Source organism: Mesorhizobium sp. A623, from assembly GCF_054489405.1.
Genome location: NZ_JBTMXB010000005.1, coordinates 110,123 through 221,597 on the forward strand (window position 1 = coordinate 110,123; position 111,475 = coordinate 221,597).

Consider the following 111,475-nt stretch of genomic DNA (forward strand, 5'->3'; position numbering starts at 1 on the left):
GGGCTGCCCCGGCCAAATCGGCCGGGGTGATGGTCGGGACGGCTGTCGAAACTGCCGTCATGCGCCTTTCGAGATCCTGTCCCACTGTTTGGTCCAGGCGTCCTCGTTGTCGGCCCAGTAGATCGGGTCGGCGAAGGTGATCGATTCCATCGTACCGGTCGGATCGAAGGCCGGCAGGGCGGCGATCTTGTCGGTCAGCTTGACCTTGGTCGGATCGAGCGAAGGCGGATAGCTCTGGCCTTCGGCGACCGCGATGGAGGTGGCGGGGTCGAGCATGAAATTGATCAGTTCCTCGCACTCGGCCATCGGCGATCCCTTGAGCACCAGCATGTCTTCCATCCAGCCATAGGATTTGGGCGGATCGAGATAGCCGATCGGACGGCCTTCCTGTTGCAGGGCGGCAACGCGGCCCGACCAGGCATCCGTCACCACGATCTCTCCCTTCGACAGAAGGTCCATCAGTTCCGCGCCCGAACTCCAGAACTTCTTGGCAATGTCGCGGGTTTCGCGAACCTTTGCCCAGACGGCGTCCATGTCCTTGATGTCGTTGGGGTCCTGGCCGGTCTGCAGCGCCGCATACCAGACGCGCGTCGTCATGTCGGCGTAGCCGCCGATCTTGCCGGCATATTTCTTGTTGGTGAGCAGGTTTGCGCCCTGTTCCTTCGCCTCTTCGGCCGAGATGGCGTCGGTGTTGTAGGCGATGCCCGTCGTGCCGTAGTCGTAGGGTACGGCCGAGATTTTCGGCGTGATCTTGCGGAACGGCGCGATCATCGCCTCGGCGACATTCTTGATGTTGGGGATGTTGGCTTCGTTGAGTTCCGAGTTGTAGCCGCCATTCACATATTTGATGTAGTAATTGACGCCGGAGGAATGGACGACCTGGAAGTCGCCCTCGCTCGAGGTCTTGATCTTGGTGATGATCTCGTTTTCGTCGCCGAACGTTCCCTGCACGACCTTGATGCCGGTCTTGGCGGTGTAGGGCTGGAAGGCGAATTTGTCGATTGCCTCCTGCACCACGCCGCCCCAGCCGTCGAAACGAACCTCCGTGGCAGCCGCAAGCGCGCGGCTCATCCACGGCATCGAAAGGCCGGTGGAAGCAGCAGCCGCCGCCGCCAGCGTCAGGAAATTGCGTCGGCTGAGATCGCCGTTTCCGTGCCTCTCGCTCAGTCGCTCCAGTCTTTTCGTAGTGGACATCTTCATTGTATCGCTCCCTTTTTTTCCGTCTTCTTTTTAAATCGAGTAACGCTTTGCAATAGGAATCCGCCGAGCAGCGGGATGCCGACCGTCACCAGGATCATGACGGTGCCAAGCGCGTTCACTTCCGGGCTCACCGAGATTTTCAGCATGGCCAGGATCTGCGTCGGCATCGTCTCGACGCCGGCCGGGCGCCAGAACAGGCTGGCCGACGTGTTGTCGAAGGAAATCGTGAAAGCCAGCATCAGGCTGGCCAGCACCGCCGGGATGAGCAGCGGCAGCGTGATCTCGCGAAACGACGACAGGCGCGACGCACCAAGCGACAGCGCCGCTTCCTCATAGGTGCGGCTGATGCCGATCATCCGCGCCTGCACGATCAGCACCACATAGGGCAGTGTAAGGAGAATGTGGCCGAGTAGCAGAAGCAGCAGGCTTCGCGGCTGGCTGATCGCCTTGATCATGACGAGAAGGCCGACGCCGAGGATCGTCTCGGGTACGAGTGCCGGCAGGATGACCAGCGTGTTGATCGCCTGCTTGAAGGGGAAGTGGAACCGGACCAGGGCGTAGGCGGTCATGACGCCGAGCAGCGTGGTGATCGCCGCCGTTGCAAGGGCGATCCACATCGATGTGCGAAAGGCGTCGAGAACCTGCACGTTGGTCAGCAACTTCGCATACCAGTGCAGGCTGAAGCCGGTAAGCGGAAAGCCGCCGAACATCGAGGCGTTGAAGGAAAGTACGACCGTGGCGATGATCGGCGCGAACATGAAGATGTAGACGCAAAGCGTGATCGCGCCGGTCAGCCACCACGCCCATCGGCTTTCGCGGTCGCGCCGCCTTGCGCTCATCCGCCCATCCCCTTCATGATCTGGGACATGCCCATATAGCGGCTATAGGCGGCGGCGGCGCAGCCGAGGATGACGAACAGGACGATGGAAAGCGTCGCGCCCATCGGCCAGTTGAGCTGGCCCATGATCGTGTCGTAAATCAGATTGCCGAACAGCGCGTCGCGGCTGCCGCCGAGCAGTTGCGGCGTCACGTAGCTTCCGGCGGCAAGCACGAAGCAGAGCAGCAGCCCCGCGCCCAGCCCCGGCAGCGACAGCGGCAGCGTCACTTCTCGGAAGGCTTGCGCGTTGGTGCAGCCCATGGAGCGCGCGGCGGAAATCAGCGTGCGGTCGATGCTCTCAAGGCTCACATAGACGTTGAGGATCATGTAGGGCAGCAGGAAATGCAGCAGCCCCATGATGACCGCGCCCTCGGTGTAAAGCATGGGCAGCGGCTCGGAAATCACGCCGAACTTGAGCAGCACGACGTTGATCAAACCCTGTTCGCCAAGAATGTGAATCCAGGAGAAGGTGCGGATCGTGAAGCTGATCCAGAACGGTACGATGAGCAGCAGCAGCAGCAGCCATTTGTGCCGGAACTTCGTGGCCCAGATGAAATAGGCCGGAAAATAGCCGACCACCGCGCAGATCGCGGCGGTGAGGGCGCCCACGCGCATCGTTTTCCAGAGAAAGCCGTGGTAATAGGTATCGAAGAGAAATTCTTTCCAATTGTCCAGCGTCAGAACGGCTGATTCAACACCTGCGGTAACGAAGGTGAAGAACGTGTAGGCCGTCATCATAACGATCGGTAATATCAGCAGCAGCAGGACAAGAAAAAGTGCGGGCGCTACAAGCACCCACGCCAATCTTGGATCGTACAGCGTCCAACCTTTTGTCACGATCCCCCGATCGAATTGATGGCAGTCAATTGGCGTTCAGTCCGCTCTGGGTGCAAGACTGGACGATTGGCGGCCCGGTGTCCACCGCGAAGGTCCGAAAAGTTTGAGCTGCTAACGTCCCGCACCCGCGAAGCCGGTGAGGAAGGCCGTCAGATTGTCGCCCAGCGCATCGCAGAGATAGCCGCCCTCCTGCACGATCGTCGTCGGCAGGCCAAGCTTGGCGATTGCCTCTGCGATGCGCGAGAATCCGGGTGTAGTCACCGACAGGCCGCCGAACGGATCGCCTTCGAAAGCATCGAGCCCCAGCGCCACGACCAGTGCGTCCGGCGCAAAGGCGCGGATGCGCCGGAACGCGATCTCAAGCGTATCGAGGAAGATGGTGTCGCCGGATTTGCGCGGCAGCGGCAGGTTGAGATTATAGCCGAGGCCGGGGCCTTCGCCACGCTCGTCGGCATGGCCCCAGAAGAACGGATAGAAGCGCACCGGATCGGCGTGCAGCGAGACGGTCAGCACGTCCGGGCGGGCGTAGAAAATGCCCTGCGTACCGTTGCCATGGTGCAAATCGACATCGAGGATGACTACGCGCGCGGCGGATTTTCGCAGCACTTGCGCGGCCACCGCCGAATTGTTGACGAAGCAGAAACCGCCGGCGACATCGGCAAAGGCGTGGTGGCCGGGCGGGCGGCACAGCGCGTAGGCGGCGGGCTCGCCGGCAAGCACTGCTTCAGCCGCCTCGACCGCACTCCACGCGCTCCACAGCGCGCTGTCGAACGTATCGGCCGAGATCGGGCAGGCGGTGTCGGCCATGTGGTAACCGGCTTGGCCGACGGCGGATGCCGGGTAGGAGCCGCCGCGCGCGATCGGGTGGATGTTGGGGATCACTTCCTCGGAAGCCCCCTCGATGCGTTGCCAGCGGACAAAAATATGTTCGAGGAAATCGAGATATTCCGGCGTATGCACCGCCGCCACCGGCCCAACCCCATGCCTGTTCGGCCGCGCGACGGTGCAGCCGGCGGCTTTTGCGCCGGCAAGCAGCCGCTCGACGCGTTCCGGCTGTTCCGGATTAGGCTTTGGCGCACCGCTGGAAAGGAACGCTTTCGGGTCGTGGCGCTTCTGCTCTTCGGCGAAAAAGGCTTTCATGTCGGCTCCGCTCCATCGTTTTCGCGGGCTGCTCCATAGCTGCCCGCCAAGGCGAAGAAGGCTTCGCCGTCGATCCTGTGCACCTGTTCCCCATGGGAGTGCTCGATGCCAAGACGCTCGTAGAATGCCTGCGCGGCGTGGTTGTCGGTATCGACGGACAGCCGGAGATAGACGCCGCCCTCAGCTTTTGAAAGCGCCGCGACCCGTCGCAACAGGCGCTCGCCGATCCTCAAACCGCGAAAGCGCTCCTCGACGAAAAGGTCCTGAACGTAGACGCCGGGCCATCCCATCCAGCTCGAAAAGATCGGGAAATACAGGCACATGCCGGCGAATTCCTGCTCCGTCTCCGCGATCAGCGTCGAAAATGCCGGGTTTTCGCCGAAGCCGAAGCGGCGCAGATCATCCAGCGTGCTGGTCATCTTATGCGCTTCGCCCACCGCCTCGGCGATGCCGGCAAGGCCCGCGTGGATGTTGGCGATGTCGCCTTGCGTAGCGGGGCGGATCACAAGTTCCGGCGGCGCTGCCTTCATCCTAGAACGCCACCTTGTCGCCGCCCTTCAACGCCAGCATTTCGCGCGCCTCGTCGGGCGTGGCGATTTCCAGCGACAGCGCTTCGAGAATGGTGCGGATGCGGCGAACCTGATCGGTGTTGGATTTTGCCAGTTTATGCCCGTCATAGAGCGAATCCTCCAGCCCGACGCGGACATTGCCGCCCATGGCGGCGGCGATGGAAATCAGCTTCATCTGGGCGCGTCCGGCGGCCAACACCGAGAACTGGTAGCTGTCGCCGAACAGTTTGTCGGCAATCCGCTTCATGTGCACCAGATTGTCCGGGTCGGCGCCGATGCCTCCCAAAATGCCGAGCACGAACTGGATGAAGATCGGCCCCGACACCAGCCCCCGGTCGCGGAAATGCGCCAGCGAATAAAGGTGGCCGACATCGTAGCATTCGAATTCGAAGCGCGTACCGCAGCCTTGCCCCAGCCTTTCGAGCACCGCTTCCATGTCGGCAAACGTGTTCTTGAAAATGGTGTCGCGGGTCGCCTCCAGCAGTTTCGGCTCCCATTCGTGAAGCCATTCGCGTGGCCGGTCGAGCATCGGAAACAGGGCGAAATTCATCGAGCCCATGTTGAGCGAGCACATTTCCGGCTCTGCCCGAAGCGGGGCGGCAAGCCGCTGGTCGAGCGTCATCAGCGAGGAGCCGCCGGTGGTGATGTTGATGACGGCATCGGTCGCCTGCTTGATACGCGGCAGGAACTGCATGAATATTTCGGGGTCGGCGGTCGGGCGGCCGTCGCTTGGATCGCGGGCGTGCAGATGCAGGATCGAGGCACCGGCCTCCGCTGCCGCAACCGCTTCCGCCGCGATCTGGTCCGGCGTCACCGGCAGATGCGGGCTCATGCTGGGCGTATGCACCGAGCCGGTGACGGCGCAGGTGATGATGACTTTCCTTGCCGCCATTTTTCTCCCCCCTGAATGTTTCCCGCTCTAGCCGTTCACGGGCAGGTCGAGTTCGGCGGCCAGCGCCGCCAGCGCATCGCCGAAGATCGCAACCATCTCGCCGACCTGCTCGCGCGTGATGATGAGCGGCGGGGCCAGGATGAAATTGTCGAGTTCCATGCCGTCGCCGCGAATGCGCCGCGAATAGACGATCAGCCCGCGTGCATAGGCGAGGTCGAGCAGGCGCTGGTTGGCGTTCTTCGCCTTGGGCAGCGGCGCGAAGGTGAGGGGATCGGCCACCATGTCGGCGCCAATCAGCAGGCCTTTTCCGCGCACGCCGGCAACGAAGGGAAAGCGCTTGGCCAGTCCTTCGACTTCCGATTTCAGCAACTCGCCCATGGCGGCGGCGTTTTCCTCGCAACCAAGCCGCTCCATCTCGCCCAGCACCGCCAGCCCGGCGGCACAGGCCAGCGGATTGCCGGCATAGGTGTAGCCGTGCTGGAAGCCGCCCATGTCGAGCACCGGCTCGACCAGTTTTCGCGAGGCGATCATCGCGCCCAGCGGCGCATAGCCGGAGCCGATGCCTTTCGACATGGTGACGATGTCCGGCCGGCAGTTCCAATGGTCGCCGCCGAGATATTTGCCGGTGCGCGCCGCCCCCGACATCACCTCGTCGTGGATCAGCAGGATGCCGTAGGCGTCGCAAATCTCGCGGATGCGGGCAAAATAGCTGTCGGGCGGCACGAGCGCTGCGGTCGCCGCCCCGCCGATCGGCTCCATGATGAAGGCGGCGACGCTTTCCGGTCCTTCCGCCAGGATTTTTTCCTCGAGCATGTCGGCGTAGCGGATGCCGCGCTGTTCCATGGAAAGGTTGTCGCGGTCGCGATAGGCGGTCGGCGCGGGCACGGCGGGCATCGGCTGGATTTGCGGCGCAAACGTCTCGGTCAGCGCTAGGTCGCCGGTTACGCCCAGCGCGCCGATGGTGCCGCCATGATAGGACGGCATGCGGCAGATCACTTTCCAGCGCTTCGGCTGGCCGATGGCGACGGCCCATTGCCGCGCCAGCTTGATCGCCGATTCCACCGCCTCCGACCCGCCGGAGACGAAGAAGATGCGGTCGAGGTCGCCCGGCATCTTTGCGGCCAGGCGGCGTGCCAGTTCCTCGGTCGCCTCGTTTTCGAAATGCAGCCGGTAGGCGAAGCTGACGCGCTCCATCTGCCGCTTCATCGCCTCGATCACGACCCGGTTGCCATGGCCGATATTGGTGACCATCGGCCCGCTCGACCCGTCGATGAAGCGGCGGCCGTCCGTGGTCCACAGATAGATGCCCTCCGCCCTATCGACCAGCGGCCGGCGCTGGCGCGATCCGTAGAAGAGATGCGACGGCGGCCGGACTTCTTCGATATCCATGGAAGCGGTGGCGGCGTGCGACATGGAACCCCCTGTTTCTGGAGCATCGGACCGAAAAGTGGAACCCGGTCTTCGGATTATTCCGGTGCTCGGTCCGATGCGCAATCCAAAGTGGCAGAGCGTCCTTTGTGCGTCAAACCTTCACGAATGGGAAACCACCCATCGTTCAATTGGCTCTTGGGGAAAATACCAGGCGAAGCAATGCTCGCCGGAACAAAAGACGCCATCCATGCCGGGCAAAGCGATCAAGGGGGACGATCAAACGGGAGCGGACGCGCCAGGCAGAAAGCCCGCGCCCGCAGTTTCATCCCGCTTCTATCTCACAAGCGCGGCGTGATCGCGCGCTTGGGCCAGCTGGCTTCGTCAGACGACGGAAATCCGGGACCGTGACCGCGTTTCTTCTTCTTCGAAGAGGATGGCGTAGATGACGGGTTCGTAGAATTTCAGGAGCGTTTTCACGAACATCTTTTCGTCCACGCCGAGCGAGCGTGCCCAATCGCGGTAGCGATTTGGTGGAATTCGCCCGCGCCCGTTCTCCACTTGCGAGATGAACGTGTAATATTCCAGGCCTAGCATCCGCGCCATCACACGCTGTGAAAGCCCGGCCGTCTCGCGCATTTCCTTCAGCCACACACCTGCTTCGATGCGCAGTTCCTGCGTGGCGCTCAAGCTGCCTTGTTCCTGCAACGCGGTCATTTCTGTAACCTTCCGTTCACATGGCACTTCGAAAAGGCCCGATATCGACCCGCCTCTTGCATAAATATAATGCCTCCCGCTTGAATGCCAAATGCCGGGGGTTGCGTCAATCCTATACCGGTATAAATTTTACTGCATTTTTCGCTTGCGGCTTTGCGAATCTTTGGCTAGAGCTTTCAGGCCGGGGAATGGATATTCCTTAGATGCGGCAGGCCTGCTGGCGATGCACTTGCTTTTGTTCACAAGAGCGGGCAATTTGTATTGTAGGCTTAGACTATCCGACGCCGGGCGACGGCTCGGCGTGAACGTAAAATAACCATTGGAAAAAAGGATCCTCCACAATGGCGTCCACGCGCGCCCAACGCGAGAAAGACAGCGCAATCAACGCGATCAGGCCCAGTCCAAGGTAGTTGTAGCCTTCATATTGGCCCCCGTGGCATCCACGAAGAAGGGCATCGAAATCAGGTTGCCTTGCGCAATGGGGCCCGCAGGTTCATGGAATAGTAGCCGAAACCGGTGTCGGGCACGGCCTTGCCGAAGGCGGCACCAAGCATGGGCAAAATGGTGGCGGCGATCGTGATGACGGGCACGGCGATGACCGCCAGGTCTCTCCGGTTGGCTGTCTTGCGGTAGAGATCGATCTGGCATGCGCCGAACACGACCAGCGCCATCGCGGTCAGGTAGAAATTGATGTAAAACGCCGCGACGAGAAGCAGTGTCCACCAACCGATGACGCTTCGTTGCAGCCGATGGGTACGGATATACAGGCCGAGCGAAAACAGCAGGATGAAATGCGCCTGCAGGCTGAGATGACCCATACGCGCCGTCAGCGTCGGCATCAGCACGCACAGAAATACGATAAGCCCCAGCGCCACCAATCGTCGTCGCGCAACTGCGATGCCGCAAACCAGGCTGCGGCGCCTTGCAAGGCAAAGCACAACAGCACCCATATGCCGAACGGATTCTCCGGCAGGTGGACCATCAGCGAAAGGAGTTTCAGCGACAGAGAATATAATGGAATCGCGTCCACAAACGTGACGACGGTTCCCGCCGGCCAGTTCAAGGAAGGGATGGCCAGCAGCGGTAGCGACCAGGGCGCGTTTAGATAAGCCAGATAGCCCGAGAGATACTGCGCGATATCTTCGACCTGGGTGTGCCAGTAGCTGGACGTCCCTGCGATAAAGCCCTTTGGCGTCACCACCAATGCGAAAAGCGCGCCGAAAAGATCGAAAGGATAAGGCCGACCGGGCCTGAGGATTTGAGTCCGAGGCCCCGAAGAGTCACCGTGGACGGCATTCCCACTCCTGATGAAGCTTTTGCCAACGATGCGGCGCTATCAAGCCAGCACGAGGTCGGCGAAATCCTACGCGTGGCCAATGGTGGAGACGATCGTGTGATCGTCCGTTATCCAGCTCACGGTATAAGCTTGATCGTTGGGATCGCCTGTCAGCGTCGTGTCGAAAAAGACGACAAAATTGCCGGACTGGATCATCTCGATCGTGTGCGAATTAAGGAGGAACTGATAGACAAAGCTCTTGGCGGCATCGTCATAGGGAAGATACTGCGCGATCAAATCCATATGCGGACCGTTGTCGGGTAGCTGGGCGTCGGCGTTATTAAGCGGCGTTTCGGTGCTGTCCGGGCCGCCCGTCAGATCCGCCAAGACGTACGGCGCGACCTGCTTGCTAAGGGTAGATACATCGAAGGTCGCATCCACACTGAGACCGACGATGTTGTAGGTGGAGAGCTGACCGAGATGTTCCGTGGCAAGCGTGATCAACGCTTGCAGATCCTTCGCGTCGACCGAGGATGCCGTCTCGGCAAGATCGGAAGTCTGTGAGGAAAAAGTATGCGTAAACGACGTCACCACGGCCTTGTCGACCGCCAGCGGCCAGGAAGCTTTTTCGGCGGCTGATTGCGCCACCTTGTCGACTGCTATTTCGGTATCGATTTGCATTGCGACTTCTCGCATATGCTCGCTGGTATTTAGCGTAAGCCCGGTCGGGTTCGTCGCAGTCGCCACCGATTCCGCCGGGGTCTCTTCCTTGATTTCCGACAAGGACTTCTCGATCGGCGTGAAGCTCAACGGGAGCGAGGTCACATGGACGAGGTCTGACGTGCTCTGCAGCCCCTTCGCTCATCTCCATCTTGGCGGCGTTTTGGGTGGCCTCGAGATCCCGGTCAAAGAGCCCGAAAGAGATCGCAATCGTCGTCAGGCCGATGGCGATCCCGGCAGCGGCGTTCGCCACATTGCAGGAAAACCCGTCGGAGGCTGCCAAGACGCGGAAATGGTCAGTTTGGCTGGCCACGGGCGCATGGTTATCCACGGCCGCAAGTTTGCGGTCGGATTCGAGCCGGGTCTGCGCCTTGTCGGCATTTGCGTCCCCGTCCACGTCCAGTCCTGGGATAGGTGTCAGGTGTCCGCCATCCGTGGCAGGCTGTGCGTTGCCAACCATGTTGTCGCAGGCAAGATAGAGGGACCACACCAAAGCTGCCAGCATCGCCGCAGGATGGATGCGCACGACCGAATTTCTCGAGAATGGGCGAAGCTGTACGATATTACCCGTCGGCGCACACAGCACGACCGCATTGGAGAAGCGATCGATAAGGGCCGCAAAACTGGGGCCGGTAAGCACGATATCGAGCTTTGGACTGTCCAGTATATACATGTCGTCGATGCGCGCGAGATGCACGAACACCTCGCCGTCAGCCCGGCAGAAAACAAACCAGGGATCGCCCTCGTCGCTGGTTCCCCGTGTGGTTTCGATGCGGACGTTGGCTTGTGCCAGCAGCGCCTCGACCCGGTAAAGGTCGGCAAGCTCCTGGTTGGTCCAGTCACACGCGGCTTGCGAAACGGCAAGATGAGCCTCAAGGCCGTTCGGCGTATGCCCCGGGGTTGTATCCCGCGGTTCGGCCGCATACTGCAAATTCTCTGAGTTGTCCGCCGCGGCAACGCGTTTTCTGAAGCCGTAAAACGTTAAGATATCGGCCATCGCAAGGTCCGGGCTTAGGAGGCATTGGCCTGATCGACGAAGAGAATCTCGTGTGAAAACGGAACATAGAGCATCAAGAGCCCTTTGGCGAACAGTTTCTTGTCTGCGATCGGCGCTCTCGCCCAGACGAAGCAGACAGGAATACGGCCGCGCTTACTTCTTGCTGCGCGATAAATGTGCATCCGTAAGATTTGCGGGCCGGGAATGCCCTGAATGGGCGAATGCACGTCAAGGTAGCGCGCGCTACCCCTGGATGAGCCGGCTTAATTCATCTACTTTCTCTTCCAGAAGACGTCGGTCGCCACGCGCCTCGACATTCAGGCGAAGCAGCGGCTCTGTATTGGATGCGCGCAAATTGAAGCGCCAGTCGCTGAATTCCATGCCGATTCCGTCCAGAGTTTCGATGGTCGGGTTAGCCGGCATATAGTGCCGGGCGATGCGGTCCTGGGTTTGCCTTACGTCGGCGACGGTGAAATTGATTTCGCCCGAGCATGGAAAGGCCCGGATGCGTTCGGCCACAACCTCCTGGAGCGAAAGCCCGCGCTCGCACAGCTCAGTCACGACTTGCAGCCAGGTGAGCATCCCGGAATCGCAGAAGCTGAAATCCCGGAAATAGTGATGCGCGCTCATTTCGCCGCCATAAAGGGCGTTCTCGCGGCGCATCTTGTCCTTGAAAAAGGCATGGCCGGTGGGACAAATCCTGGCCGTGCCGCCCGCTGCCTCGACCAGGTCGATCGTGTTCCAGGTCAGCCTTGGATCATAGAGGATCGTTTCTCCCGGATGATCGCGCAGCAGGCTTTGGGCGATCATACCGACGAGATAATAGCCTTCCACGAACGCGCCGGTGTGATCGTAGAAGAAGCAGCGATCGAAATCACCGTCCCACGCTATGCCGAGATCGGCTCCGTGTTCCACGACTGCCCGGCTCGCCCGCACGCGTTTTTCCGGCAGGAGAGGGTTTGGAATGCCGTTCGGCAGAAACGGATCGGGCTCGTGATCGACCTTGATGAACTCGAACGGCAGATGCGGTTCCAGAAGATCGATGATCGGCCCGGCACAGCCGTTTCCGGCGTGACAGACGATCTTCATCGGCTTCAGCCTGCGCGTGGAAACCTGGTTGAGAAGACGCTCGATATAGGGAGCGCGCGACACGGGCCGGGCGAGCCTGCCGCGCGCGCTATAATCGCTGACACGTTCGATCGGCGAATCCGAAAGCACCAGCGCCTCGATCGCATCCAGCGCATTGTCGCGGGTGGCCGCGGCTGCCCCCGCGAGTACCATCTTGATGCCGTTGTAATCCTCGGGATTGTGACTTGCCGTCACCATCAGTCCGGCATCGGCGCCAAGTGCACCGGTGTGAAAATAGACCTCTTCGGTCCCGCATTGCCCGAGCGGCAGAACGCTGGCGCCGGTGTCAAGCAAGCCCTGGGCCATGGCATCGGCAAGTGCGGGGCTGTCCTGGCGCATGTCGTGCCCGACCACGACGGTCGCCGGGCCGCGCAGATGGGCGACCGCTTGACCGAAACGATAGGCGAACGGTACGTTTATCTCGCCTGGAATCTTTCCCCGGACATCATAGGCTTTAAAAGGCGACGACATTTCACTTTCCGCGTATCGGACAACCGGGTCCGAGGCCAACGTTAGAGTTGCGCCCAGTTATTCGGGAGCGCAAGCAAAAGCAATCGGCAAAAGCGCGGCGTTGTCGTGGCGACCGGATTATTCCGATGCTACATCAAAGTGTTAGAGCGTTCCTGGCGCGTCCGATTGGACGCACGGCGTTCTGGTGGCGGCATTCGACTTGGGCCGAAACCGCTCGCTTCCGCCCCATGTACCGTTAAAGTGGCGGCGTCCGAGCGGCCACGAATGCGCCGCATAAAGCTTCTAACTCCGTGTAGCGTTCTGCCGAGCTTCTAGGTATGAACGCCCAACGAAAAGCAGGGGAAGAAAGACATATGTTTGTCCCGGTTGTGATGGCTGGCGGTTCCGGTACCCGGCTGTGGCCGCTTTCGCGGCAACTTTTCCCAAAGCAGTTCCATGCCTTCAGCGGCGAGCATACGCTTCTGCAAGAAACGCTGAAACGTCTCGATGGGCTGACGCCGGAAGCTCCGCTGGTGATTTGCAACGAGGAGCAGCGCTTCCTGGCCGCCGAACAGTTGCGCCTTATCGGTATCGAGGACGCCAAGATCATTCTGGAGCCGGTGGGCAGAAATACGGCGCCCGCCATCGCGTTGGCCGCGAACATAGCCGTTTCTTCGGGCCACGATCCGATCCTTCTCGTGCTTGCCGCAGACCATAGCATTCAGGATGTCGATCGCTTCCAGGCGGCTGTAAAAGCGGCCGTTCCGCTCGCCGAACAGGGCAAGCTCGTGACCTTCGGCATCGTGCCCGACCGGCCGGAAACCGGATACGGATACATAAAGCGCGGCCGTGAGATCGGGGCAGGTTACGCAGTGGACCGCTTTGAAGAGAAGCCGGATCTGGCGACTGCCGATGCCTATGTGGCTTCGGGTGAATATCTCTGGAACAGCGGCATGTTCATGTTTCGGGCCAGCCGTTACCTCGCCGAACTGAAATCCCAAAATCCGGTGGTTGCTGAGACTTGCGCAGCGGCAACCGCGACGGTTTCACCCGATATGCAATTTATCCGGATTGACGCGGCGACGTTCAGCAAATGCCCTGATATTTCAGTGGACTATGCGGTCATGGAGAAAACGGCTGATGCTGTTGTCGTGCCGCTCGACGCGCGCTGGAGCGATGTCGGGTCCTGGGCAGCACTTTGGATGACGCAGCCGCACGACGAGGCGGGCAACGCGTTTCGTGGCGATGTCATTGCCATATCGAGCAAGAACAGCTTCGCTCGTTCGGACTCAAGACTGGTGGCTTTGGTCGGTGTCGAGGACCTTGTCGTGGTCGAAACCAAGGACGCGGTTTTGGTCGCACACAAGGACCGGGTTCAGGACGTCAAGCAGATCGTCGATCAGATCAAGCGGTCAGGCCGCACCGAGTATCTCTCTCACCGCGAAGTGCATCGGCCCTGGGGACATTACGATTCCATCGACGTCGGCGAGCGCGACCAGGTCAAGCGGATCACCGTGAAACCCGGCGCCAAACTATCGGTGCAGATGCACCACCACCGCGCCGAGCATTGGGTCGTGGTGAAAGGTACCGCAAAGGTTCAAAAAGGCAACGACACGATCATTCTCACGGAAAACCAGTCGACCTATATTCCGCTCGGCGAAATTCACGCCCTGGAGAACCCCGGCAGGATACCGCTGGAGTTGATAGAAGTGCAAACCGGCTCCTATCTGGGCGAAGACGACATCGTGCGTTTTGAGGATCTGTACGGCCGTAACTGATGAGATGCCGCTCGTTGGCCGGCCAACTGAAGGATGATTGGGAAGCGGGCTTCGGCCCCGATCCCTACCGCTTTGCGACACGGCATGGCCGGTCATATGACGGGCGTGCGAGCGTCCTTACTGGCACGTAGAATCAAAGACTCGACCAACTCCATGCCCATGCCGCGCCTCTCTGGCTCGGCCTGAAAGTCGGGTTTCTCCTAACAAAAGCTTAAAGTCCGGGCAAAAATGTGTTCTTTGTGCAACAGCGGGGGCTGATAGCAACCCGTCGGCGCTTTCGGCGGCGCGATCATGGTTGAACGCTGCTAACCGATGGGTAATGTCGGGAAAGAGGAAGCGGCGCGGTGCGCATCTTTTTCGGTAGTGGGGATGGGGCAGGGAACGCTGTCCTTCAGCAAAAAATACCCAGACTCGTTTTTTAACTTTTGACTGGAGGTCAGAAAATGAACATTAAGAGCCTTCTTTTCGGCTCCGCTGCGGCTCTCGTCGCAGTATCCGGTGCGCGCGCCGCCGACGCTGTCGTCGTCGCCGAGCCGGAACCCGCTGAATACGTCCGCATCTGCGACGTTTACGGCGCTGGCTACTTCTACATTCCCGGCACCGAGACCTGCCTGCGCGTCGGCGGTTACGTCCGCGTCGACATCTCCGGCGGCGATGCCGGCTCGTTCGACGGCCGTGCTACGACCGACGTGATGGACGGCGATGCTCGCCGCTCCTACCATGTTCAGAGCCGCTTCGCGCTCCGCACCTGGACCGGCCAGGAAACCGAACTCGGCACCTTGAAGACCTACACCGAGACGCGTTTCAACTACGCCAATGGCGGCAGCTCGACCTCGTTGAACTTCGCCTGGATCCAGCTTGGCGGCCTGCGCATCGGCGCTGACGAGTCGGTCTTCGACACGTTCCAGGGTTATGCCGGTAACGTCATCCAGGATACGCTGGTTCCTTACGGCGGCTTCGAAACCAACCTGATCAGCTACACGTTCGACGGCGGCAACGGCTTCTCGGCGATCGTCTCGGTCGAGCAGGGCAACAACGCCGATGGTAACGGCTTCGACGTCATCGACAGCTACGTCCCGCACGTGGTTGGCGGCGTCAAGTACACCGCTGGCTGGGGTGGCATCTCCGGTGTCGCAGCCTACAACAGCAACTGGGAAGAATGGTCCGGCAAGGTCCGTTTGGACGTGAACGCCACCGAGCAGCTGTCGCTGTTCATCATCGGCGGTTACGGTTCGGACGACAATGTCGCCCGCAACTTCTACAAGCCTTGGGGCGGCAACTGGGCCATTTTCGGCGGCGGTTCCTACAAGCTCAACGAGAAGACTTCTTTGAACGCACAGGTTTCGTATGACGAAGACGAGACCCTCGCCGTTGCAGCGAACGTCTCCTACGACATCGTTCCGGGCTTCAATGTCACGGCCGAAGTCGACTACGTCAACGAAGGCGACAATGTCGCTGGTGCCGGCAGCTGGACTGGCGCAACCGACGATTCGATCGGTGGCATCATCCGCTTCCAGCGCTCGTTCTAAGACAGCGCTTTCTGTCTAAAGAAAAACCCGGCGGGCAACCGCCGGGTTTTTCGTTTGAATCTGATGGTGCGCTGCCTGGACGCAGGCTTGCGCCCGAGTGGACGCAAAAGACGCTTTATTCGGTCCACAAGATCATAGGACAAGTATCTTGTTGAGGGTTCGGCCCTCCGCTACAGCGCGTCGCACCTGAATGGATTCATGCGGGTGCGCTTCAAGCCCTTGTTTTGATGCATGTCGGTGCCCCGAAACCGGTTCCCACTTTCGGGCGACATGCATTAGGCTGCCGATCGCCGCCGCTGCTTCAGTTTTGCGATGGACCGAGCGGCCTCAGGCGATGAGCCAAATTCCGTCATGAATATCGGGCTCGACGCGCGCGACATTTTCGTCACTCTCCGAGAAGAAGGCCAGGAGGTCCCCTCGGTTGGTGGCGTTATGGTCGAGCAACCGCCGATGGCGCAGATGCTGGCTCGCATGGAGCGGGATGGCTTGATCGAGCGGACACGCGACCCGGCGGACGGCCGCAGCAGCCGCATCGTGCTGACGAGGGCCGCGCAGGAGCGCATGCCCGAGGCGATAACGACCTTGTTTCAGGAGAACCGCGAGGCGATGGCCGGATTCACGCCTGCGGAAGCGGCACTGCTTGTTGCTCTGCTTAAACGGCTGATCGGCAATCTCGATCAAATCGCCAGCGCCGAAAATCCTTCGCGCGGTTCATGATTTTTGCGAACTGGCCCCGTAGCGCAGCCCGTGGAGCAGCAGCATGACCATGCGCTTGGTGTGTGCGGCCCCGTCGTCTCCGGAAACCACGGACAGATTGCCGATCGCGCGCAGCAGATCATAGAGCCACGTCGTTGCGGATTTCGCCAGCACCGGGTGCGGCAGTGCTCGCGGTGAGCGCTGACGCTTCAGCATCCGGCGCGCTCAATTCAGCCCGATAGCACTGTCCCAGTAGGGCGGTGTGCCGAAGGTCTTGCGTAAATGGGCGACGAACAGCCTGACCTTTGCGGCATGGGACCAACCTGGCATGCGAATGGCGTGAATCGATGTCGACCGCGCCGATGGCTGCCTTGTATCGGGGAGCACTTCCACCAGGCTGCCGGCCACGATCAAGTCGCTGACCAGCCAGCTTGCCAGGTGCACGATCCCGACGCCTGCCAGTGCCGCGTGGATGAGCGCTCCGGTATCGTCCGAACGCATATTGCCGTGAACCGGCAGTGCCTGGTCGCGGTTGACCCCGGCGAAGGTCCACCAACCGGATGGGGTGCGGCTGGACGCCACCGTCAGGCAGTTGTGCTCCAAGAGGTCCATCGGAACCTTTGGCGTGCCGGCCTTCTTCAGATAGTCCGGGCTGGCGCAGACCAGTCGGCGCACCGGGGCGAGGTGGGTCGCGACAAGGTCGCTATCGGGCAACAATCCCATTCTGATGGCCACGTCGACGCGGCGCTCCGACAGGTCGACGACCGCGTCGTCTGAATGCAGCTCTATTTCCAGATGCGGATAGTCGGCCAGGAAACTCACGACCGCCGGTGCCACGTGCTGACGCCCGAACATCGTCGGGGCGGTGATGGTGAGCAAGCCGCGCGGCGCGGCGTCAAGGGCCGACAGGCCGTCGCGTGCTTCGGCCAGTTCGGCGAGAAGGTTGCGGGCGCGCGGCAGAAAATTCTGCCCCGCATCGGTCAGCGTCAGCCTGCGAGAACTGCGGATGAACAGTCTGGCCTGCAGGTCGGCCTCCAGAAGCTCCACCCGCCGCGTGATCGAGGACACCGCGACGCCTTGCGCTTTGGCCACACTGGAAAAGCTGCCGGCAGTTGCCACCGCCACAAAGGTGGAAACGGTTTCAAGCATCTCGGTTCCTTGTTTGCGTATTATGCAAAATGTAGTTGCAACTTAGCTGATTGTTCAAATCCCCGCAAACGTCGATATGGGCTCGTACAAACCGCGATCCGGCGGTTGAAGGAGATACAGATGAACAGCACATCCACGAGACTAACCCTGTCGGCGCTGGTGATGGCCAGCTTCGGCCTGGCCGCCATGGCGACGACCGCCGCCCATGCGGCAGCCCCGATGCAGAAGGCTTCGGCGCCGGGCTATTACCGCACAATGGTCGGCGCTTTCGAAGTCACGGCGATTTCCGATGGGACGGTCGATCTGCCAGTCGACCAACTGCTGACCAATACGACGCCGCAAGCGGTCGATGCCGAACTGGCGGCCGACTTCGAGGCCTCGCCGTTAGAGACGTCCGACAACGCCTATCTGATCAACACCGGCAACAAGCTCGTGCTGGTGGACGCCGGTGCTGGAACGCTATTCGGCCCGACCCTGGGCAAGCTGCTCAGCAATATCGAGGCATCCGGCTACCGGCCCGATCAGGTCGATGAAATCCTCGTCACCCATATGCACCCCGATCATGTCGGCGGCCTGGCGGCAGGCGGCAAGGCTGTGTTTCCCAACGCGGTTGTCCATGCGGCCAAGGCCGACGCCGATTACTGGCTGAGCCAGGCGAACCTCGACGCGGCACCAGAGGCCGCGAAAGGGTTTTTCCAGGGCGCCATCGCTTCGTTTCAACCCTATGTCGAGACCAAGCGCCTTGAAACCTTCGACGGCCCGACCGAATTCCTGCCCGGCCTGCGTTCCATTGCACTGCCCGGTCACACGGGGGGACACACCGGCTATCTGGTGGAAAGCGAGGGCCAGAGCCTGCTGATCTGGGGTGATGTGGTGCATGTGGCCGCGATACAATTCGCCCACCCGCAGGTCACCATCCAGTTCGATAGCGATAGCGGCGAAGCTGCGGGCGAACGCGCCAAGCTATTCGCCGACGCCGCCGACCGTAAATATCTCGTCGCCGGCGCGCATCTGCCGTTTCCGGGCCTCGGCCACGTTCGCAAGCAAGGCGACGCCTATGGCTGGGTGCCGGTGAATTATTCGACCTCGCACTGACGCCAGGTGCGCGGCACTTGCCCCGGTCGGATGACGGCCGGGGCATCGCAGCTCCTAGCGCCGTGTCAGCGCGAGCAAATTGTCGACGAGCGCGTCTGCGTATTCGTGCGTCAACGGGTGCACTTTCGTGATCCTGTGAAAGTAGATGCTGCCGAAGACGGCATCAACCACGATTTCGGGGTCAATCTCCGGCGGAAATGTTCCTTCGCCCTGCGCGCGGCGGATGTCCGCTACGGTGCCGGCGCGGCGGGGCAGGATGTATTCCTCGTTCAGCTTTTGCAGCAATTCCGGATCGTGCTGGCCCTCGGCGATCAGCCCGGCGATCACCGCCCCGAAGAAGCCGTTGAACGCATCGACCAGCCTTCGCGCCTTGATCCGGATCGACTCCGCCAGCGGCAGCCCTTCGGGCGGGTCAAGCGCCGGGACAACGCGCTCCTGCAACATGCACAGCACGATGTCGGCCTTGGACGGCCACCATTTGTAGAGTGTCGGCTTGCCGACGCCGGCCTGTTTGGCGATGCGCTCGATCGTAAGATCCCGCACCGACATCGTCTGCAGGAGAGCATGGACGGCGGACAGGATGTCGTCATGGGCGGTCGCGGCCTTGCTGGGGGGCCGCCCGACGGGGCGCGATTTGCTGTTCATGAGATGACAATAGCGAAACGATACGTAATGGCAATTGACAGTCGACCAATATTAATTTACGAAACGATCCGTAATATAAAAGGGAAAGCCATTCATGTTGTCCACATCACCCGTTGCCATCGTGACCGGAGCCTCGCGCGGTATCGGCGGCGCCATTGCCAGGAGGCTTGCCGGTGACGGTTTTGCCGTGACCGTGAACTATGCGGCAAAGGCCAAAGCGGCCGAAGAAGTCGTTTCACAAATAGCATCCGCCGGAGGCAGGGCGGTCGCCATCAAGGCCGACGTCTCGAAGCCGGAAGAGGTTGCCGCCCTGTTCGACGAAACCGAAGCGCGGCTCGGCAAGGTTACCTTGCTGGTCAACAATGCCGGGATCATGAACCTCGCGCCGATTGCCGAGATGGACGATGCGAGCTTCGACGCGATGGTGGCGATCAACCTCAAGGGCACCTTCAACACGCTGCGGGAAGCCGCGCGGCGCCTGGAAAAAGGCGCGAAGATCATCAACACCTCGACCAGCGTGACCCGGCTCGCCTTGCCAGCCTACGGGGCCTATGCCGCCACCAAGGCAGCCGTCGAGATGCTGACCCTGATCCTCGCCAAGGAGCTTCGCGGGCGCGGCATCACCGTCAACGCAATTGCCCCGGGACCTACGGCCACCGAACTGTTCCTCGGCGGCAAATCGCCGGAATTGATCCAGACCATTGCCAAACTCTCTCCACTGGAGCGGCTGGGCGAGCCGGAAGACATCGCCAACGTCGTCTCGATGCTCGCAAGCAGCAATGGCGGCTGGATCAACGGCCAGACGGTCTTCGTCAACGGAGGCGCAGCCTGAGCGCATCCTGAAGAGCGTGCTGACGGCAGAGTCCAAGCCCGATTATGCACTTATGGCCGCACGAAAAAGCAGCCGGACTGTGCTCTCCTAGCCCGACTAGCGCGTTTCCTGGCCTGATGGATTGATCCCGTAGCGCTTCGGATGGAAGTCTGCGTGTTCAGGGCGGACAAAAACGCTCATGGTTAAAGCAGCCTTAACCTTCAAGCCGATAGTCTGACCCTTGAACTTGCCGGGCGCGTCGCGTCCCGAGCAGGCTATGACAGACGGGGAAGGCCGCATGCGCTCAGGGGCTTCAGCACAGCTCGTGCTCACCGATACGATCGGACACGGCATCCACGCGTTCGCGCGGCGTCAGGTCGGGCGTCTTGCCGGCGCAGCGCTGTTTGGCGTCGTGATCTTCGGCGTCGCCAGCCTTGCCACATGGAATGTCGCCGATCCGAGTTTTTCGCATGCGACCGACAATAGCGTCACCAATGCGATGGGCTATCCGGGCGCAGTCTTTTCCGATCTGGCCATGCAGTTCTTCGGCCTGTCGGCGGTGGCGGCGCTGGTGCCGGCGGTGGTGTGGGGCTTCCTTTTGTTTTCCGCGCGCGGCGTCGACAGACTGCCGAAGCGGGGCCTGGCATGGCTCGGCTTTGCCCTTTTGGCGGCGGCGATCGCTGGCTGCGTGGTGCCGCCAAAAACCTGGCCGCTGCCGACCGGCCTTGGCGGCGTGTTCGGCGACATGGTGCTGAAAATTCCAGGCATCTTCGTCGGCGGCTACCCGACGGGCATGATCGCCAGTGTGCTTGCCGTGCTGTTCGTCGCGCCGGCGCTGTGGCTTTTTGCATACGGGTCGGCCTTGATTGCCCGCAAGAACGGCTTTGCCGTCAAGGAGCCGGTCGTGCCCGAGCAGGTCGACGCCGAACAGGCGATGTTCGAGAACGAAGAGGACGACGGCGGCGAGGGGATGCTGGCGCTGGGCGCGATCACCCATTGGTGGCTGTCGGCGCGTGCCTATTTCCGCCGCCGCGCGGCCCGCAAGCGCGAGCACGACGATCTCGGCTTCGACGATGCCCCGCGCGAAAGCGCATGGCGGCGTGCCGCCGAACGGGTCGAGGTGGCGGAGATCGCGGAAGCGAGGATGAGTTCGCGTGGCAGAGCGCGCGTCGAGCCGGAGTTTTTCGCCGCCATGGTCAGCGAGCGCGGAGCGTCGGTCCACCCCGACGACGCCGACATTTTCGACGAGGACCATTTTTCGCATGGCGACGCCATGGACTTTGCGCCGGAGCCGCCTGCCCGGAGCCGCGCTGCCTCCGGTGCCCCTAATGCCCCCGGTGCTCCTAACGCCAATGTACAGGCCTTCCGCTCGCCTGCCGGTGCGAAGATCGATGCGCCGGTGGCGCGGCCCGTCGAGGGAAGCCGCGCCCAGCGCGAGGCCCAGACCTCGTTGATCGGCGCCGATCATTTCGAGATGCCGTCTCTGCATTTCCTGCTGCAGCCGCCGAGCGTGGTGCGCGATGCCAGCCTGTCGACTGAAGCGCTGGAACAGAACGCCCGCCTGCTCGAAGGCGTGCTGGAGGATTTCGGCGTCAAGGGCGAGATCATCCATGTCCGTCCCGGCCCGGTGGTCACGATGTACGAGCTGGAGCCGGCTCCGGGCATAAAATCGTCGCGCGTCATCGGCCTGTCCGACGATATCGCCCGCTCGATGAGCGCCATTGCCTGCCGCGTCGCGGTCGTGCCCGGCCGCAACGCCATCGGCATCGAACTGCCCAACGCCAAGCGCGAGACGGTCTACCTGCGCGAGATCATGGCCAGCCGCGACTTCGAGCAGACCAAGGCCAAGCTCGCTCTGGCGCTGGGCAAGACCATCAATGGTGAGGCGGTCATCGTCGATATCGCCAAGATGCCGCACGTTCTGGTCGCTGGCACCACCGGTTCAGGCAAGTCGGTGGCCATCAATACGATGATCCTGTCGCTGCTCTACAAGATGACGCCGCAGCAGTGCCGCCTCATCATGATCGACCCGAAGATGCTCGAGCTTTCCGTCTATGACGGCATCCCGCATCTTCTGACCCCTGTCGTGACCGATCCGAAGAAGGCCGTCGTCGCGCTCAAATGGACCGTGCGCGAGATGGAAGACCGTTATCGCAAGATGTCCAAGGTCGGCGTGCGCAACATCGACGGCTTCAACGCGCGTGTCGCCCAGGCCGACAAGAAGGGCGAAAAGATCACGCGCACCGTGCAGACCGGCTTCGACCGGCAGACCGGCGAAGCGATCTATGAGACGGAAGCGCTCGATCTCGAACCGATCCCCTATATCGTCGTCATCATCGACGAGATGGCCGACCTGATGATGGTCGCGGGCAAGGACATCGAAGGCGCGGTGCAGCGCCTGGCGCAGATGGCGCGCGCGGCCGGCATCCATGTCATCATGGCGACGCAGCGGCCGTCGGTCGACGTCATCACCGGCACGATCAAGGCGAACTTCCCGACCCGCATCTCCTTCCAGGTAACGTCGAAGATCGACAGCCGCACCATTCTGGGCGAGCAGGGCGCCGAACAACTGCTCGGCATGGGCGACATGCTCTACATGGCCGGCGGCGGGCGCATCCAGCGCGTGCACGGGCCTTTCGTTTCCGACGACGAGGTGGAAAAGATCGTGGCGCACCTGAAATTGCAGGGCGTGCCGGAATATCTCGACGCCATCACCGAGAGCGACGAGGACGACGAAGAGGAGTCCTCCGGCAAGGGCGGCTCAAGCGGCGGCAACAGCAATTTCGAGGATTCCGACGATCCTTACGACCAGGCGGTCTCCGTGGTGCTGCGCGACGGCAAGGCGTCTACCAGCTACATCCAGCGCCGGCTGGGCATCGGCTATAACCGCGCCGCCTCGATCATCGAGAAAATGGAGCAGGAAGGCATTGTTGGCCCCGCCAACCATGCCGGCAAGCGCGAAATCCTGGTGCCGACGGAAGACGACAAGTTCTGACGGACGGAACCTTGCCGGAACGGCGGGGTTTAGGCAGGTCCGGCAATTTTGCCAAACTAAAGCCCAACTGGGGGGCCACACCCGCGCCTTGAGTGGAAATCAGACGAAAGCGACAGGCATGAACGACTTTCCCTTTGTCCCGACGCGCCGCCAGTTCGTTGGCTTTGGCCTTGCCCTCGCAGGTGCCGCCGCCATGAACGCGGTGCCCGGCTTTCGTCTTCTCGCACAGGCGCAGGCGGCGGTTCCCGTCGCCGCGCAGAAGGTGGCCGATCACTTTTCTTCGGTGAAGACGATGACCGGCGAATTCGTCCAGTTCGGACCGAAGGGCGAGCAGACCGGCGGCAAGTTCTATCTGGAAAGGCCGGGCCGGATCCGTTTCAACTATGACGGTTCGTCGAAATTCCAGGTCATATCGGACGGTCAGTCCGTCGTCATTCTCAACAAGAAGATGAAGACGTCCGATCTCTATCCGCTGTCGAAGACCCCGCTCAAGCTGCTGCTCGACGACAAGATCGACCTCTCCGGCGACAAGGTGACCAGCGTCAAGGAAGAAGACGATCTCACAACGATCCAGCTTTCCGACAAATCCGTGTTCGGCAATTCGAAGATCACCATGATGTTCGACCCGAAATCCTACGAACTGCGCCAGTGGACCATTACCGACGCGCAGGGCAAGGACACGACCGTGATGATCTTCAACACCAAGCAAGGGGTCAGCTTCGCCCCCGATACGTTCAAGATCGACTACACGGCGAATCGCGAACTCAACACCAAGTCGAAGTCGCCGCGCTGATTTCCTCCGAAGGCGGCGGATAGAGCCGTCAATCCAGGCTTGAACTGCGGTAGTTGTGGAAAGCCGGCCACACCGCGCCGCGCAGCTACACCCCGCTTGCCTTTGACGAGCCACGCTGGCAGGTTCCGGGCGATTTTCCCGCCGGACCTGCAGCATGTCTTTTTCGATCGCCACCTGGAACATCAATTCCGTTCGCCTGCGCATGCCGCTGGTCGAGCGCCTGCTTATGGAGCATGCGCCGGACGTCTTGTGCCTTCAGGAAACCAAGTGCCAGGACGATCTTTTTCCGGCTGCCGCCTTTCGCAAGCTCGGCTACGAGCACATCGCCATCCATGGCCAGAAGGGCTATCACGGCGTGGCGACGGTGGCGCGGCGACCGATCGAGATCGTCGAGAAGCGCCGGTTTTGCGGCATCGAGGACAGCCGGCATATTTCGGTCCGGGTCGCGGCCGGCGGCAAGGCGCTTACCGTGCACAATTTCTATGTGCCGGCCGGCGGTGACGAACCGGACCCCGAGATCAACCGAAAATTCCGGCACAAGCTTGATTTCGTCGCCGAAATGAACGCCATTCGCGCCGACCACGACGCTGCGTCTGGCTCGATCCTCGTCGGCGACCTCAACATCGCGCCGCTGGAGCATGATGTCTGGTCGCACAAGCAGCTTCTCAAGGTGGTCAGCCATACGCCGATCGAAACGACGAATTTCCAGGCCATGCGTGAAAGCGGCGGCTGGGTCGACCTGATGCGGCACAACATCCCGCTCGAGCAGAAGCTCTACACTTGGTGGAGTTACCGGGCGCAGGATTGGGAGACGTCCAATCGAGGCCGTCGCCTCGACCATGTCTGGTCGTCGCCCAACCTGACCCCGCTGTTCCATGGCTACGAGATATTAAGTGCTGCGCGCGGCTGGGAACGCCCTTCCGATCATGTGCCGGTGATCGCCCGTTTCGACCTGGAATGAACCGCGCAAGTGCGCGGACTGCTCCTCACCCCGCGAAGCGTGGCGCCAGGTTTTCGATCTTCTGCAGGAACGCCTGCAATTCGGCGGTTATCCGGTGGTGAAGCTGCACCGCAACCTCCGGGTATTCTTCGAGGATGCGCCGGAACATACTGCGGTTGAGGCGCAGCACCTCCGAATCGATTTCCGCCGAGGCGCTGGTCAGCCGCCTGGTATCGGCGATCAGGGCCAGTTCTCCCAAAATCGAGCCCGGCCCGACATGGCCGAGCACAAGCCGCTCGCGGTCGCCGCCCTCGCGATAGAGGACGATGCGACCGCTGACCATGACATAGGCCGAATCGGCAACGTCGTCCTCGCGGTAAAGCTTCTTGTCGGCGCCGAGATGCGTGGTTTCGGCCCCGAAGGCGAGCAGGCGCAGTTGCTCCTGCGTGAAGCCCTCGAAAAGCCCCACGGCGGAGAGGATGCGGATGTCGTCATCCAGCGCCATTATGTCCCCGAACCGTCAGGCCGTTCCCCTTTCCGTGCCATGGTCCCGAAGCCGGATCATGCTCGTTTTCCGTGCGGCCCCGCCCCGAACCGCAAATCGGACGAATTATGAATCAATGATGGTTACATACGGGTTATCCGCTTAGGGAACCAGCTTGTAGCCGCCGCTTTCCGTGACAAGAATCTCGGCATTGGAAGGATCACGCTCGATCTTTTGCCGCAGCCGATAGACATGGGTTTCCAGCGTGTGCGTGGTGACGCCCGAATTATAGCCCCACACCTCCTCCAGAAGCACGTCGCGCGTTACCACCTTCTGTTCCGCGCGATAGAGGTATTTGATGATGGAGGCTTCTTTTTCGGTCAGCCGCACCTTGGCGCCGCGCTGGTCGATCAGGAGTTTCTGGCTGGGCTTGAACGTGTATGGCCCGACCGCGAAGGTGGCGTCCTCACTCTGTTCATGCTGGCGCAGTTGCGCGCGGATGCGGGCCAGAAGCACGGCGAAGCGGAACGGCTTGGTCACGTAATCGTTGGCGCCCGCCTCCAGCCCGAGGATGGTGTCGGAATCGGTGTCGTGGCCGGTCAGCATGATGATGGGCGCCTTGTAGCCGCCCTTGCGCAGGATCTTCACCGCTTCGCGACCGTCCATGTCGGGCAGGCCGACATCCATGATGAGCAGGTCGATCAGCCCGGCGCGTGCGGCGGCAACGCCCTTGGCGGCGGTCGCTTCCTGCAGCACGCTGAATTCCTCGTAGAGCGATAATTGCTCGACAAGCGTGGCGCGCAGGTCTTCATCGTCGTCAACGATCAGGATGGTGCGTGATGTCATGAATCAATCCGTTGTTTTGCAATGAATTTCAATTGACCGCTGCCCGTTTATGCGGAACTTGATGAACAAAACAGCCCATCACAGTGATTTGTTCCGTGGCACGATCATACCTGAAAAAACGCATAAACAATGCTGCCGGCGCAATTTTGCCGGCGGGCCTACGCGTCATCACCGTTCGCGCCCGGCCCGGCCATCCCAGCCAGGGGTTTTTGCAGGCCGGCAGGCTGGTATTTCCCTGCGCCCTGGGCCGCGGCGGCATCTGCGCCAACAAGCGCGAGGGAGACGGGGCGACGCCGCTGGCGTCCATGCGGATTCTGCATGGCTATTTTCGCAACGATCAGTTTGCCGGCGGGCGGCGGACCCGGCTGGCCATGACGGCGATAGACGCCGATCTCGGCTGGTGCGAAGTACCGGAAGACCGCAACTACAATCGTCCGGTAAAAATCCCCTACGGCGCCAGCCATGAGCGCATGAAGCGCGACGACCGCCTCTACGATGCCTGCCTGGTGCTGGACTGGAACATTTCGCCCCGCCGGCGCGGACGCGGTAGCGCCATCTTCTTTCACTTGGCGCGGGCCGGCTTTACGCCGACGCAGGGCTGTGTGGCGGTGACGGCGCAGGTTATGGCGCGGCTGCTGCCGTTTTTGTCGGACCGGACGGTGGTGCGGGTGGTTCGTTAGGAAAAGCGCCAGACCGTGGTGCGCTTGACGTCGGAATCTTCCAGCGCGCGGGTCACCGGCACTTCATAGATCGCCAGATTTTCCAGCTCTGTCTTCGGCAGATAGGCCCGGCCCGGGTCACCGACGAGAATTTCCGCGCCGCGCGCCGACAGGTTTTTGAACCAGGGCAGCAGCAGCCCGGCAAAGGCGGCGTCGTAAAAAACGTCGCCGGCCAGCACCACGTCCCAGCCTTCATCCATCCCGATCAGGTCCCTGTCCGTGAATTCGACCGCCATGCCGTTGGCTTCGGCGTTCAGCCGAATCGCGGTTGCGCAAAACGGATCGATGTCGGCGGCAATCACGCTTGTTGCGCCTGCCCTTGCCGCCGCTATCGCGACAAGGCCGGAGCCCGAAGCGAAGTCGAGAATTTTTCGGTCCCGAATCGCTTCCGGGTGGTCGAGGATGTAACGCGCAAGCCCTTGCCCGCCTGCCCAGGCGAAAGCCCAGAAAGGCGGCGGCAGGCCGATCTCGGCCAGTTCATCCTCCGTGCGCTGCCATAGATCATGCGCTTCGTCGGCTAGATACAGGCGGATTTCCGGCACATGCGGCGGCGACGCAAGCGTGGTGTTGTCCAGAATGAAACGTTCGGCGTCCAGTGGCGAGATTCGCGTCAAGGCATCAAGGTTGCTGGATCGAGGCCGGCCATGCGGCAGACTTCCTGCCATTCGCCCAGTAGCACCGGCTGCACGGAAAGCCGCATCGACGTGACCAGCGCCATCTTCTCCAGCTTCGGGTTGGCCTTGACCTCGGCCAGCTTCACCGGCCGGGGAACGTCGCGCACGGCGCGGATATCGACGCACTCCCAGCGCGGGTCTTCGGTCGTCGTGTCGTGATGGGCGAGTGCGCAAACCTCGGCGATGCCGACCACCTCAAGCCCCTCGTTGGAATGGTAGAAGAAACCAAGATCGCCGATCTGCATGGCGCGCATGTTGTTGCGCGCCAGATAATTGCGCACGCCGTCCCACTGCGTGCCGGTCTTGCCGGTCGCCTTCAGTGCGTCGAAGGAAAAGGTGGATGGCTCGGATTTGAACAGCCAGTAATTCATTTTATTGTCCCCGCCTTCCGTCTCAGCCGTTCGCCGGGTTGTTGACGCCCCAGTTCCACTGGCGGATTTCGACGCTCGCGAACAAATCGGCCTTGGCGTAGGGATCGGCGGCGGCAAGCGCGCGGGCCGCTTCCATGTCGGGTGCTTCGAGCACGACCATGCTGCCATTCGCCTTGCCGTCGGCATCGAGGAACGGGCCGGCGAAGGCCAGCTTTTTCTCATCGTTCAACCCTTGCAGGAAAGCCAGGTGATCGGGCCGCGTATCCGCGCGCACCTGCAATTTTCCGGGCTTGTCGGTGCAGATCAGGGCAAACAGCATGTGGTATCCTTTCGTTTAAGCGTCGGCTTCTGTCTTCAGCGGTCGCGTCATCAACGCGGATACTGCTTCGCCGATGGTAATCGTTCCGTCCAATATCGCGGCCACCGCTGCGATGATCGGCGCGTCGATGCCGCGCTCGTCGGCAATGCGCACGGCGATTGCGGCGGTCGGCACGCCTTCGGCCAGCGGCCGGCCGGCCAGTTGTTCGCCGCGCCCCAGCGCCAGCCCATAGGCGAAATTGCGCGATTGCACCGAGGCGCAACTGAGCAGGAGGTCACCCAGCCCCGACAGGCCCATCAGCGTTTCAGGCTTCGCGCCGAAGGCGGCGCCGATGCGGCGTAACTCGACGAAACCGCGCGTCACCATGGCGGCCTGCGCGCTGGCGCCGAGGCCCGCACCCGTCACCGCGCCGGCGGCGATGGCGAAGACGTTCTTTAGCGCGCCGCCGATCTCGACGCCAACAAGGTCGTCGCTGGAATAGCAGCGAAGGTTTCGTGCCGAAAAGCGCGCGGCAAGGTCGCCGGCCAGCGCGTCGTCGCGCGCCGCGACCACCACCGCCGTGGGCAGGCCTTTGGCCACGTCCGCCGCAAAGCTCGGGCCGGAAAGGGCCGCGATCGGGTTTTTAGGCAGGAACTCGCCGACGATCGCCGACAGCAGCGCGCCGGTGTCGCGCTCGATGCCCTTGGCGCAGAGCACCAGCGGAATGTTTTTCGGCATGAAACCTTGCGCTGTAGCCAATACGCCGCGCAACGACTGCGCCGGGGTAACGGCCAGCACGCAATCGGCACCGGCCAGTGCTGTCGCCATGTCGGTGGTGGCCTCGATACCCGGATCGAGCGCGATGCCGGGCAGATAGCGGGTGTTCTCGCAGCGATTGATGGCGGCAACGCTGTCTTCGTCGCGCGCCCACAGCCGCACGGAATGGCCGGCGCGCAGCATCGCCAGCGCCAGCGCGGTACCCCATGCGCCGCCGCCAAGCACGCAGACGCGCCAGTTGCCGCCGCCCGTCATGCTTTCGCCCCGCGCCGGCCCGATCCGATTATCGGCTCCGAGACACTGTCCAGCGGCCAGCGTGAACGCGGCACGAAATCGAAAGCATCGGCGTCCACCTTGCCGGCGCGCAGCCTTTCGATGCCGGCCCAGGCGATCATTGCAGCATTGTCGGAGCACAATTTCAGCGGAGGGGCAACGAAAACAAAGCCGCGATCCGCACACAGGGCTTCCAGTGCCGATTTGATCGTGCCGTTGGCGGCAACCCCGCCGGCCACGACCAGTGTGGGGGTCTTTTCGTCGGGAAACGTCTCGCGAAACCGGTTCAGGGCGCGGATGACGCGATCACTGAGCGCATCGGCAGCCGCCGCCTGGAACGAGGCGCAGACGTCGGCGACGTCCTGCTCGCTGAGCGGCGCGATGGCGCTTGCAGCTTGCCGCACGGCGGTTTTCAGGCCGGAAAAGGAAAAATCGGGCTGTGCGGAGCCTTTCATCGGCCGCGGAAAGGCGAAACGGCCGGCATCGCCCTGCCTTGCCGCCTTTTCCACATTGGGACCGCCCGGATAGGGCAGGCCGAGCATCTTGGCCGTCTTGTCGAAGGCTTCGCCCAGCGCGTCGTCGATGGTGGTGGCCCAGCGCTGGTAGTCTGCGACCCCGCGCACCGCGACGATCTGCGTATGGCCGCCGGAAACCAGCAGCAAAAGATAGGGAAAGGCGACGCCGTCGGTCAGGCGGGCGGTCAGCGCATGGCCCTCCAGATGGTTGATGGCGATCAGTTTTTTCCCCGCCGCCGCCGCAATCGCCTTTGCCGTCATCAGCCCGACGATCAGCCCGCCGACGAGGCCGGGACCGGCGGTCGCGGCGATGGCGTCGATTTCGGCAAGCGCCGTATCCGACTCGGCAAGGGCTGCCTCAATGATGCCGTCCAGCGCCTCGACATGAGCGCGCGCGGCAATCTCGGGAACCACGCCGCCAAAGGCCGCATGTTCCTCGATCTGGCTGAACACGACGTTAGACAAAATCCGGGGCTCGGAATCATCAGACAGGGCGACAACGCTGGCCGCCGTCTCGTCGCAACTCGTCTCTATGCCCAGAACGCGGATCAATTGGTCGCTGCCCTCGAAGATTGTGCATGCGCGCGATCCCCGCTAGGAGTGCGCAAGCCCCGCCTGCCGGGGGTTATCACGGACGGCGCGTCATGCAAACACCATTACGGATCGGAACGAGGGGCAGCCTGCTGGCGCTGGCGCAGGCCCAGGAAACGCAGGCGCGGCTGATGGCGGCGCACCAGCTGCCGGAATCGGCGTTCGAAATCGTGCCGATCTCGACCAGCGGCGACCGCATCCAGAACCGGGCGCTGTCGGAGGCCGGCGGCAAGGGGCTTTTCACCAAGGAACTGGAAGAGGCGCTGTTCGACCGCCGCATCGATATTGCCGTGCATTCTTCCAAGGACATGCCGACGCAATTGCCGGCCGGGCTGGAGCTTTCGGCCTTCCTGCCGCGCGAAGATGCCCGCGACGCCTTTATCGGCAAGGCTGCGAAATCGATCGCGGAATTGCCGCGCGGCGTCAAGGTCGGCTCGTCTTCGCTGCGCCGGCAGGCCCTGATCCGCCGCATGCGACCCGACCTCGACGTGGTGCTGTTTCGCGGCAACGTCCAGACGCGGTTACGCAAACTCGACGAAGGCGTGGCCGAAGGCACCATCCTGGCATTGGCCGGGCTGAAGCGGCTGGAGCTGGAGCATCTCGTCACCGACTTGATGCCGCTGGCCGATTTTCCGCCGGCGCCAGGGCAGGGCGCCATCGGCATCGAAACCCGGATCGGCGACGACGCGGTGGGCGAGATGCTGGCAGCGATCCACCATGTCCCGACCGGCCAGGCGCTGGCTTGTGAGCGCGCCTTTCTCGGCACGCTCGACGGCTCCTGCCGCACGCCGATTGCCGGCTATGCGGTGATCGAGGGAGACAGGCTGTCGTTCAGCGGGCTGATCATTTCGCCCGACGGTACGCAGTCGCACACCATCGAGGCCGAGGGACTGGCGCGGGAAGCCGCGCTGATCGGCGCGCAGGCCGGTGTGGCCGTGCGGGCGAAAGCCGGCGAAGAGTTTTTTGACGGATGGTATTGAATGCGCCGCCGCGTTCTGGTGACAAGGCCGGAACCGGGTGCCGCGCGCACCGCAACCAGGCTTGCGGCGCTGGGCTTTGAGCCGGTCCTGCTGCCGCTGACCCGGACGCATCCGCTTCCTGTCACGATTGACGGTCTGCCGGAAGACGCGGTAGCCATTGCGGCAACCAGCGCCAACGCCTTGCGCCATGCGCCTGCGGAATTGATTGCGGCGCTGGCGCATTTGCCATGCCATGCCGTCGGCAAACGCACCGCGGAAGCGGCGCGCGCGGCAGGTTTTCTGTCGGTGCATGAAGGGCCGGGCGACGCGGAGGCGCTGGCCGCCCATATGGCGGCTTCGCTGTCCGGCATGGCCGTCGTCTATCTGTGCGGCAGGGTGAGGCTTTCCACCTTCGAACAAAGGCTGGGTGCGGCATCCGTTCGCGTCCATCCGGTCGAGACCTACGATACGGTGGCGATCGGTTACGACAGTGCGGAAATCGCAGCGTCCCTTGATGGCCACCCCGTCGACACGGTGCTGCTCTATTCGGTCAAGGCAGCGCAGGCCATCCGTGCGATCGCCCGGACGCCAGAACTTGCCCCACTGTTCGATGACGCTAGTTTCCTGTGCTTGTCGAGGCGCGTTGCAGCGGCTCTCGATCCGCTGGGGAGAGAAAGAATTCATGTGAGCCGGGAGCCGAACGAAGAGGCGCTGTTCGACCTGTTGCGGGGCTGATGCGTCCTCCCGCGTCATCACGCTGCCCTTTTCACACGGTTGAGGTGTGGTAGACCTTTCCTGAAGCCGGTGCCGGTCAAGACGAAGCGAAATAGCGGAGCCAAGCATGGTCAAGACGCCGAAGACGCGACATTCCAAAACCCACCGCGAGCCGGTGACCATCGAGCTTCAGCCGGGCGACGTCTCTGGGATCGGAGAAGAGCAGGCTGCAGCGCCTGAGGCAACGGAGAACGAGGCGTCGGGCCAGGAGGGAATGCGGGCGCAAGCCGCCGATTTCGAGCCGTGGGAAAAGGATGAGGCGGCACGCATCGCCGCCGCAGAACAGGCGGACCGGGCGAGCGCCAGCGCCGATTACGGTTTCGACGATACGCCCGCGCAGGCCAAGCTGGCGGCCGACACCGATACCGCTGCGAAGGCCGATTTCGTGGCGGGCGAGCCGGTCCAGCCCAGGCGGGGCAGCATGAGCGCCATCGTTGCCGGCGTCGTCGGCGGGATCATCGCGCTCGTCGGTGCCGGCGGTTTGCAATATGCCGGCCTTCTCGGCGCGCCGGGCGCCGGCGCTTCCCTGGAAGGCGTCAACAGCGACATCGCCGCGCTGAAAACCCAGATCGCGGCCATATCGAACTCGGAGAATGGCGGCGACGCCATGGCGCGGGTCAAGGGACTTTCCGATGCGCTGGATCAGGTCAAGACGGATGTCGCGGCGCTGAAGGCTTCCGCCGGATCGCAAACCGGCGATACGGCAGGCGTCACCGAATTGCGCGACAAGATTGCCGCCCTGGAAACGACGGTTGCCGCACTCGGCCAGGCCGGAACCATGGCGTCGTCCGACCTCAAGCCGCTCAGTGACAAAATCACGGAACTGGATGCGCTGGTCAAATCGGCGGGCAATGCTGCTTCCGAACAGCAGGGTAGAATCGGCGCGCTCGAGCAATCGGTCACGCAACTGTCGGCCAAGGTCGAGGCGCAGGCCTCGCAGCCGAAGATCGCGCTGGCGATTGCGGCTTCGGCACTGAAGGCGGCGCTGGATCGCGGTGCGCCTTTTGCTGCCGAACTGGAGACCTTCGCGGCCATCGCGCCGGATGCGCCGCAGCTTGCCGCGCTGCGCGCTTATGCCGAAAAGGGGGTCGCGACCCGCGCCGAAATCGCTGCCGGCGTCGATGCGGCTGCGACCACGATGGTTTCGGCTGCCACCCCGCCCGACCCGAATGGCGGCTTTTTCCAAAGCCTGATGTCCAGCGCGGAATCGCTGGTCAAGGTGCGTCCGATCGGTGCGGTAGCGGGTGCCGGGGTGCCCGAAACGGTCGCCCGGATGGAGGCGGCGGTCAACCAGGGGGACTACGCCAAGGCGCTTGCCGAATATGATCCGCTGCCCGATGCGGTGAAGGCTGCCGGCGCGGATTTTGCCGCGAAGATCAAGGCGCGGCTTGATGTCGAAGCGCAGATCGACGCGCTGATCGCCAATGCCATGAAGGCGTGAGGACCCAGATGATCCGCATTCTCGTTTTCCTCGCCATCGTCTTCGCGCTGGGCCTCGGCTTTGCCTGGCTGGCGGACCGGCCGGGCGACATGGTCGTCACCTTCAACGGCTACCAGTATCAGGTCAGCCTGATGGTGGCGGCGGTGGCCGTGGTGGCTGTCGTTGCAGTGGTGATGATCCTCTGGTGGCTGCTCAAGTCGATCTGGAACAGCCCCTACACTATCGCGCGGCATTTTCGCGTGCGTCGCCGCGACCGGGGCTATCAGGCGCTGTCGACGGGCATGATCGCTGCCGGTGCGGGCGACGCAGCGCTGGCGCGCAAGAAAGCGAAGGAGGCGGCCAAGCTGATCCGCTCCGACCAGGAGCCGCTGATCCATCTTCTGGATGCGCAGGCTTCGCTGCTTGAAGGCGACCACGAGACGGCGCGCGGGAAATTCGAGGCCATGCTCGACGATCCGGAAATGCGCCTGCTTGGCCTGCGGGGACTTTATCTCGAGGCCGAAAGGCTGGGCGACCGCAATGCCGCCCGCCACTATGCCGGGCGCGCGGCGCAAGTGGCGCCGCAACTGGCCTGGGCGGCTGAATCGACGCTGGAAGAACTGACCCAGCGCGCCGATTGGGACGGCGCGCTCAAACTGGTCAACGCGCAGAAATCGACACGGCAGATCGAGCCGGAATCGGCCAACAACCGCCGTTCCGTGCTGCTTACCGCCAAGGCGCAGGCCTTGTTCGACAGCGACCCCGATGCGGCGAGGACGGCGGCGCTCGAAGCCAACCGCCTGCGCCCCGGCTTCGCACCGGCCGCTGTCGCTGCCGCCCGCGCGCTGTTTCGGCACAACGATGTGCGCAAAGGCGCAAAAATCCTCGAGGCGGCATGGAAGGCCGAGCCGCATCCCGAGATCGCTGAACTCTATACGCATGCCCGGCCCGGCGATGCGGTTCTCGACCGCTTGAACCGGGCGCGCAAACTGCAGGAACTGAAGCGGAACAATGCCGAATCCTCGATGGCGGTAGCGCGCGCTGCGCTCGACGCGCAGGACTTTGCGACAGCGCGCCGCGAGGCCGAGACGGCGATCCGCATCGACCCTCGCGAGGGGGCTTACCTGTTGTTGGCCGACATCGAGGAGGCCGATACGGGCGACCAGGGTAAGGTCAGGCAACTTCTGTCCAAGGCGGTGCGGGCGCCGCGCGATCCGGAATGGGTTGCCGACGGCGTCGCTTCCGAGTGCTGGGCACCGGTATCGCCGGTCACGGGCAGGCTCGACGCGTTCGAATGGCGCGCGCCGATGGAACGGCTTGGCCAACTGATCGAAAGCGACGAAGACCGGCCGGAGATCGATGCTCCCGTGCTTGCCGCGCCGACAGCGTCGCCGGTTGTGGTTGAGGCCGATCGCCCGGTACTCCTGCCGAAGGCTGCTCCGGTGGAGAAGGAACCGGCAACTGCAGGCGATTCCATCGCACCGGTTACGGCTGCCGAACTGGCCGCCGTGCCGATCGATGAAGAGGCGATTGAGCCGGCCGAACCGATGCGCCTTCCCGACGACCCAGGCATCGAGCCGGAGGACGAGGAGCCGGATGCGAAATCGTCCGGTCGCTTTCGTTTGTTTTGATCGTGATCCGCTTCCGCGCTAAGTCAGTGTGTGGTGAATCGGAGGAGTTTGATGTTCGAGCGCGTACTGTCCTTTCTCAAGGAATTACCGGGCGGCGCCGGCCGGGGCGCCGCGCAGGCGGACGATCCGCGTGTCGCGGCTTCGGCCCTGCTTTATCATGTCATGGACGCCGATGGCGCCCGACAGGACGTCGAGTGGGCCAAATTCAAGGCGGTGCTGTCGCAAAGCTACGGCGTGACAGGCGCGGAACTCGACGCACTGGCCAAGGCCGGTGAAAAGGCGGACGGCGAGGCGGTCGATCTCTATGCCTTCACCAGCGTGCTGAAGCGCCATCTCGACGCCGACGGCCGCAAGGCTTTTGTCGGGTTGATGTGGAGTATCGTCTATGCGGACGGCGAACTGCACGAACTGGAAGACGATGTCGTGTGGCGGGTTGCCGAATTGCTGGGCGTGGAGCGGCAGGACCGCATCGCCGCCCGGCAAAAGGCAGCCGCGGAATGGCCCCAGGCCGGCGGCGTCTCCAGCGACGATTAAAGCATGTCTCCCGAGAGTGGGCACCGGTTTCGGGAGACATGCGAGAAAACAAGACCTAAAGCTCGGCAAGCGAATCTGAAAGATCGCGACGTGCTTTAGGCGGTGTGGACAGTCAGGATTTTCCAGGAATGCCATCACAGCCATGCCGGCCAAAAATCCTCATCGTTCTGCATCAGGAAAACTCCAGTCCGGGCCGCGTCGGCCACATGCTTCTGGAAGCGGGCTTCGATCTCGATATTCGGCGTCCGCCGCTGGGCGACGCCCTGCCTGAAACACTGGACGATCATGCCGGAACGGTCATGTTCGGCGGCCCGATGAGCGCCAATGACAGCGACGAATTCGTCCGCCGCGAAACCGATTGGCTCGCCGTCCCGCTGAAGGAGAACCGCCCCTTTCTCGGCATTTGCCTGGGCGCGCAGATGCTGGTCAACCATCTCGGCGGCAAGGTCGAAAGCCATGGCGACGGGCTGGTCGAGATCGGCTGGTATCCGCTCAAGGCAACCGAGGAGGGCGAAAGGCTGATGCGGTGGCCGAGCCAAGTCTATCAGTTCCACCGCGAGGGCTTTTCGCTGCCGCGCGGCGCGACCCTTCTGGCCACCTGCGGAACCTATCCCAACCAGGCTTTCCGCTATGGCGAAAATGCCTGGGGCGTCCAGTTCCACGCCGAACTGACCCGAATGATGATGCACCGCTGGGTGGTGCACGGTGCGCACCGCTTCGAGCTTCCGGGCGCGCAACCCGGCCGCGACCATCTTGGCGGCCGGCTGATCTGGGACATGCATCTCAGGCGCTGGCTCGGCGAGTTCCTGCAGACGGTGTTCGGAACGCTGGAACCGCGCTAGGCGTCGACCAGCTTCAAAGTCCGATCGAACACGCCAAGCACCCGGGTCAATTCGTGGCCGCGCTTGAGGATGCGCCCGCCGGCGGCGACAACACTGAAAGCGCCCTGCTTTCGCGCCAGCCGGGGGTCTTTCACGATCTGGAAAAGCGGCACCTCGCTGGTGCGGCGAAACACGGAGAATATGGCGCGGTCGCTCAGATGGTCGATGGCATAGTCGCGCCACTCATTGGCGGCAACCATGCGGCCGTACAGCCTCAATATCTGTTCCAGTTCCCGCCGTTCGAACGCGACCGGAAGATCGAGCCGTTGGCGGCGGGCCTCATGAAGCGGTATCAATATTCCCGATGCGTCCCCATCCTCCGAGCCACCATCGGTCATGCCAACCCTTTCACGGCTAAACGGCCCCAGCCTTGCATATCTGTTGTCTAGCCTAAGGTTGCGCTTTCGCCCGCCAATTGCAAGCCCGCGCCAAACCGGGGGACGACAGGTACTGCGCCGTAGTCCAGTCACGTTTGACGAACGCCCTGTCGGAATTGGTGATTTCCCGCCTTTTTTTAGCCATTTTTTACCCGCCCTGCCGCCCCATTGTCCGTCAATCTTGGCTGCGTTGCCTGAGACGGTTCGGTCCGGCACTTGCTCGTAAACCCCAAGCCCCCCGCCCACGGGCCTGAGTCGGATCGAACCAACCTCAGCCTTTGTTAAAAAGGCGAGGTGCGACGATTCCAGAATACAGGCCGGTGTCAGCAGCAAGCTGGCGTCGGCCTTTTCATATTCGGGACCCGCGTTACCGTCAGCGCCTCGCCTTTGCCGTGTTTGCTGCTATTCTAGAGCTTGTCTCCCGAAAGTGGGAACCGGTTTCGGGTAATGACATGCGAGAAAACAAAGACCTAAAGCTCGGCAAGCGAATCTGAAAGATTGCGACGTGCTTTAGAGCTTGTGAGGCTGAGCTGTTCGGGCCGGCCGCAAATAAAGCGACAAGGGGCCGATGACGGACCGACCCGCCACTGAAAGCAGAGGTCTTTCGGCCAGATTGGCCGTTAGCAGGCTGGCTACGCGATGCTCGATGGTTTTCGAGCGCGGCTGGCCGTTGCTGTTGCCGCTTCTCGTGGTCATGGCCTTGTTCCTCAGCACCGCCTGGTTCGGGCTTTTCGCGCGGATGCCGGACATTTTGCGGTTCGGCGTTCTTGCCGTGTTCTGCATCACCGCTCTTGCCGCGCTCTACCCGCTCCGCTTTTTCCGGCTGCCGAAGGCCGATGAGATCGACCGGCGCATCGAGGCCGCCAACGCCCTGCTGCACAGCCCGCTTCAGGCGCAGGCCGACAGGCCGAGCGGCCCGGAAAGGGGCTTTGCGCAAGCCTTGTGGCGCGAGCACCAGAAGCGCATGGCCGCGACGCTGGAGCGCGTTACCGCCGATGCTCCGCGACCGCAGGTTCCCGATCGCGACCCCTGGGGTCTGCGTGCAATTGCGGTGTTGGCCGTGGTCGTCGCCTTCGCATTTTCCTTCGGCCCGCTTGGCGGCCGGGCCGCAGACGCGTTTCGCGCAGGCGCAGTGCACGATGCGATCCCGCCTCGCGTCGACGCCTGGGTCACCCCACCGGCCTATACCGGCAAGCCGCCGATCTTCCTTACCGCGGTCGCAGGGCAGGATGGCGCCGCCGTCACCGTACCGGCGGGCAGCGAGGTTGCGCTGCGCGTTACCGGCGGGTCCGGCGAAGAAACGCTTGCCTTCGTCGATGCCAGCGGCAACAGCCGCGCCATCGAACCGACCGCCGCGCCGGCACCTGCCGCACAAATGGCGGCCGGGGGCGCGGCTCCAGCCAAGGCCAGGCAGTTCGCCGGCAAGCTCACTGTCGACGGCAGGCTGGCGCTGAAGGCGGCCGAGGATGAACTCGCGCATTGGACGTTTTCGGTCACGCCCGATGCGCGACCGGCAATCCGCTTCGTTGGCGAACCCAGGCACGCCGCCAATGGCACGACCGAATTGGCCTACCAGATCGACGACGATTATGGCGCGGCTTCGGCCAAGGCCGTCTTCGCGCTCGCTGACGCGCCTGCGCCCAACGCCCGGCCGCTTTACGGCCCGCCTGAAATGCCGTTGGCGCTGCCGCGCCGCGGCGGCAACGCGAACGCCGCCAAAACCATCAAGGATCTGACGGAGCATGTCTGGGCCGGCGCGCCGGTCACGTTGAAGCTTGTCGCGACCGACGATGCCGGGCAGACGGCAATGAGCGAAAGCAAGACGCTCGTCATGCCGGCCAGGCCGTTCACCAACCCGCTGGCGCTGGCGGTGATCGAGCAGCGCCGCCTGCTGGCTCTCGACGCCAACGCCAAGCAGCGCGTGCTCGACCTGATGGACGCGATCACGCTCAGGCCGGAAGACACGTTCGACAACATGACGCATTATTTGGCGATCATCAGCGCCAGAACGCGCCTGAAGCTGGCCGTCAGCGACGATCAGCTGCGCGACGAGGTCGGCTATCTGTGGCAGATCGCGCTCGGCATCGAGGAAGGCGATTTGTCGGCGGCGGAAAAGCGGCTTCGGCAGGCACAGCAGGCCTTGCAGGACGCGCTGAAGAACGGAGCCAGCGACGAAGAGATCGACAAGGCGATGAAGGAACTGCGCGAGGCGATGAACGATTTCCTCAAGGAATTCGCGCAGCGCCAGCAGAACCAGAAATCGGCCCAGACGCAGCAGGGGGCCAAGGAGCTTCGCCAGAGCGATCTGCAAAAGATGATGGACCAGATCGAAAACCTGGCGAAGTCCGGCAATCGCGACAAGGCGCAGGAATTGCTGTCGCAGCTCGAAAACATGATGAACAATCTGCAGGCCGGGCGTCAGCAGCAGCCGGGCCAGCAGGACAGCGAGATGCGCCGGCAGATGGACAAGCTCGGCGAGATCATGCGCCGCCAGCAGGAGATGATGAACGAGACGTTCCGCATGGATCAGGCGCAGCGCGGCCAGCAGCAGCGCGAACAGGGCGAACAAAATCCGTTCGGCGAACTGGACGATCAGGGCCAGCCCGGCGCACAGGGTAAACCGCAGGATGGCAAGCCCCAAGAAGGCAAGTCCATGACGCCGGAAGAGTTCGCCGAGGCCCTGAAGCAGTTGCAGGAGGGCCAGGGCAAACTGGAAGGCGACCTCGAAAAACTCAAGAAGGGCCTCGAGGGCATGGGGCTCGAGCCGAATGAAGGGTTCGGCCAGGCCGGCAAGTCGATGGACAGCGCCGAACAGGCGCTTGGGGAGGGCGAGGGCGACAATGCGGTTGGCCATCAGGGCAAGGCGCTGGAAGCCTTGCGCGACGGCGCCAGGAGCATGATGAAGCAGATGCAGGCCATGCAGGGCGACAAGGGCAACAGCCAGGGCGGCGCCCAGCGTGATGGCGCCCGCGATCCGCTTGGCCGGCCGCGCGCCACGCAGGGGCCGGACTTCGGCGATTCGGTCAAGGTGCCGGACGAGATAGACGTGCAGCGCGCCCGCCGGATTCTGGATGCCATCCGCAAGCGGCTGGGCAATGCGCTGTCGCCTGATATCGAGCGCAGCTATCTCGAACGCCTGCTCGAACTCAAATAGGGTATCGGGCCGCTAAGGCGGCTTGGGCCGCCTTCAGTTCATTGACAAAAGCATCTCTTTACCTGCCTTGGCGGCTTGGGCCGCCTTGCTTCGGCCTCCCTACAAATCCTTCACCAGCCGCAGCGCGTCATAGATCGACGCATGCGTATTGCGCGAGGCGACCGCATCGCCGATCCGGAACAGCTGGAACGCGCCTTGCCGGTTGCCGGCACTGGCCTGTGGCTTGCCTTCGATGAAATCGCCGTGGTCCAGCACGCCAAGATTGCTCGATTGCGGCTTCAGCTCGAAATAGAGCTCGTCCAGCGGGATGGTGCCGTGGTTGATGACGACCTGGTCGACATGCCGCTCCCTGGCAACGCCGCCATAATCGCTGCCGACGATGGCGACGAGGCCGTTGCCTTGCCGCTTCACGGCTTCCAGCCGGTAGGTCACGGTGAAGGTGGTGTCGAGCTTCTGCAACGAACGCATGTAGGGGACGAGGTTCATCGCCATGACTTCCGGCGCGAAGGAGCGGTCGGGTGTCATCACTTCGACCTTGCCGCCGCTCGCCGCAATGACCTCGGCCGCTTGCAGGCCGCTATGGTCGCCGGCGTCGTCGAACACCAGCACGTTGCTGCCCGGCTTGACGTCGCCGGAAATGATGTCCCAGGACGACACCACCAGATCGTTGCCGGCGCTCAATATTTCCGTATGCGGCACGCCGCCGGTGGCAATGATGACGACATCGGGTTTTTCGCCGAGCACCGCATCGGCGTCGGCCCATGTGCTGTAGTGGATGGTGACGCCTTTGGCCGTGCATTGCGCCACACGCCAATCGACGATGCCGATCATTTCGCGCCGGCGCTTGCTTTGCGCGGTCAGCCGGACCTGGCCGCCGGCATGGCTCGCGGCCTCGAACACCACCACCTCATGGCCGCGCTCGGCGGCAACGCGTGCGGCCTCCAGACCGGCCGGCCCGGCCCCGACGATGACGAATTTGCGCTTCTTCGCTGCCTTGGGGATGTCGTGCGGAATTTCCGTCTCGCGGCCCGTCGCCGGGTTGTGGATGCAATAGGCGGCTCCGCCCTGATAGATGCGGTCGAGGCAATAGGTTGCGCCGACGCAGGGACGGATATCGTGCTCGCGCCCCTCGACGATCTTGCGCACGATATGCGGGTCGGTCATGTGGGCGCGCGTCATGCCGACCATGTCGAGCTTGCCCGAGGCGATGGCATGGCGCGCGGTCGCCACATCCTGGATCTTGGCGGCGTGAAAGGTCGGGAAGTTCGTCGCGGCGCGGATCTCGCCGGCGAAATCCAGATGCGGCGAACTCGCCATGCCCTGCACCGGAATGACGTCGGTGAGGCCGGGGTCGGTATCGATATGGCCGCGGATGACGTTGAGGAAGTCGACCATGCCGCATTCCTTGAGCTTTTTTGAAATCTCAAACCCGTCCTTGCGGGTGACGCCGCCCTCCAGCACCTCGTCGGCGGTGTAGCGGATGCCGACGATGTAGTCCGGCCCGACCCGCTTGCGGATGGCGCGCAGCACGTCGAAGGTGAAGCGCAGGCGGTTGTCGAGCGAACCGCCATAAGGCTCGTCGAGATCGTTGGTCAGCGGCGACCAGAACTGATCCATCAGATGGCCGTAGGCCTGAAGCTCGATGCCGTCGAGGCCGGCGGCCTTCATGCGTTCGGCAGCGTCCGCATAGTCGGTGATGATGCGCTCGATGTCCCAGTCCTCGAGCTTCTTCGGGAAGGCGCGGTGGGCCGCTTCCCTTTCGTGCGAGGACGAGACGACCGGCAGCCAATAACCCTTGTCCCAGCGGGTGCGCCGACCGAGATGGGTAAGCTGGATCATCACTGCGGCGCCATGGTCGTGGCATTCGTCGGTCAGCGCCTTCAGCCACGGCACCACCTCGTCCTTGTAGACGAGAACATTGTTGAATACCGGCGGGCTGTCGCGCGACACCGCAGCAGAACCCGCCGTCATGGTCAGTGCGACGCCGCCCTTGGCCCGTTCCACATGATAGGCGCGGTAACGCTCCTTGGGCATGCCGTCTTCCGGATAGGCGGGTTCGTGCGAGGTCAGCATGAGCCGGTTGCGCAGCGTCAGGTGCTTCAACTGGTAGGGTTGCAGAAGGGGATCGTTCAACATGGATGGCTCCTGATCGACGCGGCGAAGTGAAATGTACAACGGTGTATATTATACGCACTTAAGTGTACGTTGAATAGACCACGCTGTACATTTTCATTGCGACTGCACGGCGTGCCTGCTAGACATTGCCCGATGGATCAGCGAGCGACCGATACGGGCTGGAGAGGCTCCGCAGAGACCTGGCTGGAAACGGCCTATGACGCGCTGATCGATGCAGGCGTCGACGCGGTGCGCATCCTTCCGCTTGCGCAGAAACTCAAGCTTTCGCGCACCAGCTTCTACTGGTTCTTCAAGGACAGGGATGCGCTGCTGGCGGCGCTGGTCGAACGCTGGCGCACCACGAATACGGGCGGCATCGTGCGGCAATCGCAGGCCTATGCCGAGAGCATTGCCGAAGCCATGCTCAACGTCTTCGATTGCTGGCTCGACGGCTCTCTTTTCGATTCACAGTTCGAGTTCGCCATCCGCAGTTGGGCGTTGCAGTCCGCCGAGGTCGCGGCGCACGTCGCCGAGGCGGATACGGCGCGGATCGCGACGCTGACGGCAATGTTCGTGCGCTTCGGCTGCGACGCCGCGCAGGCGGACGTGCGGGCACGCACCATCTATCTCGTCCAGATCGGCTACATCTCGATGAAGGCCGACGAAGATATGGCGACGCGCATGCAGCGCATCCCCGAATATGTCGAAATCTTCACCGGGCAGGCGCCGAAACCGCGCGAGATCGAGCGTTTTCACGCGCGATACGGTTTTTCAGCTACTTCGCTTCCGCTTCCTGCCGCAGGGTCGCGATAAAGCGCTTGGTGCGCTCACGTTGCGGATTGCCGAACAACTCGGCCGACGGCCCGGTTTCGACGACGACACCGGCGTCGAGGAAAACCACTTCGCGCGCGATTTTCGAGGCGAGGCGAAGATCGTGCGTCGCCATCACCATCGTCGTGCCTTCGTTGGCCAATGTACCCAGCACATCGACAACTTCCTGCGCCAGTTCGGGATCGAGCGCCGAGGTCGGCTCGTCGCACAAAAGCACTTTTGGGGAAGGTGCCAGCGCCCGCGCAATCGCCACGCGCTGCTGCTGGCCGCCTGACAGGGTCGCCGGCCATGCATCGGCCTTGTGCGCCATGCCGACTTTTTCGAGCAGCTCCATTGCCCGTTCCCGCGCTCGGGCGGTTGGCCATCTCAGCACGGTCGTCAGGCCTTCCATGACGTTCTCGATCGCGGTGCGATGCGGGAACAGCTGGAAATTCTGGAACACCATGCCGGTCTGGCGGCGAAGCCGCTGGATGTCCTTCGTGGCAAGCCGTTCTCCCGGCTTGAACACCAGCGTGTCGTCGCCGATGCGAACGCTGCCGGAGGTCGGGATCTCCAGCAGGTTGATGCAGCGCAGGAGCGTGCTCTTGCCGCCGCCCGAGGGACCGACAAGGGCCGTGACGCTGCCCTCCGTGATGGTGACGCTGACGCCCTTCAGCACATGGTTTTCGCCAAAATGCTTTTCGATGTCGGTAAGGCCGATCATGCCCGTGCCTCCAGGAAGCCGCCATAGCGGTTGAGGCGCACCTCGAGCCGCGTCTGCAGGGCCGACAGCACCGAACTCATGGCCAGATAGAGGATCGCCGCCTCGACATAGAGGATCAGCGGCTCGTAGGTGGTTGCGACGATGCGCTGGGCTGCCTGGAACATCTCGGGCACCGTGATGGCTGCGGCAAGCGACGTGTCCTTGACCAGTGAAATGAAGGTGTTGGAGAGCGGCGGCACCGCCACGCGCATCGCTTGCGGCAGAATGGTGCGGCGCATCGCCTGGCTCCAGCTCATGCCGATCGAATAGGCCGCCTCCCATTGGCCTTTCGCCACGGAACCGATGGCGGCGCGGATGATCTCGGATGTGTAGGCGCCGACATTGAGGGTGAAGCCGATCAGCGCGGCCGTAAAGTTGTCGAGCAGGATGCCGACCGAAGGCAGACCGTAGAAGATCAGGAACAGTTGCACCAGAAGCGGCGTGCCGCGAAAGATCCAGACATAGAAACGAACCAGGGCGACCAGCGGCTTCGGCCCGAACAGCCGGATCAGCGCCACCACCAGCCCGACAGTCAGCCCGAAGGCGAAGGACAGCAGCGTAAGCGGCGCGGTGAAGACGGCTGCGGCCCATAACAGGGGCCCGAGCGAATCCAGCATCAATTGCAGCCAATGGGGCACGGGAAACATCTCCTTGCGGGGTCACGGCTAGGGGCGGATACCGCCACTGGCACAGCCCAGTGCTTCATATCGTACGAAAAGCGGCGAGCCGTCAAAGACAACTCGCCGCATAAAAACCGGATTGGGAGCCGTCCGGTTCTTACTTCGAAACGTCCTGGCCGAAATATTTGTCGGCGATTTTCTGGTAGGTACCGTCGGCCTTGATGTCGGCCAGCGCCTTGTTGATCGCCTCGACCAGTTCCGGATCGCCCTTGCGCACGATGACGCCGGAATGGTCGGCGTTTTCTTCCTGCGCGGCGATCTTCACATTGGCGTCCGGCTTGTGCTTCTTGAAGTCGAGGAAGGACAGGCTGTCGTTGATGGTGGCGTCGGCGCGGCCGGTCAGAAGGAGCTGGATCGACTGATCGAAGCCTTCCGTGCCGACCAGTTCCGCGCCGTTCTCCTGCGCCAGCTTGCCGAAGTTCGAGGTCAGCGACTGCGCCGACTTCTTGCCCTTGAGATCGGCGAAGGACTTGATGTCGGTGTTGTCGCCCTTGACGATCAGCACCGCCTTGGAGGCGATATAGGGGTCGGAGAACGCATATTTCGCCTGGCGTTCCGGCGTAATGCCGACCTGGTTGATGACCGCGTCATAGCGCTTGCCGTCGAGGCCGGCGATCAGGCCGTCCCACTTGCCTTCGAGGAATTCGAGCTTGACGCCCAGCTTGGCGGCGATCGCCTCGCCGATCTCGACGTCGAAGCCGACCAGCTTGTTGTCGGTGTCATGGTAGGTGAAAGGCGCGTAGGTGCCTTCCGTGCCGATCTTGATGACGCCGTCGGCCTTGATCTGGTCGAGGTTGGCGCCGGCAAAGGAGGCGGTCAGCGCCAGCGCCTGCACGGCGCCGGCGATGATGAGTGAATTGAGCCATTTCATGGTGGGGTACCCTGCTTTCCGGCCGTTTCGCCGATGTTTGCCGACCGTTCGCCGGTGTTTGAATGAGGCGCAATCTGACAGAGTGGTCTTGGCAAAATAAGGAATGATTTTCTAATGATGGACCATATGGGGTATTTCATACCGAGTATCCCGGAAAGACGATGGTGTGCTCCCAGCGGTGGAAGCGCGATCGCTATTGCCGCCTGACCGACGGAACCATTTTCCGGCCCGGCACGTTATTTTCAGCCTAGGGCGATGCACGAACATTTCAAGCATTTACCCCGTCCGAGCGCCGGCATTTGAGTGCAGCCGGGTCTGATATGGGAGCGCGCAATTATGGAAGATACTGCCGGTCGTACCTTCATTCGCAGGGCCATGAAAGCTCCCTATCTCGAGCGCGAGGAGGAACATCTGCTGGCGCTGCGCTGGAAGCAGGACAACGATCAGAATGCGCTGCATTGCATGACGGTGGCCCATATGCGCCTCGTCATTTCGATGGCGTCTAAATTCCGGCATTTCGGCCTGCCTGCCGGCGACCTGATCCAGGAGGGCCATGTCGGCCTACTGGAAGCCGCCGCCCGTTTCGACCCGGATCGGGAGGTCCGCTTTTCCACCTATGCGACGTGGTGGATACGGGCTTCGATGCAGGACTACATATTGCGCAACTGGTCCATCGTTCGCGGCGGCACCAGTTCGGCGCAAAAAGCGTTGTTCTTCAACCTTCGACGCTTGCGCGCCCGTCTCGCCACTGGCGACGGCCCGCTGACGAACGATGCGCTCTACCGGCAGGTGTCCGACGCGCTCGGCGTTTCCGAAGCGGATGTGGCGATGATGGATTCCCGGCTTTCGGCGCCGGACAGTTCGCTTAACGCGCCGCTTGCCGATGAGACGGGTGCTGCGGAACGGATGGATTTCCTGGTTTCCGACACTCCGCTGCCCGATGAGATCGCAGGCGATGCGATCGATATCGAGCGGCGCGCGCTGTGGCTGCGGGAGGCGCTTCAGGGCCTTAACGGGCGTGAACTTCGGATCATCGAGGAGCGCCGGCTAAGCGATGAGGGGGCGACGCTAGAGGCGCTGGGCGCGCAACTGGGCATCTCCAAGGAACGCGTGCGCCAGATCGAGGTGCGCGCGATGGAGAAGCTTAAAACCGCGCTGGTAAAGCAGAACCCCGAATTCCTGGCCGCCTGAACGGCATCCGGCCCCTATCTATCGGTAACGATTTTCACCTTGTCGCCGGCCGAGACGCTGGCGCCGGGAGACATGGCGTTCAGCACCAGGAACAGGTCCAGCTTGCGGTCGACACCGACCATCATGGCCGACAGCGTACCGATCGTCTGGCCCGGCTTTACGGTGACGACACGGATGTGCAGCGGCTTCAGCGCGGCCTTTTCGGCGGCGCTCAGGACGCGGAAACTGCCGCTGACCGTACGCGCCACGGCATCGAGCGAGGTGCTGGCCTTGGGTGCGGCGGTCAGCAACCGATAGACCTGCCCGTTGGCGCGGATGACGGCGATATCGAACTGCCAGCCATCGGCGCTGGCCTTGGCGACTGCCGCCTCGTTGCCGTCGATGGTTTCCTCGCGAACGCTGGCATTGTCGAGGCCGGCAACCCAGCCGCTGCGGACGTAATCGAGCAGAGAGCGGCTCTTGTCGATGGCTACGCCGTCGAAGCGCACCGCCATGTCGCCCGGTCCGGTGGCCGTCACCGCCGCTGCCGAATTGTCGATGGAAAAGCCGTCCGGCACCGAGAACGAAACGCCGAGGCGCGGATGCATGAAGGTGTTGCCGCGCACATAGCCTTCCTCGGGCGTATCGCCGTAGAGCAGGCCGTCTATGCCGGCCAGAAAGGAATTCCGGTCCACGGTGCCGACGCCGGGCGGGCCGAATTCGCGCGCGTGGCGCTGCGCCAATTCGATGCGCTGCGGCGTATTGGGGTGGGTCGCCAGGAAATCGAGGCTGGCATCGGTCGCGCCGCTGATCGAGCGGAAATCGGTATAGGCCGACATCGATTGCAGGAAGCGGCCGGCGGCATAGGGGTCGTAGCCGGCTTCGCCCACCGACTTGATGCCGATGGCGTCCGCCTCCAACTCCTGGTTGCGCGAAAACTGTGCCATCCGCAGCTTGCCGCGGATCAGCGCCGCCTTGGCGGTCGGGCTGTCGCCGAGCACGTCGGACACGACCTTGGTCGCCAGCACTTCCTCGGCTTCCTTTTGCTGGCGCTGCAGGCCATGGTTGGCGGTGACGTGCCCCATTTCATGCGCGATCACGGCGGCGAGTTCCGCCGAATCATTGGCCAATGCCAGAAGCCCGCGCGTGATGTAGAGATAGCCGCCCGGCAGCGCGAAGGCGTTGACGTTGGGCGAGTTCAGGATGGTGATGCGGTAGGTCTGGGTCGGGTTGGCCGACACCGTGGTGAGGCTGCCGACGACCTTGGCCACCATCCGCTCCAGCTTCGGGTCGGAATATTCACCGCCATAGGTTGCAAGAATGCGCGGGTGTTGCGCCTTGGCGAGTGCCGCGAGCTTGTTGTTGGCGGTGACGTTGTCGACCGTGACCGGCTTGTTTGATGGCTGGAATCCCGATTCCTGGATATCCGGCGTGACCATCTGGCACGCTGCGAGCGCAATAGCGAGGCCGCCCAGCGCGACGTATCGCGTCAGGGAACGCAGGCAAGTGCGGTGAACGCCGACAGGCAGGGTGGCTTCCTTTCGGGTTCCAGGGAACGGTTCGAGCATAACAATCTTCCGAAACCGGTCCTTCGCATCCCGGAATACGAACGGCCAAGCCACAAAAATCCGGCACCAAAAGAATCGGCCGAGCAGCCGGACCTAGCCATACTCAACCCTGCATGGCAAGGATTCCCCGTCGCCCATGCAGCGGTCTTGGCCGTAAATTATGTCTGCTTTCGGGCAACATCGCGTGATACGCCGTCACCGGTTTCCGTTCCGATATAGCGCCTGAACGCTTCAGGTCCAGCGCCGTCGAAAAAATCGGCCACCGACCCGGTCGCGGCAACCTTGCCATCCTCCACGAATACGATGGCCTTGGCCATGCGCCGTGCATCCTGCGGCTGGTGCGTGACGAACAGTACCGTCATGGCGCGCGCCTCCTGCAGGCCGGAAACTAGATCGAGCATGTCTTCGCGGAGCGCCGGCCCAAGCGAGGCGAAGGGCTCGTCGAGCAGCAGCGCCGGCCGTTCGCGCACCAGCACGCGGGCAAGCGCCGCCCGTTGGCGCTCGCCGCCGGACAATTCATGCGGCAGGCGCTTTTCCTTGCCGGCAAGTCCGGTTTGCGCAAGCGCATCAGTAACAGCCGCGCGGTCGGCATCGCCCAACCTCAAGGCCGGCGAACGGCCCAGCCCGACATTCTGCTCGACGCTCAGATGCGCAAAAAGGTTGTTCTCCTGAAACACCATCGAAACGGGTCGCGCCGCCGGCGGGTCTGCGGTGACATCCCTGTGGGCGATCAGCACGCGGCCGCACTGCGGCGTCTCGAAGCCAGCAACCAGATTGAGCAGCGTCGATTTTCCCGAACCGCTCGGCCCCATGATGGCGGTGACGGTTGCCGGCGCGAACGCGACATCGAAGAAAAGCGGGGCCTCGCCATAGCTGAAAGAAGCTTGGTCGAGGCGTACGGCAGCCGCCATTTTTTCCGCACCGGCGTTCATGACGGCTTTTCCTTTCCCATGCGGGTGGCGGCAAACATCAGCGCAAGGCAGACAAGCCCCAGCAACAGCGCCAGTCCGGCGGCATCCTGCGTGCGGTAGCTGCCCATGCGGCCCAGCAGAAGATAGGGCAGCGTCTGCACGGCGTCGCTGCCGAACAGGGCGATGACGCCAAGATCGCCGAGCGACAGCGCCATGGCGAAGGCGAAGGCCGTGGCAAACGGGCGGCGAAGCGAAGGCCAGTCGATCAGCCTCAGCCGGTTCCAGCCCGAAATGCCGAGCAGCGCGCACAGTTTCTCGTGGCGCTCGCTGGCCGCATCATAGGCCGGGCGCACGGCGCGAACGGCGAAGGGCATCGCCATCACCGCATTGACGGTCACGACCATGATGGGCGCGATGGCGAAGACATCGGCGAAATGGCGAAGCAGCAGGAACCAGCCCGCGCCGATGACGATGGGCGGCACCACCAGCACGAAGCTTGCGCCTGTGTCGGTCAAATGTTCCAGCAGCGATTTCTTCGCGCCGCCCTTGCGGCGTAGCGCCAGCGCCCGGCGCGCCGTCACCAGCGAGAGCGAAAGCAGCACGCAAAGCAGCGCCGACAAGACGGCCAGGACGATGCTGGTCAGCGTCGCCTGCCGCACAGCGTCTTCGCCGGCGAGCCGGCCAAGGTCGGCCTGAAGGCCGGCTACAACCGTTGCAAGCATCGGCCCGGCGACGAACAGCAGCGCCACAAGAATGAGTGTGGAATTGAGCGCCGTCTCGGTCCTGCCCGGCGTTGAGAACCGGCGCGGCGCGACCGGCAGATTGGCGTCGCCGGTGGTGTTGGCGCCAAGGCGCGCCAGCGCCAGCACCACGGCAAAGGTAAGCGCAACCTGCAAGGCGGTCAGCGCCACGGCGCGGGCGGGGTCGAAATCGAAGCGCAGCGCCTGGTAGATGGCGACTTCCAGCGTGGTCGCGCGAGGCCCGCCGCCCATCATCAAAACGATGGTGAAGGAGGTGACGCACAGCATGAAGACGAGACCGGCAACCCCCGGCACGGCCTGCCGTAGTGCCGGCCATTCGATCAGCCGGAAGGCGGAACGCGGCCCCATGCCAAGTTGGCTGGCCAGCCGCCACTGGTCGGCCGGCACGGTCTGCAACACTTCCAGGAACAGCCGCACGCAAAGCGGCAGGTTGAAGAAGACATGGGCGACGAGAATGCCGGAAATGCCGTAGATGCCGGGCCAGCTTTCACCGCCGATGGTGGAGAAAATGCCGGCGAGATAACCGGCGCGGCCATAGAGCGCCAGAACGCCCAGCGCGACGACGATGGAGGGCAGCGCCAGCGGCACGGCGAATAATTGCAGGATGACGCTGCGGCCGAAAAAGCGCGGATGCCGCGACAAGGCGCGCGCCACGAACAGCGCCGGCAGCACCGACAAAAGCGTCGATAGCGTAGCCTGCCAAAGCGTGAAGCGAACGACGCGGAAGAGATAGGAATCGAAGGCGGCGACCGCGCCAGAAGTGTTCTGCACACCCTCGACGGCGAGGCCCGCGAAGGCGCCGCCGATCAGGATGGTGACGAAGCCAAGTGCGGCAAGGCCGGTGGCGATGCGAGGATCGGCGGGATGGCCAACGCGCATGGCCTAGCAATCCCTCTGATCAGACAGCGTCGTCAATTTTACTTACTCATCACATCAAGCCACTCGCTCACCCATGCCTTGCGATTAGCGGCAACTTCCTCCGGCGAAAACAGCAGCGTCTTGGCCGGCTTCACCAACTTGTCGAAAGCTGGATCGAGCGGCTTGTCCATCTTGCCGGCCGGGAACATCCAGTTGGTTTCGGGGATGGCGTCCTGGAATTTCGGGCCGGTCATGAACGCCATGAACTTCTGCGACAGCGGATTTTTCGCGCCGGTGGTGGTGACGCCCGCGACCTCGATCTGGAGATAGTGGCCTTCGGCAAAGGATGCCGCCTGGTAGCGGTCGGTCTTCTCCGCGATCATGTGATAGGCAGGCGAGGTCGTGTAGGACAGCACCATCGGCGCTTCGCCCTTGGTGAACAGGCCGTAGGCCTCGCTCCAACCCGGCGTCACCGTCAGCACGCGATCCTTGAGCTTGGCCCAGGCTTCCGGAGCCTTGTCGCCATAGACCGAGCGCACCCACAAAAGCAGGCCGAGGCCCGGGGTCGAGGTGCGCGGATCCTGAATGGCGATTTTCTGGGCCGGATCGCCCTCGACCAGTTCCTTCATGCTTGTCGGCGGGTTCTTCAGCTTTTCGGTATCGTAGACGACGGCGAAATAACCGTAGTCATAGGGCACGAAAATAGCGTCGCTCCAGCCGCCCGGAACGGTCACGTCGGATACCGCGCCATGCGGCACGAACAGCCCTGTCGCCTTGGCTTCCTCGGTCAAATTGGTGTCGAGGCCCAGCACCACATCGGCCTTGGTCGAAGCGCCTTCCAGCTTGACGCGGTTGAGCAGCGCCACGCCGTCGGCGACCGAAACGAAGTCGACCTCGCAGCCGCATTCCGCCTCGAACGCCTTCTTCACCTGCGGGCCGGGGCCCCATTCGGCGGTAAAACTTTCATAGGTATAAACGGTGAGTTTTTCCGCCGCCGAAGCGGGAGAAACGAGCAGCGCAAGGGCTGGAATGATGAGTAGGGACAAAATGCGCATCGGCGCCTCCTTCGCAAAGTGTTGAAAGGAATTGAGGCGTCGGGCTACCGAAGCATCTAATCCCTCCGCCGGTACAAACCGGATCAGGTTCAGCGGGTTGGCAGGATTGCCTCTCAGCCGGTCCACGAAAAACGCGTCCGGCACCCCGTTAGAGCACCCTGAGACATAGGGTGGGATCGGGTGGGAGGCAAGCGAAGTTTGTCGCGGTGATGCAAGCGCGGCTTCCGTTTCCGATGCCGGGCTGATAGAGGCGTCGGCCATGAGCCAATTCACCATCCTGCTTGGCGGCGATCTCGTGCGCACGCCTTTGCTTGAACGGCAGATCGCGGGCACCCGCATCATCGCCGCCGATGCCGGCATCGGCCACGCGGCCATGCTGGGATTGGTGCCGGAATTGTGGGTCGGCGATTTCGATTCCGTGCCGCCCAATTTGCCAGATCATCTCGCCTCGACGCTGCGGCAGACCTTTCCGCCGGAAAAAGACAAGACCGATGGCGAACTGGCGATCGCGGCAGCCCTTGAACGCGGCGCAACCTCGCTGGTCCTTGCCGGGGCTTTCGGCGGCGCGCGCGCCGATCACGCCTTCCTGCATCTGGCGCTGGCGGTGCAACTTGCCGAAAGCGGAACCGGGATCCTGCTGACCAGCGGCGCGCAGGAAGGCATTCCACTGCTCGCCGGCACGCACGAATTCGACTACGCCACCGGCACGCTGTTTTCCGTCCTCGGATTTTCCGATCTTTCCGGCCTGACCGTCGAGGGCGCGAAATGGCCGCTGAACAATGTCGAGGTCGCCTTCGGTTCGTCGCTGACGATTTCCAACGAAGTCAGGGGCCGGCTGCGCGTCACGCTTGGCAGCGGCCGCGCCATGCTGCTGGCTCATCCCTATCCGCTGGCAGGAAGCTGAAAAATGGCCCCTCCGCTGCTTAATCTCGACGGGATAAAACTGACTTTCGGCGGTACACCGCTGCTCGACGGCACGGAACTGATGGCGTCCGCCGGCGACAAGATCGCGCTGGTCGGCCGCAACGGCTCCGGCAAATCGACGCTGCTGAAAATCGCGGCAGGGCTGATCGAGCCGCAGGACGGCGAGGTCTTCCGCCAGCCTTCGGCGACCATCCGCTATCTGTCGCAAGTACCGGACATGGATGGGTTCGACAGCGTGCGCGCCTATGTCGAGGCGGGTCTCGGGCCGGCCGACGATCCGCATCGCGCCACCTACCTGATGGAGCATCTGGGGCTTACGGGTGAAGAACGCCCGGCCGAACTTTCAGGCGGCGAGGCACGGCGCGCCGCCCTTGCTCGCGTCATGGCGCCAGAGCCGGATATCATGCTGCTCGACGAGCCGACCAACCATCTCGACCTTCAGGTCATCGAGTGGCTGGAAGAGGAACTGGTGCGCACGTCGTCGGCGCTGATCGTCATTTCGCATGACCGCCGTTTTCTGGAACGCGTGTCGCGGGCAACGGTTTGGCTCGATCGCGGCCAGACGCGGCGGCTGGACAAGGGTTTTGGCCATTTCGAGGCATGGCGCGACCAGGTGCTGGAAGAGGAAGAACGCGACCAGCACAAGCTTGGCCGCCAGATCGTGCGCGAGGAACACTGGCTGCGCTATGGCGTGACCGCGCGGCGCAAGCGCAACATGCGGCGTCTGGGCGAATTGCAGACCATGCGCCAGCAGTTTCGCAGTCATCGTGGGGCCGAGGGTTCTGCCACCATGACGGCCAGCGACGCGGCCGAATCCGGCAAGTTGGTGATCGAAGCCAGGAATATCGGCAAGAGCTTTGGCGATCTCACCGTGGTCGACGGCTTTTCGACGCGCATCCAGCGCGGCGACCGCATCGGCCTGGTCGGGCCGAACGGGGCCGGCAAGACGACGTTGCTGAAGATGCTGACCGGTGAACTGCAACCGGACACGGGGTCGGTGCGGCTCGGCACCAATCTGGAGATCGCCACGCTCGACCAGAAGCGCGAGGCGGTCGATCCGGCCGAGACGCTGGCGCAGTACCTCACCGACGGGCGCGGCGAAAATCTCGTCATCAATGGCGAGCAGCGCCACGTCGTTTCCTACATGAAGGATTTTCTGTTCAAGGCCGAGCAGGCGCGCACGCCAGTCCGAGAACTGTCTGGCGGCGAGCGGGCGCGGCTCATCCTGGCGCGGGTGCTGGCACGGCCGGCAAACCTTCTGGTGCTGGACGAGCCGACCAACGATCTCGACATGGAAACGCTGGAACTGTTGCAGGAATTGGTCGCGGGCTTTGCTGGCACGGTCATCCTGGTCAGCCACGACCGCGATTTTCTCGACCGCACCGTCACCAGCATCATCGCGCCGGACGGCAATGGAAGCTGGATCGAATATGCCGGCGGCTATTCCGACATGCTGGCGCAGCGCGGCGGCACAAGGCTGGACGACCGCAAGGCGCGCGCGAAGCTGCAAGCGGGCGCATTGACGGAGAAGCCCGAACCCGCCGCGCCAAAAGGGCCCGCGAAAAAACTGTCGTTCAAGCAGAAATTTGCATTGGATACACTGCCGAAGAAGATCGAGGCGGTGACGCAATCCATCGCACGGCTGGAAAACAACATCGCCGATCCGGCCTATTACGAACGCGACCCTTCATCGTTCCAGCAGACCATCGCCGCGCTCGACAAGGAACGCGTCACGCTGGCCGCGCTGGAAGAAGAATGGCTGGAACTGGAAATGCTGCGCGAGGAACTGGAGGGGTAGCGCCTATTTGCGGTGGTTCCCGGCAAAAGCCGCCGTCAGGCCGAGCCCTATAAACAAAGTACCGGTGACATACCGTTCGAAGCGCAGATAGCTCCCGCTTTGCCGCAGGCGGTCGCCGAGCGCCCCGGCAGCTATTGCATAGCAGCCGTCGCTGATGAAGCCGAGCAGGGTGAACAGTAGCCCGAGAAAGGCGATCTGCATGGCGATATGCCCACGCCCGACTTCCACGAACTGCGGCAGGAATGCAAGGAAGAACAACGCCGTCTTCGGGTTGAGCAAATTGACGATGAAGCCGTCACGAAAGAGCCGCGCATAGCTGCGGCTTTTGCCTTCGATCTCGATGGCGGGGTCTTCCGAGCCACCGAATATCTTCTTGAGTCCCAACCAGATCAGATAGGCCGCGCCGACATATTTGACGATCGCGAAAGCAATCGCCGAGGAGGCCAGCACCGCCGAGAGGCCGAGCGCGGCGGCCGCTACATGGACGAGTGTCGCAGAATGGATGCCGACATCGGAAACGAAGCCTGCAGCCCGTCCCTGCGCGACGGACCGCGCCACGATGTAGAGCACGGCCGGTCCTGGAACGACCAGCAGCACCAAGGCGGCGACGGTGAACAGACCTATATTTGCGGTGCCAGGAATGACGATTTCCATGGAATTCTCTTTTCTCAGTCCACCGTAACAACGTACGAGTTCGGTGGAAAGAGGCCAGCCTCACCCCGCCGTCTTGGCAGCCCAGGCTTTCAGGGCTTCGTCGAAGACCTTGTCGCCCGGTATGCCTTTTTCCATGGTCAGCAGCGCGCGGCGGCCGGATTTATAGATGACCGGCACGTCGATCCAGTCCTGGTTTCGCAGCAGGGCCAGGTTGGTGGCCTCGTCCGCCTTGGTGTCGTTGAGCGCGACAAGGAAGAACCCGTCGGCGATCTTGGCGGGAATGCCGATCAGCGGGCTGCCGGCGTCCTGCTCGGAGGTTTTCATCGCCACGCGCAGGATGTTATCGATGCCGCCGCCCTCGAAGCTGTCCGGGGTAAGGAAGATCAGCTCGATGATATGGCTGGCCGGCAGCGACGCGTCGGTGTTACGGCGGATGGTCATGCGCAACTGGACGTCCTTGCCGGGGATGGTCGCTTCGGCGCGGATCGCGGGCTCCGGCGGGGCGTCGCCGCCGGGCGATTCCTGCACCAGAGACCAGACTATGCTGCCGGGCTCGGCCGAGCCCTGCGCGACATTGGTGCGCTCTTCATAGAAGATCGCTTTTTGCCCGACCGCCAGCGGGGCCTCTATCGCGGGCGGGGCGGGGTTGCTTGCCGGTGCGGCCGCGGGCGTTCCGGCCGATCCGGCTGGTGCCGTTGGTGTATTTGGCGCGACCTCCGGGGGCGGCGTTGTCAGTGCCACCACGGAGGTGCCTTCGCCGATGCTGCTTTCGCCGCCGGCCGGGCCTGGATCGGTTTCCTTTCCGTCGGCGTTCAGCCGCTGGGTGAATTTCGGCGGCTCGCTGGTTTCGGCGGGTGCGGGAGTGGGAGCGGGCGTATTGGATGCCGGCGCGGCCGGCGCTAGCGGTTCCAGCTTCACGGTTTCCGTCTTGCCGGCGCCAAACATGCCCTTGAAGGCATCGGCATTCAACCAGATGCCATAGCCGCCGGCCGCGATAACCAGCAGCGCCACGCCTGCGGCGATCAGGCCGCTGCGGCCGCGCTTGGGCCCGAACGACCGCGAATCCTCGGGAATGTCGGTTTCGGGTTCTGCGCTTGAATAAGAAGGGAGATTGTCGGCGGCAACGGGAGCGTCCGGCCCCGAGCGTCGGTCCGCGCTGCCGCGCGCGGTCTCGGCAGCGGGCGCATCCTTGCGGACCGCCTGGCCATACTGCGCGCCGCCGACGGGCGCGGCCTGCACCTGCGGGGCCGGCGCAGGCTCGGTCCTGGCTGTCGGGCTGGAGTGGCTTGGCTGGTTCCTGTTGCGGTCGATGGAGGAAAAGATGTTTTCCAGTTCGGCCAGCGGATCCGATGCCGGGGCTGGCGCAGGTACAGCGTAAGTCTGCTCGACGGTTGCGATGGCATCTTCCAGCGCGCGCTTCTGACGCTCGGCAACACTGGCGGCCGGCGGCGGGTCGATGGCTGCAAGCTTGGCCGCGATGGTCGACCTTGCCTTGTCATAGACCCGCGAACGCGTTGCCGGCGTCGTTGCGCCCATGCCGTCGATTGTTTTTCTCAAAACAGCAACGAAATCTGCCATGCTTCAGTCGACCTGTCTTCATTTCCCGCGAGCGCCTAAATCATGGCAATGCCGGAAAGACCTCAATTAATCCTGAAAGGGATCGGTCACGAGAATCGTGTCATCCCGTTCCGGGCTGGTGGAGAGCAGCGCAACCGGCGCGCCGATCAGTTCCTCGATATGGCGGACATATTTGACGGCCTGCGCGGGAAGATCGTTCCAGCTTCTGGCGCCGGCGGTCGTGCCTGTCCACCCTTCCAGCGTCTCATAGACCGGTTCGACGCGCGCCTGCGCTCCCTGGCTTGCCGGCAGATAGTCTATCAGTTCGCCGTCGAGACGATAAGCGGTGCAGACCTTGATCTCGTCCAGCCCGTCGAGCACGTCGAGCTTGGTCAGCGCAATGCCCTTGATGCCGTTGACCGCGACGGCCTGGCGCACCAGAACGGCGTCGAACCAGCCGCAGCGGCGCTTACGGCCGGTAACGACGCCGAATTCATGGCCCTTGGTGCCGAGGAATTCGCCGATCTCGTTCTGCTGCTCGGTCGGGAACGGTCCCTCGCCGACCCGCGTCGTATAGGCCTTGGTGATGCCCAGCACGTAGCCGATGGCGTTCGGGCCGACGCCCGAACCGGCCGCGGCCTGGCCGGCGACGGTGTTCGAGGAGGTGACGAACGGATAGGTGCCATGGTCGATGTCGAGCAGGGTTCCCTGCGCGCCTTCAAACAGGATTCGCTGGCCTGCGCGGCGGCGGTCGTCCAGGACTTTCCAGACACGATCGACATAGGGGAGGATCCGGTCGGCAACCGAGGTGAGTTCTTGCATGAGCGTCTCATGCGCAACCTCTGACTGGCCAAGACCGCGCCGCAAGGCGTTATGGTGCGTGAGCAGCCTGTCGATCTTCAAGGGAAGTGTTTCCAAATTCGCCAAATCCATCACCCGGATCGCGCGGCGGCCCACCTTGTCCTCATAGGCGGGGCCGATGCCACGGCGGGTCGTGCCGATCTTCGTGCCGGAATCGGAAGCGGCGTCCTCGCGAAAGCCGTCCAGTTCCCGGTGCACGGAAAGGATGAGCGCCGTGTTTTCGGCTATTTTCAGGCAATCGGGCGTTATATCGACGCCCTGCGCCTTCAGTTTCGCCATTTCGGCTACGAAAGCGTGCGGGTCGAAGACGACACCGTTGCCGATGATCGACAGCTTGCCCTTGCGCACCACGCCCGACGGCAGCAGCGACAATTTATATACCGTGCCGTCCACGACCAGCGTATGGCCGGCATTGTGGCCGCCCTGAAACCGCACGACGACATCGGCGCGCTCCGACAGCCAATCGACTATCTTGCCCTTGCCTTCGTCGCCCCACTGCGAACCGACGACCACCACATTGGCCATAGTGTCTTCCCTTCAATCCGTGCAAAGAAGCCGCAGCGACTGCTGCCAAACGACAGGCCTCTATAGCGTCAAGACATGGCGAGCGCGACCATTCTTTGCCGGGCGAATCGCGCCGAGGCACAACAATTTTCGCTTTTCGCATCCTTTACTTGCGTAAATCCACGCCATAAGCCGACTGACGCCCGAGCATACGGATTTCTGCCATGCATAAAAAAGCCTATCTGCTGCTTCTGGCGACCACGCTGTTCTGGGCCGGCAATGCCGTAGCCGGCAAACTGGCGGTCGGGCATGTGTCGCCGATGCTGTTGAACGCCGCCCGCTGGTGTTTCATGCTCGCCCTGCTGCTGGCGGTCGGCCAACGGCATCTGGCCGCGGACCGGGCGGCCATCCGGGGCCATTGGCGGTTCCTGCTTTTTATGGGCGCGCTCGGCTTCACTGGCTTCAGCGTGGCCATGTACAGCGCGCTGGTCTACACGTCCGCCACCAATGTCAGCATCGAGCAGGGTGGCATGCCGCTGTTCGTCTTCCTGGCGTCGTTCCTGTTGTTTGGGACGCGGACCACGTCGGGGCAGGCGGCCGGCTTCGTGCTTTCCTTTATCGGCGTCGTGGTCACGGCGATCCACGGTAATGTCTACAACCTGCTTCATCTCGACATGAATTTCGGCGATGCGCTGATGCTTCTGGCGATCATCGCCTTCGGCTTCTATACGGCGGCGGTGCGGCGAATGCCCGATATTCACTGGATAAGCCTGATGACGGCCCTGTGCATCGGCGCGGTCATCGGCGCCGTTCCCTTCGTTGTCGCGGAAGCCGTTTCCGGCTCCCTGCTGCTGCCCGACATGCAGGGCTGGATGGTCATCGCCTATGCGATCGTGTTCCCCTCGCTGATGGCGCAGGCCTTCTACGTGCGGGCGGTGGAGGAGATCGGCCCCAACAGGGCCGGCGTTTTCATCAACCTCCTGCCCTTGTGGGGTGTCCTGCTTTCCGGCGTCATTCTCGGTGAAACCTTCCAAGCCTATCACGCGGTTGCGCTGGCGCTGGTGGTGCTGGGCGTGCTGATTGCGGAATATAGCGGCCTCAGGCTACAGAACGCGCCGAGGTGAGGCGCCAAAAACAAAGCCCGGCGCGAGGCCGGGCTTTGTTCGGATTGGGGTGGTGCAGGACTCAGGCGGCTTCTTCCTGCTCGGCTTCCTCGTTGTCGGCCTTGGCGCCGCGCTTGGGGCCCTTGTTGAGGTTCACCTCGATGAGACGAACGGCCTCGGTTTCCGACATATGGTTGACGGCCGCGATCTCGCGGGCCATCCGGTCCAAGGCCGCCTCATAGAGCTGCCGCTCGGAATAGGACTGCTCGGGCTGGTTGTCGGCGCGGTAGAGGTCGCGAACCACTTCCGCGATCGAGATAAGATCGCCCGAATTGATCTTGGCGTCGTATTCCTGCGCGCGGCGCGACCACATGGTGCGCTTGACGCGGGCACGGCCCTGCACGACCTTGAGCGCGCGCTCGACATAGTCTTCTTCCGACAGCTTGCGCATGCCGATGGAGGTCGCCTTGGCGACCGGCACCTTCAGCCGCATCTTGTCCTTCTGGAAATCGATGACGAAAAGCTCGAGCTTGTGTCCCGCAACTTCCTGTTCGTCGATCGAGACGATCTGGCCGACGCCATGGGCCGGATAGACAATGAACTCGCCTGTCTTGAAACCGTGGCGCGCCGGTGTTGCGGCCTTCTTCTGCGGGGTCGTCGTTGCCATTACGCATGAACTCCTTCGTTGTGGTGCCGGCAGTTGCCAGCCGAGCCCGAATGGCCGGAAACTTCCGGCTTGGTCGCCAGCCACAGATGAACCACCCGAAAACAGACCCCAGAGCCAGCGACCCGCATAAGCGGTCGCCTGGCCCAGATTGCTCTGGTCCGGATTAAGGAAGTTCACCCTTCAGTGATTTAGGCGTCTATCGCCATAGATCGACATTGTGTCTGGCATGTTGGGGGCTTGATAACACAAAAAGTCGGAAGAATCAAGAATTTGCTGCATGCGCGAAGGCGCAGTGCAAGTGTCAACCGGCTAAATAGCCGGCCGCACCCGGCAATCGGCTGAACTCAGTCGCCCTGGCCCGGCTCGGCAGAGAAATACTTCTCGAACTTGTCGGTTTCGCCGTCAAAGGCCTTGGCATCCGCCGGCGGGTCGCGCTTGACGGCGATATTGGGCCATTTATCCGCATATTCGGCGTTGACCTGCAGCCACTTGTCCAGGCCGGAGTCGGTGTCGGCCTTGATCGCATCGGCGGGGCATTCGGGCTCGCACACGCCGCAGTCGATGCACTCGTCGGGGTGGATGACGAGCATGTTCTCGCCTTCGTAGAAACAGTCGACCGGACAGACCTCGACGCAATCCATGTATTTGCATTTGATGCAATTATCAGTAACGACATAGGTCATCGGTCGGCTCCGGGAAGTCCCGTACGTGTCATTCTATGCCGGGGAGGTAACGCCTTTGCCAGTCCCTTGCAAGGGACAGACGCCCATGCAAATCGGCGCAGGCGGAACGAATTTCCAATCGGCCGCATAGGAGCGAACAGGGCCGCCTCACTCATGGCCGAAGAACCGGTCCGTCTGGCGACGTTCCTTTTTAGTCGGCCGGCCGCTGCCGGGATCCCGCTGCGGAGCAGTGACGGCTTCCTTGTTCGAAACGGGCGCAGGCGTCATATCCAGGTAGAGCGTACGGGCCTCTTCCGCCGGGCCGCGTCTTGCGCCCGCCGCAACCACCTTCCAGATGCGGACGGTGCGCTCGAGCGTGAGGGTCAAAACATCCCCCGGCTTGACCAGATCGGATGCCTGCGCTGCTTTGTCGCTGTTGATGCGAACGCGCCCGCCGACCACCAGCTTTGCCGCCAGCGAGCGGGATTTGACCGCCCGCGAAAAGAACAGCCATTTGTCGATGCGCTGGCGACCGTCTGCGGCCATCGGCTTCAGCCGGCGGAAGCGAAGGCCGGTTGCAAGGCCAGCGCCGGCATCATTTCTTCAACTGGTCGCGAAGTGCCGCGAGCTTGGCGAAGGGCGAATCCGGGTCGAAGCGCACGGGGCGTTCCTCGCGCGGCTGGAACGCAGGTTTGCCCGGCGCACCAGCAGAACCGTCCGGCCTGCCCTGCCTATTCGGCCGGTGTCGATCCTGACGCTCACCCTGCGGCTTGCCACGGCCTTCGGTCGGCTGGCCCTCGACAGGCTTGCCCTTGTAGCGGCTGCGGTCGAAGCGCGGGCGGCCTTTGCCCTTGTCGGCTTCGCCGGCCGGTTCGCCAGGTGCCCGTTCTCCAGCGGCCACGGCCGGGGCGTTGCGTGCCTGCCCGCCGCGCGGACGGTTGTCGTTACGATGATTGCCGCGAGGCCGCTCAAAGCGGGCCTGCCGCCACAACAGAATGGGCTTGGGCTGTTCTTCGGGAGCGGGTTCTTCGGCCTTAACGTCCGGTGTGGGAATGTCGGCCGCGATTTCCGGCGCGGCGGCTTCTTCAACGGCTTCTTGGACGGTTTCCGGCGTGGGAGTTTCCGCTGCCGTCTCGACGCTCTCAACCGGAGTTTCGACGGAGGCCGTCGCCTCCACGGGAGCCGCTTCAGCTTCCTCTGCGGGCACAGCCTCGGCTGGCGTCTCCGCAACGGGTTCAGCAACCGGCTGCTCTTCTTCCGCAACGTCAGCGGGCGTGTCCGCCTGCTCTTCCACAGCCTGCGCCGTTTCCGAAGCAGCTTGCGCCGCCGGCTCTGCTAAAGGCATTTCCTCCGCTGCAGGTTCCGCTGCCTCGGCCGAAACTTCGCCAGCGGCATCGGCAGCCGCTGTCTCAGCTGTCTCGGCCTGCTCCGCGCGCGCTGCTTCTTCCGCCGCCTGCTTCGCCTCTTCGGCCTCGCGGGCGGCGGTGTCCTGCGCCTCCAGCCTGGCCTTTACTTCCACCGCCGGCTTCGGATCGGCGCGATAGCCGAGACCCTTGAGGATTTCTTCCATGTCGTCGGCGTTGGCGCCGAGAATCGACATCATCGGTGGCGTCACCATGAAGGCCTGGCCGTCATAGGCGCCTTCCGGTCGCGCGCCGAGGCCCGGCTTCCAGTTGGTCGCCGGGCGGATGAGATCGGCCAGCCGCTCCAGAATGTCGATACGTACGGCTCTGCGGCCGAGATTGCGATAGCCGGCAAGCTTGTAGAAAGCAGGGTCGAAGGCAGGGTCGATGACGACCGAGGTGCGGCCCGAAGCCAGCGCGTGGACCACGTCGCCGAAGCCGGGCTTGTCCTTGCCGTCGTTCTTCAGCGCCCACAAAAGCGTTATCAGCCCCGCCGGCGCCGGCTTGACCAGCGCGGGCACGAACACATGGTAGGCGCCGAAGCGCACGCCGAGGCGGCGCAGGGCCGCGCGGCCTTCCTGTTCCAGCGTCTTCATTTCGCCCGCAATGTCGCGGCGGTTGATGAGGCCGAAATTCTCGACCAACTGGAAGGCGATGCCGCGCGCGATGCCGGAAACCTGCTCGGCGTTCTTCAGATCGACCAGCGGCTTCAAAAGAAGCTCGATCTGGAAATTGACGAAACGTTCCGCCCTGGCCGCGACCTTGTCGCGCGCGGGGCCGGTCAGTTGTTCGTCGGCCAAAAGGACAAGGCGCGGCTTGAGCGCGTCCTCGCCGGCCACAAGCGTGCCGATCGGCGCGCCGATCCAGCGCAGCGTGCCGTCCGAACCCAGTGCGATATCGCCATTGGCGCAAGCCGCAAACCGCTCGGCGCGGGCGTCGAACTCGGTGCCGAGCGCTTTTTGCGCGGCGGCCTTGACCGCCTTGGCGTCTTCGCCGCCAGCGCTCTGGTCGGCGGTAAATCGGAACCCTTGCAACTCGCCAACATGGTGGCCTTCGACAAGAACGGTTCCGGCAGGACTAATTTCAGCTTCAGGCATCGTGTTTTCTCTAAGGCGGCGCATGAGGACGGAAGTCCTGCGGTCTACAAAACGTTTCGTCAACCGCTCATGCAGCGCATCCGACAATCTGTCTTCGATTTCTCGCGTCTTTTGCTGCCAGTGTGCCTGATCGGCAAGCCATCCGGGGCGGTTGGACACGAAAGTCCAGGTTCGGATCTGCGCGATGCGGTGCGACAGCGTGTCGATATCGCCTTCGGTTGTGTCGGCGCGGCGTACCTGTTCGGCCATGTAATTTCCATCGACATGGCCGTGCCGGGCAAGGTCCATGTAGATGGAGGCGATCAGATCGGCATGCTGGGCCGGCGCGATCCGTCGATAGTCGGGCAGGGCGCAGGCTTCCCACAACAGCGCCACGCGTTCGCGCCCCGTTGCCAGCGCGCGGATTTCGGCGTCGCGCGAAAGCTGTTCCAGCGCCTGCGCGTCGACGGCCGGCAAGGCGCGGGTCAGTCCCTCGACCGGCGCATTGGTCTCGATCGAGCGCTTCAGCGCATCGAGGCTGGCAAAGTCGAAAGCGGGGGTGCGCCATTGCAGCACTTTCACCGGCTCGAAATCGTGGCCTTCGATCTTCTGGATCAGATCGTCGTCGAACGGATCGACCCGACCGGTGACGCCAAAGGTGCCGTCGCGCAGATGCCGCCCGGCGCGGCCGGCGATCTGGCCAAGCTCGGCGGCGGTGAGTTGGCGATACTGGAAGCCGTCGAACTTGCGGTTCTGGGCGAAGGCGACATGATCGACGTCGAGATTGAGCCCCATGCCGATGGCATCGGTGGCGATCAGGTAATCGACGTCGCCGGACTGGTAGAGCGCCACCTGCGCATTGCGGGTGCGGGGGCTGAGTGCGCCGAGCACGACGGCGGCACCCCCTTGCTGGCGGCGGATCAGTTCGGCGATGGCGTAGACCTCGTCCGCCGAAAAGGCGACGATGGCCGTGCGGCGCGGCAGCCGCGTCAGCTTTTTCGAGCCGGCATAGGCAAGGTGCGAAAGGCGCGGCCGCGTCACCACGGAAACGCCGCGCAACAGCTTTTGCAGGATGCCGTGCATGGTGGCCGCGCCCAGAAGCAGCGTTTCCTGACGGCCGCGCAGATGCAGGATGCGGTCGGTAAAGATATGGCCGCGCTCCAGGTCGCCGGCAAGCTGCACTTCATCCAGCGCAACGAATGCCACATCGGTTTCGCGCGGCGTCGCTTCCACGGTGCAGACCGAATATTTCGCACCCTTGGGCTGGATTTTTTCCTCGCCGGTTATCAGCGCCACCTTGTGGGCGCCGACCTTCTCGCAAACGCGGGCATAGACTTCGCGTGCAAGCAGCCGCAGCGGCAGGCCGATGATGCCGCTTTCATGCGCCACCATCCGTTCGATGGCCAGATGCGTCTTGCCGGTATTGGTCGGCCCCAGAACGGCGGTCACGTCACGGCCGGACAGGATCAGCGGGTCGGTCTGTTTGGGCTGGATGTTCATCGACGCGGAAGAAAAACCTTATAGGCCGTAGGGACGAACGACACATAGGCATTTGACAGCCCAAGCGAAAGCCGAATGTTCCTGCTCCGTGTCGTGCCTCTCTCTCGAGAGCGGGTCTGCGGCGCGGAATTAACAAGTGGAACGGGACTGGAACGAATCGGCGACGAATCGCTGACTCGGCCTGATTCAGGGTTTGTTCACGGCTACATGTAGTTCTTTCTCGCGGAGATTTACCACATGCTGAATCACGGAGGCTCGCCGTGATGCCAGTGGAGCCGCCGCCGTTAACTTCTGCCGGCGGGTGGCCGTCGAGTCAGGGTTTCGCTCCTGCAAAGCCTTGAAATCTTTTATCTTTTGCTAACGGACGTTAACCCTTTTCTGCCGCTTCGCGCGCTCTCCATTAACCTATCGGCCAAAACCGGAACGAAACGGCGACGAATCAGCGATGGGCAAATTTTCCCGTTTTGTTCACGGCAACATCTTGTGTTGTGTACAGCTTGTCCACCGACAATCCACAGGCCGGACGCAGGGGCGGACCGACAAGGGCGGCCGCCGTTAAGGCTTGCGTGCCGGATCGGGACAGGTGGCCAGAAAAAAGGCGGCCCGCAAGCGGCCCGCCTTAACCATGTGATGCTCGTGCGTTCAGGTGAAATACTGTCCGCCATTGGCCGTGATGGTCGAGCCTGTGATGAAGCTGGCATCGTCGGAGGCCAGGAAAACCACGCAGCGCGCGATTTCTTCCGGCTCGCCGAGCCGCCCGACCGGGATCTGGGCGATGATGGATTCGCGTACCTTTTCGGGAACCGCCATGACCATGTCGGTGGCGATGTAGCCGGGACAGATTGCATTGACCGTGATGCCCGCGCGCGCGCCCTCTTGTGCAAGGGCTTTCGTGAAGCCGATGTCGCCGGCCTTGGAGGCGGAATAGTTGGCCTGGGCGAACTGGCCCTTCTGGCCGTTGATGGAAGAGATGGTAATGACGCGGCCGAACTTGCGCTCACGCATGCCATTCCAGAGCGGATGCGTCATGTTGAAGGCGCCGTTGAGGTTGGTGTCGATCACCTCTTTCCACTGCTCGCGGGTCATCTTGTGGAACGGCGCGTCGCGGGTGATGCCGGCATTGTTGACCAGCACAGAGACCGGACCGAGGTCGGCTTCGACCTGTTTTATGCCGGCGGCGCAGGCATCATAGTCGGCAACCGACCATTTGTAGGTCTTGATGCCCGTATCGGCGGTGAATTTCTGTGCCGCCTCGTCATTGCCGCAGTAGTTCGCAGCCACTGTATAGCCGGCCTTCTTGAGGGCTATCGCAATGGCCGCGCCGATGCCGCGCGTGCCGCCTGTGACGATTGCAACCTTGGTCATGAATGTTCTCCTCCCGTTGGTTGGAGAAGCGAATAGAGAGTAGCGAATTGCGAGTAGGGAAGTCGTCCCGACTGGTTTTCGCTCTTCTCGCCCTATTCGCTACCCCCTATTGGCCATTCGCTCAGTTCATCGCTTCCACGCACATGGCGACGCCCATGCCGCCGCCTATGCACAGCGTGGCAAGACCCTTCTTCGCGCCGCGGCGCTTCATTTCGAACACCAGCGTGTTGAAGACGCGTGCGCCCGAAGCGCCGATCGGATGGCCGATGGCGATCGCGCCGCCATTGACGTTGACGATCGCCGGGTCCCAGCCCATGTCCTTGTTGACGGCGCAGGCCTGCGCGGCGAAGGCCTCGTTGGCCTCGACCAGATCGAGATCGCCGACCGACCAGCCTGCTTTTTCCAAAGCGCGGCGCGAGGCCGGGATCGGGCCGGTGCCCATGATCGCCGGATCGACGCCGGCGGTCGCCCACGATGCGATGCGCACCAGTGGGGTGAGGCCGCGGTGCACCGCTTCCGCCTCGCTCATCAAAAGCGCGCCGGCCGCGCCATCGTTGATGCCGGATGCGTTGGCGGCGGTTACCGTGCCTTCTTTGTCGAAGGCCGGCTTCAGCTTGGTCATGGCGTCCATGGTCGCGCCATGGCGGATATATTCGTCCTGGTCGACGACGGTATCGCCCTTGCGGCCCTTGACCGTGAAGGCGACGATCTCGTCCTTGAATTTGCCGGCGTTCTGCGCCGCCTCGGCCTTGTTTTGCGAGGCAAGCGCAAACCGATCCTGCTCGTCGCGGGTGATCTGGAATTGCTTGGCGACGTTCTCGGCGGTCGTGCCCATGTGATAGCCGTTGAAAGCATCCCACAACCCGTCCTTGATCATCGTATCGATCAGTTTCAGATCGCCCATCTTGGTGCCGGAACGCAGATGCTGGGCATGCGTCGACAACGACATGGATTCCTGGCCGCCGGCGATGATGATTTTGGCGTCACCGGCCGCAATCTGCTGCATGCCGAGCGCAATCGCGCGCAGGCCCGAGCCGCAGACCTGGTTGAGGCCCCATGCGGTCGTTTCTTTCGGCAGGCCGGCATTGATCGAGGCCTGGCGGGCCGGGTTCTGTCCCTGTGCAGCCGTCAGGACCTGCCCGAGAATGACTTCGTTGACCTCGGCCGGCTCGACGCCGGCGCGGACCAGAAGCTCGCGGATGACCGTCGCGCCCAGATCATGCGCCGGCGTGTTGGCAAACGCTCCGTTGAAGGATCCAACAGGTGTGCGCGCCGCGCTGGCGACGACGATGGCATTGGCAGCAGGCATTTTTTTCTCCAGTACGGACAGGATGGCCAAGGGTTGTGGATACTTTTCTTGCCCTTTCCAACCTCCGAGTCAAACCGGAAATGGTGCTCCTATCATGTGCTTTCGAGGAGAAAGCTTACCATAGGGGCGCTTTGCAGCGCCAAAAGCTCCCGCACTGCACAAACTACTTGGAATCGTATCGCTTTTGCGCAATCCTCGAAAAAACGTGCAATGTCGCCGGCTACCCATATCGGGTTTGCCGGCCCCCGGGAGGATGCTGATGGCAGCAAAAAACGAACCGGTGGTGATCAAGAAATACGCCAACCGCCGCCTCTACAATACGGGCACCAGCACCTATGTGACGCTCGAGGATCTTGCCGAGATGGTCAAGAAGGGCGAGGAGTTCACGGTCCAGGACGCCAAGACCGGCGACGATATCACCCATCCGGTGCTGACCCAGATCATCTTCGAGCTGGAAAACAAGGATGGGCAGAACATGCTGCCCGTGCCTTTCTTGCGCCAGTTGATCGCCTTTTATGGCGACCAGATGCAGTCGATCGTGCCCAGCTTCCTCGAACAGTCGATGAGCGCCTTTTCCAAGGAGCAGTCGCGGTTTCGCGAGCAGATGAAAGCGTCGCTGGCAAAGTCGCCCATTGATGTCATGAAGTCGCCGATCAAGGCGCTCGAAGAGCAGACGCGCCGCAACATGGAGATGTTCCAGAACGCCATGCGGATGTTCACGCCATTTCCGCAAGGCGGAACCGGCGTCGGCCCCGAGCCGGAGGCGACCGAGGAACAGGCCGGCGGGCAAGCGCCGGAAAAATCCGACGACCTTCAGCAGTTGAAGGAGCAGATCGCAGCCATGCAGCGCAAGCTGGACACCATGTCCTGAGTTTACGCGACGCGCCCGGCCTGAAACGACCGGGCGCGTTGCCAAACTCTTGATACATGGAGCGGGGGCACAGGGCGCTCCGCCCTATTTGCCGGCGTCGAAAGTCTGGCCGAAACGCTGGCGCAGCATGTTCTTCTGCACCTTGCCCATCGTATTGCGCGGCAACTCGTCGATGAGAAAAACACGGGCGGCTGCTTGAAGCGGGCGAGCTTTGGGCCGATGCCGGCCAGCAGCGCGGCTTCGTCCGGGTAAAAACCGTTTTTTAGGACCACCACCGCGACCACGGCCTCGCCGAGGTATGGGTGCGGCGACTTCGCTTGCCGTATAGGCGGTGTTCAGCGGCAGGAAGACCGCGCCTGCGGTAATGCAGGCCGCATAAACCGCCAGCGCCTCGGTCGATTTTTTCGCCTGCAGCGTAACCCGGGCGCCGGGGCCGATGCCGCTGACAGCCAATGCATGGGCAAGACGCGCGGTGAGACGAAGGAACTCGCCATACGAGATGGCGCGGCCATCCTTCAGTGTGAGGAACGGCCGTTCGCTTTGCCCATGGGGCCGGAAAGAGCGTCGTAAAGCGTATTGGCCATGCCGCATTCTCCCCAAACCTCAGATGTCCTTTCCAGCACCCCGGCGGCGCAGCCACAAGACCCAAACTGCATCTGGCCTTTGCACGCATCGGCCAATGTGCCTAAACAGGGGTGTCGTTTCCGGGCGGGCCAGAAGCGCTGCGGGCATCTTTCCACGAAATCGAATGGTTCCAAGCATGACAGAAACTCCTCTCGTTCCCGTTTTCGACGGCCACAACGACACGCTGCTCAAGCTCTATCTGTCGCCCGAGGCGGACAAGGAAAAGCTGTTCGTTGAAGGTGCTCCGGCCGACTGGCACATAGACCTGCCGCGCGCGAAAAAAGGGGGCTTTGCCGGCGGCATGTTCGCGATTTTTCCGCCGCCGCTGGAAAAGCGCAAGAAGGTCGACGGTCCCGGTCCCATGCCCGGCAACGATGAACCGCTGCCGCCGGAACTGCCGATGAACGATGCGCGCGTCTCGACGCTCGCCATGGCGTCGATCCTGTTCAAGCTCGAGCGCGCCGGCGCGCTGACCGTCTGCCGAAGTGCGGCCGACATTCGCGCCGCGATAGGGCGCGGCTCGCTTGCCGCCGTCTTCCACATCGAGGGCGTCGAGGCGATCGATCCCGACCTGGCCATGCTCGATGTGCTTTATGCCGCCGGCCTGCGCTCGCTGGGCATCGTCTGGAGCCGGCCAAACGCGTTCGGCAACGGCGTGCCATTCCGGTTTCCGGCCTCGCCCGATATCGGCGATGGCCTGACCGACGCCGGCAAAAATCTGGTCAAGGCCTGCAACCGGCTAAGAATCCAGATCGATCTTTCGCATCTCAACGAGAAGGGTTTTCGCGATGTGGCGGCCCTTTCGGATGCGCCGCTGGTCGCCACGCATTCGAACGTCCATGCGATCTGCGCCAGTGCCCGCAACCTGACCGCGTGGCAGCTTGGCGCGATCCGCGACAGCAAGGGCATGGTCGGCCTGAATTTCGCCACCGGCTTCCTCAATCCGCAAGGCTCCGCCGGCCGGGGCGCCGATCTCGACATGATGATCCGCCACGTCGATGCCATGCTGGAAACGGTAGGCGAGGACGGCGTCGGGCTGGGCTCCGATTTCGACGGTGCGCCGATACCTTCGGAAATCGGCGACGTGTCGGGCTTGCCAAGACTGATCGAGGCCTTCGAAAAGCATGGCTACGGCAAGGAACTGATCGAGAAGATTGCGTGGAAAAACTGGGTGAACGTGCTAGAGCGGTCGATCGGTTAAACCTGCCGAGTTTCGACTATCCAGCCTCCATCCTTTCCAGCCACGCCTTGCCGACACCCCGGTCGCGGATGATCGGCAGCGGGTCTTGCCCATCCAGCCGGGCGCTGAGGCGATAGACCTCCAGCGTCTCGGCATCCATCTCGCTGCGCTTGTAGAAATACATTGCCGCCGCATAACGCGTGCGCCCCGACCATGCCTCACCCAGCGGCGTATTGACGAGCGCCCACTGTTCCATGGCTTCGGGGTCGAACTTGTCGCCCATGGCTCAAAAATCCGCCGGGGGGTTGGCCGTGCGGCGATCGAGCTTTATGAACGGGCGCGGTACCACTTTGGCGCGCTTCATCAGTTTCTCGTACTTCAACTCGCGCGTGGCGTAGATTTCGACCCAGAGGTCGTCGAGAACGGTATCGCCATAAGGCCGCTCCAGCGAGGCGAGGGCGATGTTGCGCTTGGCCATGGGCGACCACATGGCGGCGCTGATCAGGCCGACTTCCCGCGATTTCTTGTGATAGACGATGGCGTGTTCGGCAGGCACATTGCCCTCGATCTCCAGGCCGACCAGCACATGACGCAGCCGTTTTTTCGTCCGCGCCTCGAAGATGGCGCGGCGGCCGTTGAAGTGCCCTTTTTCGGCATCGACCATGAAGCCGAGGCCGATCTCGTCGGGCATGCGGGTACGGTCCGCGCGGATCGCGTGCTCGGCAGTGATGAAATCCGAATTGGCGACGATCAGCCCCGCTTCGAGCCGGGCGCGGTTCAGCGCCGTATAGCCGATGGCGCGGATGCCTCGCGACTGCCCGGCTTCCATTAATCGATCCCACAGCGAGAGTGCCAGTTCCGCCGGCACGAACAGTTCGTAGCCGAGGTCGCCGGTGAAACCGGTGCGTGAAATGGTGACCGTTCCACCCTCATGCGCAAACTCGGCCAGGTCGAAGATTTTCAGCCCCTTGACGCCGTCGAAGCCTGCTTCCCGCAAGACGGCAAAGGAAGTCGGCCCCTGCAAGGCGAGACCGGCGACCGCCTCGGTTTCTTCCTCGATCACGACATCGAAACCGATGGCGGAATCCAGCAGCCACGGCAGATGCCGTTCCTGCGAACACAGCCTGAACCGCGTTGGAGAAAGCCGAAACAGCGTGCCGTCGTCGAGTACATGGCCGCTATCGTCGCACCAAGCGGTGTACTGTACGCGGCCCGGCTTCAGTCTGGTCACGTCGCGCAGCGTCACCTTGTTGCAGTAGGCTTCCGCATCCGGCCCCTCGATCCGGTATTTGACCATCGGCGAAATGTCGAACAGTGCTGCCTGGCTGCGGATGGCGAAATATTCCAGTTCCTCGTCCCACAGCGAATTGGGCGCGCGATAGCCGGCCCAGTCATACCAGTCGTTGGTTTTCGCCAGCGCATCGATGCGCGGCTGGAACGGCGTGTCGATGCGCAACGTGCGGAAATGGGACTGGGCGGTGGTGCGCGGGTTTGTGATTTGCTGGTTCATGACGCTACCCTCTCACCGCCATCACCCGCTGCGCCGCATTCAGCCCGGGTGCGCCGGAAACGCCGCCGCCGGGGTGCGAGCCAGCCCCGGCCAAAAACAGCCCGTCGAGTGGTGTGTCGTAGCCCGACCAGCCTGAAACCGGACGCGAGACCAGCATCTGGTCGGCCTGCAACTCGCCGTGGTGCCAGTGGCCGCCCGGCATGCGATAGCGCGCCTCGATATCGGCCGGCGTCAGCAATTCGGCATGCAGCACCGTCTTGCCGATGCCGGGGGCGAAAATTTCAAGCTGCGCCATGATGGCGGCCAGGAATTTCGGTTTTCCAGCCTCCCAGCCTTCCTTCAGCGCATAGGGCGCGTATTGCACCACGGCTGAAAGAACGCAGGCTCCATCGGACGCGAGCGAAGGATCGGTGAGCAACGGCAGCGTGATTTCCATCACCGGCTCGGGCGAGAATTCTCCGTATTTCGACGGGTTGAAGGCGCGTTCGACATGGTCGGTCGAGGGCGCGATGACCAGCCTTCCCCTGTGGCCCGCCGCTTCGACGCCCAAAAATTCCGGCATCCGGTCCAGTGCCAGATTCAGCTTGGCGGCATCGCCCTTCATGCGGATGTGTTTCACCTTGCGCACGAAGCCGGTATCGAGCTTTGTCGCGCCGACGAGATCGAAAAACGTCGTCGCCGGATTGATGGCGGATACGATCGACTTCGCGCGGATTTCTTCGCCGCTGTCGAGCGTCACGCCAATGGCGCGGTCATTTTCGACGAGGATCTTCGCCACCGGGGCCGACGTGCGGATCGTCACGCCCGACTTTTCCGCCGAGGCTCGGATGGCGGCGACGACAGCGCCCATGCCGCCCTGCGGCAGCAGTTGAGCGCCGGATGCACCGCCCGTCTCGCCCGTCAGCCGGTAGTAAAGGCCGAGCAGCGAGGTTGGCGAGCGTGGTCCGAGATGCGCGCCCAGCACCGCGTCGAAGGCAAGCAGTCCTTTCAATCGGTCGTCGGACAATTGCTCGTCGAGCAGGTCGGCAACATTCATCAACAGCACGCGCAGAAAATCGCGCATGTCTTCCTTGCCGAGCCTTTTGAGCGACAGCCCGGTCTTGCCCAGCCGCATCTTCTCGCCGAGCGACAGGCCATCGAGGTCGGGCGGACGATGGCCAAGCAACGGCTTCAATACGCCGGCATAGCGCAGCAATTGCGCGCGCAGTTCCTTCCATGCCGCCTGTTCCGAAGCGCTCACGCCGGACAGTGTTTCGCCATAGGCGCCGTGCAGCACCAGCGGGTTGCCGTCTCGAGACAAGGCCACGGAGGGCGCAAAAGCTGCATGTGAAAATTTCAGCCCATGCTTTTTCAGTTCAAGCGTCTTCACCACATCGGGATGCAGGCGGTTCAGCACATGGGCGATGGCAGAGCTGCGAAAGCCGGGAAAGAATTCTTCCGTCCGCGCAGCGCCGCCCACTTCGCCGGCCGCTTCGAGCACCAGCACCTTGCGCCCGCTTTTGGCCAGCGTGGCGGCGCAGACGAGGCCGTTATGGCCGCCGCCGATGATGATGGCATCAAATGATGTCATGGGCCGGGCTCATATGCTGGGTAGGCTTGGCGAGATCGCGCAAGATTTCGGCGGCGGCGTTGCGGCCGGGCGCGCCCATGACGCCGCCGCCGGGATGGGTGGAGGACCCGCACATATAAAGCCCGCCCACCGGCGAGCGGTATTGCGCGTAGCCCGGCACCGGCCGGTTGAACAGAAGCTGGTCGAAGGTCAGTTCGCCCTGGAAGATGTTGCCTTCGGTCAGCCCGACCTCGGCTTCGATCTCCCGCGGCGTGCGTACTTCCATGTGAATAATGCGGTCGCGGAAACCGGGCGAATAGTCGGCAATTTGCGAAATCACGCTCTCGGCAAAGCCGTCGCGGTCGGCGTCGGTCCATTCACGGCCGGCGATCTGGGGCGGGGCGTATTGCACGAAGCAACTCATGAAGTGTTTTCCGGGCGGCGCCATGGTCGGGTCGAGCGTGGTCGGGATCATCATGTCGAGCATTGGGTCGGCCGACCATGTGCCGGCCTTCCAGTCGTCATAGGCGCGCTCCATGCGCTCGACCGAATCGGTGAAATGCAGATCGCCGCGCAGGCAGGGCGAGTCCTTTGGCAGCGCCGGAAATTCCGGCATGGAATCCAGCGCGATGTTGACCTTGCCGGACGAGCCGCGAATCTTGAAATTCTTCACCCTGCGCAGGAAAATATCGGGCAATTCTTTTTCCTCAACCAGCTTGAGGAAGGTGCGTTTTACGTCGGCATTCGAAACGACGAGCTTACCGTAGATTTCCTCGCCGCCGGCCAGAACCACGCCCTTCGCCCTGCCGCGACCGACCAGCACATGATCGACCTCGGCCCCGGTGCGGATGGTGCCGCCCGATGCCTGGAACGATGCGGCGAGCGCCTTGGTCACCGCGCCCATGCCGCCGCGCGCATAGCCCCACGCGCCGACCGAACCATCGACCTCACCCATATAGTGGTGCAGCAGCACATAGGCGGTGCCGGGCGACATCGGCCCGAGCGCGGTGCCGATAATGCCGGAGATGGCGAAATTCGCCTTGATGACGTCGGTCTCGAAATACTCGTCCAGAAATTCCGAAATCGACATGGTCCAGAAACGCAGCGTCAGCGCCATTTCCTCCGAACTCAGGCCGCCGAATTTTTTGCCGAGATAGAGCAGTTCGCCGATATCGCGCGGACGAAAACTGGTCGGGTCGGGCGCGGTGCGCATCAACAGCGGCTGGATGAAGCGGCACTGGCGCGTCACGTCGCGGGCATAGCGGTCATAGGCTTCCGCGTCGCGCCTGGAGAAGCGCGCGAATTCGCGCCGATGTGCGTGGTGGTCGCGGTAATTGGCGAGATAATCGCCGTCCTGCGTCAGCACCGCGCCGCCTTCATAGGCGATGACCTGCAGGCCGAAGCGCGGCAGTTCCAGATCGCGCATGATTTCCGGCCGAAACAGCGAGCAGACATAGGAACAGTTGGAATAGAGAAAACCTTGCGTATGCGAACGGCTGGTGGCGGCACCGCCGACCCAGTCGTTCTTCTCCACCACCAGCACGTCCAGCCCGGCGCGTTGAAGATAGCAGGCATTGACCAGCCCGTTATGGCCGCCGCCGATTACGATCACGTCCCAGTTTTTCAAACCGAATCCTGACTGCCTGCGCCATCCTTGACCTGTTTCGGCGCGGACTGCTGCCCCTATGGCGGGAATTTCGCACGGCCAGACGCATTTTGTCCAGCTGTATTGAATGAATGTTCAACAAATTATGTTGCGGTTTCGCGCCGATGCGATAAGCTTTGGCCTGTGTTCGGCTGGTGCGGCCGCACTGTGGGGTCGGCCTATGAACGAAAACGCCAAGGCCTGGTGGGGCTTGACAGAAGGGCATGCCGCCAAGCTGATCTGCGCGGATCGACATCCGGCAGCGCCGGGCAGCCGGCGGCGAAGGAGGCACATATCCGCATGAGCATAGTGGCAGCGCAAAAGCGGGCGGGCGATCCGCAACAGAAAACCGCTACTGGAAAGCATCCGACCGAAAGGCGCGGGCGCAAGGCTTCAAAAGAAATCAGGCAGTTGCAACTGATCGAGGCTACGATCGATTCTCTGGCCAAGCGCGGCTATTCAGACACCACCATGGCCGATGTGGCGGACGGCGCCGGCCTGTCGCGCGGCATCGTCAATTTCCATTTCGAGTCGAAGGAAAAGCTGCTCGTCGCGACCTTGCAGCACATGTACGACGAATATGCCGCGCACTGGCGAACCGCGCTGGACAAGGCGGGCGACGACCCGGCTTCGCGGTTGCAGGCGCTGGTCGCGGCCGATTTCGACCGCTCGATCTGCAATAAGCGCAAGCTCGCCGCATGGTGCGCCTTCTGGGGCGAGGCCAAGTCGCGCCCCACCTATCAGGCGCTCAGCGGCGCACGCGACAAGGCCTATCAGGGAACGATCGTGGAATTGTGCGGCCTGCTCAAGCGCGATGCCGGCTACGCCTACGATCCGGAAGCGATCGCGCTGGCCCTCAGCGCCTTGCTGGAAGGCTTGTGGCTCAGGCTGATGATGGGCACGGAAGACGTGTCCCGCGAGATCGCGCTCAACGGCGCGAACGCCTTCCTGGCATCGGTCTTTCCGAAACATTATCCGCGCGAGGGAACGGTGCGGAATACGGCCCGATGACGGGCTTCTGAAATCAAAAAAGGGAGGATGGAGCAATGAAGAGATTAACCCGACGCTTGACGCTGACGTTGGCGCTGGCCGGTACGCTTGCCGCATCGGCTGCGGCATTCGCCGTGGCCGAGGACCAGAGCCTGATCGTGTTCGACTGGGCCGGTTACGAGGATCCGAGCTTCCATCCGACATATGCCGAAAAGAACAAGGACGCGCCGACCTTCGCCTTTTTTGGCGACGAGGACGAAGCCTTTGAAAAGCTGCGCTCGGGCTTCAAGGCCGATCTCGGCCATCCTTGTTCGCAAAGTGTGACCAAATGGCGTGAGGCCGGCCTGCTGCAGCCCCTCGATACGTCGAAGATCACGGGCTGGAAGGACCTCACCCCCGGCATCATGGCGATGAAGGACCTCGCCACCACCGCAGACGGCAAGGCCTGGTTCATGCCGTGGGACTGGGGCGATACCCAGCTCACCTACAATTCCGACAAGGTTAGCGAGAAGGACGTTCAATCGCTGAAGGCCTTCGCCGATCCGAAATTCAAGGACCGCGTCTCGATCGGCGACAATGTCGACGATGCCTATGCGTTGGCCAGCCTCGCCATCGGCCTGAAGGACTGGACCAAGATGACCGACGAGCAGTTCAAGCAGGCGTCGGACTTCCTGCGGCAGGTTCACAAGAACGTCCGCCTGTACTGGTCCGACACCACCGATATCGTGCAGGCGCTTTCCGGCGGCGAAATCGACCTGGCCTGGGCCTGGAACGATGCGACCACCCAGTCCGTGCTGGCCGGCGCGCCGATCAAGGGCAAGAAGGACACCGACGAAGGCATCTCGACCTGGGTATGCGGCTACGTCATGTTCAAGGACGCGCCCGGCAGCACCGACAAGGCCTACGACTTCCTGAATGCGGTCAACGATCCGGAAGTCGCCAAGACGCTGGTCGGTGACTGGGGTTACGGCCAGGCCAACGTCAAGGGCATGGCCGGCGTCGACCCGGCGGTGCTCAAGGCGAAGGGCTACGACGACGTCGACAAATTCGTCGACAAGACGCTGTTCCAGTCGCCTGTTCCATCCGACCTGAAGCTCAAGATGATCGCCGAGTTCGAGAAGATCAAGGCGGGCTATTGAGCGCCACTATCGAACGCACGAATGTCGTCATCGTCGGGGCCGGGTTCACCGGCCTCGCTGCCGCACATGAACTGAAAAAGGCCGGCGTCGACTTTTTGCTGGTTGAAGCCCGCGACAGGGTCGGCGGACGCGTCGAGGCGACGCTGAACGGGCTTGGTGAAAAGGTCGACAGCGGCGGCCAGTTCCTGTGCGACGACATGCCGGAATTGCTGGCGCTGGTGCGGGCGCGGGCCGGGACGCTGGTCGAGGCCTATGTCGAAGGTGAGTTTGTCTCGCAACCTGAAATGCCGGACGGCGAAGCTGAAAAAATCTATGCGACCTCGATGGCGATCCGCGACCGCATGAACCGGATCGAGCCTGCCGATCCAGCGATTGCGGGCCTGAGCGTCGCGGAGTGGCTGGACAAACAACCCGATACGGCCAAGGCCAAAGCCGCCTTCCGTTCGATGATCGAGGGGTTGTGGTGCCAGGCGCTGGAAAAAATACCGCTGTGGCACCTGATCAGCAACGACCGCCGCATCACCAACGAAGCGCCGGAACTGCAATATTTTGTCCGTGAAACCATGCATTCCCTGGCCGAAGCCATGGCCGGCGAGCTCGAGGGACGTGTCCGCCTCGGCCGGCCGGTAACGCACATCGTCCATGGTCCCGACGGCGTGCGCGTCATGACGCAGAACGAAGAGATCGAAGCCCGGACCGTGCTGGTCGCCGTGCCGCCCATGGCCGCGTCGAGCATTGCGTTCTCGCCAAAACTGCCAAAACCCCTTGCCCATGCGCTGTCTGTCTGGCGCAGCGGCACGGTGATCAAAATCCTGGTGCGCTATTCGAAACCGTTATGGCGCGAGCGCGGCCTGAGCGGCATGGTCGTCTGGAACGAACTGCCCGGCCTATATGCCTGCGACGTCAGCGCGGACGACGGGCATGCAGCACTTGTCGTCTTCGTCGGCGGCCCGCTTGCCGTAAGATGGGGAGGCTTCGACGCTGCCGTGCTGCGCGCCGAAATCTCCAGGCGGCTGGTGGCCGCACTTGGCAGCGAGGCCGGCGACATGCTCGATTTTAGCTTTCGCAACTGGACGGACGACCGCTGGAGCGGCGGCGCCTATAGCGATCTCATTCTCGATCCTGATGCGACCGACGCGGAAGCGTTGCTGCTGGCCGGCGCGCCGCCGGTGCATTTTTCGGCATCCGAACTGTCTCCATCCTTCCCCGGCTATATTGAGGGCGCGCTCGTCGCCGGCCGCATCGGCGCGCAAAAAATCATCAAGCTTCAATCCGCAATCGCCACCAGCGCCTCGGGGTCGTAGGCGAGGCGGATGGTGGTGCCGACGGGAATGTCGTCGGCACCGAAATCATTGGTTTCGGTCACCGAAAGCGGGCTCTCCAGCCCCGGTATCTCGACGATGAGATGGGTGATTTCGCCGAAATAGTGCCGCTCCACCACTTTGCCCGCTACCTCGAAATCGGCCTTGTCGTCGTCCCACAGGACGCGCAGGCGTTCCGGGCGGATGCCGAGCGTGGCGGCCTTGCCGTTGCGGATGAACTCTTTCGGCCTGGCCGTCCGGACGCGGCCGAACCCTTGCGTGTCGACGGTCAGCGACGTGTCGCTTTCCTCGACCAGGTCGGCCTTGACGAAATTCATGCCGCCGAGAAAATCGGCGACCTGGCGGTTGGCGGGATGCTGGTAGATTTCCTTGGGGGAGGCGACCTGAGCGATCTTGCCGCCGAACATCACCGCGATGCGGTCCGACATAGCGAGCGCTTCATACTGGTCGTGCGTCACCAGAATGAAGGTGATGCCGACGGCCTTTTGCAGGCGCCGCAATTCCACCTGCATCTGCTCGCGCAATTTCTTGTCCAGCGCCGAAAGCGGCTCGTCCAGCAACAGCACCTTGGGCCGCATGACCAAAGCGCGCGCCAGCGCCACGCGCTGCCGCTGGCCTCCCGACAATTCCGTTGCGCCGCGTTTTCCCAAGCCGGTCAGCGACACCTGTGCCAGCGCCTCTTCGACGCGGCGCTTTTCCTCCGCCTTCTCGAGTTTGAGGCGCTTCAGGCCATAGGCGACGTTTTGCTCGACGTTCAGATGCGGAAAAATCGCATAGCTCTGGAACACCATGTTGGTCGGGCGGCGGTTGGCTGGAATGCCTTCCATCGGCTGGCCGTCAATGGCAATCGAGCCGCTGGTCGGGTTGTCGAAGCCGGCAATCATGCGCAAAAGCGTGGTCTTGCCGCAACCGGAAGGCCCGAGCAGCGAAAAGAACTCGCCCTCGCGAATCGTCACATTGGCGTCGTCCAGCGCCTTGAAGGAGCCGTAGCTGCGGGTGACATGGCTGATCTCTATCATCGTTCGTTCGGGCATGGTTCGCTCGGGGCTCGCGCGTTCAAGCATAGAGGCCTCCCTCATTGTGGGTGCGGTTGGCCGCGCGGCGGCGCAGGATCTCGGCAAGCGTCATCAGGACGAAGGAGGCAACCAGCAGCAGCGTGCCCAGCGCCAGCACGCCCGGCAGTTTCGCGGCAAACCGCAACTGGCCCCAGATGTAGATCGGCAAGGTCGCGTCCGTGCCGGTCAGGAAGAAGGCGATGATGAATTCGTCCAGCGAGATGGTGAAGGAGACCAGCAGGCTGGAGATGATGGCCGGCGCCACCATCGGCAGCGTCACGCGCCGAAACGTGCCGAAGGCCGATTCGCCGAGGTCGGCGGAAGCTTCTTCCAGGCTGCGATCGAAGCCTTCGAAACCGGAGATGAGCACCGTCATCGAATAGGGGATGCAGATCAGGATATGGCCAAGCACGACCGTGAACAGCGAGAGGCTCAGGCCAAGCTGCAGCATCACCAGAAGCATCGAGATGGCGATGATGATTTCCGGCAGCACCAGCGGCGCCATGATCAGGCCATTGATGGGGCGGCGGCCGGGAAAGCGGTAGCGGGTGATGGCGCGCGCGGCGAGAATGCCGAATGTCGTCGCCAGCACCGAGGCCGAAACGCCGACGATCAGGCTGTTCCAGGCGGCATCGAGCAGGGCCGGCGTATGCGGCAGTTGCTCGTACCATTTCCAGGTGAAGCCCGAGAGCGGAAATTTCGGCGTCGCCGCCGTGTTGACCGAGAAGATCGGCAGGAAAATCACCGGCAGGTACAGGAAGATGACATAGAGCAGCGCGTAGGTGCCGAGCCAGCTACCGCCGGGTATGAAACGGCGCTGCCTCTTCATCGCGCCAGCCCCCCGTTCATCGCGCTAGCTTTGCGGCGGAGCGCAGGATGAACACAGCGGCCCCGGCCATGGCCGTGACGACGACCATGGTGGTAACCGAAAGGGCTGCCCCGAGCGGCCAGTTGGCGGCCTTGCCGAACTGGACCTGGATGGCGTTGGCGATCATGACGCCGTCCTTGCCGCCGACGAGCTTGGGCGTAACATAGTCGCCGACGGTCGGAATCATGACGATCAGCATGGCGGAAATGACGCCGGGCATGGACAGCGGCAGCGTCACCCGCAGGAAGCTGCGCAGCGGCCCGTCGCCCAGATCCTTCGCCGCCTCGACCAGCGTGCGGTCGACCTTTTCCAGCGAGACGAAGATCGGCAGCACGGCGAAGGCCGCCCAGGCATGGGTCAACGTGATGATGACGGCGCTCGAATTATAAAGTAGCGCCGTCGTCGGCTCATCGGTGATGCCCAGGCCCATCAGCCCGGAATTGAGCACGCCATTGTAGCCGAGGATGACCTTCCAGGCCATGACGCGCAGCAGGTAGCTGGTCCAGAACGGGATGGTGATGAGGAACAGCCACAGGCCTTTGCGCTGGCCGCCGTGGAAGGAGATGTAATAGGCGATCGGATAGGCCAGCACGACGGTGAAGAAGCTGACCATCACCGAGATGTAAAGCGAGCGCCACAGAAGATCGCGGTACATCGGCTCGGTCAGCGCGATGCGGTAGTTTTCCAGCGTGAAGGTGCGGTCGATGGTGAGGTAGTGCTGCGTCCAGAACGAATGGGCAATGACGACGAGAATGGGCATCGCCAACAGGACAAACGCGTAGAGGAAGGTCGGGCTGATCAGCGTCAGGCCCTGCACGGCTTCGGATTGCAGAAGGACGTTGCGGCGGGCTTTCGTCATGCCCCGCCGGGGCGACCGTTCCGCCAGCGCCGTCATTGCGGGGCGCCTCGCATAGTGCGGTTCTCGGTTCCTGGCATTGCGTGCCGCCCCCGTTGCGCGCCGGATTCCCGTTCCGGCTTTCTTTCATCATGCGCGCATTCCTGCATTGAAATCAAGCATTATTTCTGCAATATTGATTGAACGGACATTCAAAATGGCGTGAAGAAAGGGATGATTTCCAGGCCGTTTCGACCGGTGCGGTCGATTGGAAATTGCTCTTGTTCCCATGAGTCCACTGGCACGATGAGAGGCAAGCAATGGCTGCGGCAAGAGATATGAGATCAGGCGATGCGGGCGAACCGGGCGACGATGCCGTCGAACTGGCCACGCGCCATCTCGTCCAGCCATGGCCTTATGCGGGGTCGGTCGGCGCGGAAGCGCGCACGCTGATCGGCGAGGGGGACGGCATCTACATCACCGACGCCGCGGGCAAGCGGCTGATCGACGGACCGGCCGGCATGTGGTGCACCAATGTTGGCCACCGCCGCGAGGAAATGGCGCGCGCCATGTACGAGCAGGCCATGGCGCTGTCCTACAACACGCCATGGTACACGATGAACGCGCCGTCGGCGGAACTCGCCCGGCGTATTGCCGACCATGCGCCCGGCGATCTCAGCCATGTCTTCTTCACCACCGGCGGCTCGACCGCCGTGGAAACGGCGCTGCGTTTCATGCAGTTCTTCAACAATGTCAAAGGCCGGCCGGAAAAGAAGCTGGTCCTGTCGCGCGGCGGCGCCTATCACGGCTCCACCTTTCTGTCGGCGTCGCTCAACGGCCGCGCCCGTGACCGCGACTGGATGGACGGCGTCGACGGTCTGGTCGTCAAGCTGTCCTCGCCCGATCCGTTCCGCCGCCCTAGGGGCATGACCATCGAGGCTTTCGCGGACTTCCTTGTCGATGAGTTCCGCGACACGGTCTCCCGTATCGGGGCCGACAAGATCGGCGCTTTCGTCGGCGAGCCGGTGCAGGCGTCGGGCGGCGTCATCGTGCCGCCGCAGAACTATTTGAAGCGCATCCGCGAGATTTGCCGCGACAACGACATCCTTTTCGTGTCGGACGAGGTGGTGACGGCTTTCGGGCGGCTGGGGTCGGTCTTTGCTTCGGGCGATTGCTTCGGCATCGATCCGGACATGATCACCTTCGCCAAGGGCGTCACTTCCGGCTATTTCCCGCTCGGCGGGGTCGTCATCTCCGAGCGCCTGCTGGAGGAACTGCGCCGCTCCAACCATCCTGACGCGCTGTTCGGCCATGGTCTGACCTATACCAGCCACCCGATCGGCTGCGCGGTGGCGCTGAAGAACCTGGACCTGCTGGAGCAGGGCGTGCTTGCCCATGTCCAGGATGTGGCTCCGTATTTCCAGGCGCAACTGAAGGCGCTGGAGGAATTGCCGCTGGTCGGTGAAGTGCGCGGCATGGGGCTGATGGTCTGCGTCGAATGCGTGGCCGACCGCGACAGCCTCGATCCGCTGGAACTCGACAAGAATGTCGGTGCGCGCATCGACGCGCATTGCCAGGATCTCGGCCTTCTGGTGCGGCCGCTGATCAATATGTGCGTGATGTCGCCGCCGCTCATCATCACGCGCAGCCAGATCGACGATCTGGTCGGCATTTTACGCGAGGGCATTTCCCGCACCATGGACGATCTGCGCAAGGAAGGCGTCTGGCAGGGGTGAGGGGGCTGCCTGTCGGGGCGGCAAAGTGAGGTAAACCCATTTCGGGGGCTCACGCCCCCGGAGCGGCAGCCTTATCCGCGCTCCCGCAGCGCCTCGTTGACGCCGGTCATCTCCCGCTCGTTGGGCGCTGTTTCCATCGTCAGGACCGGCAACTGCCGACGCAGATGGTCGTGGTGGGTGCGCACGCCATATTCGAGGTCGGACAGGTAAAATCCCTTGAAGGATTCCGACAGCATGGATTCGTTGGACCAGACGGTAAGCTGCACGTCCTCGTTCATGGTGTCACGGTCGATGCGGTAGGAAAGATAGCGTGCCGCCGCCTGCTCGCGGCTTTCGTCGCGATAGCGGTAGATGCCGCCGCGCAGCAGCGTCTCGCCGGTCGATAGCGGAAATTCCTGATAGAACTGCACGGATTCCGGCATCACCGAAAACACCGCATTGGGGAAGATGCCGTAATAGACCCAGGCCTGCTTCAGATGGTCGGGCAGGTGGGCGGGTTCCGGCGCGATCCTGACATAGTTCTTGACGCTCCAGCGGCGGCCCGCATGCGGGTTGTAGGTAGCGAAGGAGCGCGACAGCCCGTCGACGAAGGGTTCGTCGAAATAGGTCGCGCCGTACAGATCCTGCAAAGCGGGGTGCGCCATGGCGACGTGGTAGCCCTCATTGTCGACGTCGCGCACCGACTTCCAGTTCACCGGCGACTTCTGCGTCCAGATGCCGGCGGCAGGCACCATGTCCTCGGGCTTGTAATGCGCCATTTCCGCTTCGATCGGCTTCAGCAGATCGGCCACCGAGGGCTGTGGACCCTTGCGGAAGCGGATGAAGATGAAGCCCATCCAGATTTCGAGGTCGAGGGGCAGCAAGCCGAACTCGGTCTTGTCCATTTCGGGAAAGGTTGCCGGCTGGGCAGCGCCGCGCAGCGTGCCGTCGAGATTGTAGACCCAGCCGTGAAACGGGCACACCAGCGCGTTCTTGCAGGTGCCTTTGTCTTCGGCGACGACGCGGCTGCCGCGGTGCCGGCACATATTATGGAAGCCGCGCACTACGCCGTCCTTGCCGCGAACGATCAGTGCGCGCTCGCCGACCACGTCCATGGCAAGATAGTCGCCGGCATCGGGTACGTCGGAAACATGGCCGGCAATCTGCCAGTGATTGCGAAAGATGTGTTCCTTTTCCAGTTCCAACAGCGCCTGCGAATGATAACTCCAACCCGGCAGGCCCCGACGGTCCCAATCGTTGGGGATCACCACGTCGTGCAGGTGCAGGTTCATGCCTCATCTCGTCTTTTTGTTGAATGTTCATTCAATAAAAGCACATTTTACATTGAAATGCAATGGCTTGTGAAAGTTGCGCCCTTTCACAGTCCTGGCTTTCAAGCCTCTATCGATGAAATTTCACCGATTTTTCCGCAGCTTAAGCCGACCTTTCGCGCCGGTCCGCACCAACAAAGTGGGTAGGCCCGTCCTGTGTGAAAAATGCCGTCTGGAGCGTTGACTATCTTGCAATCGGCCGATGCGAGGCTATGGTTAACAAATCATGAATACGTTGACGATCGACATCAGGAAAGCCGAGCCGCGCGACGCCGCCGCGATTGCCGATGTGCATCGTCAGGCATGGCGCGGCGCCTATGCCGGTCTCATCCCGCATCGAGCGCTGACCTCGATGATCGAACGCCGTGGCAGCGACTGGTGGGCAAACGCCATCCGCCGCGCCGCAACCGTGCTGGTCGTCGAGATCGGCGGCAAGATCGCCGGCTATACGACGCTGGGCAGGAACCGCGCCCGCGAACTGCGGCAGCAGGGCGAGATTTACGAGCTTTACCTGCGCCCCGAATACCAGGGTATCGGGCTTGGCAGCCGGCTGTTTGCCGCTGCGCGGGCACGGCTTGCCGACAATGGCCTCAAGGGCATGGTGGTGTGGGCGCTGGAAGACAACCAGAACGCGCTGGCCTTCTATGCCGGGGCTGGCGGCCGCGATGTCGCCGAAGGCGTCGAGGTTTTCGAGCAGAAAGCCCTGAAGAAGGTGGCTTTCGTCTGGGAATAACCGGCAGTCGGTCATTCCATTTAAATTGGCCGTCTTTGGCTTTTTGAACGATTCGCCGCATTGCCTGCCGTCGCCGTAGCCGCTATCGGTCCCGGATCGACAGAGGAATCCCCGCCATGCGCATTGAAGCCATCGCCACCGGACATAACGCGCCGGAAGACGTCAACGTCATCATCGAAGTTCCGGTCGGCGGCGAGCCGATCAAATACGAGATGGACAAGGATGCCGGCACGCTGGTCGTCGACCGTTTCCTGTACACGCCGATGCGCTATCCCGGCAATTACGGGTTCGTGCCGCACACGCTGTCGGGCGACGGAGACCCGATCGACGTGCTGGTGTGCAACACGCGCGCGCTGATCCCCGGCTGCGTCATCAATGTGCGGCCGATCGGCGTGCTTTTGATGGAAGACAATGCCGGCATGGACGAAAAGATTATCGCCGTGCCGTCGCCGCATCTGACCAAGCGTTACGAGAATGTGACGAACTATACCGACCTGCCGCAGATCAGCCTCGACCAGGTCGCGCATTTCTTCGAGCACTACAAGGATCTCGAGCCCGGCAAATGGGTCAAGCTCGGCGGCTGGCAGGATGCCAGCTACGCCAAGAAGATGATCGTCGAGGCCATCGAACGCGCCAAGGGCAAGTAGGCCCCCAGCAGGCCGACGCTATCGGTTCGTAAAAGCCTCGCGAATGGCATCGGCCATGCCGTCGATGGCCTCGCCCGAGGCCGATGGGTTGCGGCGCAGCACGACATTGGACGAATCGATGTCGCCGAAACCGTCGGCGACCGTCAGTTCCCGACAGCCTTCCGGAATGTTGCTGCGCGAGATCGGCGCGATGGCAAGACCGGCGGTGACCGCCAGTTTCAGGCCGCCGGTGGTGTCGCTCGTATAGGCGACACGGTGCGCAAGCCCGCGCTGTTCGAGTGACTCCATCGCAAAATCGCGGCACCAGCCGGCGCGGCTGTAGAGCGCGATCGGCACCGGCCGTTCCTCATGCATCGGATGCAGCGTCGAGGTTACCCACACGGTCGGATCGTGCATCAGCACCTCGCCGCCCGCAAAATCCTGCCACTCGAACACCACCGCCAGATCGAGATCGCCGGCGGCAAGCGCCTGCATCTGCGAGGCCGAATGGGCATAGCGCACCGTGACCTCGACCTGCGCGTGCCGCCTGGAAAAGGCGCTGAGTGCCCGCGACAGGATCGAATGGCCGTATTCTTCCGGTATGCCGATGCGTACCGGGCCACCGAGCGGCGGTGCGGTCATCGCCGCCGCCGTCTCGTCCAGCAGCAAGATGACGCGGCGGGCGTTGTCGATCAGTTCACCGCCGCGCCGTGTCAGCGCCACCCCGCGCGAGCCGCGCTCGAACAGCGCCTCGCCGACCATGGTTTCCAGCTTTTTCATCTGCATCGACACGGCCGACTGGGTACGGCCCGCCTGCTCCGCCGCCCGCGTGAAATTGCCGGTTTCGGCCACCGCCACGAAGGTTCGTAAAAGATCGCTGTCGAGAGGAGGCCGCATTGTCCTTGTCATAAGCAAATTTGATTGCTGGTATCATTTCAATTCGTTTGCATCATGTCAAATATCGACGGATAGTTGGCATTCCTCACTTTGCCCGTCACCTTCAAGGTGGCGGGTTCTTTCTTCACAGGACCACCGCGCGATGCCGCTTCGGAGATCGTGACCATGCGGGACAGCTTGCTGCGCGGCATCGCCTGCCTATGCCTGGGCGTGCTGGTGTTTTCGCTTCAGGACCCGATCATCAAGGCTGTTTCGGGCCGCTATCCGCTGACGCAGGTCATGGCGATCCGCTCCATCGTGGCGTTGCCGATCCTGCTGGCCATCGTGCATTACGAGGTCGGCCTGCGCGCCCTCCTTTCGAAGCGGCTCGGCCTGCTGACGCTACGCGCCACCATCCTGTTTTCCTCCTACACCTTGTACTACCTGGCCATTGCCGCGCTGTCGCTGGCCGACGCCATCGCGCTCTATTTCATGGCCCCGCTGTTCATCATGGTGCTGGCAGGTCCCTATCTCGGCGAGCGCGTCGCGTGGCAGACGCTTGTCACGGTTCTGGTCGGCATGGTCGGCGTGATGATCATGCTGCGGCCGGGCGCCGGCCTGTTCGACTGGGCGGCGCTCTTGTCGCTCGGCTCCGCCCTGCTCTACGGCTTCTCGCAGCTCATGGCGCGCAAGATCAGCGACACGGAAGCCGCCAGCATCATGACGTTTTACCAGAACGGCGTCTATCTGGCCGGCGCGGCCTTCGCCGCCATCCTGTTTCATCTCGCCGGGATTGAAAGCGCCGTGCATCCGAGCCTGGAATTCCTGGTGCGGCCGTGGATTTGGCCGACACTGCCCGATTTCGCGATGATGGCGGCGTGCGGCCTCATCGCGTCCGCCGGCATGATCCTGCTATCGCAGGCCTACCGCCTCGCACCCGCCAACCGGGTCGCGACCTTCGAATATACCGGCATCCTGTGGTCGCCGCTCTGGGGTTTTTTATTCTTCGCCGAAGTGCCGAGGCATACCACCGTTATCGGCGCGACGCTGATCGTCGGCGCGGGGCTGTTCGCACTCAGCGTGGGACGGCGCAGGGATGCCGGTGTCGCCTTGGGCGATCCGGCGTAACCGGGCAACCAAAGTGCTAGAGCGTCCTTTGTGCGTCCAATAGGACGCACGGCGCTCTAGGCGAAACAGGCCAGCGCCTGCTCGACCCGCGAGCGGATTTCGGCCAGCGTAAACGGCTTCTGGACGACGTCGAGGATGATGCCGTTGAGTTCCTCGGCGCGTTCGCGCTGGTCGGCATAGCCGGTCATCAAGACGATCTTCAGGCCGGGAAATTTATTCGCCGCCGCCTTGGCCATCTCGATGCCGTCCATCTCGGGCATGCGAATATCGGAAACGACGATATCGTAGCTGCCCCGTGCCTCGGTGATGAGGGCAAGGCCTTGCGCCCCGTCCTCGGCCATATCGACGCTGTGGCCGGCGCGCTCGAAGGCGCGGGCGCAAAGGGTGCGGACGGACGCGTCGTCCTCGACGATCAGAAGCTTTGCCATGCGCAGATGTTTGGCGGGTAAAAGTTGAATTTTCCTGAAGCCGCCGAGAGTTTAAGCGTCGCCGCGCACGATGCCTACAAATGGCAGTTCGCGAAACGCGTGGCCGGCATCCATGCCGTAGCCGACGACGAAATGATCGGGGCAGTCGAAGCCGACATAATCGGCGTTGAGATCGGTCTGGCGGCGCATGCGCTTGTCGAGCAGCACGGCGATGGAGCAGCTTTTGGCGCCGCGCGACAGCATCAGTTCGCGGGTGAAGGTCAGTGTCTTGCCGGATTCGAGAATGTCGTCGATCAGCAATATGTCGCGGCCGGCGACCTCGTTGTCGATGTCGCGCAACACCCTAACCTCGCCGCTGGTGGTGCCCGCGCCGTAGCTGGAAATGAAGATAAACTCCATCTCGGGCGACAGGCCGACATCGTGCATGGCGCGAATGAGATCGGCCGCGAAAATGAAGGAGCCTTTCAGAATCGAGATCACCAGCAGGTCGTGATAGGCGTGCTCGGCTATTTGCTTGGCCAGTTCCAGGTTGCGCCGGGCAATCGCCGACGCTGAAAATAGGACTTCGATGTCCTTGCCGCGCACGACTGGCATGGTTCGCTCTCTCCGGATTTTTAGCCTATTCGGCAAAAATGACCGAAACGGTCTTCACTCCGTTCTTAGGCACGTCCAGGCGGCTCGAAAAGGCAAATCTTTCGCCGGGGGCCAGCGGATAGCCGGCTGTCCCCAACGTATAGCGCGTGATCCGCTCGTCCGTGCCGGTAACCTTGATGACGAGCGGCGGCAAGGGCGCGGCGTCGGTGCCGTCATTGGCCGCCTCGCCATCGACGAAAAGCAGGGGTTTTGCGCCAGAACCGTCGACGCGCGACTTGACGCCGGTAAGGCTGAACGTCGCCTGCACCTGTCTGGCGGGTGCAAACAGTGGGGCTTGGCGCACCAGCGCGTGGCCGCCTGATACCCAGAAGGCGGCGATCGCAGCGCCGACCCCGGCGATCCAGAAGATCGGGCCGCCGCGCACCGTCCGGCGTGGGGCGGGCGCGCCGTCCCGCCTGCGCAGCATGTCCATGCCCTCCACGGAAGGCGTCGGCGTGCTGCGCGGCGATGGTGGCTGAGAAGCGGGCGCGCGCTCGCCAAGCTGTGGCAGGATTTCGTAGTCGGCATCGATAATATCGCCGGTGGCGGGCGGCACCGTGCGCTCGGTCGCCGTGCCGGCCATGATTTCGCCGGAAACCGGGCGTGCGGTACGCGTGTCAGCCATGCTGGCCCTTATTCGCCCCAGTTTTCCATGTATTTTATTTTCGTAAAGAGAAATGGTTAACATTTCCCGACCGGAGCCTTCGTGAACAGTTCAAAACATGCGAAAATTAACCGGCAGTTAACCATGCCGACCCATGGTCGGCCGGAAAAACAGGGGTGGTTCGCCGCCCTAGAGATTTTAGGTCGCCGAACGTGATCCGCTTCGAAAATGTCGGCCTCCGCTATGGCATGGGTCCGGAGATTCTCCGCGACATCTCCCTGCACATCCCGGAGCGTTCGTTCCAGTTCCTGACCGGCCCTTCGGGCGCCGGCAAGACGACGCTTTTGCGCCTGTTGTTCATGTCGCTGAAGCCGACCCGCGGGCTTATCACCATGTTCGGCAAGGACCGCGCCCGCATCTCGCGGACCGAATTGCCGCTGTTGCGCCGCCGCATCGGCGTCGTGTTCCAGGACTTTCGCCTGCTCGACCATATGACCACTTACGAAAACGTGGCGCTGCCGCTGCGCGTGCGCGGGCGCGAGGAAGCGAGCTACCGCACCGACGTCATCGAACTGCTGAAATGGGTAGGGCTTGGCGAGCGCATGCATGTGTTGCCGCCGGTTCTTTCAGGCGGCGAAAAGCAGCGTGCGGCCATTGCGCGCGCCCTGATCGAACAGCCGGAAATCCTGCTGGCCGACGAGCCGACCGGCAATGTCGATCCGCCCCTGGCGCGCCGGCTTTTGCGGTTGTTCATCGAGCTTAACCGGCTGGGCACGGCGGTGGTCATCGCCACCCACGACCTTGGCCTGATGGAGCAGGTCGATGCCCGCCGCATGATTCTGGCCGGAGGAAGGCTGGACATCTATGACTGACACCTTCGCCGACGAGCCGCATCAGGAGGAAATCCGCGAAAGCGGCATGGACCAGTCCGGCTCCCGGCACCGGCAGCAGCGCAAGATGGCCTCCATCGTGCCGGCGCAGAACATCGCCGGCCGGGCACTGGTGCTGGTCATCGCCATCATGACGTTCCTGTCGTGCCTGACTTTCGGCGCGGTAACGCTGGTGCGCGACACCGCATCCGTGTGGGAAAACCAGATCTCGCGCGAGGCAACGATCCAGATCAAGCCGGTCGACGGCCTCGACATGGAGGCGGCGCTCACGACCGCGCAAGGGCTCGTCACCGGCTCTCCTGGCGTGACCGGCGCCAGGATCATCGATCGCGAAGCGACGGCGCGGCTTTTGGAGCCATGGCTGGGAACCGGATTGAACATCGACGAACTGCCGGTGCCGCGCCTGGTCATCGTCACCATCGACGAGAATAATCCGCCCGATTTCGCGGCCATCCGCGCCGCCCTCTCCGATAAGCTCTCGAGCGCTTCGCTGGACGATCACCGCACCTGGGTCGACCGGCTTGTCGCCATGGCCCATACCACGGTGACCATCGGCGTTGCCGTGCTCGTGCTGATGCTGTCGGCAACGGTGCTGACCGTGGTATTCGCGACGCGTGGCGCCATGGCCGGCAATGGTCATATCATCGAGGTGCTGCATTTCGTCGGCGCTGAAGCAAGCTTCATTGCGCGCGAGTTCAGGCGGCACTTCCTGCTCACCGGCATGAAGGGGGCCGCCGTCGGTGGTGTTGCGGCCATCTTCGTCTTCGTGATCTTTTCGTGGTGGTCGTCGCGCAACATGGCGACGCCGCAGGCGGACCAGGCGACCGCGCTGTTCGGCAATTTCGCCATCGGCTCGGCGGGGTATCTCGGCGTGGTGCTGATGGTGCTGGTGATCGGCGCGCTGACCGCCGCGACCTCGCATGCAACGGTCGTTGCCTATCTCAGCGACATCGACGTTCGCCAGCACGACCCGGCATGATCACGACCAGAAATATCAGCGTTCCAGAAAGTGTGAATTTCGCTACCCACGGCAGCCTTTCGAGGTTAACCATCGCATCATGAACAGGCAGGATTCGATCGAATCGGCTGCTGAGACGCCAGCGGTATCCAGCGGCAACGGCAAGGTGAAGCGCTTGCGGCCGGTCTTGCGGGCCGCCGTGCTGCTGTTTGCCGGTGCGACGGTGCTGTTTGCGGGCGGTTTCGGCTGGTTCGCCAACCATGTCAGTCATCTGGCGACGCCTGCCAATCCGGAAAAAGCCGACGCCATCATCGTCCTGACCGGGGGCACATCGCGGCTCGATGCAGCGATGGACCTGCTGGAAACCGGCAAGGGGCAGCGGCTTTTGATCAGCGGCGTTCATCCATCCGCCACGCGACGGCAATTGCAGATAGCGACCGGCGGCAACAAGAGGCTGTTTTCCTGCTGCGTCGATATCGACCATGCCGCGCTCGACACCATCGGCAATGCCGAGGAAAGCGCCAAATGGGTCGATAGCCATGCCTATGGCACGGTGATCCTCGTCACCAACAATTACCACATGCCGCGCAGCCTGCTGGAGATGGGCCGGTTATTGCATAACGCCAGGCTCGAGCCCTACCCGGTCGTCAATTCCAATCTCGACAATGGCGGCTGGCTGACCAAGCCTGAAGCGCTGCGGGTGCTGTTTACCGAATACAACAAATATCTCGTGTCACTGGTGCGCGGCGTTCTGCCGGTGCCTTCCACGTCGCGAAGCGTCTCGCTGGCCGGGATGAATACACGCTAGCGCTGCATAAGGGGACGCACGCCGTTTCCTTTTTGCGTGGCCTTGGTGTAACCAGCATGAACTATCCTCACCGGACCGTTCCGCATGCTCCAAATCCGTTCGCTGGCGTTCAACTTCGTCTTCTATGCCAGCCTTATCTTGCAGATGCTCTTGTGGGCGCCGTTCTATTTCCTGTCGCCACGGCATCGCGCATGGTTCGTGCCGAAATTCTGGGCGCGCAGCAGCCTGTGGCTCTATGCCAAGATCGCCCGCACGCGCAGTGAAATCACCGGTCAGGAACATTTGCCAGAAGGGTCGTTCATCCTCGCCCCCAAGCACCAGTCGTTCTGGGATGTGATGGCGTTCTTTCCCTATCTCCACGACCCGATCTATATCCTCAAGCGTGAACTGACATGGATCCCCTTCTTCGGCTGGTATGTCATGAAGATGCGCATGATCCCGGTCGACCGGGGCAGCCGTTCGAAGGCCCTCAAGATCGTAGTTGCCGCCACCAACAAGGAGATGGCGCGAAATCCGCGCCAGCTTATCATCTACCCGGAAGGCACCCGCCGTCCGCCGGGCGCGGAACCTGCCTACAAATACGGCATTGTCGAACTCTATAACCAGCTTGGCGTACCGGTCGTGCCCGTCGCCCATGTCGCCGGGCTTTACTGGCCGCGCCGCAAATTCCTGCGCTATCCCGGCACCATCCATGCGCGCTTTTTGCCCGCCATCCCACCCGGCCTGCCCAAGGACGTATTCATGGCGCGGCTGATCGGCGAAACGGAGGAAGCCTGCGACCAGTTGCTGGTCGAGGCGGCCGCCGCGCAGGATGCGCCGCCGCTGCCGCCGACGGCGATCAAGCGGCTGGAAGAACTGCGGGACGCCGGAAAGGCCTAAGAGACCGTTTGGAAATTCTACCCTGCCAGTCATCTGGCGTGGTTTTCTGCGCTTCCGGTGCTCACGTACTGTAGTACGCTCCGCTCCGGTTCTCGAAAACCACGCCAGATGCCTCGGCAGGACGAATTATCAAACGGTCTCTAAGCGCTGGCCTTGTCGAGTTCGGCGATATCCTCGGCGCTGAGCTTCAGGGAAGCCGCCTTGACCAGGCTGTCCACCTGATCGAGGCGGGTCGCGCTGGCAATCGGGGCGGTGACGCCCGGCCTTGCGATCGTCCAGGCAAGCGCCACTTCAGCCTGCGTGGCGGAATGCCGGGCCGACACCGCGTCGAGCGCCGCCAGGATGCGCATGCCGCGCGGATTGAGGTATTCCTGCACGCCGCCGCCGCGCGGGCTTTTGCCGAGGTCGGCCTTGCTGCGGTACTTGCCGGATAAAAAGCCCTTGGCCAGGCCGTAATAGGTGATGACGCCGAGATTTTCCGTCATGCAGAGGTTGCGCAGCGGCCCGTCATAATCGTCGCGGTCGTAGAGGTTATAGCCGGGCTGGAGCACCTCGTAGCGCGGCAGGTCGCGCAGCCTCGCCACGTCGAGGGCGGCCCGCATCTGCCCGGCATCGAGGTTGGACGCGCCGATGAAGCGGACTTTACCCTTGGCGATCAGCTTCTGGTAGGCACTGAGCGTTTCCTCGTGCGGCACGGTCGGGTCCGGCCAGTGCGAGAAATAGAGATCGACGACATCCGTCTGCAGCCGCTTCAGCGAAGCGTCGATGGCCTTTTCGATATGCGGCGCGGAGAGATCCTTCTTGCCCTGGCCCATGTCCGAGCCGACCTTGGTGATGAGCACGATCTGGTCGCGGTTCTTGCGCTCCTTCATCCACTTGCCGATGATCGTTTCGGACTCGCCGCCCGAATGTCCCGGCACCCAGCGCGAATAGGCATCGGCGGTGTCGATGGCGTTCAGGCCCGCACCGACGAAACGGTCGAGCAGGTCGAACGAGGTTTTCTCGTCGGCTGTCCAGCCAAGGACGTTGCCGCCGAAAACCAGCGGGGCGATGGTGAGGTCGGTCCGACCGAGGCGGCGTTTCTGCAAGAAATCTCTCCGTTTTGGTGGCATGCAAGGCAGCGAAATGGTTCACATCTAGGTTCGGCAGGCCCGGACTCAAGGTGCCCGCAGGGGGTTTAGCAGGTGCGCGCGGCCCGGCCGTTCACGGTGGCGTGATGCGGCCGGCGACGTCCTCCAGCCAACGGTCGCGGATGCCCAGCGCCTGCAAATGCTCGATGGTGCTGAGCACATAGGCTTCGTTATGGCCAGACTGGCCGACGGCGCCGGTTACCATCGCTGCCGCGTCGGCGGCGTCGAGCGAACCGGCATATTGCTCATGCCCGCGATCGGCGACGTAGGCGGTCGCTACCACGCTTTCTCCGCTTTCCAGGCGAAGCGGCAGGGTGCGTTCGAGATAGACGCCGGTGACCTGTTCGCGCTCGCGCAGATAGGCGATGACTTCCTCGCGCGAATCACCCGCGACCCGAAAAGCCATGCCGACGCAGGAGCCGCCACGGTCGAGCCCCAGCACCAGGCCTGGCCGCGCGGGCGTGCCGCGATGCACGAAGGAATAGATGCAAAGCGCCCGGCGGTAGCCGAAAAGCCGCGCCCGCCTGGCCTCGCTATGGGCAAAACCCGGCCGCCACATCAGCGAGCCATAGCCAAAAACCCAAAAATCGCCCATATCGCCAAGCCTATTGCATAAAGTGGCGGTGTCGCGCCAAAACAAGCCGTTGTCCAGCCGGTTCGATCTAAACAGACCCTAAGTCGAGAAACGTTGTTCCAACCCCTCGAGCCCAGCGAGAAGCCCCAGCATGCCCTTGAACGACCAGAAAAAGCCGAAAAAACGCCGTTTCCTGTGGCTCGCGCTGATCGTTATCGTCTTGTTCGGCGCCTATAGCGCGGGCTGGTTCTACTATGCGGATCGCGTGCGCGGCGAAGTCGGCTCCGTCATCGCCGCCGTCAACGCCGCGGGCGCAAACGCGGATTGCGCCAATCTGATCGTCAGCGGCTATCCGCTTCGCTTCGTTGTTTCCTGCGACAACATGGCGTATGAGGACGACACCCGCAAGATCGCCGCCTCGACCGGCAGGATCGACGCGGTGGCGCAGCTCTTCAGGCCGCTGTCGCCGGCTGCCGACATTGTCGGCCCGCTGCGTACGTCAGCGCCCGGCATGACGCCGCTGTGGCTCGACTGGGACAAGATGCGCGTCGTTGCAAACCTTTCCCTTTCGGCGACGCCGGGCGTCTCGTTGCAGGGCGAAGGCGTATCGGGCCAGACCGACCCGCAGGACGATACCGATCCGGTCCAGTTGTTCAGCGCGGCCAAGGCCGAAGCGAAGTTGCGGCCCAGCGGTCCGGACGTCAATGCGGGGTTCAGCTTCAACGATTTGCAAGTGGATGCCGAGGCCATCGACGGGCGCGTATTGCCACCGCTCGACGCGACCGGTTTCGCGACGGTGAAGAACGGGGTGGCGCTGCTGGCCTCGCAATCTCGAAGCCTGCGCGGCCAAGCGATCGACATCGTGCAACTCGACCTGTCGTCGGGCACGGCAGGCATCTCGGTTTCCGGGCCTATCTCGGTCGATGCGGACGGGCTGATCGACGCCAGCCTCATGATCAAGCTTCAGGACCCGAATGCGACGGCGACCATCCTGGCAACCGCCATTCCCGAACAGCAGCGCAAAATCCAGCAAGGTTTCGCGGCGCTGTCGCTGCTGGGCAACGAACCGGCCATGCCCTTGAAGATCGTCAAAGGCAAGGCGTCGTTGGGGTTCATCCCGCTGGGACAGATCAAGCCGGTGGAGTGAGGGGTTAGGGCAGTAGGGTTGACGAGAGTTCTGGCTTCCGCAACCCTACTGCCCTACTGCCCTACTTCTGCCGCCCGAAGTCCGGCGCGGCGGTGTCCTGACCGGCTTCGATGATGGAGCGGCGCACGGCGCGGGTGCGGGTGAACAGGTCGAACAGCTTGTCGCCGTCGCCCCAGCGGATCGCGCGCTGCAGCGAGGCGAGGTCTTCCGAAAAGCGCGCCAGCATTTCTAGGATCGCGTCCTTGTTGTGCAGGCATACGTCGCGCCACATGGTCGGGTCGGACGCCGCCAGGCGGGTGAAGTCGCGAAAGCCGGAAGCCGAGTATTTGATGACTTCCGACTTGGTCACCGATTGCAGGTCGTCGGCGGTGCCGACGATGTTGTAGGCGATGATGTGCGGCAGGTGCGAGACGATGGCTAGCGTCATGTCATGATGTGCGGGGTCCATCGTGTCGATATTGGCGCCGCAGCGTCGCCAGAACTCCGACAGTTTTTCCAGCGCCGCCGGGTCGGTATCGGGCAGCGGCGTGAAGATGCACCAGCGGTTTTCGAACAGTTCGGCAAAGCCGGCGTCGGGGCCTGACTTTTCGGTGCCGGCCAGCGGGTGGCCGGGAATGAAATGCACCCCTTCGGGGACATAAGGTTGCATCTGCGCGATGACGGAAGCCTTGGTCGAGCCGACATCGGTGAGGATCGCGCCCGCTTTCAGCGCCGGGGCAATCTCCCTGGCGACGGCTTCCGACGAGCCGACCGGCACCGAGACGATAACGAGATCGGCGTCACGCACGACTTCCGCCGCGTCCGTCGAGTAGCTGTCGCCAAGACCGAGTTCCTCGGCTCGCTTCAGGGTGTTTGCGCTGCGGGTGGAAATGGCGACATGGCCGGCCAGCCCTTCGCGGGCGATGACGCGCGCCAGCGACGAGCCGATCAGGCCGATGCCGACCAGGGCGATCTTTTCAAACAGGGGTTCAGGCATTGCTTCAACTTTTCAGGAATTCCGTGAGTGCGGCGACTACGCCGCGATTGGCGTCTTCGGTTCCGACCGTCATCCGCAGCGCGTTGGGAAAACCGTAGCCGGCAACGCGCCGCAGAATATAGCCTCGAGTCGTCAGATAGCCGTCGGCGTCCGCCGCCGAATGCCGCGCCTCATCGGGGAAATGGATCAGGATGAAATTGCCGACGCTGGGCGTTACACGCAGGCCGAGCCGGGTCAGTTCTTGCGTCAGCCAGTTGAGCCATGTCTCGTTGTGCGAAACCGTGTGCTCGACATGGGCGCGGTCGCGCATCGCCGCGATGCCGGCCTCGATGGCGGTCGCGTTGACGTTGAACGGCCCACGGATACGGTTGAGTGTATCAATGATGTGGGCCGGCGCATACATCCAGCCGATACGCGCGCCGCCAAGGCCGTGGATCTTCGAGAAGGTGCGGGTCATGACGACGTTTAGCGCGCCGGCCACCAGTTCGACGCCGGCCTCGTAGTCGTTGCGCCGGACATATTCGGCATAGGCGGCATCGAGCACCAACAGCACGGTTTTCGGCAGGCCGGCATGCAGGCGGCGCACTTCCTCGAACGGCAAATAGGTGCCGGTTGGGTTGTTCGGATTGGCCAGGAAGACGATTTTTGTCCTGGCCGTCACCGCCGCCAGAATGGCGTCGACATCGGCGCGCTCGTCGGTTTCCTTGACGGATACGGGCGTCGCGCCGGCACTTTGCGTCGATATCCTGTAGACCAGAAAGCCGTGCTCGGTGAAAATCGCCTCGTCGCCGGGCGAGAGATAGGCTTGCGATAGCAGTCCCAGCACTTCGTCTGAACCGTTCGAGCAGATGATGTTCGCCGGGTTGAGGCCATGAACTTCGGCAATCGCCTCACGCAGTCGCGTGGTGGACCCATCGGGATAGAATTCGAGGTGGCCGGCCACGTCGCGTGCGGCCTCGATCGCCTTGGGCGAAGCGCCCAGCGGGTTCTCGTTGGAGGAGAGCTTGTAGAGCTTTACGCCGGCAGGTGCGGCGCTCTTGCCCGGGACATAGGCATCGATGTCCATGATGCCGGCACGCGGCGTCGGGCGGTCGTTCTGGGAAGGTGCGGACATCGGGTGGTTCCGTTCAGATGATGCGGTTGCGGCATACAGGCCGCACCCGCGCTTGTCGAGAGAACCGTTGACGCAAGACGCCGCCGGTTCTACAAGATTTGCCATTCCCGTGGTGATTTGGCCGGTCGGCTTGCAGCCACGTTAAATAATTCGCTAAATGACCGTTGCTGGCAAATTCGTTCAGACCGGTCGTGATTTCGCCGCCGGTTTTTGTTTGGAGTCTGCCAGATGCCGATCAAGATCCCCGATCAGCTTCCCGCCCACGAAGTGCTTTTGCGCGAGGGCGTGTCCGTGATGGACGAGAAGACGGCGCGGCGTCAGGACATCCGCCCGCTGCAGATCGCGCTGCTCAACCTCATGCCCAACAAGATCCGCACGGAGACGCAGATCGCGCGCTTGATCGGGGCGACACCGCTTCAGGTCGAGCTGACGCTGGTGCGCATCGGCAATCACAAGGCCAAGCACACGCCCGAAGAGCACCTGATCTCCTTCTACCAGACTTGGGAGGAGGTAAAGCACCGCAAATTCGACGGCTTCATCGTCACCGGCGCGCCCATCGAGCTTTTGCCCTTCGAGGAAGTCACCTACTGGCGCGAACTCGAGCGCATCTTCGATTGGACGACCACCAACGTCCATTCCCCGTTCTTCATCTGCTGGGGGGCGATGGCGGCGGCCTGGCATTTCCACCGCATTCCGAAATACACGCTGGACAAGAAGGCCTTCGGCGTTTTCCGGCACCGCAACAACGCGCCCGCCTCGCCCTATCTTTCAGGCTTTTCAGACGATTTCGCCATTCCGGTTTCGCGCTGGACGGAGGTGCGCCGCGCTGATATCCGGCCGGAAACAGGGCTCGACCTTTTGATGGAATCGGACGTGACCGGCCCCTGCCTGCTGGCCGGGGAAACCGGTAACCGGCTCTACATGTTCAACCATATCGAATACGATTCCACCTCGCTCAAGGACGAGTACGATCGCGACGTAGCCACCGGCGTAGAGGTCGAGGTTCCGCATGGATACTACCCCGACAACGATCCGTCCCGGCCGCCGCTCAACCGCTGGCGCTCGCATGCCCATCTTCTGTTCGGCAACTGGATCAACCAGGTCTATCAGACGACGTCGTTCAATTTGGAGGATGTCGGGGTACGTCCGCGGACCTGAGAGGGCGGCGGCTCCATCGCCCCGGCGCGCAGCTTGGGAGGCTTCAGGGCGGGGGCTGCGGCGTCCTTCACGATGGTCAGCGTCTTGTGGAAGAATTTTCTGTCGGGCAGCGCCCGGCCGATTGCCAGGATCGCGGTGCCTTCGAGCCGCTTTGAAAACAGCGCCAGCACACGCTTCAGCGTGTCGGTATCGAGGGTGTCGAGAACTTCGTCGATGACGACAAAGCGGGGCCGCCGCACCGCCACGGCGGCCAGCGCCAACAGGCGCTGCTCGTCCTCGTTCAGTTCGTGTTCCCAGCCCGCGCGGTCGAGCAAACCGGACAGGCGCTTGAGGCCTATCTCGGTCAGCACGGTTTCCAGCTCGGCATCGGTCGGCTTGTCGCCGCCCGCCGGCTGGCCCAGCACCTCGCGCAAATTGCCCGGCGCGAAATAGGGCGTGCGCGGGACAAGCACCGGCACTTCGCCTTTGGGCAGGCCGATGCGGCCGCCGCCCCATGGCCACAGGCCGGCGATGGCGCGGAAGAACAGCGTCTTGCCGGCCCCCGGATCGCCGGTAAACAGGACATGCTCGCCGGCCGCGATCTCGACATGCGGTTTGGTCAGCCGCGTGCAGCCGTCCGCGGATTTGACCTCCAGGGCGTCGAACGTCATCGCATCGTTTTCGTTTTCAGCGATTTCGATGCGCTTTTCGGTGCCGTGCAGCACGTCCGTCTCGACCAGCGCCAGCCGGAAATCGGCAACGCGCATCAGTGTCGCGCGCCAGTCGGCAATGCCGCCGATATTGTTGATGAACCAGCGCAGCGAGGAATGCACCTGATTGAAAGCGCCGACCGCCATCATCAGCCCGCCGAAACTGATGTCGCCGGCGAAGTAGACCGGGGAGGCAACGAGAATCGGTGCAACGACCGTGATCCAGCCATAGGTGTCGGTAACCCAGGCAAGGTTGATCTGCGTGGTGTAGATGCGCCGGATGGCATCGAGCAGCGTGGCGAGATCGAGTTGCAGCCGCCGCTTTTCGCCGGGCTCGCCGTGCGCCAGCGCGATGGCGTCGATATGCTCGTTGGCCCGCATCATCGAGAAGCGCAGATCGGCCTCGCGCGCGTAGTGCTCGCTGTTTTGCTGGATCAGCGGCCGCCCGACCAGCCAACTCAGCCATGAGGCCGATCCCGCATAAAGCATCGCCGCCCATACCATGTAGCCGGGGATAGCCAGCGAGCGGCCGTCGAAATGGAACACGAAGCCCGAAGAGAGCGTCCACAGCACGCCAACGAAGGAGACAAGCAGGATGAGCGACTGGAACAGGCCGACGCCGAGGCCGGTCGTCAGGTCGGCCAGGTGGCCGGCATCCTCCTGCATGCGCTGGTCCGGATTGACGCCGATGGCGCCCGCCTTGGCAACCAGGAAGGCGCGGTTGGGCCGCATCCACTGGTCGATCAGGTCGAGCGTCAGCGCCTCGCGCAGCCGCAGCCGGATCATCTGGTTCAGCCAGGTCTGGGCGACATTGAGGAAAAGCAGCCCGCCGGCGATTTCGGCAAAGACGACAAGCTGATGCAGGAAGCCGGCCAGATCGCGCCGTTGCAGCGCGTCATAGAAGGGCTGGTTCCAGCGGTTGAGCAATATCTGGCCACCGGCAATGGCCATGATGACGGCGACGATCCCGGCACAATACAGCAGCAACTTGCGCCGCACCGGCGAGCCGGCCAGCGCCTGGCGAACCGTCGCGATCTGGTCGCGCAGGCTGCTGGCCTGCACGCTGTCCGGTGCCGCCCGCCCTGCCGCCGTGCCGACGGGATTGTCTGCGTCCTCGTGATCCGCCATCGAAGATGTCCTTGCACCACAAGCGATAGCCGAAGTCGGCCACGGCGCAAACAGCTATCAAACTAGCGCGCTACGGCGAAGGCGGCGGGCGATCACGAATGCGTAGGAGCGGCGGGTCATCCTTCCTGTCGCGGGCTTGTGCGCCTGCCCATGCCGGCTACGCCCCTGCTTGTGGCGCCATGTGGCGACAGCACCGGCACGAAGACGCGACGCGACGCCCGCTGTGCGACGGGTACGCCCTGATAGAGCCGCTTCTGCGCCTCGACGATGATCACGCCCGAAAATATCGGCCACAGCCGCCGGCCCACGCGCTCCAGCAGCGCATGGAAGCGCATCAGGAAGCGGCGCTGCGACGGCGGAAACAGCAGCGCGTCGGTCCAGGCCGCCGGGGTGAAATTGGCTTCGCGCAGCAGTTCGGTCAACTGCCCGCGCGAAAAGGGTCGTCCGACACCGAACGGCGTATGCTCGAAGCGCGCCCACACGCCGCGCCGGTTGGGCACCACGATGACGACGCGGCCGCCGGGCGACAGCACGCGCCAGATCTCGTTCAACGTTTCGCGCGGGTTTTCGGCATGCTCCAGCGCGTGGACTAGGAGCATGCGGTCGATCGAGGAATCCACCAGCGGCAATTCCTCGTCGAACACCAGCGCGGTCGCGGTCGGTCCGCTTGCCGGCCAGACCACGGCCCCTTGCGTTGCCGGCATGAAGGCGAAGACACGTTCGGCATCGGCGCCGAACCGTTCCAACCAGGGCAGCGCGTAGCCGAGGCCGACCAGCCTTTCGTTGGGGACGGCTGTCCACAGGGAAGAAAGCGCCATGCCGATCGAGTGCTCGGTCAGGCGTCCGAGCTGGCTGGCGTAAAAGGAGCGAAGATCGACGATGTCGGAATGCATGATACCGCCTGTTGAGAACGGCGGACGGTAGCCGCGATGCGGTGCGAATTCAACAAAGCCCGTGGCGTGGGATGACTTATGTGCCCCGGCACCCTATGTCTGCACCGTTCACAGGAGATTTTATAGATGACCATCCAGATCGACCAGTTCATGTGCCACGAGGACAATTTCGGCGTGTTGATCCATGACCCGAAAAGTGGCCAGACGGCGCTGATCGATGCACCGCAGGAAGCGCCGGTCCTTGCCGCGATCGAGCGCACTGGCTGGATGCCGGCGATGATCCTGACCACGCATCACCATGTCGACCATGTCGAGGCCAATCTGGCGCTGAAAGATCGCTTCAAGCTGCGCATTGTTGGCCCCGAGGCGGAAAAGGCCAAGATTCCCGGCATTGACGAGACCGTCGAGCAGGGATCGGTGGTGCCGTTCGGCGACGAGAAGGTCGAGGTGATCTTTACGCCCGGCCACACGGCGGGCCACGTCTCCTACCATTTTCCGCAGTCGAAGGTGTTGTTCGCGGCCGATACGCTGTTTGCGCTGGGATGCGGGCGGTTGCTCGAATGCCCGCCGCCGGTGATGTTCGAATCACTGAAGAAGCTGGCGGCGCTGCCGCCCGAAACGGCAGTCTATTGCGGCCATGAATACACGCTTTCCAACGCAAAGTTCGCGCTGACCATCGATCCGACCAACGAGGCGCTGCAGGCGCGGGCGAAAAAGATCGAAGCGCTGCGCGCCGAAGGCAAGCCGACGCTACCGACGACCATCGGCGAGGAACTGGCGACCAACCCGTTCCTGCGCTGGGCCGATCCGGCGATCCGCAAGAATCTAGGCATGGAAAACGCCTCGGATGCCGACGTGTTCGCCGAAATCCGCAAGCGCAAGGATAATTTTTAAGCGGGCAGGGGCTTCATGCCTCGGCTTTGCTGGCAGCGCTTGATTTGCGAAACAAAAGCGATTTGGCCGCCAGCACCGCGCCCCCGGTAATGAGCACGCAGGCGGCGAGGATGCGCAATGAAGGTTCAGCGAAGCCGGTGACGATCAGCACCAGCGTCGACAGAAGCGGCGCGGCGTAGCTGGCCGCGCCCAGCACCTGGATGTTGCCGCGCTTGACGCCGATGTCCCAGGCATAGAACGCCGCCCCGACCGGCATCAGGCCGAGCCCCGCCACCGCGAGCCACTGGCCGGCGTTAGTGGGCCATACGGTCTGTTCCAGCGCGAGATGGCAGAGCAGGGACAGGATGGCGGTTGCCGCGCAAAACCAGGTCACGATGCTGGTCGGCACCTCGGCAAACCGGCGCGACAGCAGTGAATAGGACGCCCACAGCACCGCGCAGACGGCGGCCATCGCATAGCCGAAAACGTAGCGCGAATCGAAGGCGAGGCCGCCGCCCTTGGTGACGATCAGCACAGTGCCGGCCAGGCCCAGCAGCGCGCCGGCGACATGGTTCCAGGCGAGTTTTTCGCCCGGCATCAGCGCCGAACCGAGTACGATCAGCAGCGGCCAGAGATAGGCGATCAGGCTTGCCTCGACCGCCGGCGCGTTGCGCAGCGCGGTGAAATAGAAAAAATGATAGCCGAACAGGCCGGCAATGCCGATGACCCACACCACCGGCGGTATTTTATCGCCGTGCCGGGCCGCCGGCATGAACAGGCGCGCGACAAGGCCGACGCCGGTGCCGAGGGTGAAGGCCAGCGCGGAAAGCTGGAACGGCGGCATGGTGCCGGACGCGTCGGTCAACAGCGCCAGCAGCGCCCACATGGCTACCGCCGAAAAGCCGATCAATGTCGCTCGCGCCATGCCTCATCCCTGGCGCATCGCGCCGCAGCCTAATTTATTGCCTCGAAACGCCGCGCGCGGACGGTGATGGGACCGATTTCCGTGCCGACCGTGGCGTAGATCGGCGCATATATGCCGGTTTGGCCGATCGGCGCAAACGTCACCTTGATGCGGCTTTTCTTGCGGAGGAATTCCAGCGCCTTGCGGCCCTTGCGATAGCCCGACATCGGCTCGAAATTAAGCCGGCAGGTGACCGTCGGTCCCTCATAGCCCTCCACGGCTATCGAGCCTTTCTCGACAAAAGCGAGGTTGAGGTTGGCGCGCATTTCGCCGTCATACAATTTCACCGTGCGGCCGCATACCTTGTCGGGGCTGTCGGCGCGGATGACGGTGGCGGCGATCGGGTCGGCGACGCCGGCGAGGTCGCCCGCGTCGAGCGGCAGCCAGTCCGTTCCTCGCTTTTTCGGCGGCGGCAGCACCTTGGTGGAGGCGACCTTGCCCCCGGCAAAGCGGATATCGATCAGCGATACTTTCTTGCCCGACGTATAGTCGGCCCGGAACGTGTCCGGTTCTAGCCCGTCGCCGCGCAGGCTGCCCGACGTCGAGATCGTGCCGTGCGTGTCGTCGAAGATGCGGGCGAGGCCGGCGCTGGAAACGCTGCCGTGGATCGCATAGGTCTCGTTTTCGTAGCGGCTGTCGAAACTTGCCCTTGCCACCGACAGGCCGAGATAGGACACGGTGTAGTCGCCGCGAAACGCCTGTCCTTGCGCGGCATTGCCTGACGAGGGGACGCCGGGCGCGCCGATGGCGGCGAGCGTGATCACAAGCGCGGCGGCAAAGGAGGGGAGGGGATTGCGCATGGGCAGGGATGATCCAAGTAGATACGGAAAGCGTCCCTCTTTCCTGTTAGGCTTGTTGCTTGTCGTGCAATTCCGGCGTTTATATGGAATGACGGTTGGAAGCTTGCGCTTGACGTTCGGCTGAAATCCACTTATGGAACGCCAACTTTTCCATATGGTCGTCCCATCGAGACCGCGTGCAAGCCAGCGCGGTTTCTACGGTTTGGGCGACAAGAACTGAAGGTAGCACCCATGTCCCGCACCTGCGAACTCACGGCCAAGTCGGTCATGTCCGGCAACAATGTGAGCCACGCCAACAACAAGACCCGGCGCCGGTTCCTGCCGAACCTCGTCAATGTGACGCTGATCTCGGAAGCGCTGAACCAGAACGTGCGCCTGCGCGTGTCGGCGGCGGCGCTGCGCTCGGTCGAGCATCGCGGCGGCCTCGACGCGTTTCTGGCCAAGGCCGACGCGAAGGTGTTGTCGCAGCGCGCGCGCCTGTTGAAGAAGCAGATCGCCAAGAAGATGGCCGATCAGCCGGCTGCTCAGCCGGCCGCTTAAAGTTTCAAGGCGGGGGACAACCGTCTAGAAGCGTGATCCTTTCGGCATTGCGCTTCGCTGGTTCCATTACCCAGGATAAAAAAATGCCTTTTATCTCCCGATACCTGCCGTTCGTTCTGGCCATGGCGCTTGTCGTCGTGGCGTCGAACATCCTCGTGCAGTTTCCGATGCAGGGCACCATCGGCGGCCTGTCGCTGGCCGACATCCTGACCTGGGGCGCGTTCACCTATCCCTTTTCCTTCCTGGTCACCGACCTTGCCAACCGCCGCTACGGTCCGGCCGTGGCGCGAAAAATCGTGTTCGTCGGCTTCATGACGGCAATCGTCTGCTCGATCGTGGTGCCGCCGCTTCTGTTCCGCCATGGCCTGATCGAGTTCGAGACGGCGGCCGACCGGCTGGTGCGCATCGCCGCCGCTTCGGGCTGCGCCTTCCTCATCGCCCAGCTTCTCGACGTCACCGTGTTCAACCGCCTGCGCCGGCAAAGCTGGTGGCGCGCGCCCGTTGTCGGCACGCTGACCGGCTCGGTCTTCGATACGATGGTCTTTTTCACCATCGCTTTCTCCGGCGCGTTCGCCTTTGCCGGCCCCAACGACGCCTTTGCGCTGGAGACGGCGCCGCTGATGGGCGTGTTCCCGGTCGAGGCCATGCGTTGGCTGTCCTGGGCGGTGGGCGACCTCTCGGTCAAGCTGATCATCGCCGTGTTCGCGCTGATCCCCTACCGGCTGATTGTCCTGCGCTGGACCCGGCACGCGGTTGCCGCGTGATCCCCTGGGTGCAACTCGATGCCGCGCCGTTGCCGGAAGGCGGCGAGCTTCGCCTGAAGCAGCGCGGCAGCGAATTCTCGATCATGCTAGGCACCAACGAGTTGATGAACAGCCGGCTTTCCGGGTCGGAAGAAGCGCTGGCGTCGCTGACCTGCGAACGGATACGCGGCCGTACCGCGCCAAAAATACTCATCGGCGGGCTGGGCATGGGTTTTACCCTGCGCGCCGCCCTTGCCGCGCTTGGCTCGGATGCCGGTATCACCGTTGCCGAACTGGTGCCGGCAGTCGTCGCCTGGGCGCGCGGCCCGATGACGGCGGTGTTCGGCACCTGCCTTGACGATCCCCGTGTCTCGATCCGCGAAACCGATGTCGGCCTGCTCATCCGCGCCGAACCGGCCGCCTGGGATGTCATCCTGCTCGACGTCGACAATGGCCCCGAAGGCCTGACGCGCGAGGCCAACGATGCGCTCTACGACCCCCGAGGCCTGTCGCAGGCCCATACCGCGCTGAAAGCGGGCGGCGTGCTGGCGGTGTGGTCGTCGGCCCCGAATGCCGGCTTTACAAGGCGGCTGACCCGAACCGGGTTTGCCGTCGAGGAGGTCGGCATCAGGGCCAACGGCAAGCGCGGCGCACGCCACACCATCTGGCTCGCCACCCGGAAAGCCTGATTTTTCACGCAAGGGCGGCGAAAAACCCTCACATATTGTTCAGGTGCAGGATGTTGCCATCCGGGTCCTTGAACCACACCATTTTCATCGCCCCATCGACATGGATGTCGCCCTTCAGTTCCATCCCCTCATAATGCTCAAAGGTGACGCCCTTGGCCTTCAGTCCGGCGGTGATCGCCTCGATCTCGTCGCCGACGTCCCAAACCACCGCATTGGCCTTGTTGGTGCCGGCAAAATCGGATCGATAGACGATCAGCGAGGTGTCGCCGGTGCGGAACACCAACACTTCGCCCATGCTGTCGTCGACGATTTCGAGGCCGAGTATGTCCTGATAAAAGGCCCGCGCCCTGTCGATGGCGCTGACGGAAACGATGGCGGATGACGATTTGTCCTTTAACATGATGCTTCCTTTCCGGAAAACCCCCGCCCGGTGAAACGGCATTTCTTCCATGGATGATGGCAACGTACCGATGGCTGCTTCGTTGCAAGGACGTGCGGGTAGCGGCGGTCCCGACATTTTTTCGGTTCATACGCTGCTGAACGTGTTTTCCCGTTGCCACGCCCTGCATTCGCAGTCTGGCCATTTCAAAGAACGCTGCCTTTTGGGCAGGTGGGAAGCGCGACGCGAGGCCGTGCCTTCGATAATTTGATACATGGCGCGAACCTCGCGTCACGCCGGCGTTTTCCGTTTCCGTCCGATCCGCTACACCGTCCGGCATTTGCGCCTTCCAGCTTGTGTGCTCGCTCCAGCACGCACGGGCCATAGTACCCGCGGGTGACCCTCTGGACGGAACCTCCCCGGGCGACAGGCACGTTTCCTGCCGCCGGAGGCGCCGGTTTCTCCCCACACATTCACCGTCGCGACCGGTGTTCCCATGGGAGAAACTGCCGGGCATTATGAGAGGGGCGGAGAGGGTGTGGACAAGTTTATTTTCGAAGGCGCGCTTCGTCCAGCACCCCTCATCCGACCTTCGGGCCACCTTCTCCCACAAGGGAAGAAGGGAAAGCCGGCGCTGCACTTGCCTTCTCCCCTTGTGGGAGAAGGATGAGGGGTGCTGGACGGAGCGCGACAAAAGCCGGGCTTGCCGTCTCAATCCTCGTGCAAAATGAATTCCAGATACAGATTGCGCTCAAGGATGGAGTGGTTGTCGTCGGAGATCAGCGACACCATCAGGGCGCCGTCGTCACGCTTCCACACATCCAGCCCTTCCATGTTGTCGATCTGGTAGCCCATGTCGGCTTGCATCAGCACCGGCCCGTCGGCCACGGCCCCCTTGCCAATGCTGTCGCCATGGATGCGCCGCAGCCGCATCCGCACGCCCGTTGCCATGGAGAAGCTGCGCTCCAGCAAAAGCAGGTCGCCGTCCGGCAGGAAAGCGCCGTCGGTGATGTCGAACACGCCGTCGCGCCTGACCGTGAAGATGCCTTTGCGCGGCCCTTCCAGGATGGCGGCGAAGACGTTGCCGTTTTCGTCCAGGCTCTTTTCGGAGACGATGACCAGGCTGCCCTCAAGCGGCCCATCGGGATTGGAATTGGTGACGGTTTCGAAACCGCGATTCTGGCGCAGCTCTCTCTTCGGCACCAGAAAGTCCATTTGCCGGAACGGCGCTTTCATCGCTTCGGGATCGATCCTGAACTGGGCGATACGGTGGTTGCGCTCGAAGCCGACCGTGGCGACATCGCCCCGCACGGCAAGGCCCTCGGCGTCGACTTCCCATTTCCTGTCGATCGGCTGGCCGGCCTCGTCGACCATCTGCATCATGCGGAAGTTTTGCACAGCGGACGGGCGTCTGTCGGCGTCGCGGGCGATGGTTCCGAAGAACCAGAAGCCGGTGTCGGCCACGCCGATGAAATCGCCGCCGGCTTTCAGGAACCGGAAGGCCGACAGGCCGCCGAAATCGCGGTCGTAAGAGGTCATTTCCAGCCCGCCGACGAATTCGAGCGGCCCGAAATTCTTCTCGGCGCTTCCGATCCGGAATTGCGTGATCGGCCGGACGGAAATTTCGATCGGTTCGGTTGGCAGGCGTTCAGATGCGAGGGTGAGATTCGGGTGAGCGAGGGCTAGGAAAAGTACGGCGCGACAGAGCGCGACATTAAGGAATTTTATAAGCTGCCTCGATCGCGAGAACGGCCGCCCTATCATCCGGCGTGCCGCCGGCCGCCGCCGGTGTGGCGGTCGCGGGTGTTTTCCTCCTCGAACAGCGAGGCGAGTTGCTCGGTCATCGCGCCGGCCAGTTCCTCGGCGTCGACGATTGTGACGGCGCGGCGGTAGTAGCGGGTGACGTCGTGGCCGATGCCGATGGCCAAAAGTTCCACCGGCGAGCGCGTCTCGATCAGGTCGATGACGGCGCGCAGATGGCGCTCCAGATAATTGCCCGGATTGACCGACAGCGTCGAATCGTCGACCGGTGCGCCGTCCGAGATCATCATCAGGATCTTGCGCTGCTCGGGCCTTGCCATGAGGCGCTGGTGCGCCCACAGCAAGGCTTCGCCGTCGATATTTTCCTTGAGCAGGCCCTCGCGCATCATCAGGCCGAGATTGCGCCGCGCGCGCCGCCATGGATGGTCGGCCGATTTATAGATGATGTGGCGCAGATCGTTGAGGCGGCCGGGCGCCGGCGGCTTGCCGTCCTTCAGCCATTTTTCCCGCGCCTGTCCGCCTTTCCACGCGCGCGTGGTGAAGCCGAGAATCTCGACCGAGACGCCGCAGCGTTCCAGCGTGCGCGCCAATATGTCGGCGCAGGTAGCGGCAACCGTGATCGGACGGCCGCGCATGGAGCCGGAATTGTCGAGCACCAGCGTCACCACCGTATCGCGGAACTTGGTGTCGCGCTCCTGCTTGAACGACAGCGGCTGCATCGGGTCGATGACGACGCGCACGAGGCGGGCCGGATCGAGATAGCCTTCTTCTAGGTCGAAGTCCCAGGAGCGGTTCTGCTGCGCCATCAAGCGGCGTTGCAGGCGGTTGGCGAGCCGCCCGACCACGCCGGAGAGGTTGGAAAGCTGCTTGTCGAGGAAGGCGCGCAGCCGGTCGAGTTCCTCCTCGTCGCAAAGCTCCTCGGCTCCGACCGTCTCGTCGAAGGCGGTGGTGAAGATTTTGTAGTCGATCTCCTTCGGCAGATTGGCGAAGGGATTGTCGTTGCGCTTGGCCTCGCCGGGCGTCTCCGCATCGGCGTCGTCGGAATCGCTGTCGTCGTCCGCGGTCTCGTCGGAGGCTTCGGTTTCGGCCGACTGTTCCTCGTCCGAGGAGGCTTCCGAATCGTCCTGCTGGGACTGGTCGGAGCCGGAATCGTCCTCGCCGCCGTCCTCGCTCTGCTCCTCGCCCTGCGGCTGGTTGTCGTCGTCCTGGTCCTCGTTGTCTTCCGTCTCGTCGTCGTCGCCCAGTTCCTCGGCCATCTCCATGGAAGCGAGCATGTCGCGCACGACGCGGGCGAAAGCCTGCTGGTCGCCAAGCTTGTCGGACAGGCCCTCCAGCCCGGCGCCGGCCTTCTGCTCGACCCAGGGACGCCACAGGTCGACCAGTTTCTCGGCGCTCTTGGGTGCTGCGCGGCCGGTCAGTTTCTCGCGCACCATCAGCGCCAGCGCTTCCTCGATCGGCGCCTCGGCCCTGTCGGAGACGTCGGCCAGATTGGCCTTGGCGTATTTGTCCTCCAGCATGGTGCCGATATTGTCGGCGACGCCGGCCATCATGCGCGAGCCGATGGCCTCGACGCGAGCCTGCTCGATGGCGTCGAAGACGGCGCGGGCCTGCTTGCCCTCGGGCGCCAGCTTGGTGTGGATGCGCTGATCGTGGCAGGCGCGCTTCAGCGCCATGGAATCGCCAAGGCCGCGGGTGACGGCGATGTCGGTGCGGGTGGGCTTCTTGGCCAATTCAGGCAGGCGCGCGCGGTTGCCGGCCAGCGCCGGCTTGTCCTTGGCGAAGGCGATCTCCATTTCCTTGTCGCCGGAAATGGCGCGCATGCAGACGGTGATCGCGCGCTTGAAGCTGTCCGCCTCGGAGCCCGTTTTCGATTTGTTGCGTGTGTTGTCGCCTGGACCCGCCATATGCCTGCCTGTCAGCGCGAGCGCCCGTCATAACGGTGCGGCGTGAGCGCATCGAGGTCCACGCCCTCGAGGCAACGGACGTTGACCGCCACGGTTGGCGTGCCGTCGGGCGCTGTTGCGCGCGCGAAGGATTCCATGCCGCAGGCCGCACAGAACAGATGCGCGATCGCTTTCGAGTTGAAGCGGTATTCGCTCAAGGCCTCCGCGCCCTTTTCAAGCGTGAAGCTGGATTCGGGCGTGAAGGCCAGAATGCTGCCGCGCTGGGAGCAGTAGGAACAGTTGCAGGTGATCGGGTTGGACAGGTCCACCTCGACTTTGAAATGCACCTTTCCGCAATGGCATCCGCCCTGATAGGCCATGTCACACTCCCGTTAGCCAAGAACCACGTTGGCGGTTGATTCAGGCAGATCCTCGCCGAATGCGCGCTGGTAGAATTCGGCCACCACCGAGCGCTCCAGTTCGTCGCATTTGTTCAGGAAGGTCAGGCGGAACGCCATGCCCAAATCGCCGAAGATCTCCGCGTTTTCCGCCCAGGTGATGACCGTGCGCGGGCTCATCACCGTCGACAGATCGCCATTGACGAAAGCCGAGCGGGTCATGTCGGCGACGCGGACCATCTTGCTGACGATCTCTCGGCCCTTGGCGTTGCGGTAGTGCTTGGCCTTGGCCAGCACGATGTTCACTTCGTTTTCGTGCGGCAGATAATTCAGCGTGGTGACGATGGACCAGCGGTCCATCTGCGCCTGGTTGATCTGCTGGGTGCCGTGATAGAGGCCGGTGGTGTCGCCGAGGCCGACCGTGTTGGCTGTGGCGAACAGCCGGAAAGCCGGATGCGGGCGGATGACCCGGCTCTGGTCGAGCAGCGTCAGCCGGCCCGATGCTTCCAGCACACGCTGGATGACGAACATGACGTCGGGGCGGCCGGCATCGTATTCGTCGAAGCACAGCGCGACATTGTGCTGGTAGGCCCAGGGCAGGATGCCGTCCTTGAATTCGGTGATCTGCATGCCGTCCTTGACGACGATGGCGTCCTTGCCGACGAGGTCGATGCGGCTGACATGGCTGTCGAGATTGACGCGCACGCAGGGCCAGTTGAGGCGGGCGGCAACCTGCTCGATATGGGTGGACTTGCCGGTGCCATGGTAGCCCGACACCATGACGCGGCGATTATAGGCAAAGCCGGCAAGGATGGCGGAGGTCGTCTGCGGATCGAACAGATAGTCGGGGTCGAAATCCGGCACATGCTCGCTGGTCGCCGAATAGGCCGGCACCACCATGTTGGAATCGAAACCGAATTGTTCCTTCACCGAAACCGTGGTGTCCGGCAGGTTAGCGATGTCGCGATCGACCTTGTTCATAACGCCTCAACGTCTCCAGGGGCCAAGCTGTTGCGCTTGCCCGGCAATCGAATTTGTTCGGGGGGCGTCTTAGAACCTTTTCCAACCGGATGAAAGTTGGAAAAAGGCACGGACTGTCGCTCCGCTCAGCACAGGCCCGCCTGCTTGAGCACGCGATAGGCCTGGAGAACATCCCGGAACCGGTCTTCCGAACCTCTGTCGCCGCCATTCGCATCCGGATGGTGACGCTTTACCAGTTCCTTATAGCGCGCCTTGATGTCGTTGCCAGTCGCCTTTGTATCAAGGCCAAGCGTTTCCAGCGCCTTGGCCTCAAGCGGCTTGGCCTTGCGGTCGCGGGGCTGGCGCGGATCTTTCGGTCCCTTGAACAGGTCGAACGGATCGCGCATGCGGTTGTAGTAGCCAGCCCGCCCGGAACGCGCCTTGGCAAAATCGGGCGAGGAAGTCGTGGTGGCGCCGTTGACGCCCATCTTCCAGGTCGGGCGGTTGCCGGTCATCGCTTCCTTCTGGAAGCGCGCGACCTCGCTGTCGGGCACACCGGAGAAATAATTGAAGCCCTTGTTGTACTCGCGCACATGGTCGATGCAGAAGCGGAAATACTCGCCTTCCTTCATGCGGCCCACCGGCGCGCGGTGG

Annotated in this window: 108 protein-coding genes and 2 riboswitches (1 of these 110 only partly in view); of the genes, 41 read left to right on the forward strand and 67 right to left on the reverse strand. The window is 62.9% G+C overall.

Features of this window, described 5'->3' with window-relative positions; genetic code table 11:
* Nucleotides 1-57: 57 nt before the first annotated feature.
* The 11 genes from ACX3P1_RS07310 to ACX3P1_RS07360 all read right to left on the reverse strand — a co-directional run bounded on the left by ACX3P1_RS07310 (nt 58) and on the right by ACX3P1_RS07360 (nt 9,659).
* Nucleotides 58-1,200 (reverse strand): extracellular solute-binding protein, encoded by a 1,143-nt coding sequence (locus ACX3P1_RS07310; protein WP_459078900.1) that lies wholly within the window; start codon nt 1,198-1,200, stop codon nt 58-60.
* Nucleotides 1,197-2,039: an ABC transporter permease gene (locus ACX3P1_RS07315; RefSeq protein WP_459078901.1), complete on the reverse strand. Its 843-nt coding sequence runs from the start codon at nt 2,037-2,039 to the stop codon at nt 1,197-1,199. Before ACX3P1_RS07315 ends, ACX3P1_RS07310 begins: the two co-directional genes overlap by 4 nt.
* A complete protein-coding gene (locus ACX3P1_RS07320) occupies nt 2,036-2,914 on the reverse strand; it encodes an ABC transporter permease (RefSeq protein ID WP_459078903.1) in 879 nt (292 codons plus the stop codon). Before ACX3P1_RS07320 ends, ACX3P1_RS07315 begins: the two co-directional genes overlap by 4 nt.
* A gap of 111 nt (nt 2,915-3,025) precedes the next feature.
* Nucleotides 3,026-4,054, reverse strand: a complete 1,029-nt coding sequence (locus ACX3P1_RS07325) for a histone deacetylase family protein (protein WP_459078904.1) — start codon at nt 4,052-4,054, stop codon at nt 3,026-3,028.
* A complete protein-coding gene (locus ACX3P1_RS07330; RefSeq protein ID WP_459078905.1) occupies nt 4,051-4,584 on the reverse strand; it encodes a GNAT family N-acetyltransferase in 534 nt (177 codons plus the stop codon). Before ACX3P1_RS07330 ends, ACX3P1_RS07325 begins: the two co-directional genes overlap by 4 nt.
* A gap of 1 nt (nt 4,585) precedes the next feature.
* Complete coding sequence (locus ACX3P1_RS07335; RefSeq protein ID WP_459078906.1) at nt 4,586-5,515, reverse strand: beta-keto acid cleavage family enzyme; 930 nt, start codon at nt 5,513-5,515, stop codon at nt 4,586-4,588.
* Between the two features lie 27 nt (nt 5,516-5,542).
* The gene (locus ACX3P1_RS07340) at nt 5,543-6,928 is read right to left on the reverse strand and encodes an aminotransferase family protein (RefSeq protein ID WP_459078907.1); all 1,386 of its coding nucleotides are present in this window, start codon (nt 6,926-6,928) and stop codon (nt 5,543-5,545) included.
* Between the two features lie 339 nt (nt 6,929-7,267).
* A complete protein-coding gene (locus ACX3P1_RS07345; protein ID WP_459078908.1) occupies nt 7,268-7,600 on the reverse strand; it encodes a helix-turn-helix domain-containing protein in 333 nt (110 codons plus the stop codon).
* 461 nt (nt 7,601-8,061) lie between these two features.
* On the reverse strand, nt 8,062-8,475 hold the full coding sequence (locus tag ACX3P1_RS07350) for a hypothetical protein (protein WP_459078909.1): 414 nt from the start codon (nt 8,473-8,475) through the stop codon (nt 8,062-8,064).
* A complete protein-coding gene (locus tag ACX3P1_RS07355) occupies nt 8,439-8,801 on the reverse strand; it encodes a DUF6311 domain-containing protein (RefSeq protein WP_459079025.1) in 363 nt (120 codons plus the stop codon). The genes ACX3P1_RS07350 and ACX3P1_RS07355 overlap by 37 nt, the downstream gene beginning before the upstream one ends.
* Nucleotides 8,802-8,963: 162 nt before the next feature.
* Nucleotides 8,964-9,659, reverse strand: a complete 696-nt coding sequence (locus ACX3P1_RS07360; protein WP_459078910.1) for a hypothetical protein — start codon at nt 9,657-9,659, stop codon at nt 8,964-8,966.
* On the opposite strand from ACX3P1_RS07360, the gene ACX3P1_RS07365 reads away from it, so the two are divergent.
* Nucleotides 9,646-10,536, forward strand: coding sequence for a hypothetical protein (locus ACX3P1_RS07365; RefSeq protein WP_459078911.1), 891 nt, complete (start codon nt 9,646-9,648; stop codon nt 10,534-10,536). The genes ACX3P1_RS07360 and ACX3P1_RS07365 overlap by 14 nt on opposite strands.
* 300 nt (nt 10,537-10,836) lie before the next feature.
* Here ACX3P1_RS07365 and ACX3P1_RS07370 read toward each other — a convergent pair whose 3' ends face one another.
* Entirely contained in the window at nt 10,837-12,192 is a 1,356-nt protein-coding gene (locus tag ACX3P1_RS07370; RefSeq protein ID WP_459078912.1) for a phosphohexomutase domain-containing protein, read from the reverse strand.
* A 371-nt stretch (nt 12,193-12,563) separates the two neighbouring features.
* Between ACX3P1_RS07370 and ACX3P1_RS07375 the strand changes: the two genes are divergently transcribed.
* The 3 genes from ACX3P1_RS07375 (at nt 12,564) to ACX3P1_RS07385 (ending at nt 16,195) form a co-directional block, all read left to right on the forward strand.
* Entirely contained in the window at nt 12,564-13,949 is a 1,386-nt protein-coding gene (locus ACX3P1_RS07375) for a mannose-1-phosphate guanylyltransferase/mannose-6-phosphate isomerase (RefSeq protein WP_459079026.1), read from the forward strand.
* 443 nt (nt 13,950-14,392) lie between these two features.
* The gene (locus tag ACX3P1_RS07380; RefSeq protein ID WP_459078913.1) at nt 14,393-15,478 is read left to right on the forward strand and encodes a porin; all 1,086 of its coding nucleotides are present in this window, start codon (nt 14,393-14,395) and stop codon (nt 15,476-15,478) included.
* 351 nt (nt 15,479-15,829) lie between these two features.
* Entirely contained in the window at nt 15,830-16,195 is a 366-nt protein-coding gene (locus ACX3P1_RS07385; protein WP_459078914.1) for a MarR family winged helix-turn-helix transcriptional regulator, read from the forward strand.
* Here ACX3P1_RS07385 and ACX3P1_RS07390 read toward each other — a convergent pair.
* The gene (locus ACX3P1_RS07390) at nt 16,190-16,390 is read right to left on the reverse strand and encodes a hypothetical protein (RefSeq protein WP_459078915.1); all 201 of its coding nucleotides are present in this window, start codon (nt 16,388-16,390) and stop codon (nt 16,190-16,192) included. The genes ACX3P1_RS07385 and ACX3P1_RS07390 overlap by 6 nt on opposite strands.
* 9 nt (nt 16,391-16,399) lie before the next feature.
* Nucleotides 16,400-17,323, reverse strand: coding sequence for a LysR family transcriptional regulator (locus ACX3P1_RS07395; RefSeq protein WP_459078916.1), 924 nt, complete (start codon nt 17,321-17,323; stop codon nt 16,400-16,402).
* Nucleotides 17,324-17,443: 120 nt separating this feature from the next.
* Here ACX3P1_RS07395 and ACX3P1_RS07400 point away from each other — a divergent pair, with 120 nt between their 5' ends.
* On the forward strand, nt 17,444-18,418 hold the full coding sequence (locus tag ACX3P1_RS07400) for an MBL fold metallo-hydrolase (protein ID WP_459078917.1): 975 nt from the start codon (nt 17,444-17,446) through the stop codon (nt 18,416-18,418).
* 54 nt (nt 18,419-18,472) lie between these two features.
* Here ACX3P1_RS07400 and ACX3P1_RS07405 read toward each other — a convergent pair whose 3' ends face one another.
* On the reverse strand, nt 18,473-19,063 hold the full coding sequence (locus ACX3P1_RS07405; RefSeq protein ID WP_459078918.1) for a TetR/AcrR family transcriptional regulator: 591 nt from the start codon (nt 19,061-19,063) through the stop codon (nt 18,473-18,475).
* A 94-nt stretch (nt 19,064-19,157) separates the two neighbouring features.
* Between ACX3P1_RS07405 and ACX3P1_RS07410 the strand changes: the two genes are divergently transcribed.
* From ACX3P1_RS07410 to ACX3P1_RS07425, 4 genes are all read left to right on the forward strand, one after another.
* On the forward strand, nt 19,158-19,895 hold the full coding sequence (locus ACX3P1_RS07410; RefSeq protein WP_459078919.1) for an SDR family oxidoreductase: 738 nt from the start codon (nt 19,158-19,160) through the stop codon (nt 19,893-19,895).
* Nucleotides 19,896-20,172: 277 nt separating this feature from the next.
* A complete protein-coding gene (locus ACX3P1_RS07415; RefSeq protein ID WP_459079027.1) occupies nt 20,173-22,869 on the forward strand; it encodes a DNA translocase FtsK in 2,697 nt (898 codons plus the stop codon).
* Nucleotides 22,870-22,987: 118 nt separating this feature from the next.
* The gene (locus ACX3P1_RS07420) at nt 22,988-23,662 is read left to right on the forward strand and encodes an outer membrane lipoprotein carrier protein LolA (RefSeq protein WP_459078920.1); all 675 of its coding nucleotides are present in this window, start codon (nt 22,988-22,990) and stop codon (nt 23,660-23,662) included.
* 154 nt (nt 23,663-23,816) lie between these two features.
* On the forward strand, nt 23,817-24,623 hold the full coding sequence (locus ACX3P1_RS07425; protein ID WP_459078921.1) for an exodeoxyribonuclease III: 807 nt from the start codon (nt 23,817-23,819) through the stop codon (nt 24,621-24,623).
* A 25-nt stretch (nt 24,624-24,648) separates the two neighbouring features.
* On the opposite strand, the gene ACX3P1_RS07430 is transcribed toward ACX3P1_RS07425, so the two are convergent.
* Together ACX3P1_RS07430 and ACX3P1_RS07435 are read right to left on the reverse strand one after the other, a co-directional pair.
* Nucleotides 24,649-25,107 (reverse strand): cyclic nucleotide-binding domain-containing protein, encoded by a 459-nt coding sequence (locus ACX3P1_RS07430; protein ID WP_459078922.1) that lies wholly within the window; start codon nt 25,105-25,107, stop codon nt 24,649-24,651.
* A 141-nt stretch (nt 25,108-25,248) separates the two neighbouring features.
* Nucleotides 25,249-25,932 carry a response regulator transcription factor gene (locus ACX3P1_RS07435; RefSeq protein WP_459078923.1) on the reverse strand — a complete coding sequence of 228 codons (684 nt, stop codon included), beginning with the start codon at nt 25,930-25,932 and terminating at the stop codon, nt 25,249-25,251.
* Nucleotides 25,933-26,054: 122 nt separating this feature from the next.
* Here ACX3P1_RS07435 and ACX3P1_RS07440 point away from each other — a divergent pair, with 122 nt between their 5' ends.
* The gene (locus ACX3P1_RS07440; RefSeq protein WP_459079028.1) at nt 26,055-26,612 is read left to right on the forward strand and encodes a L,D-transpeptidase family protein; all 558 of its coding nucleotides are present in this window, start codon (nt 26,055-26,057) and stop codon (nt 26,610-26,612) included.
* On the opposite strand, the gene ACX3P1_RS07445 is transcribed toward ACX3P1_RS07440, so the two are convergent.
* From ACX3P1_RS07445 to tsaD, 5 genes are read right to left on the reverse strand one after another with little or no spacing between them, the layout of a single operon-like run.
* Nucleotides 26,609-27,316 carry a class I SAM-dependent methyltransferase gene (locus tag ACX3P1_RS07445; RefSeq protein WP_459078924.1) on the reverse strand — a complete coding sequence of 236 codons (708 nt, stop codon included), beginning with the start codon at nt 27,314-27,316 and terminating at the stop codon, nt 26,609-26,611. The genes ACX3P1_RS07440 and ACX3P1_RS07445 overlap by 4 nt on opposite strands.
* Nucleotides 27,262-27,696, reverse strand: a complete 435-nt coding sequence (locus ACX3P1_RS07450; RefSeq protein ID WP_459078925.1) for an EVE domain-containing protein — start codon at nt 27,694-27,696, stop codon at nt 27,262-27,264. The genes ACX3P1_RS07445 and ACX3P1_RS07450 overlap by 55 nt, the downstream gene beginning before the upstream one ends.
* Before the next feature lie 22 nt (nt 27,697-27,718).
* Nucleotides 27,719-28,015 carry a YciI-like protein gene (locus ACX3P1_RS07455; RefSeq protein WP_459078926.1) on the reverse strand — a complete coding sequence of 99 codons (297 nt, stop codon included), beginning with the start codon at nt 28,013-28,015 and terminating at the stop codon, nt 27,719-27,721.
* A gap of 15 nt (nt 28,016-28,030) precedes the next feature.
* Entirely contained in the window at nt 28,031-29,026 is a 996-nt protein-coding gene (locus ACX3P1_RS07460) for an NAD(P)H-dependent glycerol-3-phosphate dehydrogenase (RefSeq protein ID WP_459078927.1), read from the reverse strand.
* Nucleotides 29,023-30,108, reverse strand: coding sequence for a tRNA (adenosine(37)-N6)-threonylcarbamoyltransferase complex transferase subunit TsaD (gene tsaD, locus ACX3P1_RS07465; RefSeq protein ID WP_459079029.1), 1,086 nt, complete (start codon nt 30,106-30,108; stop codon nt 29,023-29,025). The genes ACX3P1_RS07460 and tsaD overlap by 4 nt, the downstream gene beginning before the upstream one ends.
* 95 nt (nt 30,109-30,203) lie before the next feature.
* Here tsaD and hemC point away from each other — a divergent pair, with 95 nt between their 5' ends.
* The 6 genes from hemC to ACX3P1_RS07495 all read left to right on the forward strand — a co-directional run bounded on the left by hemC (nt 30,204) and on the right by ACX3P1_RS07495 (nt 36,310).
* Nucleotides 30,204-31,130 (forward strand): hydroxymethylbilane synthase, encoded by a 927-nt coding sequence (gene hemC, locus ACX3P1_RS07470; protein WP_459078928.1) that lies wholly within the window; start codon nt 30,204-30,206, stop codon nt 31,128-31,130.
* The gene (locus tag ACX3P1_RS07475) at nt 31,131-31,844 is read left to right on the forward strand and encodes a uroporphyrinogen-III synthase (RefSeq protein ID WP_459078929.1); all 714 of its coding nucleotides are present in this window, start codon (nt 31,131-31,133) and stop codon (nt 31,842-31,844) included.
* 106 nt (nt 31,845-31,950) lie between these two features.
* The gene (locus ACX3P1_RS07480) at nt 31,951-33,324 is read left to right on the forward strand and encodes a COG4223 family protein (protein ID WP_459078930.1); all 1,374 of its coding nucleotides are present in this window, start codon (nt 31,951-31,953) and stop codon (nt 33,322-33,324) included.
* 8 nt (nt 33,325-33,332) lie between these two features.
* On the forward strand, nt 33,333-34,934 hold the full coding sequence (locus ACX3P1_RS07485; RefSeq protein WP_459078931.1) for a heme biosynthesis HemY N-terminal domain-containing protein: 1,602 nt from the start codon (nt 33,333-33,335) through the stop codon (nt 34,932-34,934).
* Nucleotides 34,935-34,985: 51 nt separating this feature from the next.
* Nucleotides 34,986-35,468: a tellurite resistance TerB family protein gene (locus tag ACX3P1_RS07490; protein WP_459078932.1), complete on the forward strand. Its 483-nt coding sequence runs from the start codon at nt 34,986-34,988 to the stop codon at nt 35,466-35,468.
* Nucleotides 35,469-35,596: 128 nt separating this feature from the next.
* Nucleotides 35,597-36,310 carry a glutamine amidotransferase gene (locus ACX3P1_RS07495; protein ID WP_459078933.1) on the forward strand — a complete coding sequence of 238 codons (714 nt, stop codon included), beginning with the start codon at nt 35,597-35,599 and terminating at the stop codon, nt 36,308-36,310.
* Here the strand turns inward: ACX3P1_RS07495 and ACX3P1_RS07500 are convergent.
* On the reverse strand, nt 36,307-36,687 hold the full coding sequence (locus ACX3P1_RS07500; RefSeq protein ID WP_459078934.1) for a DUF2794 domain-containing protein: 381 nt from the start codon (nt 36,685-36,687) through the stop codon (nt 36,307-36,309). The two genes, ACX3P1_RS07495 and ACX3P1_RS07500, sit on opposite strands and share 4 nt — an antisense overlap.
* A gap of 607 nt (nt 36,688-37,294) precedes the next feature.
* Here ACX3P1_RS07500 and ACX3P1_RS07505 point away from each other — a divergent pair.
* Entirely contained in the window at nt 37,295-39,880 is a 2,586-nt protein-coding gene (locus ACX3P1_RS07505; protein ID WP_459078935.1) for a TIGR02302 family protein, read from the forward strand.
* Between the two features lie 99 nt (nt 39,881-39,979).
* On the opposite strand, the gene ACX3P1_RS07510 is transcribed toward ACX3P1_RS07505, so the two are convergent.
* On the reverse strand, nt 39,980-42,016 hold the full coding sequence (locus tag ACX3P1_RS07510) for an oxidoreductase (RefSeq protein ID WP_459078936.1): 2,037 nt from the start codon (nt 42,014-42,016) through the stop codon (nt 39,980-39,982).
* 132 nt (nt 42,017-42,148) lie between these two features.
* Here ACX3P1_RS07510 and ACX3P1_RS07515 point away from each other — a divergent pair, with 132 nt between their 5' ends.
* Entirely contained in the window at nt 42,149-42,808 is a 660-nt protein-coding gene (locus ACX3P1_RS07515) for a TetR/AcrR family transcriptional regulator (protein WP_459078937.1), read from the forward strand.
* Here ACX3P1_RS07515 and ACX3P1_RS07520 read toward each other — a convergent pair.
* The 3 genes from ACX3P1_RS07520 to ACX3P1_RS07530 form a co-directional block, all read right to left on the reverse strand.
* Nucleotides 42,771-43,529, reverse strand: coding sequence for an amino acid ABC transporter ATP-binding protein (locus ACX3P1_RS07520; protein ID WP_459078938.1), 759 nt, complete (start codon nt 43,527-43,529; stop codon nt 42,771-42,773). The two genes, ACX3P1_RS07515 and ACX3P1_RS07520, sit on opposite strands and share 38 nt — an antisense overlap.
* Nucleotides 43,526-44,206 (reverse strand): amino acid ABC transporter permease, encoded by a 681-nt coding sequence (locus tag ACX3P1_RS07525; protein WP_459078939.1) that lies wholly within the window; start codon nt 44,204-44,206, stop codon nt 43,526-43,528. The genes ACX3P1_RS07520 and ACX3P1_RS07525 overlap by 4 nt, the downstream gene beginning before the upstream one ends.
* Nucleotides 44,207-44,345: 139 nt before the next feature.
* A complete protein-coding gene (locus ACX3P1_RS07530) occupies nt 44,346-45,119 on the reverse strand; it encodes an amino acid ABC transporter substrate-binding protein (RefSeq protein WP_459078940.1) in 774 nt (257 codons plus the stop codon).
* A gap of 333 nt (nt 45,120-45,452) precedes the next feature.
* Here ACX3P1_RS07530 and ACX3P1_RS07535 point away from each other — a divergent pair, with 333 nt between their 5' ends.
* On the forward strand, nt 45,453-46,310 hold the full coding sequence (locus ACX3P1_RS07535; protein ID WP_459079030.1) for an RNA polymerase factor sigma-32: 858 nt from the start codon (nt 45,453-45,455) through the stop codon (nt 46,308-46,310).
* Nucleotides 46,311-46,324: 14 nt separating this feature from the next.
* Here the strand turns inward: ACX3P1_RS07535 and ACX3P1_RS07540 are convergent, their stop codons facing one another.
* The 4 genes from ACX3P1_RS07540 to thiB all read right to left on the reverse strand — a co-directional run bounded on the left by ACX3P1_RS07540 (nt 46,325) and on the right by thiB (nt 51,442).
* Nucleotides 46,325-47,728: a M48 family metalloprotease gene (locus ACX3P1_RS07540; protein WP_459079031.1), complete on the reverse strand. Its 1,404-nt coding sequence runs from the start codon at nt 47,726-47,728 to the stop codon at nt 46,325-46,327.
* Between the two features lie 287 nt (nt 47,729-48,015).
* Nucleotides 48,016-48,789, reverse strand: a complete 774-nt coding sequence (gene thiQ / locus ACX3P1_RS07545; RefSeq protein ID WP_459078941.1) for a thiamine ABC transporter ATP-binding protein — start codon at nt 48,787-48,789, stop codon at nt 48,016-48,018.
* The gene (gene thiP, locus ACX3P1_RS07550) at nt 48,786-50,408 is read right to left on the reverse strand and encodes a thiamine/thiamine pyrophosphate ABC transporter permease (RefSeq protein WP_459078942.1); all 1,623 of its coding nucleotides are present in this window, start codon (nt 50,406-50,408) and stop codon (nt 48,786-48,788) included. Before thiP ends, thiQ begins: the two co-directional genes overlap by 4 nt.
* Before the next feature lie 38 nt (nt 50,409-50,446).
* Nucleotides 50,447-51,442 (reverse strand): thiamine ABC transporter substrate binding subunit, encoded by a 996-nt coding sequence (gene thiB, locus ACX3P1_RS07555; RefSeq protein ID WP_459078943.1) that lies wholly within the window; start codon nt 51,440-51,442, stop codon nt 50,447-50,449.
* A 43-nt stretch (nt 51,443-51,485) separates the two neighbouring features.
* A riboswitch (TPP riboswitch) is annotated at nt 51,486-51,600 on the reverse strand.
* A gap of 101 nt (nt 51,601-51,701) precedes the next feature.
* Here thiB and ACX3P1_RS07560 point away from each other — a divergent pair.
* Both ACX3P1_RS07560 and ACX3P1_RS07565 read left to right on the forward strand, forming a co-directional pair.
* Nucleotides 51,702-52,346, forward strand: a complete 645-nt coding sequence (locus tag ACX3P1_RS07560) for a thiamine diphosphokinase (protein WP_459078944.1) — start codon at nt 51,702-51,704, stop codon at nt 52,344-52,346.
* A gap of 3 nt (nt 52,347-52,349) precedes the next feature.
* Nucleotides 52,350-54,164 carry an ABC-F family ATP-binding cassette domain-containing protein gene (locus tag ACX3P1_RS07565; protein WP_459078945.1) on the forward strand — a complete coding sequence of 605 codons (1,815 nt, stop codon included), beginning with the start codon at nt 52,350-52,352 and terminating at the stop codon, nt 54,162-54,164.
* Between the two features lie 3 nt (nt 54,165-54,167).
* Here ACX3P1_RS07565 and ACX3P1_RS07570 read toward each other — a convergent pair whose 3' ends face one another.
* The 3 genes from ACX3P1_RS07570 to ACX3P1_RS07580 form a co-directional block, all read right to left on the reverse strand.
* Nucleotides 54,168-54,818, reverse strand: a complete 651-nt coding sequence (locus ACX3P1_RS07570; protein WP_459078946.1) for a LysE family translocator — start codon at nt 54,816-54,818, stop codon at nt 54,168-54,170.
* 60 nt (nt 54,819-54,878) lie between these two features.
* Nucleotides 54,879-56,396 carry a hypothetical protein gene (locus ACX3P1_RS07575; RefSeq protein ID WP_459078947.1) on the reverse strand — a complete coding sequence of 506 codons (1,518 nt, stop codon included), beginning with the start codon at nt 56,394-56,396 and terminating at the stop codon, nt 54,879-54,881.
* A gap of 66 nt (nt 56,397-56,462) precedes the next feature.
* Nucleotides 56,463-57,761 carry an adenylosuccinate synthase gene (locus ACX3P1_RS07580; protein ID WP_459078948.1) on the reverse strand — a complete coding sequence of 433 codons (1,299 nt, stop codon included), beginning with the start codon at nt 57,759-57,761 and terminating at the stop codon, nt 56,463-56,465.
* A 203-nt stretch (nt 57,762-57,964) separates the two neighbouring features.
* Between ACX3P1_RS07580 and ACX3P1_RS07585 the strand changes: the two genes are divergently transcribed.
* Nucleotides 57,965-58,864: a DMT family transporter gene (locus ACX3P1_RS07585; RefSeq protein WP_459078949.1), complete on the forward strand. Its 900-nt coding sequence runs from the start codon at nt 57,965-57,967 to the stop codon at nt 58,862-58,864.
* A 61-nt stretch (nt 58,865-58,925) separates the two neighbouring features.
* On the opposite strand, the gene ACX3P1_RS07590 is transcribed toward ACX3P1_RS07585, so the two are convergent.
* From ACX3P1_RS07590 to ACX3P1_RS07615, 6 genes are all read right to left on the reverse strand, one after another.
* Entirely contained in the window at nt 58,926-59,510 is a 585-nt protein-coding gene (locus ACX3P1_RS07590; RefSeq protein WP_459078950.1) for a CarD family transcriptional regulator, read from the reverse strand.
* A 344-nt stretch (nt 59,511-59,854) separates the two neighbouring features.
* Nucleotides 59,855-60,193 carry a ferredoxin FdxA gene (gene fdxA, locus ACX3P1_RS07595; RefSeq protein WP_459078951.1) on the reverse strand — a complete coding sequence of 113 codons (339 nt, stop codon included), beginning with the start codon at nt 60,191-60,193 and terminating at the stop codon, nt 59,855-59,857.
* A gap of 147 nt (nt 60,194-60,340) precedes the next feature.
* Nucleotides 60,341-60,718, reverse strand: a complete 378-nt coding sequence (locus ACX3P1_RS07600; protein WP_459078952.1) for an RNA-binding S4 domain-containing protein — start codon at nt 60,716-60,718, stop codon at nt 60,341-60,343.
* 49 nt (nt 60,719-60,767) lie between these two features.
* Entirely contained in the window at nt 60,768-64,151 is a 3,384-nt protein-coding gene (locus tag ACX3P1_RS07605; RefSeq protein WP_459078953.1) for a helicase-related protein, read from the reverse strand.
* A gap of 642 nt (nt 64,152-64,793) precedes the next feature.
* Nucleotides 64,794-65,516: an acetoacetyl-CoA reductase gene (gene phbB, locus ACX3P1_RS07610; protein ID WP_459078954.1), complete on the reverse strand. Its 723-nt coding sequence runs from the start codon at nt 65,514-65,516 to the stop codon at nt 64,794-64,796.
* 121 nt (nt 65,517-65,637) lie between these two features.
* The gene (locus tag ACX3P1_RS07615) at nt 65,638-66,825 is read right to left on the reverse strand and encodes an acetyl-CoA C-acetyltransferase (RefSeq protein WP_459078955.1); all 1,188 of its coding nucleotides are present in this window, start codon (nt 66,823-66,825) and stop codon (nt 65,638-65,640) included.
* Between the two features lie 259 nt (nt 66,826-67,084).
* On the opposite strand from ACX3P1_RS07615, the gene phaR reads away from it, so the two are divergent.
* Nucleotides 67,085-67,696, forward strand: coding sequence for a polyhydroxyalkanoate synthesis repressor PhaR (phaR, locus tag ACX3P1_RS07620; protein ID WP_459078956.1), 612 nt, complete (start codon nt 67,085-67,087; stop codon nt 67,694-67,696).
* A gap of 84 nt (nt 67,697-67,780) precedes the next feature.
* Here the strand turns inward: phaR and ACX3P1_RS07625 are convergent, their stop codons facing one another.
* On the reverse strand, nt 67,781-68,287 hold the full coding sequence (locus ACX3P1_RS07625) for an AMP-binding protein (protein ID WP_459078957.1): 507 nt from the start codon (nt 68,285-68,287) through the stop codon (nt 67,781-67,783).
* A gap of 169 nt (nt 68,288-68,456) precedes the next feature.
* On the opposite strand from ACX3P1_RS07625, the gene ACX3P1_RS07630 reads away from it, so the two are divergent.
* Nucleotides 68,457-69,521, forward strand: coding sequence for a dipeptidase (locus ACX3P1_RS07630; RefSeq protein WP_459078958.1), 1,065 nt, complete (start codon nt 68,457-68,459; stop codon nt 69,519-69,521).
* A gap of 16 nt (nt 69,522-69,537) precedes the next feature.
* On the opposite strand, the gene ACX3P1_RS07635 is transcribed toward ACX3P1_RS07630, so the two are convergent.
* The 4 genes from ACX3P1_RS07635 to ACX3P1_RS07650 are packed head-to-tail and all read right to left on the reverse strand — an operon-like array spanning nt 69,538 to nt 74,186.
* Complete coding sequence (locus tag ACX3P1_RS07635) at nt 69,538-69,783, reverse strand: hypothetical protein (RefSeq protein ID WP_459078959.1); 246 nt, start codon at nt 69,781-69,783, stop codon at nt 69,538-69,540.
* Nucleotides 69,784-69,786: 3 nt separating this feature from the next.
* Complete coding sequence (locus tag ACX3P1_RS07640) at nt 69,787-71,010, reverse strand: aminomethyltransferase family protein (protein ID WP_459078960.1); 1,224 nt, start codon at nt 71,008-71,010, stop codon at nt 69,787-69,789.
* A 4-nt stretch (nt 71,011-71,014) separates the two neighbouring features.
* Entirely contained in the window at nt 71,015-72,580 is a 1,566-nt protein-coding gene (locus ACX3P1_RS07645) for a phytoene desaturase family protein (protein WP_459078961.1), read from the reverse strand.
* Complete coding sequence (locus tag ACX3P1_RS07650; protein WP_459078962.1) at nt 72,567-74,186, reverse strand: phytoene desaturase family protein; 1,620 nt, start codon at nt 74,184-74,186, stop codon at nt 72,567-72,569. Before ACX3P1_RS07650 ends, ACX3P1_RS07645 begins: the two co-directional genes overlap by 14 nt.
* 318 nt (nt 74,187-74,504) lie before the next feature.
* On the opposite strand from ACX3P1_RS07650, the gene betI reads away from it, so the two are divergent.
* Genes betI through ACX3P1_RS07665 form a run of 3 tightly spaced genes read left to right on the forward strand, consistent with a single transcriptional unit; the run spans nt 74,505 to nt 77,637 of the window.
* On the forward strand, nt 74,505-75,215 hold the full coding sequence (betI, locus tag ACX3P1_RS07655) for a transcriptional regulator BetI (protein WP_459078963.1): 711 nt from the start codon (nt 74,505-74,507) through the stop codon (nt 75,213-75,215).
* A 35-nt stretch (nt 75,216-75,250) separates the two neighbouring features.
* Nucleotides 75,251-76,333: an ABC transporter substrate-binding protein gene (locus ACX3P1_RS07660; RefSeq protein WP_459078964.1), complete on the forward strand. Its 1,083-nt coding sequence runs from the start codon at nt 75,251-75,253 to the stop codon at nt 76,331-76,333.
* Nucleotides 76,330-77,637: a flavin monoamine oxidase family protein gene (locus ACX3P1_RS07665; protein ID WP_459078965.1), complete on the forward strand. Its 1,308-nt coding sequence runs from the start codon at nt 76,330-76,332 to the stop codon at nt 77,635-77,637. The genes ACX3P1_RS07660 and ACX3P1_RS07665 overlap by 4 nt, the downstream gene beginning before the upstream one ends.
* Here ACX3P1_RS07665 and ACX3P1_RS07670 read toward each other — a convergent pair.
* From ACX3P1_RS07670 to ACX3P1_RS07680, 3 genes are read right to left on the reverse strand one after another with little or no spacing between them, the layout of a single operon-like run.
* The gene (locus ACX3P1_RS07670; RefSeq protein WP_459079032.1) at nt 77,601-78,674 is read right to left on the reverse strand and encodes an ABC transporter ATP-binding protein; all 1,074 of its coding nucleotides are present in this window, start codon (nt 78,672-78,674) and stop codon (nt 77,601-77,603) included. The two genes, ACX3P1_RS07665 and ACX3P1_RS07670, sit on opposite strands and share 37 nt — an antisense overlap.
* Nucleotides 78,675-78,711: 37 nt before the next feature.
* The gene (locus tag ACX3P1_RS07675) at nt 78,712-79,539 is read right to left on the reverse strand and encodes an ABC transporter permease (protein ID WP_459078966.1); all 828 of its coding nucleotides are present in this window, start codon (nt 79,537-79,539) and stop codon (nt 78,712-78,714) included.
* Between the two features lie 16 nt (nt 79,540-79,555).
* Complete coding sequence (locus tag ACX3P1_RS07680) at nt 79,556-80,473, reverse strand: ABC transporter permease (RefSeq protein WP_459078967.1); 918 nt, start codon at nt 80,471-80,473, stop codon at nt 79,556-79,558.
* Nucleotides 80,474-80,733: 260 nt separating this feature from the next.
* Between ACX3P1_RS07680 and ACX3P1_RS07685 the strand changes: the two genes are divergently transcribed.
* Entirely contained in the window at nt 80,734-82,149 is a 1,416-nt protein-coding gene (locus ACX3P1_RS07685; protein ID WP_459078968.1) for an aminotransferase, read from the forward strand.
* A gap of 71 nt (nt 82,150-82,220) precedes the next feature.
* Here the strand turns inward: ACX3P1_RS07685 and ACX3P1_RS07690 are convergent, their stop codons facing one another.
* Entirely contained in the window at nt 82,221-83,420 is a 1,200-nt protein-coding gene (locus tag ACX3P1_RS07690) for an aromatic ring-hydroxylating oxygenase subunit alpha (RefSeq protein ID WP_459078969.1), read from the reverse strand.
* Nucleotides 83,421-83,685: 265 nt separating this feature from the next.
* Between ACX3P1_RS07690 and ACX3P1_RS07695 the strand changes: the two genes are divergently transcribed.
* Both ACX3P1_RS07695 and ppa read left to right on the forward strand, forming a co-directional pair.
* Nucleotides 83,686-84,192, forward strand: a complete 507-nt coding sequence (locus ACX3P1_RS07695) for a GNAT family N-acetyltransferase (protein WP_459078970.1) — start codon at nt 83,686-83,688, stop codon at nt 84,190-84,192.
* 116 nt (nt 84,193-84,308) lie between these two features.
* Nucleotides 84,309-84,839, forward strand: coding sequence for an inorganic diphosphatase (gene ppa / locus ACX3P1_RS07700; protein ID WP_459078971.1), 531 nt, complete (start codon nt 84,309-84,311; stop codon nt 84,837-84,839).
* 18 nt (nt 84,840-84,857) lie between these two features.
* On the opposite strand, the gene ACX3P1_RS07705 is transcribed toward ppa, so the two are convergent.
* The gene (locus tag ACX3P1_RS07705; protein WP_459078972.1) at nt 84,858-85,715 is read right to left on the reverse strand and encodes a LysR family transcriptional regulator; all 858 of its coding nucleotides are present in this window, start codon (nt 85,713-85,715) and stop codon (nt 84,858-84,860) included.
* A gap of 165 nt (nt 85,716-85,880) precedes the next feature.
* Here ACX3P1_RS07705 and ACX3P1_RS07710 point away from each other — a divergent pair, with 165 nt between their 5' ends.
* Nucleotides 85,881-86,822 (forward strand): DMT family transporter, encoded by a 942-nt coding sequence (locus tag ACX3P1_RS07710; RefSeq protein ID WP_459078973.1) that lies wholly within the window; start codon nt 85,881-85,883, stop codon nt 86,820-86,822.
* Nucleotides 86,823-86,878: 56 nt separating this feature from the next.
* Here the strand turns inward: ACX3P1_RS07710 and ACX3P1_RS07715 are convergent, their stop codons facing one another.
* From ACX3P1_RS07715 to ACX3P1_RS07725, 3 genes are read right to left on the reverse strand one after another with little or no spacing between them, the layout of a single operon-like run.
* Nucleotides 86,879-87,250, reverse strand: coding sequence for a response regulator (locus tag ACX3P1_RS07715; RefSeq protein ID WP_459078974.1), 372 nt, complete (start codon nt 87,248-87,250; stop codon nt 86,879-86,881).
* 51 nt (nt 87,251-87,301) lie between these two features.
* Nucleotides 87,302-87,844: a hypoxanthine phosphoribosyltransferase gene (gene hpt / locus ACX3P1_RS07720; protein ID WP_459078975.1), complete on the reverse strand. Its 543-nt coding sequence runs from the start codon at nt 87,842-87,844 to the stop codon at nt 87,302-87,304.
* A 25-nt stretch (nt 87,845-87,869) separates the two neighbouring features.
* Nucleotides 87,870-88,508 (reverse strand): hypothetical protein, encoded by a 639-nt coding sequence (locus ACX3P1_RS07725; protein ID WP_459078976.1) that lies wholly within the window; start codon nt 88,506-88,508, stop codon nt 87,870-87,872.
* A 191-nt stretch (nt 88,509-88,699) separates the two neighbouring features.
* Here ACX3P1_RS07725 and ftsE point away from each other — a divergent pair, with 191 nt between their 5' ends.
* From ftsE to ACX3P1_RS07745, 4 genes are all read left to right on the forward strand, one after another.
* Entirely contained in the window at nt 88,700-89,359 is a 660-nt protein-coding gene (gene ftsE, locus ACX3P1_RS07730) for a cell division ATP-binding protein FtsE (RefSeq protein WP_459078977.1), read from the forward strand.
* Nucleotides 89,352-90,356, forward strand: a complete 1,005-nt coding sequence (locus ACX3P1_RS07735; RefSeq protein WP_459078978.1) for a cell division protein FtsX — start codon at nt 89,352-89,354, stop codon at nt 90,354-90,356. The genes ftsE and ACX3P1_RS07735 overlap by 8 nt, the downstream gene beginning before the upstream one ends.
* Before the next feature lie 79 nt (nt 90,357-90,435).
* Nucleotides 90,436-91,143: a YdcF family protein gene (locus ACX3P1_RS07740; protein WP_459078979.1), complete on the forward strand. Its 708-nt coding sequence runs from the start codon at nt 90,436-90,438 to the stop codon at nt 91,141-91,143.
* A gap of 84 nt (nt 91,144-91,227) precedes the next feature.
* The gene (locus ACX3P1_RS07745) at nt 91,228-92,022 is read left to right on the forward strand and encodes a lysophospholipid acyltransferase family protein (protein ID WP_459078980.1); all 795 of its coding nucleotides are present in this window, start codon (nt 91,228-91,230) and stop codon (nt 92,020-92,022) included.
* A gap of 140 nt (nt 92,023-92,162) precedes the next feature.
* On the opposite strand, the gene ACX3P1_RS07750 is transcribed toward ACX3P1_RS07745, so the two are convergent.
* Both ACX3P1_RS07750 and ACX3P1_RS07755 read right to left on the reverse strand, forming a co-directional pair.
* A complete protein-coding gene (locus tag ACX3P1_RS07750; protein ID WP_459078981.1) occupies nt 92,163-93,110 on the reverse strand; it encodes an aldo/keto reductase in 948 nt (315 codons plus the stop codon).
* A 115-nt stretch (nt 93,111-93,225) separates the two neighbouring features.
* Nucleotides 93,226-93,747, reverse strand: a complete 522-nt coding sequence (locus ACX3P1_RS07755; RefSeq protein WP_459078982.1) for a gamma-glutamylcyclotransferase — start codon at nt 93,745-93,747, stop codon at nt 93,226-93,228.
* A 130-nt stretch (nt 93,748-93,877) separates the two neighbouring features.
* Here ACX3P1_RS07755 and ACX3P1_RS07760 point away from each other — a divergent pair, with 130 nt between their 5' ends.
* Complete coding sequence (locus ACX3P1_RS07760; protein WP_459078983.1) at nt 93,878-94,873, forward strand: DUF2125 domain-containing protein; 996 nt, start codon at nt 93,878-93,880, stop codon at nt 94,871-94,873.
* Between the two features lie 61 nt (nt 94,874-94,934).
* On the opposite strand, the gene ACX3P1_RS07765 is transcribed toward ACX3P1_RS07760, so the two are convergent.
* Nucleotides 94,935-95,849: a prephenate/arogenate dehydrogenase family protein gene (locus ACX3P1_RS07765; protein ID WP_459078984.1), complete on the reverse strand. Its 915-nt coding sequence runs from the start codon at nt 95,847-95,849 to the stop codon at nt 94,935-94,937.
* A gap of 4 nt (nt 95,850-95,853) precedes the next feature.
* Nucleotides 95,854-96,963: a histidinol-phosphate transaminase gene (gene hisC / locus ACX3P1_RS07770; protein WP_459078985.1), complete on the reverse strand. Its 1,110-nt coding sequence runs from the start codon at nt 96,961-96,963 to the stop codon at nt 95,854-95,856.
* A gap of 99 nt (nt 96,964-97,062) precedes the next feature.
* Nucleotides 97,063-97,140, forward strand: a riboswitch (SAM riboswitch).
* 51 nt (nt 97,141-97,191) lie between these two features.
* On the opposite strand from hisC, the gene metA reads away from it, so the two are divergent.
* Complete coding sequence (gene metA, locus ACX3P1_RS07775) at nt 97,192-98,121, forward strand: homoserine O-acetyltransferase MetA (protein WP_459078986.1); 930 nt, start codon at nt 97,192-97,194, stop codon at nt 98,119-98,121.
* On the opposite strand, the gene ACX3P1_RS07780 is transcribed toward metA, so the two are convergent.
* Together ACX3P1_RS07780 and ACX3P1_RS07785 are read right to left on the reverse strand one after the other, a co-directional pair.
* Entirely contained in the window at nt 98,070-99,938 is a 1,869-nt protein-coding gene (locus tag ACX3P1_RS07780) for an ABC transporter ATP-binding protein/permease (protein WP_459078987.1), read from the reverse strand. The genes metA and ACX3P1_RS07780 overlap by 52 nt on opposite strands.
* Before the next feature lie 116 nt (nt 99,939-100,054).
* Complete coding sequence (locus tag ACX3P1_RS07785) at nt 100,055-100,831, reverse strand: class I SAM-dependent methyltransferase (protein ID WP_459078988.1); 777 nt, start codon at nt 100,829-100,831, stop codon at nt 100,055-100,057.
* 126 nt (nt 100,832-100,957) lie between these two features.
* On the opposite strand from ACX3P1_RS07785, the gene gloB reads away from it, so the two are divergent.
* A complete protein-coding gene (gene gloB / locus ACX3P1_RS07790) occupies nt 100,958-101,725 on the forward strand; it encodes a hydroxyacylglutathione hydrolase (protein WP_459078989.1) in 768 nt (255 codons plus the stop codon).
* A 13-nt stretch (nt 101,726-101,738) separates the two neighbouring features.
* On the opposite strand, the gene yddG is transcribed toward gloB, so the two are convergent.
* Nucleotides 101,739-102,629: an aromatic amino acid exporter YddG gene (gene yddG / locus ACX3P1_RS07795; RefSeq protein WP_459078990.1), complete on the reverse strand. Its 891-nt coding sequence runs from the start codon at nt 102,627-102,629 to the stop codon at nt 101,739-101,741.
* A 29-nt stretch (nt 102,630-102,658) separates the two neighbouring features.
* A complete protein-coding gene (locus ACX3P1_RS07800; RefSeq protein ID WP_459078991.1) occupies nt 102,659-103,468 on the reverse strand; it encodes a DUF3108 domain-containing protein in 810 nt (269 codons plus the stop codon).
* Between the two features lie 231 nt (nt 103,469-103,699).
* Between ACX3P1_RS07800 and rpmB the strand changes: the two genes are divergently transcribed.
* The 3 genes from rpmB to ACX3P1_RS07815 all read left to right on the forward strand — a co-directional run bounded on the left by rpmB (nt 103,700) and on the right by ACX3P1_RS07815 (nt 105,440).
* A complete protein-coding gene (gene rpmB / locus ACX3P1_RS07805) occupies nt 103,700-104,008 on the forward strand; it encodes a 50S ribosomal protein L28 (protein WP_459078992.1) in 309 nt (102 codons plus the stop codon).
* Between the two features lie 83 nt (nt 104,009-104,091).
* A complete protein-coding gene (locus tag ACX3P1_RS07810) occupies nt 104,092-104,772 on the forward strand; it encodes a queuosine precursor transporter (protein ID WP_459078993.1) in 681 nt (226 codons plus the stop codon).
* Entirely contained in the window at nt 104,769-105,440 is a 672-nt protein-coding gene (locus tag ACX3P1_RS07815) for a polyamine aminopropyltransferase (protein WP_459078994.1), read from the forward strand. The genes ACX3P1_RS07810 and ACX3P1_RS07815 overlap by 4 nt, the downstream gene beginning before the upstream one ends.
* A 28-nt stretch (nt 105,441-105,468) precedes the next feature.
* Here the strand turns inward: ACX3P1_RS07815 and ACX3P1_RS07820 are convergent, their stop codons facing one another.
* From ACX3P1_RS07820 to ACX3P1_RS07845, 6 genes are all read right to left on the reverse strand, one after another.
* Nucleotides 105,469-105,840, reverse strand: a complete 372-nt coding sequence (locus tag ACX3P1_RS07820; protein ID WP_459078995.1) for a VOC family protein — start codon at nt 105,838-105,840, stop codon at nt 105,469-105,471.
* A gap of 690 nt (nt 105,841-106,530) precedes the next feature.
* Nucleotides 106,531-107,463 (reverse strand): esterase-like activity of phytase family protein, encoded by a 933-nt coding sequence (locus tag ACX3P1_RS07825; protein WP_459079033.1) that lies wholly within the window; start codon nt 107,461-107,463, stop codon nt 106,531-106,533.
* 116 nt (nt 107,464-107,579) lie between these two features.
* The gene (cobT, locus tag ACX3P1_RS07830) at nt 107,580-109,484 is read right to left on the reverse strand and encodes a cobaltochelatase subunit CobT (RefSeq protein ID WP_459078996.1); all 1,905 of its coding nucleotides are present in this window, start codon (nt 109,482-109,484) and stop codon (nt 107,580-107,582) included.
* An 11-nt stretch (nt 109,485-109,495) separates the two neighbouring features.
* Nucleotides 109,496-109,843: a GFA family protein gene (locus ACX3P1_RS07835; RefSeq protein WP_459078997.1), complete on the reverse strand. Its 348-nt coding sequence runs from the start codon at nt 109,841-109,843 to the stop codon at nt 109,496-109,498.
* Between the two features lie 12 nt (nt 109,844-109,855).
* Nucleotides 109,856-110,842 carry a cobaltochelatase subunit CobS gene (gene cobS, locus ACX3P1_RS07840; RefSeq protein WP_459078998.1) on the reverse strand — a complete coding sequence of 329 codons (987 nt, stop codon included), beginning with the start codon at nt 110,840-110,842 and terminating at the stop codon, nt 109,856-109,858.
* 125 nt (nt 110,843-110,967) lie between these two features.
* On the reverse strand, nt 110,968-111,475 hold the 3' portion of the coding sequence (locus ACX3P1_RS07845; RefSeq protein WP_459078999.1) for a J domain-containing protein. It continues 122 nt past the right edge of the window; 508 of the gene's 630 nt are visible here — the last part of the coding sequence; its start codon lies beyond the right edge, outside the window; it ends in the stop codon at nt 110,968-110,970.

Excerpts from the sequence above, each read along its gene's own strand:
- ACX3P1_RS07310 (WP_459078900.1), bottom strand. The coding sequence starts at position 1,200 with ATGAAGATGTCCACTACGAAAAGACTGGAGCGACTGAGCGAGAGGCAC.
- ACX3P1_RS07315 (WP_459078901.1), bottom strand. The coding sequence starts at position 2,039 with ATGAGCGCAAGGCGGCGCGACCGCGAAAGCCGATGGGCGTGGTGGCTG.
- ACX3P1_RS07325 (WP_459078904.1), bottom strand. The coding sequence starts at position 4,054 with ATGAAAGCCTTTTTCGCCGAAGAGCAGAAGCGCCACGACCCGAAAGCG.
- ACX3P1_RS07330 (WP_459078905.1), bottom strand. The coding sequence starts at position 4,584 with ATGAAGGCAGCGCCGCCGGAACTTGTGATCCGCCCCGCTACGCAAGGC.
- ACX3P1_RS07335 (WP_459078906.1), bottom strand. The coding sequence starts at position 5,515 with ATGGCGGCAAGGAAAGTCATCATCACCTGCGCCGTCACCGGCTCGGTG.
- ACX3P1_RS07340 (WP_459078907.1), bottom strand. The coding sequence starts at position 6,928 with ATGTCGCACGCCGCCACCGCTTCCATGGATATCGAAGAAGTCCGGCCG.
- ACX3P1_RS07345 (WP_459078908.1), bottom strand. The coding sequence starts at position 7,600 with ATGACCGCGTTGCAGGAACAAGGCAGCTTGAGCGCCACGCAGGAACTG.
- ACX3P1_RS07370 (WP_459078912.1), bottom strand. The coding sequence starts at position 12,192 with ATGTCGTCGCCTTTTAAAGCCTATGATGTCCGGGGAAAGATTCCAGGC.
- ACX3P1_RS07375 (WP_459079026.1), top strand. The coding sequence starts at position 12,564 with ATGGCTGGCGGTTCCGGTACCCGGCTGTGGCCGCTTTCGCGGCAACTT.
- ACX3P1_RS07380 (WP_459078913.1), top strand. The coding sequence starts at position 14,393 with ATGAACATTAAGAGCCTTCTTTTCGGCTCCGCTGCGGCTCTCGTCGCA.
- ACX3P1_RS07385 (WP_459078914.1), top strand. The coding sequence starts at position 15,830 with ATGAATATCGGGCTCGACGCGCGCGACATTTTCGTCACTCTCCGAGAA.
- ACX3P1_RS07390 (WP_459078915.1), bottom strand. The coding sequence starts at position 16,390 with ATGCTGAAGCGTCAGCGCTCACCGCGAGCACTGCCGCACCCGGTGCTG.
- ACX3P1_RS07395 (WP_459078916.1), bottom strand. The coding sequence starts at position 17,323 with ATGCTTGAAACCGTTTCCACCTTTGTGGCGGTGGCAACTGCCGGCAGC.
- ACX3P1_RS07400 (WP_459078917.1), top strand. The coding sequence starts at position 17,444 with ATGAACAGCACATCCACGAGACTAACCCTGTCGGCGCTGGTGATGGCC.
- ACX3P1_RS07405 (WP_459078918.1), bottom strand. The coding sequence starts at position 19,063 with ATGAACAGCAAATCGCGCCCCGTCGGGCGGCCCCCCAGCAAGGCCGCG.
- ACX3P1_RS07410 (WP_459078919.1), top strand. The coding sequence starts at position 19,158 with ATGTTGTCCACATCACCCGTTGCCATCGTGACCGGAGCCTCGCGCGGT.
- ACX3P1_RS07415 (WP_459079027.1), top strand. The coding sequence starts at position 20,173 with ATGCGCTCAGGGGCTTCAGCACAGCTCGTGCTCACCGATACGATCGGA.
- ACX3P1_RS07420 (WP_459078920.1), top strand. The coding sequence starts at position 22,988 with ATGAACGACTTTCCCTTTGTCCCGACGCGCCGCCAGTTCGTTGGCTTT.
- ACX3P1_RS07425 (WP_459078921.1), top strand. The coding sequence starts at position 23,817 with ATGTCTTTTTCGATCGCCACCTGGAACATCAATTCCGTTCGCCTGCGC.
- ACX3P1_RS07430 (WP_459078922.1), bottom strand. The coding sequence starts at position 25,107 with ATGGCGCTGGATGACGACATCCGCATCCTCTCCGCCGTGGGGCTTTTC.
- ACX3P1_RS07435 (WP_459078923.1), bottom strand. The coding sequence starts at position 25,932 with ATGACATCACGCACCATCCTGATCGTTGACGACGATGAAGACCTGCGC.
- ACX3P1_RS07445 (WP_459078924.1), bottom strand. The coding sequence starts at position 27,316 with ATGGCAGGAAGTCTGCCGCATGGCCGGCCTCGATCCAGCAACCTTGAT.
- ACX3P1_RS07450 (WP_459078925.1), bottom strand. The coding sequence starts at position 27,696 with ATGAATTACTGGCTGTTCAAATCCGAGCCATCCACCTTTTCCTTCGAC.
- ACX3P1_RS07455 (WP_459078926.1), bottom strand. The coding sequence starts at position 28,015 with ATGCTGTTTGCCCTGATCTGCACCGACAAGCCCGGAAAATTGCAGGTG.
- ACX3P1_RS07460 (WP_459078927.1), bottom strand. The coding sequence starts at position 29,026 with ATGACGGGCGGCGGCAACTGGCGCGTCTGCGTGCTTGGCGGCGGCGCA.
- hemC (WP_459078928.1), top strand. The coding sequence starts at position 30,204 with ATGCAAACACCATTACGGATCGGAACGAGGGGCAGCCTGCTGGCGCTG.
- ACX3P1_RS07475 (WP_459078929.1), top strand. The coding sequence starts at position 31,131 with ATGCGCCGCCGCGTTCTGGTGACAAGGCCGGAACCGGGTGCCGCGCGC.
- ACX3P1_RS07480 (WP_459078930.1), top strand. The coding sequence starts at position 31,951 with ATGGTCAAGACGCCGAAGACGCGACATTCCAAAACCCACCGCGAGCCG.
- ACX3P1_RS07485 (WP_459078931.1), top strand. The coding sequence starts at position 33,333 with ATGATCCGCATTCTCGTTTTCCTCGCCATCGTCTTCGCGCTGGGCCTC.
- ACX3P1_RS07490 (WP_459078932.1), top strand. The coding sequence starts at position 34,986 with ATGTTCGAGCGCGTACTGTCCTTTCTCAAGGAATTACCGGGCGGCGCC.
- ACX3P1_RS07495 (WP_459078933.1), top strand. The coding sequence starts at position 35,597 with ATGCCATCACAGCCATGCCGGCCAAAAATCCTCATCGTTCTGCATCAG.
- ACX3P1_RS07500 (WP_459078934.1), bottom strand. The coding sequence starts at position 36,687 with ATGACCGATGGTGGCTCGGAGGATGGGGACGCATCGGGAATATTGATA.
- ACX3P1_RS07505 (WP_459078935.1), top strand. The coding sequence starts at position 37,295 with ATGACGGACCGACCCGCCACTGAAAGCAGAGGTCTTTCGGCCAGATTG.
- ACX3P1_RS07510 (WP_459078936.1), bottom strand. The coding sequence starts at position 42,016 with ATGTTGAACGATCCCCTTCTGCAACCCTACCAGTTGAAGCACCTGACG.
- ACX3P1_RS07515 (WP_459078937.1), top strand. The coding sequence starts at position 42,149 with ATGGATCAGCGAGCGACCGATACGGGCTGGAGAGGCTCCGCAGAGACC.
- ACX3P1_RS07520 (WP_459078938.1), bottom strand. The coding sequence starts at position 43,529 with ATGATCGGCCTTACCGACATCGAAAAGCATTTTGGCGAAAACCATGTG.
- ACX3P1_RS07530 (WP_459078940.1), bottom strand. The coding sequence starts at position 45,119 with ATGAAATGGCTCAATTCACTCATCATCGCCGGCGCCGTGCAGGCGCTG.
- ACX3P1_RS07540 (WP_459079031.1), bottom strand. The coding sequence starts at position 47,728 with ATGGTCACGCCGGATATCCAGGAATCGGGATTCCAGCCATCAAACAAG.
- thiQ (WP_459078941.1), bottom strand. The coding sequence starts at position 48,789 with ATGAACGCCGGTGCGGAAAAAATGGCGGCTGCCGTACGCCTCGACCAA.
- thiP (WP_459078942.1), bottom strand. The coding sequence starts at position 50,408 with ATGCGCGTTGGCCATCCCGCCGATCCTCGCATCGCCACCGGCCTTGCC.
- thiB (WP_459078943.1), bottom strand. The coding sequence starts at position 51,442 with ATGCGCATTTTGTCCCTACTCATCATTCCAGCCCTTGCGCTGCTCGTT.
- ACX3P1_RS07560 (WP_459078944.1), top strand. The coding sequence starts at position 51,702 with ATGAGCCAATTCACCATCCTGCTTGGCGGCGATCTCGTGCGCACGCCT.
- ACX3P1_RS07565 (WP_459078945.1), top strand. The coding sequence starts at position 52,350 with ATGGCCCCTCCGCTGCTTAATCTCGACGGGATAAAACTGACTTTCGGC.
- ACX3P1_RS07570 (WP_459078946.1), bottom strand. The coding sequence starts at position 54,818 with ATGGAAATCGTCATTCCTGGCACCGCAAATATAGGTCTGTTCACCGTC.
- ACX3P1_RS07575 (WP_459078947.1), bottom strand. The coding sequence starts at position 56,396 with ATGGCAGATTTCGTTGCTGTTTTGAGAAAAACAATCGACGGCATGGGC.
- ACX3P1_RS07580 (WP_459078948.1), bottom strand. The coding sequence starts at position 57,761 with ATGGCCAATGTGGTGGTCGTCGGTTCGCAGTGGGGCGACGAAGGCAAG.
- ACX3P1_RS07585 (WP_459078949.1), top strand. The coding sequence starts at position 57,965 with ATGCATAAAAAAGCCTATCTGCTGCTTCTGGCGACCACGCTGTTCTGG.
- ACX3P1_RS07590 (WP_459078950.1), bottom strand. The coding sequence starts at position 59,510 with ATGGCAACGACGACCCCGCAGAAGAAGGCCGCAACACCGGCGCGCCAC.
- fdxA (WP_459078951.1), bottom strand. The coding sequence starts at position 60,193 with ATGACCTATGTCGTTACTGATAATTGCATCAAATGCAAATACATGGAT.
- ACX3P1_RS07600 (WP_459078952.1), bottom strand. The coding sequence starts at position 60,718 with ATGGCCGCAGACGGTCGCCAGCGCATCGACAAATGGCTGTTCTTTTCG.
- ACX3P1_RS07605 (WP_459078953.1), bottom strand. The coding sequence starts at position 64,151 with ATGAACATCCAGCCCAAACAGACCGACCCGCTGATCCTGTCCGGCCGT.
- phbB (WP_459078954.1), bottom strand. The coding sequence starts at position 65,516 with ATGACCAAGGTTGCAATCGTCACAGGCGGCACGCGCGGCATCGGCGCG.
- ACX3P1_RS07615 (WP_459078955.1), bottom strand. The coding sequence starts at position 66,825 with ATGCCTGCTGCCAATGCCATCGTCGTCGCCAGCGCGGCGCGCACACCT.
- phaR (WP_459078956.1), top strand. The coding sequence starts at position 67,085 with ATGGCAGCAAAAAACGAACCGGTGGTGATCAAGAAATACGCCAACCGC.
- ACX3P1_RS07625 (WP_459078957.1), bottom strand. The coding sequence starts at position 68,287 with ATGCGGCATGGCCAATACGCTTTACGACGCTCTTTCCGGCCCCATGGG.
- ACX3P1_RS07630 (WP_459078958.1), top strand. The coding sequence starts at position 68,457 with ATGACAGAAACTCCTCTCGTTCCCGTTTTCGACGGCCACAACGACACG.
- ACX3P1_RS07635 (WP_459078959.1), bottom strand. The coding sequence starts at position 69,783 with ATGGGCGACAAGTTCGACCCCGAAGCCATGGAACAGTGGGCGCTCGTC.
- ACX3P1_RS07640 (WP_459078960.1), bottom strand. The coding sequence starts at position 71,010 with ATGAACCAGCAAATCACAAACCCGCGCACCACCGCCCAGTCCCATTTC.
- ACX3P1_RS07645 (WP_459078961.1), bottom strand. The coding sequence starts at position 72,580 with ATGACATCATTTGATGCCATCATCATCGGCGGCGGCCATAACGGCCTC.
- betI (WP_459078963.1), top strand. The coding sequence starts at position 74,505 with ATGAGCATAGTGGCAGCGCAAAAGCGGGCGGGCGATCCGCAACAGAAA.
- ACX3P1_RS07660 (WP_459078964.1), top strand. The coding sequence starts at position 75,251 with ATGAAGAGATTAACCCGACGCTTGACGCTGACGTTGGCGCTGGCCGGT.
- ACX3P1_RS07670 (WP_459079032.1), bottom strand. The coding sequence starts at position 78,674 with ATGATAGAGATCAGCCATGTCACCCGCAGCTACGGCTCCTTCAAGGCG.
- ACX3P1_RS07675 (WP_459078966.1), bottom strand. The coding sequence starts at position 79,539 with ATGAAGAGGCAGCGCCGTTTCATACCCGGCGGTAGCTGGCTCGGCACC.
- ACX3P1_RS07680 (WP_459078967.1), bottom strand. The coding sequence starts at position 80,473 with ATGACGGCGCTGGCGGAACGGTCGCCCCGGCGGGGCATGACGAAAGCC.
- ACX3P1_RS07685 (WP_459078968.1), top strand. The coding sequence starts at position 80,734 with ATGGCTGCGGCAAGAGATATGAGATCAGGCGATGCGGGCGAACCGGGC.
- ACX3P1_RS07690 (WP_459078969.1), bottom strand. The coding sequence starts at position 83,420 with ATGAACCTGCACCTGCACGACGTGGTGATCCCCAACGATTGGGACCGT.
- ACX3P1_RS07695 (WP_459078970.1), top strand. The coding sequence starts at position 83,686 with ATGAATACGTTGACGATCGACATCAGGAAAGCCGAGCCGCGCGACGCC.
- ppa (WP_459078971.1), top strand. The coding sequence starts at position 84,309 with ATGCGCATTGAAGCCATCGCCACCGGACATAACGCGCCGGAAGACGTC.
- ACX3P1_RS07705 (WP_459078972.1), bottom strand. The coding sequence starts at position 85,715 with ATGCGGCCTCCTCTCGACAGCGATCTTTTACGAACCTTCGTGGCGGTG.
- ACX3P1_RS07710 (WP_459078973.1), top strand. The coding sequence starts at position 85,881 with ATGCGGGACAGCTTGCTGCGCGGCATCGCCTGCCTATGCCTGGGCGTG.
- ACX3P1_RS07715 (WP_459078974.1), bottom strand. The coding sequence starts at position 87,250 with ATGGCAAAGCTTCTGATCGTCGAGGACGACGCGTCCGTCCGCACCCTT.
- hpt (WP_459078975.1), bottom strand. The coding sequence starts at position 87,844 with ATGCCAGTCGTGCGCGGCAAGGACATCGAAGTCCTATTTTCAGCGTCG.
- ACX3P1_RS07725 (WP_459078976.1), bottom strand. The coding sequence starts at position 88,508 with ATGGCTGACACGCGTACCGCACGCCCGGTTTCCGGCGAAATCATGGCC.
- ACX3P1_RS07735 (WP_459078978.1), top strand. The coding sequence starts at position 89,352 with ATGACTGACACCTTCGCCGACGAGCCGCATCAGGAGGAAATCCGCGAA.
- ACX3P1_RS07740 (WP_459078979.1), top strand. The coding sequence starts at position 90,436 with ATGAACAGGCAGGATTCGATCGAATCGGCTGCTGAGACGCCAGCGGTA.
- ACX3P1_RS07745 (WP_459078980.1), top strand. The coding sequence starts at position 91,228 with ATGCTCCAAATCCGTTCGCTGGCGTTCAACTTCGTCTTCTATGCCAGC.
- ACX3P1_RS07755 (WP_459078982.1), bottom strand. The coding sequence starts at position 93,747 with ATGGGCGATTTTTGGGTTTTTGGCTATGGCTCGCTGATGTGGCGGCCG.
- ACX3P1_RS07760 (WP_459078983.1), top strand. The coding sequence starts at position 93,878 with ATGCCCTTGAACGACCAGAAAAAGCCGAAAAAACGCCGTTTCCTGTGG.
- ACX3P1_RS07765 (WP_459078984.1), bottom strand. The coding sequence starts at position 95,849 with ATGCCTGAACCCCTGTTTGAAAAGATCGCCCTGGTCGGCATCGGCCTG.
- hisC (WP_459078985.1), bottom strand. The coding sequence starts at position 96,963 with ATGTCCGCACCTTCCCAGAACGACCGCCCGACGCCGCGTGCCGGCATC.
- metA (WP_459078986.1), top strand. The coding sequence starts at position 97,192 with ATGCCGATCAAGATCCCCGATCAGCTTCCCGCCCACGAAGTGCTTTTG.
- ACX3P1_RS07780 (WP_459078987.1), bottom strand. The coding sequence starts at position 99,938 with ATGGCGGATCACGAGGACGCAGACAATCCCGTCGGCACGGCGGCAGGG.
- ACX3P1_RS07785 (WP_459078988.1), bottom strand. The coding sequence starts at position 100,831 with ATGCATTCCGACATCGTCGATCTTCGCTCCTTTTACGCCAGCCAGCTC.
- gloB (WP_459078989.1), top strand. The coding sequence starts at position 100,958 with ATGACCATCCAGATCGACCAGTTCATGTGCCACGAGGACAATTTCGGC.
- yddG (WP_459078990.1), bottom strand. The coding sequence starts at position 102,629 with ATGGCGCGAGCGACATTGATCGGCTTTTCGGCGGTAGCCATGTGGGCG.
- ACX3P1_RS07800 (WP_459078991.1), bottom strand. The coding sequence starts at position 103,468 with ATGCGCAATCCCCTCCCCTCCTTTGCCGCCGCGCTTGTGATCACGCTC.
- rpmB (WP_459078992.1), top strand. The coding sequence starts at position 103,700 with ATGTCCCGCACCTGCGAACTCACGGCCAAGTCGGTCATGTCCGGCAAC.
- ACX3P1_RS07810 (WP_459078993.1), top strand. The coding sequence starts at position 104,092 with ATGCCTTTTATCTCCCGATACCTGCCGTTCGTTCTGGCCATGGCGCTT.
- ACX3P1_RS07820 (WP_459078995.1), bottom strand. The coding sequence starts at position 105,840 with ATGTTAAAGGACAAATCGTCATCCGCCATCGTTTCCGTCAGCGCCATC.
- cobT (WP_459078996.1), bottom strand. The coding sequence starts at position 109,484 with ATGGCGGGTCCAGGCGACAACACACGCAACAAATCGAAAACGGGCTCC.
- ACX3P1_RS07835 (WP_459078997.1), bottom strand. The coding sequence starts at position 109,843 with ATGGCCTATCAGGGCGGATGCCATTGCGGAAAGGTGCATTTCAAAGTC.
- cobS (WP_459078998.1), bottom strand. The coding sequence starts at position 110,842 with ATGAACAAGGTCGATCGCGACATCGCTAACCTGCCGGACACCACGGTT.